Here is a 112260-nt window from a genome sequence, read left to right as displayed (position 1 = left end):
GTCGGCGCCGTAGTGGACCAGCCAGACCGACAGGCCCGTCTCAAGGCCCTCCGGCCCGAGGCGGAAGCGGAATGTCCAGCTCCGGCGCTCCCCGGCCGGCACCCCCTCGGTCAGGCACGACGGCCACTCCGGCTGTACGCGGGCCGGCTCGCACCGGTCCCAGTCGCCGCCGTCGGGCGTGCCGAAGGCCTCCAGGTGCCGGAAGGCGACGCGGTCCGCGTCGAGGGACCCCCGGTTGGTCACGGTCACCGTCAGCGTGCCCTGGAACCGGCCGTGCCCGTCCGCCGGTCCGAGGACGAAGGGCCCGGCGGAGATCGAAAGGTCGGTGAGGCGGGAGTCCCGGCCGAAGGTGGTCGGGCCGCCGGTCTGCGCGAACCGTTCGCCGTTCCAGCCGTACGTCCGCCACTGCTGGCGCGCCCAGTACGCCGGAACACTGCAACAGGGCTGGATGTCGGCGACCTGGACGCGGACCTTCCCGTCGGCCACGGCGACGGCGCGGACGTCCTCGAAGCCGCCGTCGCCCCCCTCGTGCGTCCGGGCCACCCGCCCCAGCGTGACGATCCGCCCGGCGGCGTCCCGGTCGAAGGCGACCACCTGCTCCGCCGACGCCTCGCCGATGCGGCAGCCGAGCAGGGCCAGCGTCTCGATGGCGCCGTCCGCGTCGACGTCGCCGTGCGTGACGCTGATCAGGTACGGCCGGTCCACCTCCGGCGTGGTGGCCGGCAGCAGGGCGACCCGCGTGGTGTCGGCGCAGTTGCGGCCGGCCCACGCCGGCAGGTCGGGTCGGGCGGCGCGCAGCTGCCGCTCGGTGATCCGGCCGTCCGGCGCGGCCGGTGACGACGGCGCCGACGACGGCGACCGCGACGCGTCGGGTGACGGTCGGGGCGACGGGGACCAGGTCGCCTCGGCCGTCGGCGTCGCCGCCGGCGGTGCCGGCGGCGGGGCGTCCCGCAGCGCCGCGACGGCGGCGATCGGGGCCACCACCAGCGCGACGGTGACCGCCCCGGTCGCGACGGCGGCGTGGCGGCGACGCCGCAGCGTGCGCCGGGCCGCGTCCGGGCCCGGACCGTCGATCCGGTCCGTCAGGTCTCCGCGGTACGCGGCGAAGCGCGCCCGCAGCGGGTCCTGCTCAGGCATGACCGACTCCCTCCGGGTTCTCGTCGAGCAGGGTGGCCAGGACGGCGCGGCCCCGGTGCAGCCACGACTTGACCGTTCCCTCGGCCACCCCCTCCTGGACGGCGATCTGGGCGACGGACATGTCGGCGAGGTAGTGCAGGACCACCGCCCGCCGGTGCTTCTCGGGCAGCGCCGCGAGCGCCCTGTCGATGGCCACCCGGTCCGGCGTCGGGCCCGGCACCTGCGTCTCCACCCGCCGCTGCCGCAGCAGGTGGCCGCGGGCGGTACGCAGCCGACGCCACCGGCTGCGGGCGAGGTTCCAGGCCACCCGCCGGATCCAGGCCACCGGGTCGTCGTAGCGGGCCAGCCGGTCCCACCGGGCGAGCGCCCGGCAGAACGCCTCCTGCGCCAGGTCCTGGGCCTGGGCCAGGTCTCCGGTGTACGCGCAGAGCTGCGCGGTCACGCTGCGGAAGTGCGCGTGGTAGAAGTCGTCGAAGGTGATCGTCGCCGCGCCCTCGCCGGCCCGCGTGTCGACCGTCGGAGGTGGTTCGTTGGCGCGGGCCCCCATCGTCACAGTCACTGTCCCTCCCCGTTCGGGCCGCCGTCGTGTCTGGCGGCGGTAACACTCCACCGGGCAGCGGCCGGTTGCGGCCGGCGCGGTCGTGGATCCGACGGCGGAAGCGGCCACCGACGGGTCGACCGGCGCCGCCGTGGGCTGTGGTTGACTTGTGGCGGTGCTCGGGAAGGAGGCGGTCGTGCAGGTGCCGGGAGTGCTCGGTGAGCCGATCCGGTTCGTGCTGAACTGGGGCCGCCGCTACTCGCTCTGGGTCTTCAACTTCGGCCTGGCCTGCTGCGCGATCGAGTTCATCGCCACCAGCATGGGCCGGCACGACTTCATGCGGCTGGGCGTGATCCCGTTCGCGCACGGGCCCCGGCAGGCCGACCTGATGGTGGTCTCCGGGACGGTCACCGACAAGATGGCCCCCGCGATCAAGCGGCTCTACGACCAGATGCCCGAGCCGAAGTACGTCATCTCCTTCGGCGCGTGCTCCAACTGCGGCGGCCCCTACTGGGATTCGTACTCGGTGACCAAGGGCGTCGACCAGCTCATCCCGGTCGACGTCTACGTGCCCGGCTGCCCGCCCCGGCCCGAGGCGCTGCTGCACGGCATCCTGCGCCTCCAGGAGAAGATCGCCGCCGAGCAGTCCGGGATCGGCGGCGTGCCCCGGCCGGACGCGCTCGCCCCGCCGGTCGACGCCCCGCCGGCCGACGCCGGCTCGACCGGCGTGCTCCCGCGCTCGGCGGAGTCGCTGACCGCCCCGCCGGTCCGCCCGCCCACACCCTGAGCCGTACCGGCCGGTCGGACGAGAACCCCGGTTGGCCGGCGGGGGCTAGCCTGCGCACCATGAACCACTCCGCCGACCAGCGTTCCGCCCACATCGCCGACGTGCTCACCGAGGAGTTCGGCGCGTCGATGGCTCTCGACCCGGCCGCCTTCCGCCGCAAGTTCCGCAAGATGGCCGCGTCGCCGTTCGCCTTCTACCGGGGCAGCGCCTCGCTCTTCTACGCCGACCAGGTCGGCGACTTCGCCGACGACCGGTTCCTCGACGACCGGACCAGCCGGGTGTGGATCCACGGCGACCTGCACGCGGAGAACTTCGGCACGTACATGAACGCGTCCGGGCAGCTCGTGTTCAACGTCAACGACTTCGACGAGGCGTACGTGGGGCCGTTCAGCTGGGACCTGAAGCGGCTGGCGGCCAGCGTGGCGCTGATCGGCTACGCCAAGGCGCTCTCCGACCGGGCGATCAGCGACCTGGTCACCGGCTTCGCGCGGTCGTACCTGACCGAGCTGCGCGCCATCGCCGAGGGGGGCGACGACGCGATCGGCTCGATCACCCTGGACAACGCTGACGGGGTGCTCCGCCGGGTGCTCCAGCAGGCGCGGCTCAACACCCGGGTCGACCTGCTCGCCACGCAGACCACCATCGACAACTACGAACGCCGGTTCTCGCTGGGTGACGGCGTCTTCGAGATCGACGCCGAGACCCGGGAGCGGGTCTGCGCCGCGTTCGAGGACTACCTCGGCACGCTGCCCGCCTCCTCCGCCCAGCTCCGTCCCGTGGCCACCCAGATCAAGGACGTGGTGCTGCGCAAGGGCGTGGGCATCGGCTCGGCCGGGCTGCCGTCGTACAACCTGCTGCTGGAGGGGCACACCCAGGCGCTGGAGAACGACGTCGTCATCTACATGAAGCAGGCCCAGGTGCCGGCGGTGGCCCGGCACATCGCCGACGAGGCGGTCGCGGGCTACTTCCAGCACCAGGGGCACCGCACCGCCGAGTCGCAGCGGGCACTCCAGGCGCACGCCGACCCGTGGCTGGGCTTCACCGAGCTGGACGGGGCCGGGCAGCTCGTCGCCGAGGTCTCCCCGTACGCGGCCGACCTCGACTGGGCGGACGTGAACGAGCCGGAGGAGCTGGCCGGCGTGCTGACCGACCTGGGCCGGGCGGTCGCCCGGATGCACTCGGTGGCCGACGACGAGTCCAGCCACGACCTGGTCGACTACTCCACGGAGGAGGCGATCGTGGCGGCGGTGGACGCCGACGAGGCGGGCTTCGTGACGCACCTGGTCGACTTCGCCCACGCGTACGGCGTCCGCGCCCGGCAGGACCACCAGCTCTTCGTCGACCTGTTCCGCAACGGCCGGCTGCCCGGCCTCTGAGCGGAGTCAGGAGTCGAACTCCAGCACCACCTTGATGTCGTCCGGCTCGGAGGTGTACGCCCCGGCGTACGCCTCCACCGGGACCCGGCGGGTGATCAGCGAGTCGAGCCACGACCGGTCGGCGCGGGCCAGCGCCGCGGCGGCGAGGTCCCAGTGCCGGCGGTTGGCGTTCACCGAGCCGAACACCACGTTGTTCTCCAGCACGAGCGCCCGGTTGAGCGCCCCGGCGTCGAGGTCGATGGTCCGCCCGCCGCTGGAGACGCCGGTCAGGCAGACGATGCCGGTCGGCGCGGCCTTGTACATCACGTCGAGGACGACGACAGGCGCCCCGGTGCACTCCAGCACCACGTCCGGCTCGAAGTCCAGCTCGCTGACGGGCACGGTGTGGTAGGTCGCCCCGAGCGCCCGTACCAGATCCGGCTTCGGCCCGGTGGTGTTGCGGTCCAGCACGTGCACGGCGAGCCCGCGCTGCGTGGCCAGCAGCGCGGCCAGCAGGCCGATCGGCCCCGCCCCGGTGACCAGTACGGTCTGCGGCTGCCACTCGGCGCGGGCGCCGATGCGCTCGATGTGCTCCCACGCCTTCGCCACCACGCTGGTCGGCTCCAGCAGCATGCCGACCGGGGCGAGGGCCCGGTCCAGTCCCACGGCGAACCGGGGTTGCAGCCGCCAGCGGTCCCGGGCGAAGCCGGGCAGGGCCTTGATGCCGTGCTCGGTGAACCGACCGTTGCGGCACATGTCCCACTCGCCGACCGCGCAGTTCGGGCAGGGCACCGGGTCGGGGTGCCGCACGACGCCCGCCACCAGGTCGCCGGGTTGCAGCGTGCCCGACGGGTCCTCCAGCACCCGGCCCAGCGACTCGTGCCCCAGCACCAGCCGGTCCGCGCCGGGCGGCGCCTCGCCGTAGTCGCCGGCGATGATCTCGTGATCGGTGCCGCAGATCCCCACCGCCAGTGCCTCGACCAGGATCGCGCCCTCCTCGGGCGGCGGCTCCGGATGATCGTCGATCAGCCGCAGCGAGTCGGCGACACCCGGGTTGACAGTCACAGCGCGCACGCCCCCATCCTTCCCCGCCCCCGGTCTCCCCCGCCGCCAAAGCCCGACATCCACCCCGCACCTCCACACCCACACCCACACCCGCACCCACACCCGCACTCCGCGTCCGCACCCCGCGCCCGCACCCCGCGTCCGCTCGATCATGCAGTTGTGGTGGGGGACGAAGGTCGCTTTCCATGCTGAACCGGGCACCACAACTGCATGATCGTCCCGGTGGAGGGGCGGGGGAAGGGTGGGGGAGGGGTGGGGGATCGGGGGCGGGGTGGGCGCGGGGCGTGGGGCGTTCGGTTGGGTGGGGGGTGCGGGGGAGGACCTAGGATCAGCGGTATGACTCCGGAAGAGGTCGGCCAGCGGATGGTGGCGCTGCTCGCGCCCGCCGAGGTGACCCCGTCGGTCTCCGGCGGCCAGGCGCACGCCCGCGCCACCGTCGACGTACCGCCGGCGAACTGGCCGGACGCGCTCCGCGCGGCCCGCGACGACGCCGAGCTGGCCTGCGACTACTTCGACTGGCTCTCCGCCGTCGACGAACTCGCCGGTGGCTTCGACGTGGTGGCGCACCTCTGGTCCACCACCCGCCGGCACGGCATCCTGCTGCGGACCCGGGTGCCCCGGGACGCCTCGGCGGTCGCCTCGGTCGTCGACGTCTACCCGGGCGCCGCATGGCACGAGCGGGAGACCCACGAGATGTTCGGCATCGACTTTCCCGGCCACGCCGGGCTGGCGCCGCTGCTGCTGCCGCCCGAGTTCGAGGGGCATCCGCTGCGCAAGGAGTTCGTGCTCGCTTCCCGGGTGGCGAAGCCCTGGCCAGGCGCGAAGGAGCCGGGCGAGTCCGAGGCCGGCGGCGGGCGCCGCCCGATCCGCCCGCCGGGCGTACCCGCGCCTGGGGAGTGGGGGACGACGCCGACACCTGCCGGCGCGGGCGGGGTCGGCGAAGGGCCGCGCGGCGGCACCCCGGCCCGCCCGGCCCGGGAGCGGCCCGCCCGACCGGCCCCGGGGGCCCGTCCACCCCGTACCGCCCGGCCCGCCGCCACCGCCGACGGCCCGGCACCTGCCGACGGCCCGGCACCTGCCGACCAGGCGGTCACCCGTCCCGCCGGCCCGGTGGCCGACGCCGGCCCGCCGCCTGCCGCACCTGCCGACGGCCCGCCGCCCGCCGACCCGGCGGTCACCCGTCCCGCCGGCCCGGCACCCGACGCCGGCCCGGCGCCCGCCGCCACCGCCGACGGTCCGGCGCCCGCCGACGGTCCGGCGCCCGCCGACGGTCCGGCGCCCGCCGACGGTCCGGCGCCCGCCGACGGTCCGGCGCCCGCCGACGGCCCGGCGCCCGCCGACGGCCCGGCGCCCGCCGACGGCCCGGCGCCCGCCGACGGCCCGGCGCCCGCCGACGGCCCGGCGCCCGCCGACGGCCCGGCGCCCGCCGACGGCCCGGCGCCCGCCGACGGCCCGGCGCCCGCCGACGGCCCGGCGCCCGCCGGCCCGGCGGTCAGCCGTCCCGTCGACCCGGCGGGTGACGCCGGTCCGCCGCCCGGCGGGCCCGGTCGGACCGCCCGCCCCGGCCCGGCGACGGACCGGCCCGCGCCCGAGGGCCCGGCAGCGTCGGAGCGTTCCGGCGACGACGAAGGTACGCCCTGATGCCACTGTGGTTGGAGCTGGTCATCCGGGTGGGGGGCGTGCTCGTCGCCTTCCTCACCCTGCCGCTGCTGGTCGGGCAGGCCGAGCACAAGGTGATGGCGCACATGCAGGGCCGGCTCGGTCCGATGTACGCGGGCGGCTTCCACGGCTGGGCCCAGCTGGTCGCCGATGGCGTGAAGTTCGTGCAGAAGGAGGACGTCACGCCCCGGGAGGCGGACCGGGCGGTCTTCCGGCTCGCCCCGGCGGTCGCCCTGGTGCCCTACCTGCTGGTCCTGCTGGTGATCCCGCTGGGCCCGGACGACCTGGTCGGGCAGCCGCTGGACATCGGCCTGTTCTTCGTGCTGGCCGTGGTGGGCGTGGGCGTCGTGGCGGTGCTGATGTCGGCGTGGGCGTCGGCCAACAAGTACAGCCTCCTCGGCGGCCTGCGCGGCGCGGCCCAGCTGCTCGGCTACGAGCTGCCGCTGGTGCTGGCCGCCGCGTCGGTGGCGATGGCGGCCGGGACGCTCAGCCTCTCCGGCATCGTCGAGGCGTGGCAGCCGTGGTGGCTGCTCTGGCAGGCCCCCGCCATGGTCGTCTTCTTCCTCGCCGGGCTCGCCGAGATCCGCCGCCCGCCGTTCGACATGCCGGTCGCCGACTCCGAGCTGGTCTTCGGCTACATGACGGAGTACACGGGCCTGCGGTTCGCGTTCTTCCTGCTCGCCGAGTACGTCGGGATCGTGGTGATCGCCGCGCTCACCACCGTGCTCTTCCTCGGGGGCTGGCAGGGCCCGTTCGCCGACGCGCAGCTCGGCTGGCTGTGGACCCTGCTGAAGGTCTTCGCCGTCTCGTTCCTGATCATCTGGCTACGGGTGTCCTACCCCCGACTGCGCGAGGACCAGCTCCAGCGCCTCTGCTGGCTCGTCCTGGTCCCCGTCTCCCTGGGCCAACTGGTCCTCACCGCCGCCGTCCGCGTCGCGCTGTAGCCGGCCCAGCACACCCCGGATGCGGGGCGCGCCGTCAGCGCAGCGGGGTGTGGGCGGGGTCGACGCGCTCGGCGGGCGGGGGCGGCGGGGGCGGGGTGCCGTCGCCGAAGGGGCGGCCGCCGAGGGCCTCGCGGCCGTGCGGGGTCAGCCAGTTCGCCAGGTCGGGACCGAGCGGCACCACACCGGTCGGGTTGATGTCACGGTGCACCTCGTAGTAGTGCCGCTTGATGTGGTCGAAGTCGACCGTGTCGCCGAAGCCCGGCGTCTGGAACAGGTCCCGGGCGTACGCCCACAGCACCGGCATCTCGGTCAGCTTGCTCCGGTTGCACTTGAAGTGCCCGTGGTAGACCGGGTCGAAGCGGACCAGCGTGGTGAACAGCCGCACGTCCGCCTCGGTGATGGTGTCCCCGACAAGGTAGCGCTGCCCGGCCAGCCGCTCGCCCAGCCAGTCCAGCCGGTCGAACAGCCGGTGGTACGCCTTCTCGTACGCCGCCTGGTCGCCGGCGAAGCCGCACCGGTAGACGCCGTTGTTGACGTCCCGGAAGAGCAGCGTGCTCACCTCGTCGATCTCGTCGCGCAGCCGCTCCGGGTAGAGGTCGGGCGCCCCCTCGCGGTGGTACGCCGTCCACTCGGTGGACAGGTCGAGGCTCATCGGCCCGAAGTCGTTGGTGACCACCTGCCCGGTGGGCACGTCCACGATCGCCGGCACGGTGATGCCCCGCTCGTAGCCGGGGAACCGGGCGAAGTACGCCTCGGCCAGCCGCTCGATGCCGAGCACCGGGTCGCGCCCGCCCGGGTCGAGGTCGAACGTCCAGCTCCGCTTGTCGTGGGTCGGGCCGGCCACCGCCAGCGAGATCGCGTCCTCCAGCCCGAGCAGCCGCCGGACGATGATCAGCCGGTTCGCCCAGGGGCAGGCGCGGCTGACCGCCAGCCGGTACCGGCCGGGCTCCACGGGCCAGCCGTCGCGGGCGTCCGCGGTGATCCGGGTGGCGATGTAGCGCTGGTCCCGGGTGAACTCGCCGCCCGGCTCGACGTACCGGCCGCCGGTGCGCATCAGCACCTCGTCCGCGTTGGTCGCCGCGCCGCCCTCGGTCGTGCCGCCCATGTCCGCCCCCTCCGCCGTCGCCCGTCGCTCGTCCCATCATGGCGGCTGCGCCGTCCCCGGGCGCGCCGAGTGCCGACCTGGGCCGTCGCGCCGAACGCCGCCCACGGCGTCCCGAAGGGGGCGACGGCGGCGGGCAGGGCGGGCGGAGGCCTACGGTGCTGACCTGGGCCGGGGCGGTCGGCGGTTAGGCTGCCGCGGTGATCGATGTGGAGGTGGCGGCCCGACGCTTCATCGCCGACGTGTGGAACGGCGCGCGGGAGGAGTCGGCGTACGAACTGGTGTCGCCGGAGTGCCCCGGGCTCAGCGGCGAGGGGCCGGAGGCGACGCTGGCGTGGCACCGGGAGCGCCGCGCCGCCTTTCCCGACCTGCGCTACAAGCTCGTGGACGTGGTGGCCGCCGGGGACCGGGTGGCGGTGCACTGGCGGGCGGCGGGCACCCAGGCCGGCCCGTTCGGGCCGGTGCCGCCGACCGGGCAGGTGGTCAGCTACTCGGGGGCGAGCTTCCTGCGCTTCGACGATGCGGGCCGGATCGTCGACGTGTGGAGCTGCAACGAGCTGTTCCAGCTCCTCCAGCAGCTCGGCGTCGAGATGCTGCCGCCCGCGGCGGGTGGGATCAGCGGGCCCGGGGCGTGATCCTGGCGAGCGGGATGTCGATCTCCCACGGCTCCGGGACGAGGATGCCGTCGGTCATCCGGGCCTGTTCGACGTAGACGCGCTTCGCCGGGTCGAGCTTGTGGGCGTGCACCACGATCCCGGCCTCGGTCTCGATCCGCCAGAAGTAGGGGATGTCGGCCTCGGCGTAGAGCGCGGGCTTGAGCACCCGGTCGATGCTCCGCGACCCTTCGGAGACGATCTCGACCACCAGCATGACCTCGTGGGGCCGGTAGTACGAGGGGTTGCGCGAGGCCGCGTCCAGCTCGGTGACCAAGACGTCGGGGATGAAGGACCGGGTCCGGGAGAGCCGCACCTCGACGCCCTGCGTGACGTCGAGGTCGGGCGGGCAGGTCTCCTGAAGAGCCGCACCGAGCATCAGTGCGATCGACTGGTGGAGTCGCGTGGGGGAGGGCGACACGATGAGGTTTCCGTCCAGGAGTTCGTGGCGGCGGCCGTCGTCGGGCAGGCGGTCGAGGTCGTCGACCGTCCACCCGCCCGGCGGCGGAAGGTCGCCCTGCAGCGCGGCGGTCATGGCGAGCCCTTTCCGGTGCGTCGTTCTCCCCGCCCCACCGTACCGCCGGCAGACCTCGGGGGGTGGTCGCGCGCGCCGCGGCCACAGGGCAGGATGGTCGGCATGACCGACCGCAGCGAGCGCAGCGAGCCCGGCGGCACCGGCGGAGACCGTGGCCTGCCGGGCGCGGGCCTGGTGAAGGGGCTCGCGGTCACGTTGAAGACGATTACCCGCCGCTCGACCACCCAGCAGTACCCGGACGTCGCCCCCGAGCTGCCGCCCCGCTCGCGCGGGGTGATCGCGCTGCTGGAGGAGAACTGCACGGTCTGCATGCTGTGCGCCCGGGAGTGTCCGGACTGGTGCATCTACATCGACTCGCACAAGGAGGAGGTGGCGGTGCCCGGCGCCGCCCGCCCCCGCCAGCGCAACGTGCTCGACAAGTTCGACATCGACTTCTCGCTCTGCATGTACTGCGGCATCTGCGTGGAGGTCTGCCCCTTCGACGCGCTCTACTGGTCGCCGGAGTTCGAGTACTCCGAGTACGACATCAAGGACCTGCTGCACGACAAGGACCACCTCGGGCAGTGGATGGCCACGGTGCCACCGCCGCCCGCGCACGACCCCAACGGTGAGCCGGCGAAGGAGGAGACCGCCGCCGCGCGCAAGGCCGCGGTCCCGGCCGCGCCCGCCGCCCGTCCCGCCGCCCCGGCCGTACGCCCCGAGCCCGAGGCCGGCGCATGACCGGTGCGGACGTGCTGCTGCTCGCCCTCGGCGCGCTGGCGGTCGGTTCGGGGGTGCTGGTGGTGGCGACCCGGCACCTGGTGCGCGCCGGCCTCTACCTGGTGCTCTGCCTCGGCGCCCTGGCCGGGATGTACCTGGTGCTCACCGCCGAGCTGGTGGCCTGGGTGCAGGTGCTGATCTACGTCGGCGCGGTGGTGGTGCTGCTGCTCTTCGCGGTGATGCTCACCCGCGCCCCGATCGGCGCCTCCGACGACCTGGACCGGCCGGGCTGGGCGGCGGCGCTGATCGGTGGCGGCACGGGGCTCGGGCTGGCCGCCCTGCTGGTCGACGCGTACCGCTGGACGACCGTGGAGCTGCCCGACGCGGGCACCGCGGAACGCCTCGGCGACCAGATCTTCCGTAGCTGGGTGCTGCCCTTCGAGGTGCTCTCGGTGCTGCTGCTGTCCGCCCTTGTCGGCGCCATCGTGATCTCCCGCCCCGACATCGGCCGGCCGAGGGCCGGGGACTCACCCGCCGACCGGCCCGACGCGGGCAGGTCCCGCGCCGACCGGTCGGGCAGGGCCGTCGCAGGCGCGGAGCCGCACGACGACGGCGGGCGGTCGCGGTGAGACCCGTCATCCCGTACGTCACCGCCGCGCTGCTGTTCGGCCTCGGCGTCTACGGCGTACTGCGCCGGCGCAACGCGGTGCTGGTGCTGATGGCCGTCGAGCTGATGCTCAACGCGGTCAACCTGATCCTGGTCACCGCCGACACCACCGTGCGCGCCCAGCTGCCGCACGGCGGTCAGGTCTTCGCGCTCTTCGTGATCGTGCTGGCCGCCGCCGAGATCGGGGTGGGCCTGGCGATCGTGCTCCAGCTCTACCGGCTCCGGTCCACCGTCGCCGTCGACGAGGTGCCGCTGACCGAGCCCTCGCCCGCTGCGCCTCCGGCCGAGCCGGTCACGGTCGGTGCCACTGCCGGGGCCGACCCGGGCGCCACTGCCGGGGCCGACGCCCGGCCCGGGTCCGCCGACGGTCCGGAGGGGGAGCGGTGAGCACGACCACGTTGCTCGGTGTGCTGCTGCCGGCCGTACCGCTGGTCGCGGGTCTGCTCGGTCTGCTGCTGCCACCCGCGCCGCGCGACGCCGGGACCGACGGGGGCCGCGCCCGGCAGGCGGCGATCGCGCTCGGCGTGACCGGGGCGGCCGGTGCGCTGGCGCTCGCCGTGGCGCTGCTGGTCACCCTCGACCGGCCCGCCGAGGCGTCCACCACCTGGGTCGACCTCGGCGGGCTCACCGTGAGCCTCGGGGTGCGGCTGGACGGCGCCGCCGCGCTGGTCGCCGTCGCGGTGGCCGCGGTGGCGCTGGCCGTGCAGGTCTACTCGATCGGATACCTGCGGCGGGGCCCGCACGACGACGTCGACACCGACCACCGCTACCCGCCGTACGCGGCGCAGATCAGCCTCTTCACCGCCGCCATGCTGCTGGTGGTGGTCGCCGGTGACCTGATCCTGCTGCTGGTCGGCTGGGAGGTGATGGGCATCTGCTCCTACCTGCTCATCGCCCACGACCGCAGGCTGCCGGAGGCGCCGGCCGCCGCGACGAAGGCGTTCCTGGTGACCCGGGTCGGCGACGTCGGCTTCCTGCTCGGCATCGCGCTGCTCGGCGTCTCGGCCGGCAGCTTCCGGATCGCCGACGTGCTCGCCCACGACCACGCCACCGGCACGCTGACCGCCGCCTGCCTGCTGCTGCTCGCCGGGGTGGCCGGCAAGAGCGCCCAGTTCCCGCTGCACACCTGGCTGCCGGACGCGATGGCCGGCCCGACGCCGATCTCGGCGCTGATCCACGCCGCCACCATGGTCGCCGCCGGCGTGTACGCGGTGACCCGGCTCTACCCGCTGTTCGAGGCGGCGCCGGTCGCCCTGGCCGTGCTGGGCGTCATGGCCTCGGTAACCCTGCTGCTGGGCGCGTTCGCCGCCACCGCCCAGGACGATCTCAAGCGCGTGCTGGCCTGGTCGACGGTCTCGCAGATCGGCTACATGACGGGCGCGCTGGCGGTCGGCTCCACCCCGGCCGCCCTGTTCCACCTGCTCACCCACGCCGCGTTCAAGGCGCTGCTCTTCCTCGCGGCCGGTGCGGTGATCCACGCCGTCGGCACCACGCTGATGTCCCGCATGGGCGGGCTGCGCCGCACCATGCCGGTCACCTTCTGGTGCACGGTGATCGGGCTGGGGGCACTGGCCGGGGTGCCGCCGCTGTCGGGCTTCTGGAGCAAGGACGGCGTGCTCACCGTCGCCCAGGACGCCGCCCTGCACGGCACCGGTCCGGCCCCGGCCTGGGTCGGCTGGCTGGTCTGGCTGGCCGGGCTCCTCGGCGTCGCGGTCACCGCCTGGTACGCCACCCGCCTGCTGCTGCGCACCTTCTTCGGCGAGACGCGGATCCCGCTGGCGCACCCGCACGACCCGCCCGCCGTGATGCGCTGGCCGGTGCTGCTGCTCGCCGTGCCGGCCGCCCTGCTCGGCCTCGCCGGCTTCAACTGGGCCTTCGCCCGCCGGCTGCTGCTGACGCCGACCGTCAGCGCGCCGGCCGAGGAGCACCTGCTGATCCACGTCGGCCCGGAGTTGCTGCTGCCACTGGCGCTGCTGGTCGTCGGGGCGGGGCTGGCCTGGCTGCGCTGGCGGCGGGACCCGGCCGCCGACCCGGCGACCGGGCTGGGTCCGCTGCGGCCGGTCTTCGCTGCCGCGTTCCGGCTCGACGACGTCCAGCGCGCCCTTGTCGTACGCCCGGCGAAGGCGCTGGCCCGCGCCACGCGTACCGCCGACGAGGTGGTGGTGGACGGCGCGGTCGAGGGCAGCGGCCGGGCCGCGCTCGGCCTCGGCGGCGGCCTGGCGTCGCTGCACCGCGCGGCGCTGCCGCGCGCGGCGGCCGGCGTGCTCGCCGGGGCGCTGCTGATCGGCCTGGCGGCCGTCGTGATCGGAGTGGCCCCGTGAGCGCGAGGAGTGAGCCGGTCTTGCGAGCCCCGCAGTCGCGAACTGAGGTAACGCTGTGAGCGCGGGGGAGTTCCTGCTGGTGGCGGTGCTGGCGCTGCCGGCGCTCGGCGCGCTCGCGGTGGCGGCGACGCCCCGGGACCGGGCGGCCCGGACGGTCGGCACGGTCGTCGCCGCGCTGACCCTGGTGGCCGCCGCGCTGCTCTTCCTCGGCGACCGCGGCTGGACCAGCTACGCGGCCGACACCCCCGCCGTGCGCCCCTGGCACCGGCTCGACCTGCCCTGGGTGCCGGGCCTCGACCTGCGCTTCCACCTCGGCGTGGACGGCATCTCCTGGCCGCTGGTCGTGCTGACCGCCCTGCTCACCCTGCTCTGCTGCGGCTACACGGTGTGGAAGGTGCCCGACGGCGGCAGCGGGCGGGCGCTGGTGGCCCTGCTGCTGGCCGTCGAGGTCGGCATCCTCGGCACCTTCCTCGCCCTCGACCTTGTGCTCTTCTTCGTCTTCTTCGAGGTCGTCCTGCTCCCCATGTACGCGATCATCGCCGGCTGGGGCGGCGCGGACCGGCGGCGGGCGGCCCGCAAGTTCGCCCTCTACACGCTGCTGGGCTCGGTGCTGCTGCTGGTCGGCGTGTTCGTGGTGGTGGCCGCCGCCGGGACGGCCGACGTGGTCGCGCTCACCGGCGGCACGGGGCTGTCCCGGGGCACCCAGCTCGCCGCGTTCACGCTGCTCGCGCTGGCCTTCGCGGTGAAGAGCCCGCTCTGGCCGCTGCACTCCTGGCTGCCCGACGCGCACACCCAGGCGCCCACCGTCGGCAGCGTGGTGCTCGCCGGGGTGCTGCTCAAGATGGGCACGTACGGGCTGGTCCGGATCGCGGTCGGGGTGGCCCCCGAGGGTGCCCGCTGGGCCGCCCCGGTGCTCGGCGTGCTGGCGGTGGCGGCGATCCTCGTCGGGTCGCTGGTCTGCCTCGCGCAGCGCGAGCTGAAGCGGCTGATCGCGTACTCCAGCGTCGGGCACATGGGCTTCGTGCTGCTCGGGGTCGCCACGCTCACCGCCACCGGCATCCAGGCGGCCCTGATCGGCAACGTCGCGCACGGGGTGATCACCGGCCTGCTCTTCTTCCTCGCCGGGGCGGTCAAGGACCGTACGCACACCGGGTCGCTGGACGAGCTGTCCGGGCTGCGAGAGACCGCCCCCCGGCTCGCCGGGCTGCTCGGCTTCGCCGCCGTCGCCTCGCTCGGCCTGCCCGGGCTGGCCGGCTTCTGGGGCGAGGCGTTCGCCGTGGTCGCCGCCGTCGAGGTGGGTGGGGCGCTCTGGACCACCCTGGGCGTGCTGGCGGCGATCGGCGGGGCGCTCACCGCCGCGTACCTGCTGCGGCTGCTGCGGCGGGTGACGCACGGGCGGCCCAGCCCGGCGGTCGGGCGGCTGACCCCCGGCCTGGCCGGCGCGGAGCTGGTCGCGTGGGTGCCGCTGGTGCTGCTCGCCCTCGCGGTCGGCCTGGCCCCGACCCTGGTGCTCGGCGTCGCCGAGGCCCCCGTCGACGCCCTCGTGGAGGTGCTGCGGTGAGCGAGCGGATCATCGGCAGCGCGCAGCGGAGCGGAGTGCCGGCATGAGCGTGGTGCAGAGCGTCGACAACGTGGCGCTGCTTCCGGCGTACCTGGCCGCCGGCACGGCCGTGCTGGTGCTGCTCGCCGACCTGCTGGTGGCCCGCGCCCGGGTCACGCTGGCGACGGCCGCCGTCGGCGCCGCGGCCACGGCGCTCGGCGCGGCCCTGGTCGGCGCCGGGGACGAGCGCCGCACGTTCTGCGTGGGCCCCGACTGCTCGTACGTCTTCGGCGGCCGGGCCGCCCTGGTCGCCGTCGTCGTCGCCCTGCTCACCCTCGGTGTGCTCGCTTTGTCCGGGCCGCTGCTGCGGGCGGGGCAGTCGCCGGCGGGGGAGTACTGCTTCCTGCTCGCCTGCTCGATGACGGGCGGCGTGGTGCTCGGCGCGGCCGGCGACCTGATCACCCTGATCGTGGCGCTGGAGACGCTCACCCTCCCGCTCTACGTCCTCGTCGGGCTGCGCCGGGACAGTCTGGCCAGCGCCGAGGCGGCCGTCACCTTCTTCGTGGTCAGCGTGGTCGCCACCACACTGACGCTGCTCGGGGCGGCGCTGCTCTACGCGGCCACCGGCGGGCTGCACCTGGGCCGGATCGGCGCGATCCTCGCCGACCGCGCGGACCTGCTCGACCTGCCCCTGACCACCGCCGCCGTGGCGCTCGTGGTGCTGGGGCTGGCGTTCAAGGTGGCGGCGGTGCCGTTCCACGCCTGGGCGCCGGCCGCCTACGACGGCGCGCCGCTGCCGGTGGCGGCGTACCTGTCCACCGCCTCCAAGCTGGGCGGCGTGGTGGCCCTGCTCGCCGTGGTGCAGCACGCGCTGCCCGCCGACGTGACCGGCCCGGTGCTCGCCCTGCTCGCGGTGCTGACGATGACCGTCGGCAACCTGGTGGCGCTGCGTCAGCGGCGTACGGTCCGGCTGCTCGCCTGGTCCTCGGTCGCCCAGGCCGGCTACATCCTCGCCCCGCTCGGCGCGCTGGCGCTGGCCGCCGGGCGCACCGCCGACGCCCGCACCGCCGCGTACGCGGCCGCCGTGGCGTACGCCGTCTTCTTCGTGGTGCTGGAACTGGCGGCCTTCGCGGCCGTGGTGGCGTTGCGCCCGGCGGGCGCGGACGGCGGCACGGTCGACGACCTGCGCGGGGCGGCCCGGCGCCACCCGTGGCGGGCGGCGGCGCTCGGCCTGGCGCTGATCGGGCTCGCCGGCCTGCCGCCGGGCCTGGCCGGCCTCTTCGCGAAGGTGACAGTGGCCCGTTCGTTGCTGGACGGCGGCGCGGGCTGGCTGGCCGTGGTGGTGGCCGTGAACGCGGTGATCGGCCTGGCCTACTACCTGCGTCTCACCGCCGCCCTGTGGGCCGCGCCGGCCGAGGGTCCGGCCGTCCCGGTGGGTGCCGCCGGCGGCGTCCCGGCCGTCGCCCACGTGGCCCCCGTGCGGGCCCGGACGGTCGGCGTGGTGCTGGCCGTGGCGACGGCGGCGGCGCTGGTGCTCGGCTTCGCCCCGCAGTTCGTGCTCGACGTCGCCGCCCGCTGACGCGGCGGTTCGCGTCGGACGGTCTTCCCGTCTTCGGGGGCTTCAGTCCCGACGGGCACTTCGGACATCCCAGGCAACTCACAGCCATGAGACGGATGGTTGACGGGTACCGGGTTGTTGGACCGGTCAGCGGATCCCGAGCGATCCGTGCTGCACCGAAGGAGTGATCGTGCACCACAACCGTCTGAAGACCGCCGCGCTGCTCGGCCTGCTCACCTCGCTGATCCTGGCGGTGGGCTACTGGTTCGGCGGCAGTGGCGGCCTGGTCATCGCCGTCGTCGTGTCGCTGGTCATGAACGGCGTCACCTACTTCTACTCCGACAAGCTCGCGCTGCGCTCGATGCGGGCGCAACCGGTCAGCGAGGCACAGTTCCCCGAGCTGTACCGGATGGTCCGCGAACTGGCCACCGAGGCCGGGCAGCCGATGCCGCGTCTCTACGTGAGCCCGACGTCGCAGCCCAACGCGTTCGCCACCGGGCGGAACCCGCAGCACGCGGCCGTCTGCGTGACGCAGGGGATCACCGAGATCCTCGACTACCGGGAGCTGCGGGGGGTGATCGGGCACGAGCTGTCGCACGTCTACAACCGGGACATCCTCATCTCCAGCGTGGCGGCCGGCCTGGCCGGCATCATCACCATGCTGGCGAACATCGCCTGGTTCATCCCGCTGGGCGGGGGCGACGACGAGGACTCCCCGAACCCGGCCGTGCTGCTGCTCACCATCATCCTGGGGCCGATCGCGGCCACCGTCATCCAGCTGGCGATCAGCCGCAGCCGGGAGTTCCAGGCGGACGCCTCCGGAGCCACGCTCACGAAGGACCCGCTGGCCCTGGCCAGCGCCCTGCGGAAGATCCACATGGGTGCCCAGCGTCGGCCGCTGCCGGCCCAGGGGCAGCTCACCAGCACCGCCCACCTGATGATCGCCAACCCGTTCAAGGGCGGCGGCGTCGCGGCGCTCTTCTCCACCCACCCGAAGATGGAGGAGCGGGTCGCCCGGCTGGAGCGGATGGCCGCGAACAGCGGCCCCGTGCAGTTCCAGCGCTGAGGCGCTGATCACCTTTCCGCCCGTGTCCGGTCCGCCGGACACGGGCGGACCTGCGTGTGAGCGCGTTAACCGTTTCTTCCACCCGCCGCCCGGCGTTAGGGTCGAAAGGTTCCCCGCTCGTTACATCCCCTGGAGGTCGACCGTGGCCGCACTGCGCCAGTACCTGGGCGTCTGGCGGATCCCCGGAGCGCCGATGCTGCTGCTCACCGGCATCGTCGGCAGGCTCGGGATCGGCATGACGCCGCTGGCGCTGCTGCTGGTCGTCGAGCAGGTCACCGGCCGCTACTCGCTGGCGGCCGTCGCCGGGGGCATCTACGCCCTCTCCGGCGCCGCGCTCAGCCCCGTGGCCGGCCGGATCGCCGACCGGATCGGCCCCACCCCGGTGCTCGTCGGCACCGCGATCGCCCACCCGTTCGCCCTGCTCGGCCTGCTCTGGTCCGCCCGCTCCGACGCCGGCAGCCTAGCGCTGGTCTTCGTGGCCTCCGGGGTCGCTGGCGCCACCTACCCGCCACTGACCGCCGCGATCCGGGGTGCCTGGAACGACCTCACCTCGCCGTCGTCCGGCCGGTGGCACCTGCGCAACACGGCCCTCGCCGCCGAGACCACGCTCTTCGAGATCGTCTTCGTGCTCGGTCCGCTGCTGGTCGCCGGCTTCATCCTGTTCGCCGACGCCGGGGCGGCCCTGGTCGGCTCGGCCGTGGTGACCCTGGTCGGCACCCTCGCGGTGGCCCTCGGCCGGGTCATGCGCGGCTGGCAGCCGCACCCGCGCGAGCACCAGACCAGAGGGCTCGGCCCGCTGCGCGTGCACGGCTTCCCGGCACTGCTGCTCTGCGTCGCCAGCCTGGGCATCGCCTTCGGCGCGGCCGGCGTGACCGTGCCGGCGTTCGCCACCGCCTACACGTCCGACGACCCCGACAGCCTCGCCGGGGTGCTGCTGGCCGTCTGGGGCGTCGGCAGCGCCGTGGGCGGTTTCTGGTTCGGCGTCCGCAAGCCGGCCCGGAACATGACCCGGCAGTTCTCGCTGCTGCTCGGCGGCGTGGCCGCCAGCTTCGCCGTCTTCGCGGTGATGCCCACGCCGGTGGCGCTGGGCACCGCCCTGGTGATCGGGGGCGCCATGATCGCGCCCGCGCTCACCCTGGAGAACACCCTGGTCGGCCGGATCTCCCCGACCAGCATGCTGAACGAGGCGTACACCTGGGTGGTGACCATGTCGGTGGGGGCCAGCGCCGCCGGCGGCGCGGTGGCCGGCCTGATCGTCGACCACGCCGGCGGGGTGCCCTGGGCGTTCGTCTTCGCCGGGGCCGCGGTCGCCGTCGGGGCCGGGGTCGCGGCCCTGCCCGCCGGGCCCATCTCCCGCGCGGAGGCCACGGCGGTACGCACCGAAGAGCTGCTGCCGGCCTGACGCCCACGGGTTCTGAACCGGTCGGCCCCACCTCGGCAGGGCCGACCGGACAGTGTCAGCGGTAGTTGGTGAACTGGAGGGCGACGCCGAAGTCCTCGCCCTTGAGCAGTGCGATGACGGCCTGGAGGTCGTCCCTCTTCTTGCCGGTGACGCGGAGCTGGTCGCCCTGGATCTGGGCCTGGACGCCCTTCGGGCCCTCGTCGCGGATCTTCTTGCTGATCGCCTTGGCCTTGTCCGAGTCGATGCCCTGGATCACCTTGCAGTCGATCTTGAAGATCTTGCCGGACGAGCGCGGGTCACCGGCGTCCAGCGACTTCAGCGAGATGTTCCGCTTGATCACCTTCTCCTTGAAGACCTCCAGCGCCGCCCGCACCCGCTCCTCGGTCTCCGCCTGGAGGCTGATCGCCTCCTCGCCCGACCAGGAGATCTCGGCGCCGGTGCCCCGGAAGTCGAACCGCGTCGCGAGCTCCTTCTCCGCCTGACGGAGAGCGTTGTCGACCTCCTGACGGTCGACCTTGCTCACGATGTCGAACGACGGGTTCGCTGCCATGCTCATGCTCCTGCTGTCCGGCGGTCTGTGGTCCTTCGTCCCCCGCTGACCAGCGGTACGACCCCCTGACGGTACCCGGTTGCGCCGATGCCGGGGTGAGCCGCTATCCTTGCTTCCGCTGCCGCGTTACGACGCGGTGGGGTGCCTGGCGGGTTGCCCGAGCGGCCAATGGGAGCGGACTGTAAATCCGTCGCGAAAGCTACAGAGGTTCGAATCCTCTACCCGCCACCAGGAGCACCAACGGCCCCTGACCAGCAGAAATGCTGATCGGGGGCCGTTGTCGTTTGTCTGGCGGAGTCCGGCTGAGTCCAGCCGTTGACGACTGGTTGTGGGCAGATGGTGGGCAGGTCGATCTTGCCGCTGAGAGCCCTTCTGAGGCTGTGCCTCTGGGTGTGGGCGGGGCTTGTCGGGCTGGTGCGGTCCGTGGGCTTGGGGGCCGGCTGAGGGCTTCGCGCTGGGGCGTAGTCGGCCGCGGGAGGTGGGCCGGGGGCAAGCCAGTCCCGGGGTTGGACTGGCGCGGCAGCCGGAAGCCCCGACCCTCGACCAGGTCGATCCGTTCGGCTTCCGTACCGCCTGGCCGTGGTCGTGCCATTTTTGGGGGCGGCGGTCCGGCGGCAGTCGGTGGCTCTCCGCCCCGGCGCCGGAGGCGGCCGGGGCAGCTTGCCGCCGGCCGGCTCACCGTCCCGCGCCGCGCGGAGCGCGGCGCCTTGATCCAGAACAGAAGAAATCGGCAACATCTTCACCTCTGCACCTGTCCCTCTGTCCTGGTCACGAGAGCTTGACGCACCGCAAACCAAAAGGGGAAGTCTGTGGAGAATCTGGCAGGGGAAATTCTTGATGAAGATCTCTACTCCTAGACCCTGCGTCCCTTCCGGTTGACTCGTGTCGCCAATCTGACAGATCGACGAATCAGAGCGCTACGGAACTTCCGGACCGAGTGGTCTTCCTCTATAGACTGTCCTGCCACCGCCAGTCTGTTCAGGCATCCCGCCGACCCTTCGATGGAGAGTGAATGCCGTCATACAATCTCAATAGTTTGGGCTCGACAGAGTTTGAGCGCCTTGTTCAAGCGCTGCTTAAGAGCATCATCGGCCCAGGGACCACAACATTCGGTGCTGGTCGTGACGGCGGACGAGAGGCGACATTCACCGGCGAAGCGGCCTATCCGTCCGACGCCGAACGCTGGCAAGGTAGTTGGATCTTTCAGGCAAAGTTCCACGATGTCGATCTGATCGGAATTGACAAGGCTAGGGCTCAAGTCTTGGCTGATCTTGATGAAGAGCTGCATAAAATAACCGACAAGTACAGACATCGGTGCGACAACTATATTCTAGTAACGAATGTGCCTCTATCTGGCGTTTTCAAGCGTGGCACAATAGATCGGATCAATAACGAAATTGCCCCCAAGTATGCAAGCAAGATTAAAAACATTGCTGTCTGGGGTGCCGATGATGTGCAGCGTTATCTAGAGCAGTGCAAGGACGTACGTACGGCTTTCCTTCAGTTTATCGTCCCAGGAGACTTGATAGCTGAACTGATGGCTATGGGGCGAGCACGTACGACGGAGATCGGCCGTACCATCCGCTCTTACCTAAGTACGAGCTTCACCAGAGAGCAATACGCTCAACTCGACCAAGCAGGTGATGTGTCGGACGATCCTGTCCGGCTTCAGCAGGTCTTCTTCGATCTGGTCGCAGAAGCTGAGCATGGCTTCCGCCTCAGATCGAGCACCGTGCACCAGAAGCGGCGGCAGGCATTCGGTGCAGCTGGTAAAGACCATCACTTTTATGTGGTCCGGATGATGGTCTCCGATGCTGTGCAGCGGGTGGTTCTTGTCGGAGGGCCTGGGGAAGGAAAATCGACTCTCGGTCAATATCTTGCGCAGCTGCATCGGGCAACCATCCTTGGCAGGACAGGCGAAGTGGCGGTGGAGGAGGAATACGTCCCAACCCTGCCTAGACTCCCCTTCCGAGTAATCCTAAAGGATTACGGGCAGTGGTTAGCGGCCAGACGAGCGATCGACCCTGCTTCGGGAGCATTAGAAGACTACATCAGCGAGGTAATCGCGACCACGACTAGCCGCGAAATCACCCCATCTGATTTGCATACCGTACTCGCGGAGAACCCTTGCCTGCTGGTATTGGACGGACTCGATGAAGTAACTGACATCGTTCTCCGGCGTGTATTGATGGAGCGCATCACCGAGTTCACCGAACGCTGCACCCTTCTGGATGCAGACGTGCAGGTGCTGGCCACCACTCGGCCCACTGGTTATTCTGAGCAATTCGACCGGAGGGTCTACCCGCACTTGCGGCTCGTTAAGCTTCAGCCCCAACAAGTGCAGGAATATGTGAGCCGCTGGGTTGCTGCAAAGGAATTTGACCACTCGAAAGCCATGCGAATCGTCCAGACACTAGACGAGTGCCTCGCTGATCCGCAGGTTAGTCTCTTAACTACAACGCCACTTCAGGTAACAATCCTCGCGCTTATCATATCCTCTGGCGGTTCACCGCCCAGGCAGCGTGAAGCGTTGTTTGACGAATATCTAGAGGTCATTTACAAACGCGAGACGGCTAAAGGTCGTCAGATTATCCAGTCCGAAAAGCAGTTGCTCCTTGGGTTGCATAAATTTGTAGGCTATATCCTGCATGAGGATGCGACGGAAGCGCGTGCTATTGGCGCTGTTCTGCCGGCGGACGAGTACGAACAGGTCGTGAATGAGTATCTAAGTCATGATGACCCGTACTCTCCTCCCGAAGTCCGGGCTACCGAACTACGTGGGATAACTAAGGAGCCAGGCGAGCGCCTCGTGCTGCTTGTGGAGCCCTCCCTTGGTTACTTCGGCTTTGAGCTGCGATCCATCCAGGAATTCTTTGCAGCGGCGCACTTGGTGGACACAGCTCGTTCATCGACTCAGAGGAGCGAGCGCTTTGACGCCATTGCCCGGCTGACGCACTGGCGGAATGTGGCCCTGTTCTTCGCTGGTAGAATGGGAAGAAGCCATCCAGGCGAGATCTTTGACTTGGTTGACATTTGCCGCGAGATCGATAGAACTCATCCAGATTCGTTGCTTCGACGGGGTAGCGAACTTGCCTTGGAGCTAGCCGCTGATCGGGCCTTCGGGCCCAAGAGGCGTGCACAAAGGGCCCTGATCGAGCACGCTATTCTTCTCTTCGAAGCTGACCTGAGTGATGCCAGGGCGAATGCTGCTCTTGACATGTTAAAACGCCTGCCCCAGGAAGACGTCAGAGATCACGTCCGTCCGATTCTGGCGGAAAAGGCAACGACGCTAGATCCAGATCGTTTGGCGGGATACCTGACAGCTGCACAGGTTGTTGGATTTGATGATCTCTGCGTTTCGATGCTGAAAAGGATGGCGGAGCGCCCGTCGCAGTATGCGAACGTTATCGCTGCTGTGCTTTGGAGCGATCTGGAGTATCTGCCCGAGGAAATTTTTCTTCCCGACTTGCTTGAAAGAATACCCGTAGGCAGGGTGCGGGAAATAATTGCGGCTACTCCGGGTGAGATTGTCCGTACTGTTTTTCTGCAGCTCCTCGAAAAGGGCAATTACGCGCTACTGGCAGACCTGGCGCATGGCTTCATGGTCGATACGCGTAAGGCGACTACAGATCTCCCTTCCGCCGATCGACTGCAGCAACTGCTTGGTGATTGGTGGCATTCGGAAACCGCGATTGCTAGTGTATCTGCCTGCGAGGCGGTTTCTATTATCGAAGAAGCTGCTAGTAACGACCGACGCCGGGATGAGTCCCGCGAGTTGCCGGCTGTTCTGAAGCTCCTTCGTGACTACAAGCTACCCAAGGGTGTGCTCGACGGGCCGGAAGCGCATGCAATGCCTCATGGTTTCGGTAACGATCTTCTTGCACCGATCTGGACTCTGCACTTTTGGATCGGCAACCCGAGCCGAGAGTCGGTAGGACGTTTCGCCCGCTGGTTTGAGGATAATCACGGTAAGAGGCCTGTTCGTGAATTCCTTGCCTCGGTACGCCGTCCCCTCGTTAACCCGGCGCTGGATTTGGCAATTGCGATCTTAGGGCGCAAAGGAGAGGGCGACAGGATAGCGGCCTTAGTCAAGGTGCTTCCCTACAGCGGAGCGGTAGGGACAGCGAACTGGTTGACGCTGAGACTGGAGGTCTGGGATGAGCTTTCCGATGTAGTGAGACGCTTCGGTCGGCCAACAAAAGGCGAAACCAGAAGATCGGCCGAAGAGCTGGCGAGTAGGGTCCGCGAAGTCCTTGAGGGCCGCCTTCCTGTCGAGCTTGTTGGCCATGTTGGATTTCCTCGGGGGGTGCGTATACCTAGCGGGCTTTTCGGGCTGCAGCTGGTCGAGGATCTTCTAGATTCTCGGCTAGCTACCTTTCCCCGTTTGAATGCGGCTGAGTTTGCTTTCATTCGGAACCCTGAAATCGGTCCTGTGGTCACTTGCCGTTTGCTCGAAGTGCTCTTGGACCAAGAATTCGTCCAGATCGGAGACGCGTTCTTAACTGTCCTCGCCGCTAACCTCTCCCCAGCAGTGAGTTGCCCAGAGCCGCTGCTTAGGAAGGCATTGTCCTTGGTTGGTCTGGAACTAGAAAGTAGCTGGATCGACTGCACGCCGGAATTGCTGGCGGTGGCGACTCGCGCTGTACTGGACAGGCTTGCAAAATTGGCTACGGAGGAGGGAGATAAATTTGTCAGGAGAGGCGCACAGATTCTCCTAATGAGCTATGCGGCCTCGCTCGAAAGCTACGACAGAGCAAACGAACGCCTCCCGGTACCGAGGTTCGCTGGTTTTGCCCAACTGCACCGCGACATTCTAAGATCTGAAGAGCCGCACGCCTGCCAGTTGGGTTTCTGGATGTTTCAGTTTCGGCCGGCTCAAACACCTGCGGACTTCGACGCTATGCGATGCGGCATACTTGGTGCGCCTACGGCGGATCTGCAGGAGACATTGGGGGCGAATATTAAGCTGTCCCTGGAGGCTGGCGCTAGTGTTGATCGATGGATCGAGTTGCTGTCGGATTGCCTTAAGGTGGTTAACGATGAGCGGGCCGCTGTCGTTGGGCACAACCTTCGTTCGCTGATGTCTAATGCGAACCAGAGCCTTGGGCCGCTCGAAGTGGCGTTGGGATTGCCCTTGCAGGATTAGCGGAGCCGGTGGACGCGTACACGCGTGGTGGCTCCCGATGCCCTGCGGGTCTGTCGGCGATATCTGCAGACCCGCAGGGCAGGCCCGGTACCGCAACTGGGTCTGCCTATCGAAGCGGCTTGCCCTTCCCCGTGCAGGGGTTCCAATCAGGGATTGTTGGGGCAGTGAGTGGCAGGTTGTTTATGCAAGTTGACGGCGTATCCGGGTAGGATATTTGAGTCCGCCGCTGCTCTCGGCCTACATCTGGCTCTGCGGATAGTACACTCGGATTACTGCGGTCGCTTGGCCGTTTGAGTAGGCGACGCTTTCTTCTTCGATTAACGGGGCGCCCACCTCAATGGAGAGATGAGCTGCAAGGACTTGATCGGCGGAGACTTGGCGCCGTCGTGCTTTAGGTTCAGTACTGTGGGTTGACGCGCTCGTGGGGTAGTGAGGGGTGGCGTAGCTTCCGCGGCCGTGCTCGGTGGAGACCATGCCCATCCGGCGCAATATGGCGATGGCTTGGCGGATCGTACCGCGGCTTGCGCGGAATTCGACGGTGAGGGTGCTCTCGGCTGGCAGAAGGGCGCCTGGGGGAATCGCGCCACTCTCAATGCGACTCTTCAATCCGTCGCGAAAGCTTCAGAGGTTCGAATCCGCTACCCGCCAACCGGGAGTACGGACGGCCCCAGGGAACTTCGAAACGCACTCCGTGGCCGTTCTCGTTCAGACCGCCGGAGTCCAACCTGATCCGGCTCTCCATGGGAACGCCGGGAACGGGTGATCTTGGCAGAGCGCGGTGATCGACGGTCTCTTACCCGCAACCACTGGCCGATGCTGTTCGTAGGGTTACGCCCGCCAGAGAAATCGCGCCCACCCTCCGGATCGAGGGCGGGCGCGGGTTCGCGGCGGTCAGCAGCAGTTTCCCTGGGCTCCGGCAGTGGCCGCTTCCCTGTCGTTGGCGGGGGTGCAGCACGCGCTCTCGGTGACCTTGTCCAGTTGGTCGGAGTCGGCCTTGACGGTGTAGACCTCCCAGGGCTCGTTGCCGGGGCCGCGTACCCAGACCTTGTCCTGGAGGGCGTAGCAGCATTCGGTGCTGTTCTCCTCCAGGGTGATCAGGCCGGAGTCGGTGAGGCGCCTGGTGGCGGCGTCGACCTCGTCGGTGCTGAACACCTCGACGCCCAGGTGGTCCATCACGGTGGGCTGGTCGGCTTCGCCCTCCAGGAGCACGAGCTTCAGCGGCGGATTCTCGATGGCGAAGTTGGCGTAGCCGGGGCGACGTTTGGCCGGCTCGGTGTCGAACAGCTTCGAGTAGAAGGCGATGGAGCCTTCGAGGTCGGACACACGCAGGGCGAGCTGGACGCGGGACATGGTTCCCCTCCTGGCGGGTTCAGCGGATGTGGCTGGTGAGAGCGGTGGTGCGGGTGCGCTCGTAACGGGCGTCGGCGCGGCAGTCCGCGGTGCAGACCTGCCCGCACGGCTCGCAGAGCGTCACGTCGCGAACGTGGGTGTGGCGACGACGGGAGAACAGCTTGAGCATCACTTCGCCCTTGCCTAGATGTTTTTCGAAGCAGGGGCTACGTTGCACCCTGTTTCGAGGTCTGTCAACCTAGAGGCATGTCGAAACAAGCGCTGCCGGTGGTGGACCTTCAAGCCGTGGCCTGCTGCTCCCCGATCGCGGTCCGCCCGCTGGAGGCCGAGCAGGCGGCGGTGGTCGCGCCGATGTTCAAGGCGCTGGGCGACCCGATCCGGCTGCGGCTGATGTCGATGATCGCCTCCGTGCCGGAGATCTGCGTCTGCGACCTGACCCCGGCGTTCGACCTGTCCGGGCCGACCATCTCCCACCACCTCAAGGTGCTGCGCGAGGCCGGCCTGGTCGACTCCGACCGACGCGGCACCTGGGTGTGGTACCGGGCCCGCCCGGAAGCGTTTCGGCAGCTCGGCGCGCTGCTGGACCTCCCCGCCGGGTCCGCGCAGGCCACCGCGTGATCCGCACCCTGGCCCGCCGGGCGTCGGCTGAGTTCACGGGTACGGCCCTGCTGGTCGCCGCCGTCGTCGGCTCCGGGATCGCCGCCTCCCGGCTCTCTCCCGACGACGTCGGGCTCCAACTCCTGGAGAACGCGATCGCCACCGCCCTGGCCCTGGGCGCGCTGATCCTCATGTTCGGGCCGGTGTCCGGGGCGCACTTCAACCCGGTCGTCTCCGCCGTCGACTGGTGGCTCGGTCGCCGCGCCGGCACCGGCCTGACGGCCCGGGACCTCGCCGCCTACGCCGCCGCCCAGACCGGCGGAGCCATCACCGGGGCGGTGCTGGCCGGCCTGATGTTCGACCTGCCGGCCGTGGCCTGGTCGCGCACCGAGCGGACCGGCGGAAACCTGTGGCTGGCCGAGGTGGTCGCCACCGCGGGTCTCATCGTCCTGGTCTTCGCCCTCGCCCACACCGGCCGTACCTCCGCCGCCCCCGCCGCCGTGGGCGCCTACATCGGCGCGGCCTACTGGTTCACCTCGTCGACCTCGTTCGCCAACCCCGCTGTCACCATCGGTCGCGCGTTCACCGACACCTTCGCCGGCATCGCCCCGGCGTCGGTGCCCGGCTTCGTCGCCGCCCAACTCGTCGGCGGCCTGGTCGCCGTCGCCGCCCTCGCCGCCTGGTATCCCCACGCCGCAGACTCCGCCGACGCCGTCGTCGTGCCGCACCTCGCCCGGGAGAACCGATGACCGCCCCCGCCCCCGGCATCGCCCTCGCCGCCATGGGCGACCAGCACGCCGACGCCGTGCTGGACATCTACCGGCTCGGCATCGCCACCGGCAACGCCACCTTCGAGACCGAGCCGCCCACCTGGGAGCAGTTCACCGCCAGCCGGCTGCCCGGCCACCGCTGGGTGGCCATCGACGCCACCGGCCGGGTCCTCGGCTGGATCGCCTGCTCCGCCGTCTCCGACCGGTGCGTCTACGCCGGGGTCGTCGAGCACTCCGTCTACGTCCACCCCGACGCCCGCGGCCAGGGAGTCGGCCGCCTCCTGCTCGAAGCCCTGATCGCCTCCACCGAGCAGGCCGGCATCTGGACCATCCAATCCGGCGTCTTTCCGGAGAACAGCGCCAGCCTCGCCCTGCACACCGCCTGCGGCTTCCGCACCGTCGGCACCCGCGAACGCGTCGGCCGCCACCACGGCGCCTGGCGCGACGTCACCCTCATCGAGCGCCGCAGCCCGATCGTCACCTGACAGGAAGAACATCACCGATGAGCGACAAGCCCAGCGTCCTGTTCGTCTGCGTCCACAACGCCGGCCGCTCCCAGATGGCCGCCGGCTGGTTGCGCCACCTTGCCGGAGACACCATCGAGGTCCGCTCCGCCGGCAGCGCACCCGCCGACCAGATCAACCCCATCGCCGTCGACGCCATGCGGGAGGTCGGCATCGACATCGTCGACCAGACCCCGGCCCAGCTGACCTGGGACACGGCCGAAGCCAGCGACGTCATCGTCACCATGGGCTGCGGCGACGCCTGCCCCGTCTTCCCCGGCAAGCGCTACGAGGACTGGAAGCTCAGCGACCCCGCCGGCCAACCCCTCGACATCGTCCGCCAGGTCCGCGACGACATCAGGACCCGGGTTGCCCAGCTGCTGGTCAGCATCGCGCAACGCGGCTAGCACCCCGCTCGCTGCCTTCCCACCTGCTTCCTGCCGCCATCCCGATGCTCCTACCCGGGTCCGTGCCGAAGCTTTGTCGGTCTGTCGTCTCAGCCCTGGCGCGCTGGCGCAGAACGAGTATGGTGGTCGATGTCCGGCCGGGCCTCCTCCCGGGCAGGAGGTCACCCGCGGTGAAGGTGGGTACGCTCGGACTCCCGGACCTTCCCCAATTGCGCGGAAGGTCGCAATCCGCAATGTGCGAAGTGCACGGTGCCCGCTCAGCCCCGTGATCAGGGCTCGGTCGGGGCGGCCCGGTGGCCGAACGGCGGAACGTCCTCGACGCTCGGTCCGGCGGTACGCGCACCGCTTTTCTGGGTACCTGCCTTGTGGCACGATCGTGGAACCTCCACCATCCCCGTGACACTTCCTGACAGGAGCAAACATGTCTGGTCGAAGGCTGGGCCGGCTGCTTGGCTCGCTTTTCGTACTCGCAGCCCTCGCGAGCGTCGTCTCGGTCGGTGACGCCTGGGGTCCCGCAGATGCCCAGCTCGGCGACATCATCTGGAACATGCCCGCACCTCGCTGAGCAACCACCGCTCGATGACGTGAGACCGGCGGGCCGGTAAGGGGGCACGGGATGGCGGGTCGTGGCCCCACCGGCCCCCGCTCGACTGAGTATGCGTGGCTGATCACCGGGCCGTTGGCCCTGATCGCCATCGTCTGCACGACGGCGGTCAGCCTCGTCGCGCCGCAGCCGTTCGGCGGGTGGTCGCTGGCGCTGCCACTCCTCGTGGCCATGGTGGCCGCCGGGCTCCCGGTGCTGAACTTCACCGTCCGGCGGCAGTCCCTCGGCGTGACCCTGACCGAGATCCCGCTGGTCCTCGCGTTCTTCCTCGTCGAACCGCTGACGGTCGTCGTGATCTACACGGTCGCGTCGGCGGCGACCCACCTGCGGCACCGGTTCGGCGCGACGAAGTTCTGGTTCAACGTGGGCCGGGCGGCCGCGGGTTCGTCGCTGGCCGTCCTCGTGCTCGAGGCGATGCCGCCCGTCGAGGGCGTCGGCCCGGCCACCTGGCTCAAACTGTCCCTCGCGGCCAGCATGGTCAACCTGTTGAGCCTCGCCTCGGTCGCCGGCGTGCACACGCTGTTGCAGGGCTGGCAGGCCGGCCGGGGCGCGCTCCGGCAGTCGCCGCCCGCGCTCCTGGCCGCGATGATCAACATCGCCAGCGGCATGATCGTCCTCATCCTCATCGCGGCCACCTGGTGGTCGCTGCTGCTGCTCGGGGCCCTGCTCGTCGCGCTGGCGCTCGTCTACCGGGCGTACGCGCAGTTCTTCCGGCAGCACCGCACCCTCACCGACATGTACGAGCTGAGCCGCGCGGTCAGCGAGAGCGGTGAGTACGGCACGCTGCCCGACGCCCTCCTGGGCCGCGTACGGGCGCTCATGCAGGCGGAGTACGCGACGCTCTGGCTGCCCGCCCAGGGCCGGCATCCCGAGGTGCTGCTGACCGCCCGCAACGACGCCCCCGGTCTGCTCGACTTCGCCAAGACCCCGGCCGCCCTGCGGGAACGGGCCCGCGACGAGGGCCGCACCGTGGCCGTCGGTCGAGGACTGACGACCGACGGCGACCTGCGCGCCCCCCTCTCGACACACCGGGTCAAGGACGTGATCGTCCTTCCACTGCGGTCCGGCCAGGCGGTCATCGGGACGCTGGAGGTGGCCAACCGGCTGGGGGACAGCAACTACTTCGTCCGCACCGACGTGCCGCTCTTCGAGACGGTGGCGGCGCACGCGGCGGTGGCGTTGGAGAATTCGCGGCTGGTCGACCGGCTCCGGCACGACGCCAGCCACGACACGCTGACCAGGCTGCCGAACCGGCGACGGATCACGGGCGCGCTGGAGGAGGCCGTCAAGATCCGGGCGCCCGGCGAGGTGGTGGCCCTGCTGCTGTTCGACGTCGACCGGCTGCGCCAGGTCAACGAGTCGCTCGGGCACGCCGCCGGTGACAAGGTCCTGGTGGAGGTCGCCAACCGGCTGCGCTCCTGCGTACCCTCGTCGGCCCTGGTCGGGCGGGCCGGCGGGGACGAGTTCCTGGTGACGCTGCGCCTGGAGAGCGCCGAGGCGGCGATGGAGCTGGCCGCGCAGCTGCGCGAGCAGATCCGCGACGAGATGGTCTTCGACGCGCTCACCCTCGACGTGGACACGGCGGTCGGTGTCGCCGTGTACCCCGACCACGGCAGCGACGCCGTCTCCCTGCTGCAACGGGTGGATCTGGCGGCGACGGCGGCCAAGTCCGTGCCGGGCAGCGTGCAGCTGTTCAGTCCGACGCTGGAGTCGCGGTCGCTGCGGCGGCTCGGCCTCGCCGGCGACCTGCGGCGCGCGCTGGACGCCGACGAACTGGAGGTCTACTTCCAGCCCAAGGTGACGCTGCGCGACCGCCGGCTGGTCGGCGTGGAGTGCCTGGCCCGCTGGGAGCACCCGGCGCACGGCACGGTCGCCCCGGAGGACTTCGTCGCGGTGGCCGAGCACACCGGCCAGCTCGGCCGGTTCACCGAGTTCGTGCTCCGCGAGGGGCTGCGGCGCAGCCGGGACTGGACGCATGCCGGCCAGCCGCTCGCCGTCGCGGTCAACCTCTCCGCGCGTACGCTCACCGACCAGCACTTCCCGGCCCGCGTCAAGGAGCTGCTCGACGAGTACGGCGTGCCGCCGCAGCTGCTCACGCTGGAGATCAAGGAGGCCGGGGTGCTGGACGGCACCGACCGGCCCATCCCGACCCTGCGGCGACTGCGGGACCTCGGCGTACGGCTGTCGGTGGACGACTTCGGCACCGGCGACTCGTCCCTGGCCCACCTGCGCCGCCTGCCGGTGCACGAGGTGAAGGTCGACCGCTCCTTCGTGCAGGGCATGGCGACGGACCCGGGCGACCTGGCCATCGTCAACGCGGTGGTCACGCTCTCCCAGCAGTTCGGCCTGGCCGTGGTCGCCGAGGGCGTGGAGAGCGAGCTGACCCTGGAGCTGCTCCAGGACATCGGCTGCGAGATCGGCCAGGGCTTCCTGTTCAGCCGCCCGTTGCCGTACGAGCGGCTGGAGGCCTGGTTCGGCGCCCAGGTGGACCCGGAGACGATCTCCCCGGGGGAGCTTCCCCGGCTGCGTGCCGTGCCCTGAACTGCGGAGACGCCCCGGTAGGGGATCCGATTTCTTCTCCGCCGCACGGCCGTGTAATGTATCCCCTGCGCGTCACCCCCCGGGGAGATCGCGCAGGCCCCCTTAGCTCAGTCGGCAGAGCGTCTCCATGGTAAGGAGAAGGTCTACGGTTCGATTCCGTAAGGGGGCTCAGAGGGTCCGGCTGGACCCGCCACGGCGGTGTAGCTCAGATGGTAGAGCAAGCGGCTCATAATCGCTGTGTCGCCGGTTCAAGTCCGGCCACCGCTACTCTCGTCCACCGGGCCAGCTCCCGGCGGTCGGTGGGATGGGCGCCACTGGCGCCCACTTTGCATGTCCGCGCCGTCAGCGCGTAGGCTGATGCGCCGTAGTTGTTACCCGTAGCGAGGAAGGCACTCCGCCGTGGCGAAGGCGACCGATGTCCGGCCGAAGATCACTTTGGCGTGTGTGGAGTGCAAGGAGCGCAACTACATCACGCGCAAGAACCGTCGTAACGACCCCGACCGCATCGAGCTGAAGAAGTTCTGCCCGCGGGACGGCAAGCACACGGTCCACCGCGAGACCCGCTGACCCACGGCCGGCACCGCCGGCCCGGTCCTCAGGCACTTCCCCGATCGCCGGTCCGTAGGGACGGCGCGGCTCCGGCCGCCGCCGACCGTACGGATCGGCGATCGGCGTTTGCGTGTAGGTTCGCGGCATGTCCCTGGACCCGTCCTTCGTCGGCCGGACGTATCCGCCGACCGCCCCCTACCAGGTGGGCCGAGAAAAGATCCGCGAGTTCGCCACGGCGATCGGCGCCGCCGATCCGGCCCACCACGACCCGGAGGCCGCCCGCGCGCTCGGCCACCCGGACGTGGTCGCCCCGCCGACCTTCCCCATCGTGCTCACGATGGCGGCCAACCAGCAGATCATCGACGACCCGGCCCTCGGCGTCGACTACAGCCGCGTCGTCCACGGCGACCAGCGCTTCGCCTACACCCGGCCGGTGGTGGCGGGGGACGAGCTGGTCTGCGTCAGCGTCATCGACGACGTCAGCAGCCGTGGCGGGCACGGCTTCCTGACCACCCGCACCGAGGTCGCCACCCCGGCCGGTGAGCCGGTCGTGACCGTCTGGTCGAAGCTCGTCGTACGCGGGGAGGGCTGAGATGGAGCTGCCAGCCAGGACGTTCCGGGTGACGCGCGCGGACCTGGTCCGCTACGCCGGCGCCTCGGGGGACTTCAACCCGATCCACTGGAACGACCGGACCGCCACGAAGGTGGGTCTGCCCGGCGTGATCGCCCACGGCATGTTCACCATGGCGCTGGTCGGCCGCGCGGTGGCGGAGTGGGCCGGGGCACCCGACGCGATCGTCGACTACAACGTCCGCTTCACCCGGCCGGTTGTCGTCCCGGACGACGACGAGGGCACCGAGATCGAGGTCACGGCCGTGGTCCGGGAGGTCACCGAGGACGGCCTGACCAGGCTCGACGTGACCGCCGTCTGCCGGGGGGAGAAGGTGCTCTCGCAGGCTCGCGCGACCGTCCGGACGGCCCGCTGACCAGGCTTCCGACGCGCGAGGGGCAGACCGGTTGGGAAAGTGGTGCCGCTACCCGTACACTGGTCCGCCGTGGGGCAAGTAACCCCTGCACGGTCGTGCATGACCGGGCGGGGTGAGCATTGCCGCACAGGGGTGTAGCTCAATTGGCAGAGCAGCGGTCTCCAAAACCGCAGGCTGCAGGTTCAAGTCCTGTCACCCCTGCGCCTCAGGCCTGACCGTTCCCGTGGGTCGCGCCGCCGTACGGCGGCGTCCGGCCCGTGGTGGTGGCATCGGCAGGGTGGCCCCGAGGCATTCGGGCCCTCCCGGCTGATCCGCCGGCCGCGGCCCGTCGCGGGACGGTTGGTCCGGCCGGCGTGACCAAGCGCCGCGCACGCCCGACAGCGTGCGACCCGACATCCCGCGACGGAGGGCGAAGTGGCCGACAAGAAGCGGCGCGGCGAGGACGCCGGCGACGACCGTCTGCACGACGAGGTCGTCGACGACGTGGCCGACGACGACGCCACCGACGCCGAGGAACCGGTATCCCGGGGCGGCACCGCGACGCGCTCGCGGGCGAAGGCGGATTCGGCGGACAGCAAGCCGAAGACCAAGGCGGAAACCGACCGGGTCGGTCTGTTCGGCCGCATCGCCCGATTCATCCGCGAGGTCGTGGCGGAACTGCGTAAGGTCATCTGGCCGACCCGCAAGGAGCTGCTGACCTACACGGCTGTGGTGGTCGCCTTCGTCGCGGTGATGCTGACGATCGTGGCCGGCCTTGACTTCGCCTTCGCGAAGGGCGTGCTGTGGGTCTTCGGCAACCCCAGCTGACCGGCCGACTGAGCCGATAGTGACGGAAGTGAGCGAGCGTGCCTGAGTACGACGAGACCGCCGAGACCACGGACGAGCAGTCCACGGTGGCGACGGCGGCTGGTGACGAGTCGGTCGAGGCCGCCAGCGAGCCGGAGTTCCCCACCACCGAGCCCGCGCCGGACGAGGACTACGACCCGGTCGCCGAGCTGCGGCAGAAGCTGCGCTACGCGCCGGGCGACTGGTACGTGGTGCACTCGTACGCCGGCTACGAGAACAAGGTCAAGACCAACCTCGAGACCCGGATCACGAGCCTCGACATGGAGGACTACATCTACCAGGTCGAGGTGCCGACCCGGGAAGAGGTGGAGGTCAAGAACGGGAAGCGGTCGCAGATCCAGGCCAAGGTCTTCCCGGGCTACATCCTGGTCCGGATGGAGCTGACCGCCGAGTCCTACTCCTGCGTGCGCAACACGCCGGGTGTCACCGGCTTCGTGGGCGCGACGGACCGGGCCGACCGCCCGGCCCCGCTCTCCCTCGACGAGGTGCTGAAGTGGCTGGCGCCGGCCGTCGAGACCGAGCAGAAGAAGGCCAAGCCCGAGATCAAGGTCCTCGACTTCGAGGTCGGCGACTCGGTCACCGTCACCGACGGCGCCTTCGCCTCGCTGCCGGCGACGATCAGCGAGATCAACGCCGACCAGCAGAAGCTCAAGGTGCTGGTGTCGATCTTCGGTCGCGAGACGCCGGTGGAGCTGAACTTCAACCAGGTCGCCAAGATCTGACGTCGGGAGCGCCGGCGGTGGGCAGCGGCCCGCCGCCGGCGTACCTGTTCCGCCCGACCTCGGCGCAGGCGGCGGCGGGACGCTGCGCTACTCTAGAACGTCGCCGCTGTCGCATCGCGCTGACCGTGCGCGTCTACGGCCGGCACCTTTCCCAGTTCCAAGCCCCAGGAAGAGACATGCCTCCGAAGAAGAAGCTCGTCAAGACTTTCACGCTTCAGCTGAAGGCGGGCCAGGCCACGCCGGCGCCGCCGGTCGGCCCCGCGCTCGGCCAGCACGGCGTGAACATCATGGAGTTCTGCAAGTCCTACAACGCGCAGACCGAGTCCCAGCGGGGCGACATCGTCCCCGCCGAGATCAGCGTCTACGAGGACCGCAGCTTCACCTTCGTCCTGAAGACCCCGCCCGCCGCCCGGCTGCTGCTCAAGGCCGCCGGGGTGGAGAAGGGCTCGGGCGTCCCGCAGAAGGACAAGGTCGGCTCGGTGTCGCAGGCCCAGGTGCGTGAGATCGCCGAGAAGAAGATGGTCGACCTCAACGCCAACGACGTCGACCAGGCTGCGAAGATCATCGCCGGCACCGCCCGGTCGATGGGCATCGTCGTCAACGACTGACCTCGGTCACCGCCAGATCCAGTTCGTGGGAGGGCGCGCGGGAAGTCGCGGCCCGCCATAGACCACAGGAGTACGTAGAAAATGCAGCGCAGCAAGAGCTACCGCAAGGCCGCCGAGGTCATCGACCGGTCGAAGCTCTACACCCCCGCCGAGGCCGTGAAGCTGGCCAAGGACACCACCTCCGCCAAGTTCGACGCCACGGTCGAGGTCGCCATGCGCCTCGGCGTCGACCCCCGCAAGGCGGACCAGATGGTCCGTGGCGTGGTCAACCTGCCGCACGGCACCGGTAAGACCGCCCGCGTGATCGTCTTCGCCGCCGGTGCGAAGGCCGAGGAGGCCGTCGCCGCCGGTGCGGACGAGGTGGGCACCGACGAGCTGGTCGCCCGGATCCAGGGCGGTTGGCTCGACTTCGACGCGGCGATCGCCACGCCGGACCAGATGGCCAAGATCGGCCGGATCGCGCGGATCCTGGGCCCGCGCGGTCTCATGCCGAACCCGAAGACCGGCACCGTGACCATGGACGTCACCAAGGCCGTCTCGGACATCAAGGGCGGTAAGATCACCTTCCGGGTGGACAAGCACTCCAACCTCCACCTGATCATCGGCAAGGCCTCGTTCTCCGAGACCCAGCTGATCGACAACTACGCGGCGGTCCTCGACGAGGTCCTGCGGGCCAAGCCGTCCGCCGCGAAGGGCAAGTACCTCAAGAAGGTCACCCTCACCACCACCATGGGCCCGGGTGTCCCGGTCGACCCCAACGTGGTGAAGAACCTGCAGGAGGCTCCGGCCGAGGCCTGAGCACCCGTACCCGTGACGGGGCGTCGCCACATCGTGGCGGCGCCCCGTTCCGTGTCGGCTGTGGCATGCTCGGCCGGTGCGCCTGGAGAACGTCTGGCTGCGCTACCGGCGGCGGGGCCCGTGGGTGCTGCGGGAAGCCGCGGTGCGGATCGGCCCCGGTGAGGTCGTGGTCGTCCTCGGCCGCAACGGCGTGGGCAAGTCGACCCTGCTCCAGGTGGCGGCCGGGGTGCTGCGGCCGAGCCGGGGGCGGGTCACCGGTCGACCCCGGCACGTCGGGTGGGTCCCGGAGCGCTTCCCGGCCGACCAGCCCTTCACCGTCGAGCGCTACCTGACCGCCATGGGACGTGTCGCCGGCCTCGATCCGGCGGCCGCCGGCCACGCGGTCGACCACTGGACCTCCCGGCTGGGCCTCTCCGGGTTCCGCCGGGTCCGCCTGCCGGAGCTGTCCAAGGGCACCGCCCAGAAGGTCGGCCTGGCCCAGGCGATGCTGCGTCCGCCCGGCCTGCTGGTGCTCGACGAGCCGTGGGAGGGCCTCGACGCCGCGACCCGGGACCTCGTGCCCGAGGTGATCGACGAGGTGGCGGCGGCGGGCGGTTCGGTGCTGGTCAGCGACCACCGGGGCGAGATCGCCCGGCTGCCGGGCGCCCGCCGGTGGACGGTGGCGGACGGCACGGTCACCGAGGCCGCCCCGTCGGCGGAGGCGGCGCTGGCGGTGGTCGAGGTCGCGGTCCCGGCGGCGCGGGTCGACGGCACCGTCGCCCGGCTGCGCGCCGAGGGGCACCGGATCCTCCGCGTACGCCGGCCCGCCGGACCCGGCGTGGTCGCCCCGGACGACTCCGAGCGCCCGCCGACGGGGGCCGTGGACCCCGGCGCGCCGCCCGCCGCGCGGGCGCCAGAGGCCACGGGCGGGACCACCGGGGGACCGCGGTGACCGCGCTGCTCCGGCTGCGGCTGGCGGGCTTCCTGCGTACGGGACGGGCGCTGGCCCCCCTGCTGGCCGGCCTGGTGGCTCTCGGCGTCCTCTACGGCGGCGGCCGGGCGCAGCCGGGGGAGGCGTACGGCGTCTCGGCGGTGGTGCTCTTCCCGGTGCTCGCCTGGCAGACCAAGGTGCTGCTGGACGTCGAGCCGGACGTGCAGCGCCGGCTGGCGCAGGCGCTCGTCGGGGTGCGCCGGGAGCGACTGGCCGGGCTGCTGGCGGCCGGCGTGGCCGGGCTCGGCACGGTGGCCGTCGCGCTGGTCTTCCCGTGGCTGGTGGGCGGGGTCGCCGGTCCGGTGGGGCCGGGCGACCGGTCGGTGCCGGTGGGGATCGCCGTCGGGCTGTGGGCCCACCTGCTGGCCGTACCCGCGGCGGTGGCGCTCGGGGCGCTGGCCAGCCGCGCCTGCACGGGTAGCGCCGGCTACGGCGTCGCGGTGCTCGCGCTCGGCGGGGTCGGCACGGTCGTTCTCGGCCTGAGCGGCTCGGTGGCGCCGTGGCTGGCGCCGCCGGTGATGGCCACCGCGCGGGCCGCCGCCGACGGCCTGGCCGCGTCCACGGTGGGCCTGCTCACCGCCTGGGCCGCGGCCTGGAGCGCGGCGGCCGCGGCGGCGTACCTGTGGCGGCGGCGCCACCGACCCTGACCGTCGGCCCCTCGGGGTGCGGGGGAGTGACCCGGCCCACCGGGGGGCGATTTGGTGGTCGCGGGGCTCCTCGCGTAACCTAGGCCGCGAAGTTCCACCCAGAGACCGCTGGTCACCGTGCCCCGGCACGGTCGAAGGTCCCGCGACTACGGGCGACCCGCGCAGGGCGGTAAGCGAAAATCGGTGCTGAGCATGGTCCGCCGACCGTGTCCGTGTGCCGGCCCTCGCCCCGTGCGCCCTGCGCCGGGGCCTTTCTCGTTGTCGTGGCACCTGCGCCCCCGTCGAAAGCTCCGGCCGACGACGGTGACCGGCCTCGAGTAACGAGAGAGGAGGGACATGGCGGACAAGCCGATCCGGGCCGACAAGGCCACGGCCGTCGCTGAGCTGACCGAGAGCTTCCGCAACGCGGGTGCCACGGTGCTGACCGAGTACCGCGGTCTGACGGTTTCCCAGCTCACCCAGCTGCGGCGCTCGCTCGGCAAGGAGACCAGCTACACCGTTGCGAAGAACACGCTCGCGAAGCGTGCCGCGACCGACGCTGGTATCTCCGGCCTCGACGAGATGTTCACCGGTCCTACCGCGCTGACTTTCGTTTCGGGCGACGTCGTCGAGGCGGCGAAGGGGCTTCGCGACTTCGCGAAGGCCAACCCGAAGCTCGTCATCAAGGGCGGTGTCTTCGAGGGCAAGGCCATTACCGCGGCCGAGGTCACGAAGCTCGCCGACCTGGAGTCCCGTGAGGTGCTGCTGGCCAAGCTGGCCGGCGCGATGAAGGGCAACCTGAGCAAGGCCGCGGCCCTGTTCCAGGCCCCGCTGTCGAAGACCGCCCGTCTGGCGGCCGCCCTGCAGGACAAGCGCGAGAAGGAGGGCGCCGAGGCGGCCTGAGGCCCCGCGGCGCACCCAGTTCTTACCTAACAGATTCAGGAAAGGACGCCAGACATGGCGAAGCTCAGCACCGACGAGCTGCTCGACGCGTTCAAGGAGATGACGCTGATCGAGCTCTCCGAGTTCGTGAAGCAGTTCGAGGAGACCTTCGAGGTCACCGCGGCCGCTCCGGTCGCCGTCGCCGGCCCGGCCGGCCCGGCCGCCGCCGCTCCGGTCGAGGAGGAGAAGGACGAGTTCGACGTCATCCTCGAGGCTGACGGCGGCAAGAAGATCCAGGTCATCAAGGTCGTGCGCGAGCTGACCGGCCTGGGCCTCAAGGAGGCCAAGGACCTGGTCGAGGCCGCTCCGAAGGCCGTCCTGGAGAAGGCCAACAAGGAGACCGCCGAGAAGGCGAAGACCAAGCTCGAGGGCGAGGGCGCCAAGGTCACCCTCAAGTGACCTGACGTACCACCAGGCGCGTGTCCGGCTCCGTGAGCCGGGGCACACCGCGTCACGGCGGGCGGTGATCCGACACTGGATCGCCGCCCGCCTTCGTGGTGGATCCGGGCGACAGGGGCGGTGAGCAGGGCGTCGACGCGTCGCGACGGTCGGCGACCGGGGCCCGGGGGTAGCCCGTCGGTGGGAAAGAAGCGGCGACCCGGATGCCGGGCCTTGACGCGGCCCCGGGCTGACAGGCACGCTGACACAGCAAGACCTTCCGCGCTTGCAACGGCCACCACTTGGGTAATGGCAGCGGCGACACCATCGGCTGCGGCACCCGAGCGGCCCGGCAGGAACGTCGCGTTCCGAGCGGCCCGGTTAGACCCCGGTTCAGGGGTCCCGAGGCACGTTCCGCGACGACCTGCGGGTTGGGCTGGACAGCGGTTAGCCTCTCGGCTACACTGCTAGTTTGCGCTGCCTTCCGACTTGACCCCTGCTCGGAAATGTCCGTTTACGGATATTTCTGGTGGGGTCATTGGAGTGCACGCGTACCAGCCGTTCTGCAGCACCGGTCCTCGGAAGGACGCATCTTGGCAGCTTCCCGCCCTGCGAAGACCAGTCGTACGTCGAGCGCATTCGCTCCCCGCCGAGTTTCATTCGGCAGGATCACCGAACACCTCGAGGTCCCCAACCTCCTCGCCATCCAGAACGAGTCCTTCGACTGGCTCGTCGGCAACGAGGCTTGGCAGGGCCGGTCGGCGGACGACCCGCACGCACGCTCGGGTCTCGCGGAGATCCTCGACGAGATCAGTCCCATTGAGGACTTCTCCGGCACCATGTCGCTCTCCTTCTCGGCTCCGCGCTTCGACGAGGTCAAGGCCTCGATCGAGGAGTGCAAGGAGAAGGACCTGACCTACTGCGCCCCGCTCTTCGTGACCGCGGAGTTCACCAACAACACCACCGGCGAGATCAAGAGCCAGACGGTGTTCATGGGTGACTTCCCGATGATGACGCCGAAGGGCACCTTCATCATCAACGGCACCGAGCGCGTCGTGGTCAGCCAGCTCGTCCGGTCCCCGGGCGTCTACTTCGACAAGCAGCCGGACAAGACCTCCGACCGCGACCTCACCAGCGTCAAGGTCATTCCCAGCCGGGGCGCCTGGCTGGAGTTCGACATCGACAAGCGCGACACGGTCGGTGTTCGCATCGACCGCAAGCGCCGGCAGGCCGTCACCGTCCTGCTCAAGGCCGTCGGTTGGTCGGCCGAGCGCATCCGCGAGCGGTTCGGCTGGTCCGAGCTGATGATGACCACGCTCGAGAAGGACCACATCGCCGGCGCGGACGAGGCGTTGCTCGACATCTACCGGAAGCTCCGCCCTGGCGAGCCGCCGACCCGCGAGAACGCCCAGACCCTGCTCGACAACCTCTTCTTCAACCCGAAGCGGTACGACGTCGCCAAGGTCGGTCGTTACAAGTTCAACAAGAAGCTCGAGCTGGAGGTGCCGATCACGACCGGCACCCTGACCGAGGACGACATCGTCGCCACCGTGGAGTACCTCTGCCGGCTGCACGCCGGTGAGGACGGCTACGAGGCCGACGACATCGACCACTTCGGCAACCGGCGCCTGCGTACCGTGGGTGAGCTGATCCAGAACCAGGTCCGGGTCGGTCTGTCCCGGATGGAGCGCGTCGTCCGCGAGCGGATGACCACCCAGGACGTCGAGGCGATCACGCCGCAGACCCTGATCAACATCCGTCCCGTGGTGGCGGCGATCAAGGAGTTCTTCGGCACGTCGCAGCTGTCCCAGTTCATGGACCAGACCAACCCGCTGGCGGGCCTGACCCACCGGCGCCGGCTGAGCGCGCTCGGCCCGGGTGGCCTGTCCCGGGAGCGGGCCGGCTTCGAGGTCCGCGACGTGCACCCGTCCCACTACGGCCGGATGTGCCCGATCGAGACGCCGGAAGGCCCGAACATCGGCCTGATCGGCGCGCTGTCCACCTTCGCCCGGGTCAACCCGTTCGGCTTCATCGAGACGCCGTACCGGAAGGTCGTCGACGGTCGGGTCACCGACCAGATCGACTACCTGACCGCGGACGAGGAGGACCGGTTCGTCAAGGCGCAGGCCAACGCGCCGCTGAAGGCCGACGGCACGTTCGCCGAGGACCGGGTCCTGTGCCGCCGTAAGGGCGGCGAGACCGAGGACGTGGTGCCGAGCGCCGTCGACTACATGGACGTGTCGCCGCGGCAGATGACCTCGGTCGCCACCGCGATGATCCCGTTCCTCGAGCACGACGACGCCAACCGGGCGCTGATGGGCGCGAACATGCAGCGCCAGGCGGTGCCGCTGGTCAAGGCCGAGTCCCCGCTCGTCGGCACCGGCATGGAATACCGTGCCGCGGTCGACGCCGGTGACGTGGTCGTCGCCGAGGTCGGCGGCGTCATCGAGGACCTCTGCGCCGACTACATCACCATCCACCAGGACGACGGCCACCGCCGCACGTACCTGCTGCACAAGTTCCGCCGCTCCAACGCCGGCTCCTGCGTCAACCAGAAGCCGGTCGTCTTCGAGGGCGACCGCGTCGAGGCCGGCCAGGTCATCGCCGACGGTCCGTGCACCGACGAGGGCGAGATGGCGCTCGGGCGCAACCTGCTCGTGGCGTTCATGTGCTGGGAGGGCCACAACTACGAGGACGCGATCATCCTGTCGCAGCGCCTCGTGCAGCAGGACGTGCTCACCTCGATCCACATCGAGGAGCACGAGGTCGACGCCCGGGACACCAAGCTGGGCCCGGAGGAGATCACCCGCGACATCCCGAACGTCAGCGAGGAGATGCTCGCCGACCTCGACGAGCGCGGCATCATCCGGATCGGCGCCGAGGTCGTCCCCGGCGACATCCTGGTCGGCAAGGTCACGCCCAAGGGCGAGACCGAGCTGACCCCGGAGGAGCGGCTGCTCCGCGCGATCTTCGGTGAGAAGGCGCGCGAGGTCCGTGACACCTCGCTGAAGGTGCCGCACGGCGAGACCGGCACGGTCATCGGCGTGCGTACCTTCTCCCGCGAGGACGGCGACGAGCTGCCGCCGGGCGTCAACGAGCTGGTCCGGGTCTACGTCGCCCAGAAGCGGAAGATCCAGGACGGCGACAAGCTCGCCGGCCGGCACGGCAACAAGGGCGTCATCTCCAAGATCCTGCCGATCGAGGACATGCCGTTCCTGGAGGACGGCACGCCCGTCGACATCGTGCTCAACCCGCTGGGTGTGCCGTCCCGGATGAACATCGGCCAGGTGCTGGAGACGCACCTCGGCTGGGTGGCGAAGACGGGGTGGAGCGTCGACGGCGACGACGCCGAGTGGAAGCGCCAGCTGCGCTCCATCGAGGCGCACGAGTCGGAGCCGGACACCAACGTGGCCACGCCGGTCTTCGACGGCGCCCGCGAGGAGGAGATCTCCGGCCTGCTGGCGTCGACCCTGCCCAACCGGGACGGCAAGCAGCTGATCGGTTCCACCGGCAAGGCGCAGCTGTTCGACGGCCGCTCCGGCGAGCCGCTGCCGGACCCGATCGCGGTCGGCTACATCTACATCCTGAAGCTCAACCACCTGGTCGACGACAAGATCCACGCCCGGTCGACCGGTCCGTACTCGATGATCACGCAGCAGCCGCTGGGTGGTAAGGCGCAGTTCGGTGGCCAGCGCTTCGGCGAGATGGAGTGCTGGGCGATGCAGGCGTACGGCGCCGCGTACGCCCTGCAGGAGCTGTTGACGATCAAGTCCGACGACGTCCTCGGCCGGGTCAAGGTCTACGAGGCCATCGTCAAGGGCGAGAACATCCCGGAGCCGGGCATCCCGGAGTCGTTCAAGGTGCTGCTCAAGGAGCTGCAGTCGCTGTGCCTCAACGTCGAGGTGCTGTCCAGCGACGGCGTGGCCCTGGAGATGCGCGAGACCGACGACGAGGTGTTCCGCGCCGCGGAGGAGCTGGGCATCGACCTGTCCCGGCGCGAGCCGAGCTCGGTCGAAGAGGTCTGAGGTGAGCGGTCGGGGGCCGGCTCGCCGGCTCCCGACCCCACCCACTAGCTAGCAGTACAGACGACGACATAGGGGACATAGTGCTCGACGTCAACTTCTTCGACGAGCTGCGCATCGGCCTCGCCACCGCCGACGACATCCGTCAGTGGTCGCACGGTGAGGTCAAGAAGCCTGAGACGATCAACTACCGCACCCTGAAGCCGGAAAAGGACGGGCTCTTCTGCGAGAAGATCTTCGGTCCGCAGCGGGACTGGGAGTGCTACTGCGGTAAGTACAAGCGGGTCCGGTTCAAGGGCATCATCTGCGAGCGCTGCGGCGTCGAGGTGACCCGGTCGAAGGTCCGCCGCGAGCGGATGGGGCACATCGAGCTCGCCGCGCCGGTGACCCACATCTGGTACTTCAAGGGCGTGCCGAGCCGGCTGGGCTACCTGCTGGACCTCGCCCCCAAGGACCTCGAAAAGATCATCTACTTCGCCTCGTACGTCGTGACGAGCGTGGACGCCGAGTCGCGTCACCGTGACCTCTCGACGATCGAGAACGAGATCCTGGCCGAGAAGCGGCAGGCCGAGAACAGCCGCGACTCGGAGATCGAGAAGCGGGCCACCAAGCTCGAGGCCGACCTGGCCGAGCTGGAGGCCGAGGGTGCCAAGGCGGACGTCCGGCGCAAGGTCAAGGAGGGCGGAGAGCGCGAGATGCGCCAGATCCGCGACCGGGCCCAGCGCGAGATCGACCGCCTGGACGAGGTGCTGGACACCTTCCGCAAGCTGGAGCCGAAGCAGCTCGTCACCGACGAACTGCTCTACCGCGAGCTGCGGGACCGGTTCGGCGAGTACTTCACCGGCGGTATGGGCGCCGAGGCCATCAAGGCGCTGGTCCAGAACATGGACCTCGACGCCGAGGCCGAGAACCTGCGCGAGACCATCCGCTCCGGCAAGGGGCAGCGGAAGATCCGGGCGCTCAAGCGGCTCAAGGTCGTCGCGGCGTTCCTGAACACCCGCAACTCGCCGCTCGGCATGGTGCTCGACTGCGTGCCGGTCATCCCGCCGGACCTGCGCCCGATGGTGCAGCTCGACGGTGGCCGCTTCGCGACCTCCGACCTGAACGACCTGTACCGCCGCGTGATCAACCGGAACAACCGCCTCAAGCGGCTGATCGACCTCGGCGCGCCCGAGATCATCGTCAACAACGAGAAGCGGATGCTCCAGGAGGCCGTCGACGCGCTGTTCGACAACGGCCGCCGCGGCCGGCCGGTCACCGGGCCGGGCAACCGCCCGCTGAAGTCGCTCTCCGACATGCTCAAGGGCAAGCAGGGCCGGTTCCGGCAGAACCTGCTGGGCAAGCGCGTCGACTACTCCGGCCGTTCGGTCATCGTCGTCGGCCCGAAGCTGAAGCTGCACCAGTGCGGCCTGCCCAAGCAGATGGCGCTGGAGCTGTTCAAGCCGTTCGTGATGAAGCGGCTGGTCGACCTCAACCACGCGCAGAACATCAAGTCCGCCAAGCGGATGGTCGAGCGGCAGCGCCCGGTCGTGTGGGACGTGCTCGAAGAGGTCATCGGCGAGCACCCGGTCCTGCTGAACCGGGCGCCGACCCTGCACCGCCTGGGCATCCAGGCCTTCGAGCCGCAGCTCGTCGAGGGCAAGGCCATCCAGATCCACCCGCTGGTCTGCACCGCGTTCAACGCCGACTTCGACGGTGACCAGATGGCGGTGCACGTGCCGCTGTCCGCCGAGGCCCAGGCCGAGGCGCGGATCCTGATGCTGTCGTCGAACAACATCCTCAAGCCGGCCGACGGCAAGCCCGTCACCATGCCCACCCAGGACATGGTCATCGGCCTCTACCACCTCACCCACCTCACGGCGGGCGAGAAGGGCGAGGGCCGGGCGTTCAGCTCGGACGCCGAGGCCCGGATGGCGTACGACAACGGCGAGCTGCACCTGCAGGCCCCGGTGAAGATCCGCCTGCGTGGCGTGATCGGGGTCGACAACGGCGCCGGCGCCGAGGCGTGGACCGCCCCGGAGGGCTGGGTCGAGGGCGAGCCGCTGACCGTGGAGACGACCCTCGGTCGGGTGCTGTTCAACGAGACGCTGCCGCAGGGCTACCGCTTCGTGAACTACGAGATCCGCAAGGGTCAGCTCTCCGCGATCGTCAACGACCTCGCCGAGCGCTTCCCCAAGGTGGCGCTGGCCGCCACCCTGGACGGGCTCAAGGAGGCCGGCTTCCACTGGGCCACCTGGTCCGGCGTGACGATCGGCATGGAGGACGTCATCGCCCCGCCGCGCAAGCGGGAGATCCTGGAGCGGTACGAGAAGGAAGCCGACCAGATCGACAAGCAGTACCAGCGCGGTCTGATGACCCCGGAGGAGCGTCGCGGCGAGCTCATCCAGATCTGGACCAAGGCGACCAACGAGGTCGCCAAGGAGATGGACACCGCCCTGCCGCAGGAGAACCCGCTGTGGAAGATGATCAACTCGGGCGCCCGCGGTAACCTCCTCCAGCTCCGGCAGATCGCGGCGATCCGTGGTCTGGTGGCCAACCCGAAGGGCGAGATCATCCCGCGGCCGATCAAGGCCAGCTACCGGGAGGGTCTGTCCGTGCTGGAGTACTTCATCTCCACGCACGGTGCCCGTAAGGGTCTCGCGGACACCGCCCTGCGTACCGCCGACTCGGGTTACCTGACCCGTCGTCTGGTGGACGTCTCGCAGGACGTCATCATCCGCGAGGAGGACTGCGGCACCGACCGCGCCATCCCGATGCAGATCGGCGAGCGGATCGACGGCAAGCTGGTCGTGCACGAGCACGCCGAGACCAGCGTGCACGCCCGGACGCTGGCCGACGACATCAAGGGGCCGGACGGCGTCGTCGTCGCCGAGCGGGGTCAGGACATCAACTCGATCCTGGTCGACAAGATCGTCGCCGCCGGGACCGAGACGGTCCGGGTGCGCAGCGTGCTCACCTGCGAGTCGAAGCTGGGCGTCTGCGGTGCGTGCTACGGCCGCTCGCTGCCGACCGGCAAGACCGTGGACGTCGGCGAGGCGGTCGGCATCATCGCCGCCCAGTCGATCGGTGAGCCGGGTACGCAGCTGACGATGCGTACCTTCCACACCGGTGGCGTCGCGGGTGAGGACATCACCCAGGGTCTGCCCCGTGTCCAGGAGATCTTCGAGGCCCGGGTCCCGAAGGGCAAGGCGCCCATCGCCGACACCCCGGGTCGGATCCGGATCGAGGACGGCGAGCGCTCGCGGAAGATCATCGTGGTGCCGGACGACGGCAGTGACGAGATCGTCTACGACAAGATCTCCAAGCGGGTCCGGCTGCGGACCCACGACGGCGGTCACGTCGCGGTCGGCGAGAAGCTGACCGAGGGCACCATCGACCCGCACGAGCTTCTGCGGATCATGGGTCCGCGGGCGGTCCAGGTCCACCTGACCAGTGAGGTCCAGGAGGTCTACCGCTCGCAGGGTGTGCTCATCCACGACAAGCACATCGAGATCATCATCCGCCAGATGCTCAAGCGGGTGACGGTCATCGACTCCGGCTCGACCGAGTTCCTGCCGGGCGTGCTGGTCGACCGGGCGCTGTTCGAGTCGGAGAACCGCCGACTCGTCTCCGAGGGCGGCGAGCCCGCCGCCGGCCGTCCGGTGCTGATGGGTATCACCAAGGCCTCGCTGGCCACCGACTCCTGGCTCTCGGCGGCCTCCTTCCAGGAGACCACCCGGGTGCTGACCGACGCGGCGATCAACTCGCGCAGCGACTCGCTCGTCGGCCTCAAGGAGAACGTGATCATCGGTAAGCTCATCCCGGCCGGTACGGGCATCAGCAAGTACCGCAACGTCCGGGTCGAGCCGACCGAGGAGGCGAAGGCCAAGGTCTACTCGATGACCGGCTACCCGGAGACCGACTACGGCTTCGGGCCGGCCAGCGGCCAGGCGGTTCCGCTGGACGACTTCGACTTCGGGTCGTACCGCTAGGCAGCACGATCGACGAGGCCCCCGGCACGCGCCGGGGGCCTCGTCGCGTCCCGGGGTCGGGGTGGCCCGTGCGGGCGCCGCGGCGGAGCGGACCGGGGCATGATGGGGGCATGACGACCGCACCCGGGCAGGCGCCCGTCGCCCAGCCGGGGCTGCCCCGCCATCCGCTCGACCCGGACCCGGCCCGGGCCACCAAGGCGCGGGCGGTCTTCGCACTCGGCCTGATCGGCGCGCTGACCGGCCTGTTCATCGGCGGCGTGGTGCCGGCCACGGTGGCGCTCCAGCTCGCCCGCCAGGCACGCCGGGAGGCATACGCCTCGGGGGGTTTCCTGACCGGCTCCGCCTGGCTGCGGCGGGGGGAGCGGCTGGCCTGGACGGGCCTGGTGCTCGTCGCCGTCAGCGTGGTGGCCGCGGTGGTGCTCGGGGTGGTCCGGCTCGCCGACACGCCCTACGGGCAGGACTTCGCACCGAACATGGACTGACCGACCGCCCGAGGGGAACGGGTCTCGCGCCGGGCGCGGGCCGTCGGGCCGGCGGCGGTAGCCTGGCCCGGTGTCCGTCGCGCGGCGGTGGACGCCGAGACGTCGACAGGAGGACCCGTGACGGAACCGGCGCGCTACCCGGGCGGCGATCCCGTGGCGCACCCCGCCGCGAATCCCGACGCCCCGCCCGGCGGGACGCAGTGGGCGCGGCCCGACGCGGGCACGCCGTCCGTCGGGTCGGGGTACCCGCCGCCGGCGTCGCCCTTGAACGCCCCGTCCGGGGCAGGGGTCCCGGGCCCGCCGCCGGCGTCGCCCTGGGGCGCCCCGCCCGGGGCGGGGGTTCCGGGCCCGTCGTCGGCGTCCCCGTGGGGCACCTCGCCCGCGGCAGCGGGCCCGCCGCCGGCGCCGGGCTGGGGTCCGGGCCCGGTCGCTCCGCCCCCGCCGCCGCGCGAGGCCGCCCGGCCGCCGAAGCGGGTCGACCCGGTCGCGGGCACGTCCTTCGGCGTGGTGCACCTCGACGTGCCGCCGGTCACCTCCGGTCTGGCCGTGGGTTCGCTGGTGGCCGGGATCGTCTCGACGCTTGTCGCGCTGCTCGTGGTCTGTGTCGGCGCGGTCGGCGGCGTGGGTGGCGCCTGGGCGTCCGGCGCCTTCACGGTGCTGGGCGTCCTGGCCGGCGCGGGCGCCGTCGTGGCCGGCCTGCTGGGGATACGGCAGATCCGGCGCCCGGCCGCCCCGCCGGCGGTCCGGTTCACCGGGCGGGGCCTGGCGGTGGCCGGCGTCAGCTGTGGCGGGGCGGGACTGCTGTTCAGCCTGCTCGGCCTGGGGCTGGCGTTGCTGCTGACGCTCGGGTGACGCCCGCGCCCGTCCGTGGGGCCTGACGGCGGCCGTGACGGGGTCGACGGGCCGGTCCACGGGGAAGCCGGTACACTTGGGTCCGTAGGTGCCCACCACGGGCGGGTAGGCGCAACGGGTTCGATCGGCAGGCGGTGGACGCTCCGCAGGCCGCTCCGTTTTGACCTGTGCGGTTGTGGTAGGTACTCTTTCCCCTTGTGCCCGGGCAAGCCCGGGCAACTCGTGCGTGCGCTGGATCCGGTGAGCCGGAGATCGCGTGGGAGCACGACGAAGCCAAAGATCCGGCGCGCGGCCCGCCGTGCGCCGGTGCAACACCCCGTCGACAACGCGCGAGCGTCGGCGCCGGGGCCGTGAGCTGGGCGACACGCCCGACCGCGGGTGCCGGGACCACCGCGAGGTGGCCCTGGTCGGAATGTAGGAGAGTCGACCATCTGGTCGACTACGGCAGACGGTGCGGCCGCCACCAGGCGGTCGAAGGGAGCGGAGAAACCCGGTGCCCACGATCCAGCAGCTGGTCCGAAAGGGCCGCCAGGCTAAGACGAGTAAGACCAAGACCCCGGCGCTGAAGGGTTCCCCTCAGCGGCGCGGCGTGTGCACCCGCGTGTACACCACCACCCCGAAGAAGCCGAACTCGGCGCTGCGCAAGGTCGCTCGTGTCAAGCTCAGCAGCCAGATCGAGGTGACCGCCTACATCCCGGGCGTCGGCCACAACCTGCAGGAGCACTCGATCGTGCTCGTCCGCGGCGGCCGGGTGAAGGACCTCCCCGGTGTGCGTTACAAGATCGTCCGCGGCTCGCTGGACACCCAGGGTGTCCGCAACCGCAAGCAGGCGCGCAGCCGCTACGGCGCGAAGAAGGAGAAGAGCTGACATGCCGCGTAAGGGACCCGCTCCGCGGAAGCCGCTGGTCGCTGACCCGGTGTACAACTCGCCGCTGGTCACCCAGTTGGTGAACAAGATCCTCCTGCGCGGTAAGCGTCAGCTCGCCGAGCGCATCGTCTACGCCGCCCTCGAGGGCTGCCGTGAGAAGTCCGGCACCGACCCGGTCGTCACCCTCAAGCGGGCGATGGACAACGTCAAGCCGACCCTCGAGGTGCGTAGCCGCCGCGTCGGTGGCGCCACCTACCAGGTCCCGGTCGAGGTCCGTCCCGCCCGGGCGACCACCCTGGGCCTGCGCTGGCTGGTCACCTACTCCCGCGCCCGTCGCGAGAAGACCATGATCGAGCGGCTGATGAACGAGCTGCTGGACGCGAGCAACGGCCTCGGTGCCGCCGTCAAGCGGCGCGAGGACACGCACAAGATGGCCGAGTCCAACAAGGCCTTCGCGCACTACCGCTGGTAACACCCTGGTTCCGGCGCCCCCACGGGCGCCGGAACCGCCACCAGTTGTGTCGAGACGACGATAAGTAGGGATTGAAGTGGCCGCCGCAGACGCGCTCGCCAACGTACGCAACATCGGCATCATGGCCCACATCGATGCCGGTAAGACCACCACCACCGAGCGGATCCTGTTCTACACCGGCATCACGTACAAGATCGGTGAGGTCCACGAGGGCGGTGCCGTCATGGACTGGATGGAGCAGGAGCAGGAGCGTGGTATCACCATCACCTCCGCTGCTACCAAGTGTGAGTGGAAGGGCCACACGATCCAGATCATCGACACGCCCGGCCACGTCGACTTCACGGTCGAGGTCGAGCGTTCGCTGCGGGTGCTGGACGGCGCGGTCGCGGTCTACGACGGTGTCGCCGGCGTGGAGCCGCAGACGGAGAACGTCTGGCGGCAGGCGGACAAGTACAACGTCCCCCGGATGTGCTTCGTCAACAAGCTCGACCGGACCGGTGCCGACTTCTTCCGCTGCGTGCAGATGATGATCGACCGGCTCAACGCCACCCCGCTGGTCCTCCAGATCCCGATCGGCGCCGAGTCCGACTTCATCGGCGTGGTCGACCTGGTCGAGATGCGGGCCCTCACCTGGCGCGGCGAGACGCAGAAGGGTGAGGACTACGCGATCGAGGAGATCCCGGCCGACCTCGCCGACTCCGCCGCGGAGTGGCGCGAGAAGCTGATGGAGACCCTGGCCGACGTCGACGACGCGGTGATGGAGAAGTACCTGGAGGGCGAGGAGATCTCCGTCGAGGAGATCAAGGACGCCATCCGTCGGGCCACCATCGCCGGCAAGGCCAACCCGGTCCTCACCGGCACCGCCTTCAAGAACAAGGGCATCCAGCCGATGCTGGACGCGGTCATCGCGTACCTGCCGTCGCCGCTGGACATCCCGGCGATCGAGGGTACGGCCACCGACGGCGAGACCCCGCTGCAGCGCAAGCCGTCGAAGTCGGAGCCCTTCTCGGGCCTCGCCTTCAAGATCCAGACGGACAAGCACCTCGGCAAGCTCACCTACGTGCGGATCTACTCCGGCACGCTCGAGTCCGGCTCCCAGGTGGTCAACTCCACCAAGGACCGCAAGGAGCGGATCGGCAAGATCTACCAGATGCACGCCAACAAGCGGGAAGAGCGCAGCTCGGCCCAGGCTGGCGACATCATCGCGGTGCAGGGTCTCAAGCAGACCACCACCGGTGACACCCTGTGCGACCCGGCGAACCCGGTCATCCTGGAGTCGATGACCTTCCCGGAGCCGGTCATCGAGGTCGCCATCGAGCCGAAGACCAAGGCCGACCAGGAGAAGCTCAGCACCGCCATCCAGCGGCTGGCCGAGGAGGACCCGACCTTCCGCGTCAAGCTGGACGACCAGACCGGTCAGACGGTCATCTCCGGCATGGGCGAGCTGCACCTGGACATCCTGGTCGACCGGATGCGCCGCGAGTTCAACGTCGAGGCCAACATCGGTAAGCCGCAGGTGGCGTACCGCGAGACCATCCGCCGCAAGGTGGACAAGGTCGAGTACACCCACAAGAAGCAGACCGGTGGTTCCGGCCAGTACGCCCGGGTGATCATCAGCCTGGAGCCGCTGCCGCTCGGCAACGACGCCCCGACCTACGAGTTCGCCAACGCCGTCACCGGTGGCCGCATCCCCCGGGAGTTCATCCCGTCGGTGGACGCGGGCGCGCAGGACGCGATGCAGTACGGCATCCTCGCCGGCTTCCCGCTGGTGGGTGTCAAGCTCACCCTGCTGGACGGCCAGTACCACGAGGTCGACTCGTCGGAAATGGCATTCAAGATCGCCGGCTCGATGGTGATGAAGGAGGCGGCCCGCAAGGCCGACCCCGCGCTCCTCGAGCCGATGATGGCCGTTGAGGTCACCACTCCTGAGGAGAACATGGGTGACGTCATCGGCGACCTCAACTCCCGCCGCGGCATCATCCAGGCGATGGAGGAGCGCAGCGGCGCCCGCGTCGTCAAGGCTCTGGTGCCGTTGTCGGAGATGTTCGGCTACGTCGGCGACCTGCGGTCGAAGACCCAGGGCCGGGCTAGCTACAGCATGCAGTTCGACTCCTACGCCGAGGTTCCGTCCTCGGTCGCGAAGGAGATCATCGCCAAGGCGACGGGTGAGTGACCCTCACCTGACGTGATCGATGATCCGAGGCGGTCGCGGGAGGGTGCTCCCGCCCGCGACCACCTCGGTCGGAACGCGTGAGACCGGGCCTGTAGGCTTCATCGCCGCAGAACCCACCAAAGCTCTCCGGCCGTCAGGCCGGAAAGGCTGTCGACAGAGTCCTAAGCGCCGACCGGCGCGCCGGGCGTACGAACCAAGAAGTCCACAGGAGGACCCAGTGGCGAAGGCGAAGTTCGAGCGGACTAAGCCGCACGTCAACATCGGCACCATTGGTCACATCGACCACGGTAAGACGACGCTGACGGCGGCCATCACCAAGGTCCTGCACGACCAGTACCCGGACCTGAACCCGTACACGCCGTTCGACGAGATCGACAAGGCGCCGGAGGAGAAGGCCCGCGGCATCACGATCTCCATCGCGCACGTCGAGTACCAGACCGAGGCGCGGCACTACGCGCACGTCGACTGCCCCGGTCACGCCGACTACATCAAGAACATGATCACCGGTGCCGCCCAGATGGACGGCGCGATCCTGGTGGTCGCGGCGACCGACGGCCCGATGCCGCAGACCCGCGAGCACGTGCTGCTGGCCCGCCAGGTCGGCGTGCCGTACATCGTCGTGGCGCTCAACAAGAGCGACATGGTCGACGACGAGGAGCTCCTGGAGCTCGTCGAGCTCGAGGTCCGTGAGCTGCTGTCGAACCAGGAGTACCCGGGCGACGACCTGCCGGTCGTGCGGGTCTCGGCGCTGAAGGCCCTCGAGGGTGACCCCGAGTGGACCGGCAAGCTGCTGGACCTGATGACCGCGGTCGACACCGCGATCCCGCAGCCGGAGCGCGAGACCGAGAAGCCGTTCCTCATGCCCATCGAGGACGTCTTCACGATCACCGGTCGTGGCACGGTCGTCACCGGCCGCGCCGAGCGTGGCGTGCTCAAGCCGAACGAGGAGGTGGAGATCGTCGGCATCCGCGAGAAGTCGATGAAGACCACCTGCACCGGCATCGAGATGTTCCGCAAGCTGCTCGACGAGGCCCGCGCGGGCGAGAACGTCGGTCTGCTGCTGCGTGGCATCAAGCGCGAGGACGTCGAGCGCGGCATGGTCGTCATCAAGCCGGGCACCACGACCCCGCACACGGAGTTCGAGGCGACGGTCTACATCCTCTCCAAGGAGGAGGGTGGCCGCCACACCCCGTTCTTCCAGAACTACCGTCCGCAGTTCTACTTCCGGACCACGGACGTCACCGGTGTCGTCACCCTCCCCGAGGGCACCGAGATGGTCATGCCGGGTGACAACACCACCATGACGGTGAAGCTGATCCAGCCCATCGCCATGGAGGAGAACCTCAAGTTCGCGATCCGCGAGGGTGGCCGCACCGTCGGCGCCGGGTTCGTCACCAAGATCATCAAGTGAGCTAGGTAACCCCGATTAGACCCGCCGCCGGTCGTGCGGCATACTAGTCAGGTTGCGTAACGACAGTTCGCTGCCTGTGTTCGGCTTTCGCTGAACCTCCGGGTGGCAGAGCAGTCGAGCGTAGGGTGGTTGGCGGCCCGTCCGCCAACCACCCTCGCACGGCGTTCAGGTCGCGGTAGTGCGATCGACGCCTTGACCCACCGCGCGGTCAGAGTCGCTCCGGAGTCCCGGGGCGGAGCCTGGCCCGAGGGCGCGACACGCCCGACCGCGGGGGTCGGCGAAGTGGGCCTGTGCCAGCCGGTACAGGCGCCCGCAACACAGCGGCATCGAGAGAAGGAACAGAAGCCACCATGGCGGGACAGAAGATCCGCATCCGGCTCAAGGCCTATGACCACGAGGTCGTCGACTCCTCGGCTCGGAAGATCGTCGAGACGGTGACGCGTACCGGGGCGCAGGTCGCGGGCCCGGTGCCGCTGCCCACGGAGATCAACCGTTTCTGCGTTATCCGCTCGCCGCACAAGTACAAGGACTCGCGCGAGCACTTCGAGATGCGCACGCACAAGCGGCTGATCGACATCATCGACCCGACCCCGAAGACGGTCGACTCGCTCATGCGCCTCGACCTGCCGGCTGGCGTCGACATCGAGATCAAGCTGTAGGGACCGGACAAATGGACAGGCAAGTCAAGGGGATCCTGGGCGCCAAGCTCGGCATGACCCAGGTCTGGGACAACAACCGTGTTGTCCCGGTGACCGTGGTCGAGGCCGGCCCGTGCGTCATCAGCCAGGTTCGTAGCGCCGAGAAGGACGGTTACTCCGCGGTCCAGCTCGCGTACGGCACGATCGACCCGCGCAAGGTCAAGAAGCCGATCAGCGGGCACTACGCGAAGGCCGACGTCGCGCCGCGCCGCCACATCGTCGAGCTGCGCACCGCCGACGCCGCCGACTACTCGCTCGGCCAGGAGATCACGGTCGAGGAGTTCCCGGCCGGCGTCTCCATCGACGTGACCGGCAAGACCAAGGGCAAGGGCTACGCCGGCCCGATGAAGCGGCACGGCTTCCACGGTCTGCGCGCCAGCCACGGTGTCGAGCGCAAGCACCGCTCGCCCGGCTCCATCGGCGCCTGCGCCACCCCGGGTCGTGTCTTCAAGGGCACCCGGATGGCCGGCCGCATGGGTGGCGTGCGCTACACCGTGCAGAACCTGACCGTCCAGGCGGTCGACACCGAGAACAACCTCCTGCTCGTCCGTGGCGCCATTCCCGGCCCCAAGGGCGCGCTGGTCCTGGTCCGTACCGCGGCCAAGACCAAGGCGAAGAAGGGCGGTGCGGCCAAGTGACCACCGTTGACGTCCTCACCGTCGAAGGCTCCAAGAGCGGCTCCGTCGAGCTGCCCGCCGACATCTTCGACGTCCAGGCCAACGTCGCGCTGATGCACCAGGTCGTGGTGGCCCAGCTCGCGGCGGCCCGGCAGGGCACGCACAAGGTCAAGACCCGCGGCGAGGTCGCCGGCGGCGGCAAGAAGCCGTACAAGCAGAAGGGCACCGGTCGCGCCCGGCAGGGCTCGATCCGCGCGCCGCAGTTCGCCGGCGGTGGCGTCGTGCACGGCCCCGTGCCGCGCGACTACAGCCAGCGGACCCCGAAGAAGATGAAGGCCGCCGCCCTGCGTGGCGCCCTCTCCGACCGGGCCCGCGCCGGGCAGGTGCACGTCGTCGAGGCGTTCGTCTCGGGCGAGAAGCCGTCGACCAAGGCCGCCCTGGCCACGCTGGCGAAGCTGACCGAGGCCCGTCGGGTCCTGGTCGTGCTGAGCAGCACCGACGAGCTGAACTGGGTGTCGCTGCGCAACGAGCCGCGGGTGCACCTGATCGAGGCTGGCCAGCTCAACACGTACGACGTGCTGGTGGCCGACGACGTGGTCTTCACCAAGGACGCCCTGGACGAGTTCCTGGGTGTTCCCGCCGAGACCACCGAGGAGGGTGGCAAGTGAGCACGATCGCCGACCCGCGCGACATCATCGTGGCGCCGGTCGTCTCGGAGAAGAGCTACAGCGAGCTGAACCGCAACTGGTACACCTTCCTGGTGCACCCGGACGCGAACAAGACCGAGATCAAGATCGCGATCCAGCAGATCTTCGACGTCCGCGTCCTGACGGTCAACACGCTCAACCGCCAGGGCAAGCGCAAGCGGACCAAGACCGGTTTCGGGCAGCGTAAGGCCACCAAGCGGGCGATCGTGAAGCTGGCTGACGGTGACCGTATCGAGGCCTTCGGCGGCCCGGTCAGCTGAGGGGTGTAGACAATGGCTATCCGTAAGTACAAGCCGACGACGCCGGGCCGGCGTGGCTCCAGCGTCGCCGACTTCGCTGAGATCACCCGGTCGACGCCCGAGAAGTCGCTGCTGGCTCCGCTGCCGAAGAAGGGCGGGCGTAACGCCCACGGCCGGATCACCGCGCGGCACCACGGTGGCGGTCACAAGCGCCAGTACCGTCTGATCGACTTCAAGCGGGTCGACAAGGACGGCGTGCCGGCGAAGGTCGCCCACATCGAGTACGACCCGAACCGCACCGCGCGCATCGCGCTGCTGCACTACGCCGACGGCGAGAAGCGCTACATCCTCGCGCCGAAGGACCTGAAGCAGGGCGACCGCATCGAGTCGGGTCCGGGCGCCGACATCAAGCCGGGCAACAACCTGCCGCTGCGCAACATCCCGGTCGGTACCACGATCCACAACGTGGAGCTGCGTCCCGGCGGCGGCGCCAAGCTGGCCCGCTCGGCCGGCGTCGGCATCCAGCTGCTCGGCCGTGAGGGTGTGTACGCGACCCTGCGCATGCCGTCCGGCGAGATCCGGCGGGTCGACGTCCGCTGCCGCGCCAGCATCGGTGAGATCGGCAACGCCGACCAGTCGAACATCAACTGGGGCAAGGCCGGCCGCATGCGGTGGAAGGGCAAGCGCCCGACCGTCCGTGGTGTCGCCATGAACCCGGTCGACCACCCGCACGGTGGTGGTGAGGGTAAGACCTCCGGTGGTCGCCACCCGGTCAACCCGCAGGGTAAGCCCGAGGGCCGCACCCGTCGTAAGGGCCAGCCGAGTGACCGGCTGATCGTCCGCCGCCGCTACGCCACGCGTAAGCGCGGCTGAGGGAGATAAGACATGCCTCGCAGCCTGAAGAAGGGCCCGTTCATCGACGACCACCTGCTCAAGAAGGTGGAGACGCAGAACGACAAGGGCTCGAAGAACGTCATCAAGACCTGGTCGCGGCGCTCGACGATCATCCCCGAGATGCTGGGCCACACGATCGCCGTGCACGACGGACGCAAGCACGTCCCGGTGTTCGTGACTGAGGCGATGGTCGGGCACAAGCTCGGCGAGTTCGCGCTGACCCGCACGTTCAAGGGTCACGAGAAGGACGACCGGAAGAGCCGTCGGCGCTGACGCCGCGGGCATACGGATAGAGGAACAAGGGGTTACAGCGATGCCAGGAAAGGGCGACGCTCCGGTGCTTCCGGGCGCGCGGGCGGTTGCGCGGCACGTGCGCATCTCGCCGATGAAGGCGCGCCGGGTGGTCAACCTCGTCCGCGGCCTGCCCGCGAAGGAGGCGCTCACGGTGCTGCAGTTCGCGCCGCAGGCTGCGAGCGAGCAGGTGTACAAGGTGCTCGCGAGCGCGATCGCCAACGCGGAGAACAACGAGCGGCTGGACCCCGACGCGCTGCTCGTCAGCGAGGCGTTCGTGGACGAGGGCCCGACCATGAAGCGGTTCCAGCCGCGGGCGCAGGGCCGGGCGTACCGGATCCGCAAGCGCACCTGCCACATCACCGTCGCGGTGGAGGCGGTGGCGCCGGCCGCGCCGAAGAAGGCGGCCGCGAAGAAGGCGGCCCCCGCGAAGCAGGCGGAGCCGGCCGAGACGCAGAGCAAGACGGAGGGCGCCGAGTAATGGGTCAGAAGGTTCACCCGCACGGGTTCCGGCTCGGCATCTCGACCGACTGGAAGTCCCGCTGGTTCGCGGACAAGCTCTACAAGGACTACATCGGCGAGGACGTCAAGATCCGCCGCATGATGTCCAAGGGCCTCGAGCGCGCCGGCATCTCCAAGGTCGACATCGAGCGCACCCGGGACCGGGTCCGCGTCGACATCCACACCGCCCGGCCGGGCATCGTCATCGGCCGTAAGGGTGCGGAGGCCGACCGGATCCGCGGCGAGCTCGAGAAGCTGACCGGCAAGCAGGTCCAGCTGAACATCATCGAGGTGAAGAACCCCGAGTCGGACGCGCAGCTCGTCGCACAGGGTGTGGCCGAGCAGCTCTCCAGCCGGGTCAGCTTCCGTCGGGCGATGCGCAAGGCCATGCAGTCCGCGATGAAGAACCCGGTCTGCAAGGGCATCCGGGTCCAGGTCTCGGGCCGTCTCGGCGGCGCCGAGATGAGCCGGACCGAGTTCTACCGCGAGGGCCGGGTTCCGCTGCACACGCTGCGGGCCAACATCGAGTACGGCTTCTTCGAGGCCCGTACGAGCTTCGGCCGGATCGGCGTGAAGGTCTGGATCTACAAGGGCGACGCGGTGCCGGGTCGGGAGACTCCGGCCGAGGCGCCGTCGCGTCCGCGCCGTGACCGTGGCGACCGCCCCGAGCGGCCGCGCCGTGGCCGGTCCGGCTCGTCCGGCACGACCGCCGGCGGTACCGAGGCCGGCCGGGCCGCCGCCGCGACGACCATCGCGCAGCAGGCCGAGACGCCGAGTGGGGACGCGGTGGATCCCGCCGCCGTCGCCGCCGCGGCAGAAACGCAGCAGGAGGGCTGACAGATGCTGATGCCGCGCAAGCCCCCGAAGGGCTTCCGCAAGCCGCACCACCCGGACCGCAGTGGCGCGTCCAAGGGTGGTAACCGGGTGGTGTTCGGCGAGTTCGGGATCCAGGCTCTCGAGCCGGCGTACGTGACGAACCGCCAGATCGAGTCGGCGCGTATCGCGATGACCCGCCACATCAAGCGTGGTGGCAAGGTCTGGATCACGATCTTCCCGGACCAGGCTCTCACCAAGAAGCCGGCCGAGACCCGGATGGGTTCCGGTAAGGGCTCGCCCGAGTGGTGGGTCGCCAACGTCAAGCCGGGGCGGGTTCTCTTCGAGATGTCCTTCCCCAACGAGCAGATCGCGCGAGAGGCGATGCGTCGCGCGATCCACAAGCTCCCGATGAAGTGCCGCATTGTTACGCGCGAAGTGGGTGAATCCTGATGGCAGCGGGCGTTAAGGCCTCCGAGCTGCGTGAGCTCTCCGAGGAGGAGCTGGTCACGAAGCTGCGCGAGGCCAAGGCGGAGCTGTTCAACCTCCGCGTGCAGGCCGCGACCGGCCAGCTGGACAACAACCGGCGGTTGCAGGTCATCCGTCGGGAGATCGCCCGGATCTACACGATCATGCGTGAGCGCGAGCTGGGTCTCTCGGCCGCGCCGACTGAGGTGACTGCATCATGAGCGAGAACACCACCGCCGCCGCGCGGGCCCGCCGCAAGGTGCGTGAGGGCCTCGTGGTCAGCGACAAGATGGAAAAGACCGTCGTCGTCGAGGTCGAGGACAGGGTCAAGCACGCGCTGTACGGCAAGATCATGCGCCGTACCAGCAAGTTGAAGGTGCACGACGAGCAGAACACCGCCGGCATCGGCGACCGGGTCCTGATCATGGAGACCCGGCCGCTGTCCGCCACGAAGCGGTGGCGGCTCGTGGAGATCCTGGAAAAGGCCAAGTAGCGAAGGCTCGAGCTCGCCCGGCGTCAGCCGGGCGCGGGTTCCGCCAGGCTCCGGCCGCCGTGCGCGGCCGGAGAACCGGCAGACATAGGAGATAGACGTGATTCAGCAGGAGTCGCGACTGCGCGTCGCCGACAACACGGGTGCCCGGGAGATCCTGTGCATCCGGGTTCTCGGTGGCTCCGGTCGGCGCTACGCGAGCATCGGCGACGTCATCGTGGCCACCGTCAAGGACGCGATCCCAGGTGCCGGTGTGAAGAAGGGCGACGTCGTCAAGGCCGTCGTCGTTCGCACCGCCAAGGAGAGGCGGCGGCCGGACGGTTCGTACATCCGCTTCGACGAGAACGCCGCCGTCATCATCAAGGACGGCGGGGACCCGCGCGGTACCCGTATCTTCGGCCCGGTGGGCCGGGAGCTGCGGGACAAGCGGTTCATGAAGATCATCTCTCTCGCGCCGGAGGTGTTGTGACCGTGAAGGTCAAGAAGGGCGACACGGTCGTCGTCATCGCCGGCAAGGACAAGGGTGCCAAGGGCAAGGTCATCGCGGCCTACCCGCGGCAGGACAAGGTCCTGGTCGAGGGCGTGAACCGGGTCAAGAAGCACACCCGCATCAGCACCACCCAGCGTGGCGCCAAGACCGGTGGCATCGTCACCCAGGAGGCCCCGATCCACGTCTCGAACGTGCAGGTCCTGGACTCCGACGGCAAGCCGACCCGCGTCGGTTACCGGATCGACGAAAACGGCCAGAAGGTCCGCATCGCGCGTAGCACCGGTAAGGACCTGTGATGACCACGGCTACCGAAACCAAGACCACGCCGCGCCTCAAGGAGCGGTACCGCAACGAGATCGTGGCCCAGCTGCAGGAGCAGCACCAGTACGGCAACCCCATGCAGGTGCCGCGGCTGGTCAAGATCGTCGTCAACATGGGTGTCGGCGAGGCCGCCCGGGACGCCAAGCTGATCGACGGCGCCGTCCGGGACCTGGCCACCATCACCGGCCAGAAGCCGCAGGTGCGGCGGGCGACCAAGTCCATCGCGCAGTTCAAGCTCCGCGAGGGCATGCCGATCGGCGCGAAGGTCACCCTCCGCGGCGACCGGATGTGGGAGTTCCTGGACCGGCTGCTGTCGATCGCCCTGCCGCGTATCCGCGACTTCCGCGGCCTGGACGGGCGCAAGCTCGACGGGCACGGCAACTACACGTTCGGTCTGACCGAGCAGTCGGTGTTCCACGAGATCGACCAGGACAAGATCGATCGGCAGCGGGGCATGGACATCACGGTGGTCACGACCGCCACGACCGACGACGAGGGCCGGGCGCTGCTCAAGCTCCTGGGCTTCCCGTTCAAGGAGAACTGAGATGGCCAAGAAGGCGCTGATCCACAAGGCGGCCGCGAAGCCGAAGTTCTCGGTTCGCGCGTACACCCGCTGCCAGCGGTGCGGGCGTCCCAAGGCGGTCTACCGCAAGTTCGGTCTCTGCCGGGTCTGCATCCGGGAGATGGCCCACCGCGGTGAGCTGCCGGGCGTTTCCAAGGCTTCCTGGTAAGGGCGACCGCGTCCCGGCCGCCAGGCCGGGGCCCCTTGCACCGATCACGTATTGCTCTTCGCCGTAGGCCCGGGGCGGAAGGCCCCGGGAACCCCGGCGAGAAAGGCTGACGAAATCCATGACGATGACCGACCCGATCGCAGACATGCTCACGCGTCTGCGTAACGCCAACCAGGCGTACCACGACCGGGTGACGATGCCCTACTCGAAGATCAAGGCGAACATCGCCGAGGTCCTCAAGGCCGAGGGCTACATCGCCACCTGGTCGGTCGAGGAGCCCGAGGAGGGCGCCGTCGGCAAGCGACTGGTCGTCGAGCTGAAGTACGGCCAGAACCGGGAGCGGAGCCTGGCCGGCATCAAGCGAGTGTCCAAGCCCGGTCTGCGGGTTTACGCCAAGTCGGACGGGCTCCCGCGGGTGCTCGGCGGGCTGGGCGTGGCGATCATTTCGACGTCCCAGGGGCTGCTCACCGACCGGCAGGCCCGCAAGCGGAGCGTTGGCGGGGAAGTCCTCGCCTTCGTCTGGTAACGGGAGACAGGTAGAAATGTCGCGTATTGGACGTAAGTCGATCCCGGTGCCAGCCGGCGTCGACATCACGATCGACGGGCAGACCGTCAAGGTCAAGGGCCCGAAGGGCGAGCTCTCGCACACCCTGGCCGAGCCGATCACGATCGACCGGGCCGAGGACGGGCAGCTGAACGTCAACCGCCCGAACGACGAGCGCAAGGCCAAGGAACTGCACGGCCTCAGCCGTACCCTGGTCGCCAACATGATCGTCGGCGTCACCGAGGGCTACCGCAAGAGCCTGGAGATCGCCGGCACCGGTTACCGCGTGACCGCCAAGGGCAAGGACCTGGAGTTCGCGCTCGGGTTCTCGCACCCGGTGCACGTGCCGGCGCCGGACGGCATCACCTTCACGGTGGAGAGGCCGACGCTGTTCCACGTGGCCGGCATCGACAAGCAGCTCGTCGGTGAGGTTGCCGCCAACATCCGGAAGATCCGCCCGCCGGAGCCCTACAAGGGCAAGGGCGTGAAGTACCAGGGCGAGGTCATCCGCCGCAAGGCTGGAAAGGCAGGTAAGAAGTGAGCGCCACGCTGCTCAAGCGCCGCCGCGGCGTCGCCGCCAAGCGTGCCGTCGGGCGTGCGCGCCGGCACTTCCGGGTCCGCAAGAACGTCAGCGGCACCGCCGAGCGTCCCCGCCTCGTGGTCACCCGTTCCCTGCGGCACATCGTCGCCCAGATCGTGGACGACACCAAGGGTCACACCCTGGCGTCGGCCTCGACCCTGGACGCCTCGCTGCGCGGCACGGAGGGCGACAAGAGCGCCCTGGCCGGCAAGGTCGGCGCCCTGCTCGCCGAGCGCGCGAAGGCGGCCGGCGTCTCCAAGGTCGTCTTCGACCGCGGTGGCAACCGGTACGCGGGGCGGGTCGCCGCGCTTGCCGACGCCGCCCGCGAAGCCGGGCTCGAGTTCTAGAAACCCCGTCACGAGAGAGAAGGAAGGCTGCTGATGCCAGGTCAACAGCGCCGTGGCGGCGGGTCCGGTGGCAACGAGGGTGGTCGCCGCGACAACCGCCGTGAGGGCGGCCGCGGAAACGCGCCCGTCGAGAAGACCCCGCACCTCGAGCGGGTCGTCGCGATCAACCGCGTCGCCAAGGTCGTGAAGGGCGGTCGTCGCTTCAGCTTCACCGCCCTGGTGATCGTGGGCGACGGCGACGGCACCGTCGGTGTGGGCTACGGAAAGGCCAAGGAGGTGCCCGCGGCGATCGCCAAGGGCGTCGAGGAGGCCAAGAAGCACTTCTTCAAGGTGCCGCGGATCGCCGCGTCGATCCCGCACCCGGTGACGGGTGAGGCCGCGGCCGGTGTGGTGCTACTCAAGCCGGCGTCCGCCGGTACGGGTGTCATCGCCGGTGGCCCGGTGCGTGCCGTGCTGGAGTGCGCGGGTATCCACGACGTGCTCTCCAAGAGCCTCGGTTCGTCGAACCCGATCAACATCGTGCACGCCACCGTGGCGGCGCTGAAGGGGCTCGAGTCCCCCGAGGCCGTCGCCGCCCGTCGTGGCCTGCCGGTCGAGGACGTCGCGCCGGCCGCCATGCTGGCGTCGCGGGCGGGGGTGGCTTCCTGATGGCTCGCCTGAAGGTCACCCAGGTCCGGTCCGGGATCGGGACCAAGCAGAACCAGCGTGACTCGCTGCGTTCGCTCGGTCTCAAGCGGATCAACGACGTGGTGGTCAAGGAGGACCGTCCGGAGATCCGCGGCATGATCTTCACGGTCAACCACCTCGTGAAGGTCGAGGAGGTCGAGTAATGACGATCAAGGTCCACCACCTGCGCCCGGCGCCCGGTGCCAAGACCGCGAAGACCCGCGTGGGTCGCGGTGAGGGCTCCAAGGGCAAGACCGCCGGTCGCGGTACCAAGGGTTCCAAGGCCCGCAAGAACATCTCGGCGGCGTTCGAGGGTGGGCAGATGCCCATCCACATGCGCCTGCCGAAGATGAAGGGCTTCAAGAACAAGTTCAAGGTGGTCTTCCAGGTGGTCAACCTGGACCGGCTCGCCGAGCTGTTCCCGAACGGCGGCCAGGTCGGCCCGCTCGAGCTGGTCGAGGCCGGCGCGGTCCGCAAGGGCCACCCGGTCAAGGTCCTCGGCACCGGGGACCTGGGCGGGGTCGCTCTCCAGGTGTCGGCGCACGCGTTCAGCGCGTCGGCCAAGGAGAAGATCACCGCCGCCGGTGGCTCCGTCACCGAGCTGTAAGGGCTGCACGATCCATGGCGCCCGCTCAGTTGTCGCAACTGGGCGGGCGTCATGGTCTGCCTGGCATGTGTGCGCCGGGTAACATCGGATTCGGTTTATGTAGCCGGGCAGATCTGCCCGGACGGGGATCGGACTGTTAGAGTCCCTTCCCAGCCATGGATATCGGGCACTCGCCCGGCACCCAACCCGCCCCGCCAGGGATCACCGGCGGCCCGCCTCGCGCAGGAGGAAGAAGTTGCTGTCCGCCTTTCTCAGTGCGTTCCGTACGCCTGACCTGCGCAAGAAGCTGCTGTTCACAGTAGGCATCATCGCGGTCTACCGGCTCGGGGCGACGCTGCCCAGCCCGGGTGTCTCGTACGGCAACGTCCAGAAGTGCATCGACGCCATGGAGAACGGCTCCACGGGCGTGATGAACCTGCTCAACCTCTTCTCCGGCGGCGCGCTGCTGCAGCTCTCGGTCTTCGCGCTGGGCATCATGCCCTACATCACAGCGTCGATCATCCTGCAGCTGCTGACGGTGGTGATCCCCCGGCTGGAGCAGCTCCGCAAGGAGGGCCAGTCCGGCCAGGCGAAGATCACCCAGTACACCCGCTACCTGACGCTGGGCCTGGGTGTCCTCCAGGCGTCGGCGTTCGTGGCGCTGGCCCGCTCCGGGCAGCTCTTCAACAACCAGTGCGACCAGTTCCCGATCATCCCCGAGGGGACCGGGATCCCGGACTGGCTGACCCTCAGCCTCCTGGTCATGACGATGACCGCCGGCACCGGCGTGGTGATGTGGCTCGGTGAGCTGATCACCGACCGGGGCGTCGGCAACGGCATGTCCGTCCTGATCTTCACCTCGATCGCCGCCCGGCTCCCCAGCGAGGGCTGGCAGATCAAGCAGACCGGTGGCTGGGGCAAGTTCCTCCTCGTCATCGCGCTGGTCCTGGTGGTCATCACCGCGGTCACCTTCATCGAGCAGGCGCAGCGCCGGATCCCGGTGCAGTACGCCAAGCGCATGATCGGCCGGCGGATGTACGGCGGCACCTCGACCTACATCCCGCTGAAGGTCAACCAGGCGGGTGTCATCCCGGTCATCTTCGGCTCCTCGCTGCTCTACCTGCCCCAGTTGGCGCTGCAGTTCTTCGACCAGAACAACCCGGGCAAGACGCAGGCGTGGATCCAGAACAACCTGGTGGACCCGACCAGCCCGATCTACATCGCGGTCTACTTCCTGCTGATCATCTTCTTCACGTACTTCTACGTCTCGATCACGTTCAACCCGACCGAGGTCGCGGACAACATGAAGAAGTACGGCGGCTTCGTGCCGGGCATCCGCCCCGGCAAGCCGACCGCCGACTACCTCGACTTCATCCTCAGTCGGATCACGCTGCCGGGCGCCCTCTACCTGGGCATCATCTCGATCCTGCCGAACTTCTTCTTCATCTGGCTGGACAAGCAGCAGTACCTGAACTTCCCGTTCGGCGGCACCGCTGTGCTGATCATGGTCGGCGTCGGTCTGGAGACCACGAAGCAGATCGAGAGCCAACTCATGCAGCGGAACTACGAAGGGTTCCTGCGGTAGATGAGACTCGTTCTGGTTGGCCCGCCGGGTGCGGGCAAGGGCACGCAGGCCGAGTTCATCGCCGCGCACCTCTCGGTCCCGAAGATCTCGACCGGCGACATCTTCCGGTCGAACGTCTCGCAGGGCACCCCGCTCGGCGTCGAGGCGAAGCGCTACATGGACGCTGGCGAGCTGGTGCCCGACGAGGTCACCATCAACATGGTGCGGGACCGGCTCGCCGAGCCGGACGCCTCGGAGGGCTTCCTGCTCGACGGCTTCCCGCGCACGACGCCGCAGGCCGCCGCGCTGGACAAGCTCCTCGCCGACCTGGGCACCGCGCTGGATCTGGTGCTGGAGCTGGTCGTCGACGACGACGAGGTGATCCGGCGGCTCTCCGGTCGGCGTACCTGCCGGGGCTGCGGCAAGATCTGGCACGTCGAGTTCGACGCCACCTCGCGTGACGGCATCTGCGACCGGTGCGGCGCCGAGCTGTTCCAGCGCGACGACGACAAGCCGGAGACCATCGCCACCCGCCTGCGCGAGTACGCGGACAAGACCGCGCCGCTCGTCGACTACTACGGCGCCCAGGGCAAGCTGGTGGGCATCGACGCCACCGGTCCGGTGGAGGACGTCACCGTCCGCGCCATCGACGCCCTGCGCTCGTACGGCGGCTGACGTCCCGCCGGGCTGCGGCGGATAGAGTGCGAAGAGCGGGGTACGCCTGACGTGCCCCGCTCTTCGGCATCTGCAACGAAAGGTAACGGCTCCATGCGTCGTCCCCAGCTGGACATCCAGCTGAAGACCCCTGACCAGATCGAGAAGATGCGGGCCGCCGGGCTGGTGGTCGCCGAGGCACTGCGTCGGATGCGGGAGGCGGTCGCCCCCGGGGTCAGCACCGCCGACCTGGACGCCATCGCCGAGTCGACCATCCGCGAGGCCGGTGCCGTCCCCTCGTTCAAGGGCTACCACGGCTTTCCCGCGTCGATCTGCTCGTCCGTCAACGAGCAGGTCGTGCACGCCATCCCGTCGGCGAAGCAGGTGCTCCGCGACGGCGACCTGATCTCGATCGACTGCGGCGCGGTGCTCGACGGCTGGCACGGCGACGCCGCGATCACCGTCGCGGTGGGCGAGGTCGACCCGGCGCTGCTGAAGATGGCCGCTGTCGCCGAGGACGCCATGTGGGCGGGCATCGCCGCAGCCGCGCGCGGCGCGGCCAGCGGCAAGGGTCGGCTCACCGACATCTCGCACGCCGTTGAGGACGCGGTCCGCAAGGGCGGGCGGTACGGCATCGTCGACGGCTACGGCGGGCACGGCATCGGCACCGAGATGCACCAGGACCCGCACGTGCTCAACCACGGACGGCCGGGCAAGGGTCCGCGCCTGGTGCCGGGCATGGCGCTGGCCATCGAGCCGATGATCACGATGGGCTCGCCCCGGACGGTCGAACTTTCCGACGGCTGGACCGTGATCACCCGGGACCGGTCGATGGCGGTGCACGTCGAACACACGATGGCGCTGCTCCCGGACGGCGTCTGGGTGCTGACCGCGCCGGACGGCGGGCGCGCCCGCCTGGGCGAGCTGGTCACCTCCCGGCAGCCCGCGGACTCGCCGGCCCGCTGAGCCCCAGCAGCGCTCCGCCGGCGCCGCGTCCCGTCCTCCCGTCCCCTAGGCGCGCACCAGCCGCCCCGACCGCCGGCCGGGGCTCCCTCCCGCGCCTCAGGCTCGGAGCGGCGGGAGGGGCAGCGGCTGGTGGAGCGGTGGCATGCTTGCGGGCATGGAGGGACGCGACGGGATGCGGGCCGCCGACGCCGACCGCCAGGCGGTGGCGGAGCGGCTGCGGGTGGCCGTCGACGAGGGCCGGCTGGACCTGCACGAGTACGACGAGCGGTTGCAGCGGGCGTACGCCGCCCGCACGTACGGCGAGCTGGACGCGCTGATGGTGGACCTGCCGGGGCCGGCGGCCCCGGCGGCGTCGAAGCTCGCCACGCGGCCGGAGACCGTTCCGTCGCCGGCGGAGGGTGTCCGGTCGTCGGCGACCTCGTCCGTGACGGCCCGGTGGCTGGCCGAGGTGTGGCTGCCGTACCTGCGGGTGGTCGCGATCACGGTGACCGTCTGGGCGGTGACGTCCGCGCTCTCCACGGATCTGCTCTACTTCTGGCCCGTCTGGGTGGCCGGGCCGTGGGGAGCGGTGCTCGTGGTGCGCACGGTCGCCGGCCTCGTCGGCGGGGAGCCGCGGCGGCAGGCTGAGCAGCGGGAGCGACGGCGCGAGCGCCGCCGGGCGAAGCGGGCACGCAAGCGCGAGCTGGCTGCCGCCGAGGAGGGGAGCCGGAGCCCGGTGCGGGAGCTGCCGCCGGCCCAGCGGGAAGGCCGGCCCGGCGAGGCCGACGCCGAGGTGTGAATCGCCCGTTCCGTCCGGTTCGACGCACCGATTCCCGGCCGGTTTGGCGACGGCCCGCAGGCGGGCGTACACTTTCTGATCGGCGCACAGCGTCCACTCCGGCATGCCCACCCTGCGCTTCGGTGGGAGCCGGAGCCGCGGCTGGCGCGGGCAATCTGATCTTGATCGGTGGCCCGTGTAAGACGTTGTGGGCCGTCCGGAGTAACCGACGTCAGGACAGCGGAGGACATGCCGAAAAAAGACGGAGCCATCGAGATCGAGGGTCGGGTCATCGAGCCCCTGCCGAACGCCATGTTCCGGGTGGAGCTCGCGAACGGCCACAAGGTGCTGGCTCACATCAGCGGCAAGATGCGGCAGCACTACATCCGCATCCTGCCGGAGGACCGGGTCGTCGTCGAACTCTCGCCGTACGACCTGACCCGCGGGCGCATCGTCTACCGCTACAAGTAAGCCTGACGGCGGCCGGGACGTCCCCGTGTCCGTCTTCGACGTCCGGTGTCGCGCCTCGGCGCGTCGTCGGGCCAGATGGGAAGTAAGGCAACCGTGAAGGTCAAGCCGAGCGTCAAGAGGATCTGCAACAAGTGCCGGGTCATTCGCCGGCACGGCCGGGTCATGGTCATCTGCACCGACCCGCGCCACAAGCAGCGCCAGGGCTGAACCAGTTCCGGCCGACCGTGTGACAACGGTCGGTCGAAATCGGTCCGGGCCGCAGATCCAGACACCGAATCACATGCTCGTCCCAGCCGCGGGCGGTGCGCATCGCGTACCTCATCGTGGTTGACCCCCGGTCGGAGGCCGGGGCCCGCTCGGGCAGCGACCGACCTGGTCGCCGGCGCACGACGCCGGTGGCGGAACGGTCGGTAGCGGGGTGGGACGGGTCCACACCTCCGCCAGAACATCACGAGGAGTACGCCCGCACATGGCACGTCTAGTCGGCGTCGACCTCCCCCGCGAGAAGCGGATGGAGATCGCGCTCACCTACATCTTCGGCGTGGGTCGCACCCGGGCCCTGGAGACGCTCTCTGCCACCGGCATCTCGCCGGACAAGCGCGTCCGGGACCTCACGGACGAGGAGCTGGTCCAGCTCCGTAACCACATCGAGGGCAACTACAAGGTTGAAGGCGACCTGCGCCGCGAGGTCGCCGCTGACATCCGCCGCAAGGTCGAGATCGGCTGCTACGCGGGTATCCGGCACCGCCGGGGCCTGCCCGTGCGTGGCCAGCGGACCAAGACCAACGCGCGGACCCGCAAGGGCCCGAAGCGGACCGTGGCCGGCAAGAAGAAGCCCGGCAAGAAGTAGTTCTTAACCGGATGACGGGTCGGCCGCCGCCGAGGTAGGCGAGGCCGCAACCTGATCCGGAAAGTCAACTAGGAGCGCACAGACTTATGCCACCGAAGGCTCGTGCCGGAGCCGCCGTCAAGAAGGTCCGGCGCAAGGAACGCAAGAACGTCGCCCACGGGCAGGCGCACATCAAGAGCACCTTCAACAACACCATCGTGTCGATCACCGACCCGACTGGTGCGGTCATCTCCTGGGCCTCCTCGGGCCAGGTGGGCTTCAAGGGCTCCCGCAAGTCGACCCCGTTCGCCGCGCAGCTGGCCGCCGAGGCCGCCGCGCGTCGGGCGATGGAGCACGGCATGCGCAAGGTCGACGTGTTCGTCAAGGGACCCGGCTCCGGCCGGGAGACCGCCATCCGTTCGCTGCAGGCAGCCGGGCTCGAGGTCGGGCAGATCTCCGACGTCACGCCGCAGCCGCACAACGGGTGCCGTCCGCCGAAGCGTCGCCGGGTCTGAGAGGTTAGAGAGAGATGGCTCGTTACACCGGTGCTGACTGCCGCCGTTGCCGGCGGGAGAAGATGAAGCTGTTCCTCAAGGGCAGCAAGTGCGATGGCCCGAAGTGCCCGTTCGAGTCCCGGCCGTTCCCGCCCGGGCAGCACGGCCGCGGCCGCACGAAGGAGACGGAGTACCTGCTCCAGCTCCGTGAGAAGCAGAAGGCCCGCCGCGTGTACGGCGTGCTGGAGAAGCAGTTCCGCGGCTACTACGAAGAGGCCGTGGGCAAGAAGGCCAAGACCGGTGAGGTTCTCCTGCAGATCCTCGAGTCGCGGCTGGACAACGTGGTCTACCGGGCCGGCTACGCCAAGTCCCGGGACATGGCCCGCCAGCTCGTCAAGCACGGTCACTTCACCGTGAACGGCAAGAAGGTCGACATCCCGTCGTTCCGCGTCAAGGAGCACGACATCATCGAGGTCCGGGGCAAGAGCAAGGAGCTCACCCCGTTCATCGTGGCGCAGGCCGAGGCCGGCTCGAAGTCGGTTCCGGCGTGGCTGGAGGCTATCCCCAGCCAGATGAAGGTGCTCGTGCACTCGCTCCCGGCCCGCCAGGTCATCGACACGCAGGTCCAGGAGCAGCTGATCGTCGAGCTCTACTCCAAGTAGTCGGAGCTCGTTGCGGTGGCCCGCCCTTCCGGGGCGGGCCACCGGAACAGTTTGTCGTGGGCGTCATATGGCGGGCGCCCCGGAAGAGAAGAGAAGACATGCTCATCAGCCAGCGACCGACTCTCTCCGAGGAGTCGATCAACGAGACCCGGTCCCGGTTCACCATCGAGCCACTGGAGCCGGGCTTCGGGTACACCCTGGGCAACTCGCTGCGGCGCACGCTGCTGTCGTCGATCCCGGGTGCGGCGGTCACCTCGATCAAGATCGACGGCGTGCTGCACGAGTTCACCACGATCCCCGGTGTCAAGGAGGACGTGGTCGAGCTCGTCATGAACATCAAGGAGCTCTGCGTCAGCTCCGAGCACGACGAGCCGGTCAGCATGTACCTGCGCAAGCAGGGCCCGGGCGACGTGACGGCGGGCGACATCCAGCCGCCGGCCGGCGTCTCGGTGCACAACCCGGACCTGAAGCTCGCCACCCTCAACGGCAAGGGCCGGCTCGACATGGAGCTGACCGTCGAGCGGGGTCGCGGCTACGTCACGGCGGCGCAGAACAAGCAGGCCGGCGCCGAGATCGGCCGGATCCCGGTCGACTCGATCTACTCGCCGGTGCTGAAGGTGACGTACCGCGTCGAGGCGACCCGTGTCGAGCAGCGGACCGACTTCGACCGGCTGATCATCGACGTCGAGACCAAGCCGTCGATGGGCCCGCGTACCGCGCTGGCCTCCGCCGGCTCGACGCTGGTGGAGCTGTTCGGTCTGGCCCGGGAGCTGGACGAGACCGCCGAGGGCATCGACATCGGGCCGTCCCCGCAGGACGCCCAGCTCGCGGCCGACCTGGCGCTGCCGATCGAGGAGCTGGACCTGACCGTCCGCTCCTACAACTGCCTCAAGCGCGAGGGCATCAACTCCGTTGGTGAGCTCATCGGGCGTACCGAGGCCGACCTCCTCGACATCCGCAACTTCGGTCAGAAGTCGATCGACGAGGTCAAGATGAAGCTCGCCGGGATGGGTCTGGGGCTGAAGGACTCGGCCCCGAACTTCGACCCGGCGCACGTCGTGGACGCCTTCGGCGAGGCCGACTACGACACCGACGACTATCGCGAGACCGAGCAGCTCTAGTCCGCGCTGCCGCCACACCTGAGGAGCACCAAGCATGCCCACGCCCACCAAGGGCCCCCGCCTCGGCGGCAGCCCCGCGCACGAGCGGCTGATGCTGGCCAACCTGGCCACTGCGCTGTTCCAGCACGGCAAGATCCAGACCACCGAGACGAAGGCCCGGCGGCTGCGTCCGCTGGCCGAGCAGCTCATCACCAAGGCCAAGCGCGGCGACCTGGCGTCCCGCCGGCGGGTGCTGGGCGTCGTCAAGGACAAGGACGTGGTCTACGCCCTGTTCGACCAGATCGCGCCCCGGTTCGCCAACCGCAACGGTGGCTACACCCGGATCGTGAAGACCGGTCCGCGCAAGGGTGACGCCGCCCCGATGGCGATCATCGAGCTGGTCGAGGAGCTTCAGGTCGCCGAGCCGAAGGCGAACAAGAAGACCGCCGCCCGCAAGGCCGCGCAGCAGGACAAGGTCGAGGCGCTCGCCCCGGCCGAGGAGGCCCCGAAGTCGAACTCGGGCGACCAGGACGCCGAGGCGCCCGTGTCGGCGTCCGGCGACACCGCCGCCGCCCGCGAGGACAGCGACGAGGCCGGCGAGAACGACAAGGCCTGATCCAGGCCACCGTCGGGCCCGGCACCCCTCGTGGGGTGCCGGGCCCGACCCCGTGAGGCGGAGGTACGAGTGGACGAGCGCACCCGGCTGCGGCTGGACGTCGCGTACGACGGGTCGGGCTTCTCCGGCTGGGCCGCCCAGCCCACCCGGCGCACGGTCGCCGGGGTGCTCGTGGAGACCCTCGACCTGGTCCTCGGCGCGGGTACGGCGACCGGCCTGACCGTGGCGGGTCGCACCGACGCCGGGGTGCACGCCACCGGGCAGGTCTGCCACCTCGACCTGCCGGCCGGCGTGTGGCGGGAGCACGACGGACGGCTGCTGCGCCGACTGGCCCGGCTGCTCCCCACCGACGTCCGGGTGCGCGCGATGGCCGAGGTGCCCGCCGACTTCGACGCCCGGTTCTCGGCCACCTTCCGCCGCTACGAGTACCGGGTCACCGACGCCACCTGGGGCGCCGAGCCGCTGCGCCGGCACGAGATCCTGGCCTGGCCGAAGCCACTGGACCTGGCCGCGCTGAACGCCGCCGCCGCCGGGCTGGTGGGGGAGCACGACTTCGCCGCCTACTGCCGGCGCAAGGAGAACGCCACCACGCTGCGCGAGGTGACCCGGCTGGACTGGCGGCGGGACCCGGACGGGATCCTCGTGGCCACCGTGCAGGCCGACGCGTTCTGCCAGGCGATGGTGCGCAGCCTCGTCGGCGCCATGCTGGTCGCCGGCGACGGGCGCCGGCCGGCCGGGTGGCCGGGCAGCCTGCTGGCCCGCCGGGAACGCTCCAGCGAGGTGACCGTGGCGCCGGCGCACGGGCTGACCCTGGTCGCCGTCGGCTACCCCGATGACCCGGCCGAGTACGCCCGCCGCGCCGAGGCGACCCGGCAGCTGCGCGTACCCGTGGAGGGCTGACCGCCCGGGGCCGGCCTCCCGGCACCCGGCAGAGCACCGTCGAGCGTCAAGGAGTGGAAGCCGTGCAGGAACCTCGCCGTGGACGGGACCTCGGCATCGTCGTCGGGACGCTGCCGACGGGACCGCTGAACGCCGTCACCGACGTGCCCGGCGTGCGGGTGGGCCACACCACGCTGGTCGAGGGGGACAGCATCCGCAGCGGGGTGACGGCGATCGTCCCGGACCAGCTGACCGACCGCCGGTCGCTGCCGGCGGGGCTGTTCGTGGGCAACGGGCACGGCAAGATGGTCGGCTCGACCCAGGTGGCCGAGCTGGGCGAGATCGAGACGCCGGTGGTGCTGACCGCGACGCTGTCGACGTTCCGGGCTGCGGACGCGCTGGTCACGTACATGCTCGGGCAGCCGGGCCGGGAGACGGTCGAGTCGCTGAACCCGGTGGTGGCGGAGACCAACGACGGGTTCCTGTCCGACATCCGGGCGCGGCCGGTGCGGGAGCAGCACGTCCTCGCGGCGCTGGCGGAGGCCCGCGGCGGACTGCCCGCGGAGGGTGCCGTCGGCGCCGGTACGGGCACGGCCGCCCTCGGCTTCAAGGCCGGCATCGGCACGTCCTCGCGGCTCGCCACGACCTCCCGGGGCAGAGTCACCGTCGGTGTGCTGGTGCAGTCCAACTTCTCCGGCCTGCTACAGGTGTGCGGGGTGCCGGTCCGGCCCGAGCAGGTGGGGGTGCCGAGCCTGTCGCTGCCGGGCCGGCCGGAGCAACCGGGGAACTCCTGCGTCATCGTGGTCGCCACGGACGGCCGCCTCGACGCGCGGCAGCTGGGTCGGGTGGCCCGCCGGGCCATCTTCGCCATGGCGCGGGTCGGTTCGGACTTCGCCGGCGGCAGCGGCGACTACGCCCTGGCGTTCTCCACCGCCGACACGCAGGCACCGACGGCGCCGGAGTCCGACCTGGAGCCGGTCTTCGCGGCGGTGCTGGAGGCCGTGGAGGAGGCACTGCTGAACTCGATGTTCATGGCGCGCACCACCGTCGGAGTCAAGGGGCGGGTCAAGTACGCGGTTCCGCACGACCGGATGCTCGAACTGTTGCGGGCGCACGGGGTCGAGCTCCGGACGTAGGCGGCCGGGGGCGGAACGGGTACGCGGCCGTGGCCCACGTACCCGTTGCGCGCGTTCGCCGTCGCGGCCCGGTCAGTCGTCCCCGTCCTGCCTGCCGGTGTTGCTCGCGCCCTCGTCGGTCGGCTGGCCGGCCGTGCCGCCGTCCGCCCGGCGCTCCAGTACACCCCGGTTGAGGTGCAGCTCGATCATGTCGAAGAGGATCTCCCGGGCCTTCGTGTCGCCGGACCCGATCGTCTCGCCGTCGCTGCGGGTGACCACCGCGTACGCGAGGTAGTGGCCGCGCACCTGCCAGCCGACACGGGCCGGCGCGGTGGCGATCGCCGCGCTCTCGTCGTCGGCCGCCATGCCCCGGAACCGGCCCTCCCGCTCGTCGAGCAGCAGCCGGATCCGGTCCCGGGCGCGTTCGGCGTTGGCCCGGTCGGTCAGGTTGAACAGGCCGGTGGTGACGAGGTGGCCGCCGTCGGGCGTCCGCAGCGTGGCCCGGACCACCTGGGTGCAGCCGAGGCGGACCAGCAGGTCGGCGACCTCCCCGGTGGCCGCCACCGCGCAGGCGGCGCTGGACTGGCTCTTCAACACCTTGTAGGCGGGCTCCCCGTCCGCGACGACGAGCTGCTTGCCGGGGAAGAGCTCCTTGGCGGTCAGCGGCGCCTGGTCGGTGTCCCGCGAGTCGAGCGGCTGCGCCCCGACGTCGGCGGACTCGGCCGCCTCCGGTTGGGACGTGGGCGCGTTCTGCGGCGTCCCGTTGCGCTCGGCCAGCAGGGCGGCGGCACCGAGGCCGCAGAGCGCCAGCAGCGCGAGGACGGCCGCGCCGCCGACCACGACCTGCCACCACCTGCCGCCGCCACCCCGCTGCGACCGCCCGGCTGACGGCGGCGGCTCGACCGGCGCGGCCGACTCGACCGGCGGAGAGGGCTCGACCGGCGCGGGCGGCCGGGCCGGCGCCTGCCCATCGGCGGGCGCCCGCACGGGGGCGGACGGCGGCGGCGACACCTGCGCCGCGGCCCGGACCGGCTCCGGCGTGGCGGCGGGCGGCGACGCCTGCGCCGCGGCCCGGACCGGCTCCGGCGCGGCGGAGGGCAGCACGACCCGGTTGGCGCGGGGCAGCGACGGCGTCGGGAAGCGGGACGGGGAGGGGCCGGCGGGGGGAGGCGGACCAGCACCGAGCACCGGCCCGTCGGACCCGGGCTCCGGGTACTCCATGAATGCGTCCTCATCGGACTCGTACCGATACACCATGCCGCCCAGAGTAGGAGGCATTGTCCCTTTAGGTGCTAATAATAGGAAATTGTGGGCGGAGTCGTTTCGGCTCGTGCTGGGCACCGGCGCCGGGCCGTGCCGGCGTGCCGGACCCGCCAGGTCCCGCGCCGGCGTGGCACGCCTGGGCCGTGCCGGGCCTGCGCCGGGCCCGCGCCGACGTGGCGAGCCTGTGCCGGGTCGGGTCGGGCCCGCGACGGCGTGGGCGGCGGCGGTGCGAGAATTGCCGGCGTGACCGGCGAACACTACTTCACCGCTGAACCCACGGCCGCCGCCAACCCGCGCGAGGTCGAGTTCTCCGTCGCCGGCCGCGACTACACCCTGGCCTCCTCCGCCGGGGTCTTCTCCGCCGCCCGCCTCGACCCCGGCACGGCGGTGCTGCTGCGCAAGGCCGACCTGCCGGCCACCGACACCACCGGCGCCCTGCTCGACCTCGGCTGCGGCTTCGGCCCGATCACCTGCGTACTCGCGGATTCCGCCCCCACGGCGACCGTGTGGGCCGTCGACGTCAACGAACGGGCCCGGGAGCTCACCGCGGCCAACGCCGCGCGGGTCGGCGCGGCCGACCGGGTACGCGTCGCCGCGCCGGACGACGTACCCGCCGAGCTGACCTTCGCGGAGATCTGGTCCAACCCCCCGATCCACGTCGGCAAGGACGAGCTGCACGCGATCCTGCTGCGCTGGCTGCCGCGGCTCGCCCCGGACGGCGTCGCCTGGCTGGTGGTGGCCCGCTATCTCGGCGGGGACTCGTTGCAGCGCTGGCTGGTCGAGCAGGGCTGGCAGGTGGGGCGCCACGCCAGCCAGAAGGGCTACCGGGTGCTGCGGGTCACCCGGTAATTGATTGGGCCGCCCGGCCCGTGCTCGGGCAGGATGCCGGCGTGGGATACGTGGACGTGGCAGCGGTCGGGCACATCCTTCCCGACGGCCGGGAGCTCTTCTCCGACGTGTCGTTCCGGGTCGGGGAGGGCGCCAAGGTGGCCCTGGTCGGGCCGAACGGCGCGGGCAAGACGACGTTGCTGCGGATGGTCGCCGGCGACCTGCCGGTGAAGACCGGCGCGATCGCGCGCGCCGGCGGGCTGGGCGTGATGCGCCAGTTCATCGGGATGATCGGCGACGAGTCGACGCTGGCCGACCTGGCCCTGTCGCTGGCCCCGCCCGCGCTGCGCGACGCCGGCCGCCGGCTGGTCGAGACCGAGGGGGCCATGCGCGCCGCCGAGGTCCGCGGCAAGTACAGCACCGCCGCCGGCAAGGCCCAGCTGGCGTACGCGGACGCGCTCGCGGCCTGGGGCGAGGTCGGCGGGTACGACGCCGAGGTGCTCTTCGACACGGTCGCCACCATCGTGCTCGGCCTGCCATGGGAGAGCGCCCGGGAACGGCCCGTCCGGACCCTCTCCGGCGGTCAGCAGAAGCGCTTCGCCCTCGAACTGCTGCTGCGCGGCCCCGACGAGGTGCTGCTCCTCGACGAGCCGGACAACTTCCTCGACGTGCCCGGCAAACGGTGGCTGGAGGGGCGGCTGCGGGAGTCGACCAAGTCGGTGCTCTACGTCTCGCACGACCGGGAACTGCTCGCCCAGACCGCCGACCGGGTGGTCGCCGTGGAGGGCGGCAGCGCCTGGGTGCACCCGGGTGGCTTCGCGAGCTGGCACTCCGCCCGGCTGGCCCGCCACGCCCGTCTCGACGAGCTGCGCAGGCGGTGGGACGAGGAGCACCAGAAGCTGCGCGAGCTGATGCTGATGTACAAGCAGAAGGCCGCGTACAACGACGGGTTGGCGTCGCGCTACCAGGCCGCGCAGACCCGGCTGCGCAAGTTCGAGGAGGCCGGGCCGCCACCCGTACCGCCGAAGGACCAGGACATCCGGATGCAGCTCACCGGCGGGCGGACCGGCAAGCGCGCGGTGATCTGCGAGCAGCTGGAGCTCGACGGCCTGACCTTCCCGTTCGACCTGGAGATCTGGTACGGCGACCGGGTCGCGGTGCTCGGCGCCAACGGCACGGGCAAGTCGCACTTCCTGCGGTTGCTCGCCCGGGGCGGCACGGACCCCGACCCGGCCAACGGGCCGGTCGACGGCGCCGCCGCGCTCGCGCCGGTGGTGCACGACGGGGTGGCCCGGCTCGGCGCGCGGGTGCGTCCCGGGCACTTCTCGCAGACCCACGACCGGCCGGAACTGATGGCGAAGACCCTCGTCGAGATCCTCTGGCGGGGCGACGAGCACCGGACCGGCATGGACCGGCACGCCGCGATGGCGGCGCTGAGCCGGTACGAGCTGGCGGGGCAGGGCGACCAGCGCTTCGGCACGCTCTCCGGTGGTCAGCAGGCGCGCTTCCTGGTGCTGCTGCTGGAGCTGTCCGGCGCGACGCTGCTGCTGCTCGACGAGCCCACCGACAACCTCGACCTGGCCTCGGCGGAGGCGCTGGAGGCCGGGCTGGCCGCGTTCGAGGGGACCGTGGTGGCGGTGACCCACGACCGCTGGTTCACCCGCACCTTCGACCGGTTCGTGCTCTTCCGGGGCGACAACGAGGTGGTGGAGACACCGGAGCCGGTCTGGGACGTGGCGTGATCCCCGCCGTCCCGGGCGACCGCCTCCGCGCTGTCGGCGGCGTGGTCCGGGCGGCGGGCATAGGGTGGATCTCGTGACTGAGATGACCTACCGCCGGTTGGGTGACTCCGGGCTCGTGGTGTCCGTGGTCGGCGTCGGCTGCAACAACTTCGGCCGCAAGCTCGACCTCGACGGCACCCGGGCGGTGGTCGACGCCGCGCTCGACGCCGGGATCAACTTCTTCGACACCGCCGACATCTACGGAGAGCCGCAGGGCGGCTCCGAGGAACTGCTGGGCCAGGCGCTCAAGGGCCGGCGCGACGACGTGGTGGTGGCCACCAAGTTCGGCATGGACATGAACGGCATGAACGGCCCCGACTTCGGCGCCCGGGGCGCCCGCCGCTACATCGCCCGGGCGGTGGAGGCGTCGCTGCGTCGGCTCGGCACCGACCACATCGACCTGTACCAGATGCACGAGCCGGACCCGGGCACCCCGATCGACGAGACGCTCGCCGCGCTCGACGACCTCGTCCGCGCCGGCAAGGTCCGCTACCTGGGCAACTCCAACTTCGCCGGCTGGCAGATCGCCGACGCCGACTGGGTGGCCTCGTCGAACGGCCGGTCCCGGTTCATCAGCGCACAGAACCACTACAGCCTGCTGGAGCGCGGCGTCGAGGCCGAGGTGGTGCCGGCGTGCGAGCGCTTCGGCCTCGGGCTGCTGCCGTTCTTCCCGCTCGCCAACGGGCTGCTCACCGGCAAGTACAAGCGCAACGAGAACCCGCCGGCCGGCAGCCGCCTCGCCGGTGGCGGCCGGTACGCCGAGCGGCTCGCCGCCGCCGACTGGGACACCATCGAGGCGATCGAGGCGTACGCCGCCGAACGGGGGCTGTCGATGCTCCAGGTGGCGATCGGCGGACTGGCCGCCCAGCCGGCGGTGACCTCGGTGATCGCCGGCGCCACCACGCCCGAGCAGGTACGCGCCAACGCGGCGGCGGGCACCTGGCAGCCCACCGACGAGGACCTCGAAGCCCTGCGCGCAACCTTCTGAGCCCCACCCGCCCGGGCACCGCGGCACCGGGGCGGTGCGCCACTCGTCACCCGCCCCACCGTTGGCTGTGGGTTCTGTGGGTGGCTGAGTGGAACGTCACAGGTGTCACCTGGCCTCGGAGACACCCGTGACGTTCCACCGGTGCCCGGTGCCCGGTGCCGGTGCCGGTGCCCGGTGCCTGGTGGCGGTGCCCGGGGCGGGGGCAGACCTCTACCGCACCCGTCGGTGGAACGTCATGGGTGTCAAGGGGCGGTGAAGGCACCCATGGTGTTCCACCGGCCGGCCGCCGGGCCTCTCCACCACCGGGCCACCGCCGGCCACCGGCCACCGGCCACCGGCCACCGGCCACTTACCGGCTACCGGGCTGGCCTGTTACCGGGCGGCCGGTTGCCGGTGGCTTGGCGGTGGGGGGTCAGGCGGTGGGGTGGCGCTCGCGGAGGGCCTGGCTCACCAGGGCGGCGGTGCGGGTGGGGTGTCGGAGCACGTCGTCGGCGGTGAAACGGAGGACGATCCAGCCGGCCGCGCGCAGGGCGTTCAGCCGGGCGACGTCCTGGCGGAAGTGGGCGCGCTCGCGGTGGTGGTCGCCGTCGTACTCGACCGCGACGCGCAGGGTCGGCCACGCCAGGTCCACCCGGCCGACGAAGCGCCCGTCGGCGTCGCGCACGTCGTGCTGGGCGATCGCGGGCGGCAGTCCCGCGTCGAGTAGGAGCAGCCGTAGGCGGGTCTCCATGGGGGACTCGGCCAGCGGCTCCGCCAGCGCCAGGATCTCCCGCAGCAGGGGCAGGCCGGGCCAGCCTGGCCGCGCGTCGGCGTACGCGCGTAGTGCGGCAAGCTTCACCACCCGGCGGTGCAGCAGCGCATCGACGGCGACCAGGGCCTCGTCCCGGGGGGCCTGGCGGCCCAGGTCGAAGGCGGTGCGCAGGGGAGTGGTGACGGGCAGCCCGCCGAGGCGGGTGCGATCGGAACCCGGCACCACCGACCGGTGCACCCGAAGACGGGAGTGGGCGCGCATCCGCACGGCGCGTGGCAGCAGCACGGTGACGGGCGCATCCCGGCGCAGCAGGTCGACGCCCCACAGGTACGCGGCGCTGCGGCCGGCGATCGCCCCGCCGTACGGCAGCGACAGCGCGACCGCGTCGCACCACATCCGGTGGTCGTCGGCGCGGTAGCCGTCACGGTGCACGTGGACGTCGGGCAGGAGGCGCTGCCAGGACGGCCCGCGCAGCATCGTCCAGGTCAGGAGGCCGTCGGCGATGGCGGCGCTGGCCCGGAACGGCAGGAAGGCCAGGCGGGGTGGTACCCGGGCGGCGGAGGGCATCCGGACAGCATCGCGTGACGGGACGGTCACGCGCCGCCCCGTCCCTCGGCTTCGGGCGGTCGATGTGAAATCCGCGTCCCGACCTTGGCGGATCCGGCGATCCGTCGTACGGTGACACCCGCAAGTGACCCACGGGAGCCCGGTGGACCGGGCTGAGAGGGGGGCTGTCAGCCCCCGACCGTCGAACCTGATCCGGGTAATGCCGGCGCAGGGAGGAGTGTTGCCGTGCCGTCCCTCGGGCGACTGCATCTCATCACCGACACCCGACCCGGGCGGGAGCCGCTCACCGTGCTGCGGGCCGCCCTCGCGGTGGCCCGCGCGGAACTGGTCGTGCAGGTCCGCGTGGAGGACGACGCCACCGACCGGGAGGCGTACGACCTGACCCGCCGGGTGGTCGCGCTCTGCGCCCCGTACGACGTCACCTGCCTGGTGAACGACCGGCTGCACGTGGCGCTGGCGGTGGGCGCCGCCGGTGGGCACGTCGGCGCGGACGACCTGCCGGTCGGGGCGGCCCGCCGGGTGCTCGGCGCGACCGCCGTGCTCGGCGCCACCGCCCGCGAGCCGGGGACGGCCGCCGAGGCGGTCGCCGCCGGGGCCAGCTACCTGGGCGTGGGCCCCTGCCACGCCACCGGCACCAAGGCGGGGCTGCCGGCGCCGATCGGCCCGGCGGGGGTACGCGCCGTCGCCGACGCCGTGGACGTGCCCGTCGTCGCGATCGGCGGCGTGACCGCCGCGAAGGTGCCCGCGCTGCTGGCCGCCGGCGCGTACGGGGTGGCGGTGGTGGGGGCGCTCTCCGGGGCGGCGGATCCGGGTCGGGCGACGGCGGAGCTGCTGGGAGCGCTGGGGTGCTGAACCGACCGGACGTCGCCGTGGTGGGGGCGGGACCGGTCGGGCTGGCGATCGCCTGGCGCTGCGCGCAGCGCGGACTGCGGGTCGTCGTGCACGATCCCGCCCCGGGCTCCGGCGCGTCCCACGTCGCCGCCGGGATGCTCGCCCCGGTCGCGGAGGCGTACTTCGGCGAGCACGAGCTGACCGGGCTGCTGACCGCCTCCGCCGCCCGCTGGCCGGCCTTCGCCGCCGAGCTGACCGCCGCCACCAGCGTGGACGTCGGCTACCGGACCGAGGGCACCCTGATGGTCGGGCTGACCGCCGACGACCTGGCCGAGGCGCGCCGGCTGTGGGCGTACCAGCAGGGGATCGGACTGCCGGTGACGCCGCTGCGCCCCACAGCGCTGCGGGACCGCGAGCCGGCGCTGGCGCCCCGGGTGCGCGGCGGCGCGTTCGCCGCCACCGACCACCAGGTCGACCCGCGCCGGCTCGTGCCCGCGCTGCGCACGGCCGCCGAGCGGGCCGGCGCCACGCTGGTGCCCGCCGCCGTGCGCTCCCTGTCCGACGTGGACGCCGCGGTCACCGTGGTCGCGGCCGGCTGCGGCGCGGAGGCCCTGACGGGGCTGCCCGTGCGGCCGGTGAAGGGGCAGGTGGTCCGGCTCCGCGCGCCCGGCGGCGGCGCGCCGGGCTTCCGGCACGTCATCCGGGGGTACGCCGACGGCGAGCACGTCTACCTCGTGCCCCGCGCCGACGGGGAGGTGGTGGTGGGCGCGACCGTCGAGGAGCGCTCCGACACCGACGTGTCCGCCGGGGCGGTGCTGCGCCTGCTCCGCGCCGCCGTCGACCTGCTGCCCGAGCTGGCCGAGTACGACCTGGTGGAGACGCTCGCCGGCCTGCGCCCCGGCACCCCCGACAACGCCCCGATCCTCGGCCCGCTGCCCGGCCGGCCCGGCGTGCTCGCCGCCACCGGGCACCACCGGCACGGCATCGTGCTCACCCCGGTCACCGCCGACCTGATCGCCGAGCTGGTCGCCACGGGTGCGGCGAGCCCGCTGCTCGCCCCCTTCACCCCGGCCCGGTTCGGTCACGACTTGTCCGTATCCGAGGAGGAGCACACGTGGAACTGACGGTGAACGGGGCCGGGCGCAGCCTGCCCGGCGGCTCGACCGTGGCGGACCTGGTCCGCGCGGTCACCGATCAGCAGCGCGGCCTCGCCGTCGCGGTCAACGGGGAGGTGGTGCCGCGTACGGGCTGGCCGGTGACCGTGCTGCGCGACGGCGACCGCGTCGAGGTGCTCAGTGCCGCGCAGGGCGGGTGACGCGGTGAGCTTCGACCTGGGCGGCGTGAGCTTCACGTCCCGGCTGATCCTCGGCACCGGCGGCGCGGCCAACCTGCGCGTGCTGGAGGACGCCATCCGTGCCTCCGGCACCGAACTGGTCACCCTGGCCCTGCGCCGCGTCGACACCGCCCCCGGCACCGCCGGCGGGCTGCTGGATCTGCTGGACCGGTGCGGCGTACGGCTGCTGCCGAACACCGCCGGCTGCTACACGGCGGGCGAGGCGGTCAAGGTGGCGCACCTGGCCCGGGAGGCGTTCGGCACGGACTGGGTGAAGCTGGAGGTGATCGGCGACGAGCGCACGCTGCTGCCCGACGGGGTGGAGCTGCTGCGCGCCGCCGAGGAACTCGTCGACGACGGGTTCGTGGTGCTGCCGTACACGTCGGACGACCCGATCCTGGCCCGGCGGCTGGCCGACGTCGGCTGCGCGGCGGTGATGCCGGCGGGCGCCCCGATCGGCTCCGGCCTGGGCGTGTCGAACCCGCACCACATCCGGCTGATCAGGCAGGGCGTCGACGTGCCGGTGATCCTGGACGCCGGCATCGGCACCGCCTCGGACGCCGCGCTGGCCATGGAGCTGGGCTGCGACGCGGTGCTGCTCGCCAGCGCCGTCACCCGCGCCGCCGACCCCGTGGCGATGGCCACCGCGATGCGGTACGCGGTCGAGGCGGGGCGGCTCGCGTACGGGGCGGGCCGGATCGCCCGCCGCTTCCACGCGCTCGCCTCCACCCCGGACGAGGGACGGCCGGACCTGTGACCCGCCCCGCCCCCGGCCCCGGTTCCGCTTCGCCCCCGGCCGCCGCGCCGGCGCCGACTTTGGATCTTGGTGGGGAAGAGCCCCTGGAGGGGCCGTTTCCTACCAAGATCTCGGGCGGGCCGGCCGGCGTCCTGCTGCTGACCGACCGGCGGCAGGCTCGGCGGCCGTTGGCCGAGGTCGTTGCCGGTGCGGTGGCCGGGGGAGTGCGGTGGGTGGTGCTGCGGGAGAAGGACCTCCCGCGGGCCGAGCGCGTCGCCCTCGCCACCGAGCTGCGCGCGATCCTCGCCGAGGCGGGCGGCATCCTGATCGTCGCCGGTCCCGACCCGCTCGACGGCGACACGGTGCACCTGCCGTCGGCAGGGCCGTACCCACCGCCGCGCCTCGGCCTGGTGGGCCGCTCCTGCCACGACCTGGCGGAGCTGGCGCGACTGACCACCGAGGACTACGCGACCCTCTCGCCCGTCTACCCGACCAGCACCAAGCCCGGCTACGGCCCACCCCTGCGCCCGGACGGACTCAGCACGCTGATCGCGGCCAGCCCCGTGCCGGTCCTGGCGCTCGGCGGAGTGCAGAGCCCGGACCAGGTGGCCGCCTGCGTCGAGGCGGGAGCCGTCGGCGTGGCGGTGCTCGGCGCGATCATGCGAGCCGACGACCCCGAGACAGCAGCAGCCACCCTCACGGCAGCCGCCAACGCGGCGAGCCGGACCGGACATGGCAGCTCGGATTTTGGTGGGACGACGCGCAGCCGGCGGGACCGCACGGAGGTCTCCGGGACGGGGCTGCGGCCGACCGTGCCCACGGAGGGATCAAGCCTGACCGCCCGGAGTGGGCACGGTCGGCCGCAGCCCTCAACCGCGACCACCCCGCAGGCCCGGCGCGAGATCCCGTACGCCATCACGGAAGAGGAACGATGACCCCGACGACCGTGCTCACCATCGCCGGCTCCGACTCCGGCGGCGGTGCCGGCATCCAGGCCGACCTGAAGGTCTTCGCGGCCCTCGGCGCGTACGGCACCAGCGTGCTCACCGCGGTCACCGCGCAGAACACGAGGGGCGTCGACGCCGTGCTGCCGCTGCCGCCGCGCACCGTCACCGAGCAGCTGGACAGCGTGCTCGCCGACTTCACCGTCCGCGCCGTCAAGACGGGGGTGCTCGGCACCCCGGCGGTCGCCGACGCGGTGGCGGACGCCGCCAGACAGGGCCGGCTGCCGCACCTCGTCGTCGACCCGGTGCTCGTCGCCACCAGCGGGCACCGGCTGGGCGTGGTCGCCGCCGTGGAGCGGCTGTTGCCGTACGCGCGGGTGGCGACGCCGAACTGCGCGGAGGCCGCGGCCATCACCGGACGCCCGGTGACCACGGTCGAGGAGATGGTGGCCGCCGCCGAGGCGCTGGCGGCCGGCGGGCCGGCGCACGTGGTGGTGACCGGCGGCGACGTGGACGCCGACGGTGAGGCGGTCGACGTGCTGCACGGCGGCGGCGTCACCACCCTGCTGCGCGCGCCGCGGGTCGACACCCGGCACAACCACGGCACCGGGTGCTCGTTCTCGGCGGCGGTCGCGGTCCGGCTGGCGCGCGGCGACGAGGTGCCGACGGCGGTCGCCGCCGCCAAGGAGTACGTCCTCCGCGCGCTGACCGGCGCGCGGCACTGGGAGCTGGGCGCGGGACGCGGCCCGCTGGACCACTTCGGCTGGTCCGCTTGATCACCAGGGAGGCTGTCATGCAGGCACGTCGCAAGGTTTACGTGGAGGGGTCCCGGCCGGACGTGCGGGTGCCGTTCGCCGAGGTGGAACTGACCGGCGACAACCCGCCGCTGCGGCTCTACGACACCTCCGGCCCCGGCTCCGACCCGGAGGTCGGGCTGCCGCCGCTGCGTGCGGCATGGATCGCCGAGCGCGGCGACGTCGCACCGGTGCGGGGCGCGGGCACCCCGCTCGCCGGCGCGGACGGCCGCCGCCCCACCCAGCTCGCGTACGCCCGGGCGGGTGTGGTGACGCCGGAGATGGAGTTCGTGGCGGTGCGGGAGGGGATGGCGCCGGAGTTCGTCCGGGACGAGATCGCCGCCGGACGGGCCGTGCTGCCGCTCAACGTCAACCACCCCGAGTGCGAGCCGGCCATCATCGGCAAGGCGTTCCTGGTGAAGGTGAACGCCAACATCGGCACCTCGGCGGTCTCCTCCTCCGTCGCCGAGGAGGTGGAGAAGCTGACCTGGGCCACCCGGTGGGGCGCGGACACCGTGATGGACCTGTCGACGGGTAAGCGGATCCACGAGACCCGTGAGGCGATCGTGCGGAACTCGCCGGTGCCCATCGGGACCGTGCCGATCTACCAGGCGCTGGAGAAGGTCGGCGGCGACCCGGTCAGGCTGAGCTGGGAGGTGTTCCGGGAGACCGTGATCGAGCAGGCCGAGCAGGGCGTCGACTACATGACGGTGCACGCCGGGGTGCTGCTGCCGTACGTGCCGCTGGCGGTGGACCGGGTGACCGGGATCGTGTCGCGGGGCGGGTCGATCATGGCGGCCTGGTGCCTGGCGCACCACGAGGAGAACTTCCTCTACACGAACTTCGCCGAGCTGTGCGAGATCCTTGCCCGCTACGACGTGACGTTCTCGCTCGGCGACGGGCTGCGCCCCGGCTCGATCGCGGACGCCAACGACGAGGCGCAGTTCGCGGAGCTGCGCACCCTGGGCGAGCTGACGAAGGTCGCCTGGGAGCACGACGTGCAGGTGATGATCGAGGGCCCCGGTCACGTGCCGATGCACAAGATCAAGGAGAACGTGGATCTCCAGCAGGAGTGGTGCCACGAGGCGCCGTTCTACACCCTCGGCCCGCTGACCACCGACATCGCCCCCGCGTACGACCACATCACGTCGGCGATCGGCGCGGCGATGATCGGCATGTTCGGCACCGCGATGCTCTGCTACGTGACGCCGAAGGAGCACCTGGGGCTGCCGGACCGCGACGACGTGAAGGCCGGCGTGATCGCGTACAAGATCGCGGCGCACGCGGCCGACCTGGCCAAGGGGCACCCGGGCGCGCAGGCGTGGGACGACGCGCTCTCCATGGCGCGGTTCGAGTTCCGCTGGGAGGACCAGTTCAACCTGTCGCTGGACCCGGAGACCGCGCGCTCGTACCACGACGCGACCCTGCCGGCGGAGCCGGCGAAGACCGCCCACTTCTGCTCGATGTGCGGCCCGAAGTTCTGCTCCATGAAGATCACCCAGGAGCTCAAGGAGTACGCGGCGCGCGGCATGCAGGACAAGTCGGAGGAGTTCCTCTCCTCCGGCGGCCGGGTCTACCTGCCGCTCGCCTGAGCGGCGCGACCGGGCGTCCGACGACGACGCCCGTCCCCGCCGACGTTCGAGAGAAGAGGGCGGGCGTCGCCCCGGCTCCGGTCACCCCGGGCGGGGCGGGCGTCGCCCGGTCGGTCAGTCACGGTGATGGCGACCGGTGGAGCGCAACGACCGCCGGCCGCTCTCCTGCTCGGGTTCGTTGTCCGGGACCGGCTTGCTGAGGCCGGTGACCCAGTCCACGTACTCCTCGTCCTGCGCCGCCAGCGGCTCGGGCCCCCGGTCGGCCGGGGCGTCCTCGGCCCGGGGCCGGTTGCGGCGGAACAGGCCCAGCCGGCCCCGGCCCCGCCCGGTGGGCTGCTCGGCCTCGGCGGGCGACGCGGAGCCGGGCGTCGGCGCCTCCGCCCGGGCGGTGGGGATGCCGTTCTCCGGCGCGGCGTCGACGGGCGCCGGGACGGGACCTCCCCGGCGTGCGGTGGCGAGCGCCTCCCAGTTCGCGGCCCGGGCCAGGTCGGGCATCGGGGCCCGGTGGCGGGGCCGGGGCGTCGGGTCGGGGGCAGGTTCTGTGGCCGGCTGTGCCGCCTCGGCGGTGCCGTCGGCCTGGGGCCGGGGCGAGACGGGCCAGGCCGGGGCGGGCGGGGGCGCGGTGCCGGCGTCCGGCTCGACGGCCCGGCCGGGAGCCGCCTCGCCGTCCGCCGCGAAGAGCGGCACCGCGCGAGGGCCGCTGTCGTGCGGCACCGGTACGCCGGAACCCGTGGCGGCAGTGCTGCCGGCCGCGGCGTCGGCCGCGGCACCGAATTCGGGACCAGTCGTGCTGCCGGACTCGGACCCGGTCGTGGTGCCGGGTGCGGTCGTGCTGGGCGTGGTGTCGGCCGTGGCGGAGGGGTCCAGGGATGGCGACGACATCGCCGCGCCGGGCGCGGTGGCCCCGGTCTCGGGGGCGCCCGTGGCGACGGGTGCCGGGCCCGCACCCTCCGGCGCCACCGGGGCGGCGGGCTGCCGCGTCGAGCGGGGCTTACGGGTGCGGCGGGGCTTGGGCGCGTTCGGGACGACCCGCTGGTCGGCGACCGCCTCTGCCGGCTGCCCTGCGGGTGTGGGTCCCTCGGCCGGCTGTGTTGATCCCTCGGCCGACTGTCCTGCGGGCGTCGCTGCTCCGGCCGACTGTCCTGCGGGCGTCGCTGCTCCGGCCGGCTGTCCTGCGGGCGTCGCTGCCCCGACCGGCTGTCCTGCGGGCGCCGCCGCCCCGACCGGCTGTGCCGCAGTCGTCGCTCCTCCGGTCGACCGCTCGGCGGGCGTCACCTCCCCTTCGGGCTGCGCGTCGGGCGTCGTCTTCCCGGCCGGCGGCGCCTCGTCGGCGACCGGTGCGGCCGGGACGGTCGGGGTCGCTGGGACGGTCGATGCCAGCGGCGCGACCGGTGCGACGTGGGTGCCCGGGGCGCGCTCGTCGGCGCTGTCCTGGGTGCGGGTGGGCTCCGGTTCGCGCGGTCGGTCGACTGTGGGTACGTTGCCGGGAGCCGAGGCCGGCGGCTCGGCCGTCCACGCGGGAACCGCGCCCGCCCGGACGTCGGCGGCGGGAGCCGGGACAGTCCCTCCGTCGGCGGGCCAGTCCCAGTGCGGGGGCACGGCCCGGGGCGCCGCGCCGTCGCCGGTGGCGGCGGTGACCGTGCCGGAGCCCGTACCGCCGCCGGCCCGGTCGGCGACGACCAGGGTGGCGCCGGCCAGGTCGACCGTCTCCGGCTCGTCGGTGTTGGTGGGCGCCGGGGTGTGCGGCAGGGCCGGACCGGTGGGCAGCGGCCGGAGGATGTCGGTCGGCTCGATGGCCCCGGTGGGGGCGGTGCGCGTGACGAGCGGCCAGCGCAGCAGCGCGGCTGCGGCCGACCCGAGCGCGCCGACGGCCACCGCGAGCAGCGCCGCGTAGTACGGCGTGAGTTGGTAGCGGTCGGCGGTGTCGCCCGGACCGGCGGTCAGGTAGGCGAACGCGACCAGCGCCGGTCCCGCCACTCCCGTCGCGCCGCTGACCAGCGGCGGGTGGCCCCGCCACCGGGCCAGCCCGCCGGTCGCCGCGCCGGCCAGCAGCGCCACCAGCGGCAGGACCACCAGGGCCAGCCCCTGCACCGCGCCGGCGTCGAGGGACGCCGGCTCCAGCACCCCCAGTCGTACGGTGTCCAGCGGACCGGTCGAGACCAGCGACGGCGCCACCGAGACCACGGCCAGCAGCCAGAGCGCGCCCGCGATCGCCGCCACGTTCCATCCCACCGGCGGCTGGAGCAGGACGGCGACGGCGGCGCCCGCGCCCACCAGCGCACCGAGGACCGCGCAGATGCCGACGGCCCAGACCGGGTCCATCGAGACGAGTTCGGCCGTCCGGGCCGGCTGCATGCAGAGCGGCGCGACGACGGTGGCGCCCAGCGCGGCGGCGCCGGCGACGGCGAGCAGGCGCCCGGTGCCGGCCATCCCGCCGTCCCGGCGGGCCAGGCGCTCGGTGAGCACCGCGCCCACCACGGCGGCGTTCGCCGCGAACCAGCCCGCCCAGACGAGCTGGGCCGGCCACTGGTCGACGGTGGCGCCGGTGAAGGTGCCGGAGAGCCGGACGATGCCGAAGCCGAAGGCGATGCCGAGCTGCCCGGCCCCGGCCAGCAGGCTCACCCCGAGCGCGGTGAGCAGCAGTCTGCCCCAGGTCCGAAAGGCCATGTCCGGCACGTTACGCACCTGTTGACCAGGCCGCCACCGGCGCGCCGCGAGCGGGACGCGACCCGCCGGCCGGCGGTTACTTCAGTTCGACAAGCCGGGCCAGGTACGTCGTGTCGCCCACGTTGGTCAGCATGTGCACGGCGCCCGGGTCCCGGTAGACCACCCCGCCGGTCGGCTCGTCGGCGTCGATGAGGGTGCCGTCGATCGTCTGTACGACGTTCTTCGCGCCCTGGATCGCCACCACGAGGTACGGGTGGTCGTGCCGGTGCAGCGGCTGCCGTTCGCCCGGCTCCAGCCGGATGTGCCAGACGCGGACGCGGTCGTTCTCGTACACGATCTCCTGGCCCACCGGGCCGAGTTCGAGGTGTGCGTCGGTCATCGGGTTCCGTCCAGTCGGGGGAGCACCTCGGCGGCGATGAGCTCCAGGTGGTCGAGGTCGGCGAAGTCGATCAGGCGCAGGTGCACCCGGGTGGCGCCGACGGCGGCGAACTCGCCGATCCGGTCGACGAGCTGCGCGGGCGAGCCGACCACCGCGTCCTCCGGCGGCAGCGCGCTCGTGACGTGCAGCGGGGCGGCGCGGCGCTGCGCCTCGGCGTCGGAGCGGCCGATCGCCACCACGATGCCGGCGGAGAGGGTGAGCGGGGCGCGTCCCGACTCGGCCCGGCCGGCCCGGTCGCAGGCCTCCCGCACCCGCTCGTACGCGGCGGCCGTCTCCGCGACCGTCTTGAACGGCATGTTGAACTCGTCGGCGTACCGGGCGGCGAGGTCGGGGGTGCGCTTCGGGCCGCGTCCGCCCACGATGACCGGTGGGCCGGGCACCTGCACGGGCTTCGGCAGGGCGGGCGCGTCCACCAGCCGGTAGTGGTCGCCGGTGAAGCTGTACGTCTCGCCCGGCGGCGTCCGCCACAACCCGGTGACGATCTCCAACTGCTCGGTCAGCCGGTCGAAGCGCTCGCCGACGCCGGGGAACGGGATGCCGTAGGAGGTGTGCTCGCGTTCGTACCAGCCGGCGCCGATGCCGAGGTCGACCCGGCCGCCGCTCATCTGGTCCACCTGGGCCACCATCACGGCCAGCGGGCCGGGCAGCCGGAAGGTGGCGGAGGTGACCAGGGTGCCGAGCCGGATCCGGCTGGTCTCACGGGCCAGCGCGGCCAGCGTCAGCCAGGCGTCGGTCGGGCCGGGGGGCGCGGGCTCGTCACCCATCGCCTGGTAGTGGTCGGCGCGGAGGAAGCCCTCGAAGCCGCCGTCCTCGGCCAGCCGGGCGAAGCGGAGCTGGTCGTCGTAGCTGGCGCCCCGGTGCGGCTCGGTGAAGACGGTGACCCGCATGCTCATCGTGTTTCCGCGCCCGCTGTCACCGGCAGATCCCGCTCCATGAGGAGTTCGTGCAGGTCGGCGCTGACCCGGGCGACGTCCGCCAGGTGCGCGTTGCGGCCGAGGGTGCGCGGTCGCGGGATGTTCACGTCGACCACCTTGCGGATCCGGCCGGGGCGGGGGCTGAGTACGACCACCCGGTCGGCCAGCAGTACCGCCTCGTCGATCGAGTGGGTGACGAAGACGACGGTGGCCCCGGACGTCATGTGTACGCGCTGCAACTCGCCGGAGAGCTCCTCGCGGGTGAGCGCGTCGAGCGCGGAGAACGGCTCGTCCATCAGCATCACCCGAGGCTCGCCGATCAGCGACCGGCACAGCGAGACGCGCTGCTGCATGCCGCCGGAGAGTTCGTGCGGCAGCCGCTTCTCGAAGCCGCCCAGCCCGGCGAGTTCCAGCAGTTGCCGGGCCCGGTCGCGGTGCTTGGCGCGCTTCCAGCCGAACATCTCGACCGGGAGCAGGACGTTGTCCAGGACGGTGCGCCAGGGGAGCAGGGCCGGCCGCTGGAAGAGCATCGCGATGTCCGGGCGGGGCTTGGTGATCGGCGTACCGGCCACGGTGATGCTGCCCTCGCTGACCGGGAGCAGGCCGGCGATCAGACGCAGCATCGTGGACTTGCCGCAACCGGAGCGGCCGAGGACGGCGACGAACTCGCCCGCCGCCACGTCGAGGTCGATGCCGCGCAGCGCCTCGACCCGGCCGCTGCGGCCGTCGAAGGTGCGGGACACTCCGGAAAGCTTGATCATCTCCGGCGACCTCCTGAGTGGGCGATCAGCGATCGCGGCCCAGGGTAACCGCCTGGTGTGGACGACACGACGTCCGGGGTGGAAGCGAGGATTTTTCCGTAACGAAACCCATACGCCGGGCATTGTCGGGGCCGGTTTCTCGTACGCTGTGCCAGCTAAGAGTCCCCTCACGACGGTTGGTGCCGGCCCAACCCCTCGGCCGGCCCGCCAGACAACCCCCTCCGGCGGCGGCGTGCCGCTCCGGTCGGAAAGGACATGGTGCACTGATGAGAAGGCTGACCCGTACGGTCGCTGCCGCTGCGCTGGCCACCGCCCTCGCCCTGGTCTCCGGGTGCAGCGGCGACTCGGACTCCGGCGCCGACGCCAAGGGCGGCAACGGCGCGGCGTTGGAGAAGGTGACCTACCTCACCTCGTTCGGCAACTTCGGCCGTGACTCCTACGCCTGGGTCGCTAAGGAGAAGGGCTTCTTCAAGGAGGCCGGGTTCGACGTCGACATCAAGCCCGGTCAGGGCACAGGTGCCGTGATCCAGCAGGTCGTCGGCGGCCAGGCCCAGTTCGGCCCGATCGACCTCACCGGCGGTCTGCTCCAGCTCGGTAGCGGCCAGGCCAAGGACTTCGTCGCGGTGGCCGCGATCCAGCAGCGCACCATGGCCGCCATCGCCACGGTCGAGGGCAAGGGCATCGCGTCGCCGAAGGACCTGGAGGGCAAGAAGCTCGCCGACACCGAGGGCTCCGTCGTCCGCAACCTCTTCCCGACGTACGCCCGGATGGCCGGCGTGGACGCGAGCAAGGTGCAGTGGGTCAACGGTCAGGCGCAGGCCCTGATGGGCATGCTCGGCTCCGGCACGGTGGACGGCATCGGCCAGTTCGTCGTCGGCCAGCCGACCATCGAGACGGTGACCAAGCAGAAGGCCGTCATGCTGCCCTACAGCAACGTGATGCAGGACCTCTACGGCAACGTGCTGATCACCTCCTCCAAGATCGCCAAGGAGAAGCCGGAGATGGTCAAGCGGTTCACCGGGGCCCTGATGAAGGGCCTGGAGTACGCGCTGACCAACCCGCAGGAGGCGGGTGAGCTGCTGAAGAAGAACGTCGACGCCGCCAACCCGGCCGCGGCCGCCGCCGAGCTCCAGCTCATGGCCGGCTACGTGCGCTCCAGCAACTCCGGCACCCAGCTCGGCACCCTGGACAGCGGCCGGGTCGCCAAGAGCATCGCGATCCTGCAGGGCGCCGGCGCGCTCAAGCAGAACATCACCCCCGACCAGATCATCGACTTCAGCCTCGCGCCGAAGGCCTGACAGCCGCCCACCGTGGCACGGGGGTGCGGTCGGCCGGGGCGACCCGGTGGACCGCACCCCCCCGTCGCGTGCCGGCCCGGCCGGCAGGAGAGGAGAATCCGTGACGGAGACGACCGGTACCCGGTCCGTCCGCACCGGGACGGAGCCCGCGCCCCGGCCCGCGGCCCCGCGCCGCTCCGGCGTACGCCCGGCGGCCGTCGGGCTGCCGCTGCTCGGCGCGGTGATCACGCTGGCCGCCTGGTGGCTGGTCACGTCGGGCCTGCAACTGGTGCACCCGGTGTCGCTGCCCCCGCCGCAGGCGGTGTGGCAGGCGCTGGTCGCGGGCGCCGACGTGCTGATGCCGGCGCTGGGCGTCACCACCACGATGACGGTGGTCGGCTTCCTGCTGTCGGCGGTGGCCGGGGTGCTGATCGGGATGGCCCTGGCCGGATCCCGCCGCGTCGAGCGGATGTTCGCGCCGCTGCTGGTGGCGGTCAACGCGGTGCCGAAGATCGCCCTCGGGCCGCTGCTGGTGGTCTCGGTCGGCTGGGGTGCGAAGCCGATCCTGACCATGGTGTTCCTGCTCTGCTTCTTCCCGGTCGTGCTCTCCACGGCGACCGGTCTCACCACCACCCCCAACGACCTGGCCGAGCTGGCCCGGTCGCTGAACGCCTCGTGGTGGCAGGCGTTCCGCAAGGTGCGCTTCCCCGCCGCGCTGCCGCAGATCTTCGTCGGGCTCAAGGTGGCGATGCCGCTGGCCGCGATCGGCGCGGTGATCGGCGAGTTCTACTCCGACAAGCCGGGGCTGGGCTACCAGATCCTGCAGTACAACGGCGTGGGGGACACCGCGACCGCCTGGGCGGCGATCGTGCTGATCGCGCTGATGAGCATCCTGCTCTACAGCGCACTGTCCCTGGTCGAGCGGCTCGCCCTGCCGTGGGTCCGCGCCACCACGTCGGCCCGCTGACCCGTCGGAAATGTCGATGGTGTGGCCCGCCGAGGTACGGCGGGCCACACCGACGCGCTGGTCCGACGCGGTCCCGTGCGCCGGATCCCGTCCACCACCGACCGGACGGTCAGCCCGCGAGGCGCCAGCGTCCGTTGCGCGCGACCAGGGTGGTGAGGGCCTGCGGCATCAGGCCGGAGTGGTTGTCCGGGGTCATCCGGATCGGCCCGGAGAGACCGTCCAGCTGGGTCGTCTCCAGCACGTTCCGGATGCCGTCGCGGTCGACCTCGCCGGGCTCGCGGCCCGAGCGGAGTTCGGCGTCGGCGATGAGCTGCACGGCGTCGGCGGCGAACGACGAGGATCCGTTGTAGCCGCCGAAGCGGGCGGTGTAGTCCTGGAACCACTGGCGGCGGGCCGCCTTGGCCGGGGTGGTGGCGATGACGTCGTCGATCACCATGGTCTGGGTGAAGACCAGCGTGGTGCGTTCGGTCGCCGCGGAGGCGGCACCGAGGAAGAGGTCGCCGGCCGCCGACGCGTCGAAGAAGAGCTCGCCCTCGAACTTGGCCTTCTGGGCCGCGGTGGCGGCCAGCGTCGCCTGTTCCGCCGGGGTCCAGACGACAAGCGCGTCCGGCTTCTTGCCGATCAGGCCCTCGACCGGCTTGGTGACGTCGGTGTCGGTGGTGCGCACGGCCTCCTCGCGCAGCAGCTTGACGCCGGCCTTCGCGAACTCGGCGCGCAGCGCGGTCAGCCCCTCGCGGCCGTAGGCGTCGTCGCTGTGCAGCACGCCCGCCTTGCGGACGCCCTTGCGGCGCATCTCGCCGGCGAGGGCGGCGGCGCTGTCGGCCGCGTTCGGGGAGAGCTTGAACACGTACCGCCGTTCGGCGACCGGGGTGGACACGGCGCTGGAGGCGGCGAGCGCAATGGTGGGAATTCGCTTCTCGTTGATGGTGCGGACGGCGCCGACGGCGCATTCGTTGCAGCCGCCCATGATGATGGCGCTGACTTGGGAATCAGCGCTGAAGTCACCGATGTTGCGCAGCGACTCGCTCGCGTCCGACCGGTTGTCCTTCACCCGCAGCTCGACCTTCCGGCCGTTGAGCGCGCCGGAGGAGTTCAGCTGCTCGACCTTCAGTTCCAGCGCCCGCTGGTACGCCTTGCCGACGGGCGCGGCAGCGCCGGAGAGCTCGAGGTCCGCGGCGATGACGATGGGACTCGTGTCCTGCTCGTCCGCCCCGAACTGGCAGCCGGTGAGCGTGGTGGCCAGCACGGCCGATGCGAGCGCCGCGGCGGTCGCGGAGCGGATGGGGCTCAACTCAGTCCTCCAGATGCGGCCCGGGCGGTACCCGGTCACCGCCGGGTTGTCCGTCCTCAGTAGAGGAACGGGATCGGTCTGCCGTACGGTGTGCGCGAAGCCTGCAAAACCTTGCCAACGCCGGGCCCCGCGGTCAAGCGGAGCCTCGGATGCGTTTCGGGACACGTATCCCACATGGTGGGGCAACGGGAAGTTTGCAAGCGCTTACTAATACGACACGGATGACCACTCTGGAGTTACATGCCCTGTTCACGGGCATGGAGAATTGAAGGTATTAGTTGACCGGATCACGGGATGCGAGCCCTCAGACCGTTTCCTACCCCACCGCGACTTCCCAAACAGGATCAGTTCTGATGAAATCGCGGCCGTGCCGCGTGTGGCGCAGTCCGCTGCACCGGGCGCGAGTCGGCGGGGCAGGCGTGGAAGAAACGACGGAGGCGATGTCGTGAGCACCGGACCGACGACCCTGCCCGCGAGTGGCGACACCGAACAGCCCAAGCGGCGTCGGCTGCCCCGGCTCCGCGATGTGCGGATCCGCTCCAAGCTCGCCCTGATCCTGGTCGTGCCGGTCGCCGCGGTGCTCGCGTTGGCCACGGTCCGACTCGTCACCATCGGTGAGAACACCTTCGACGCCAACCAGGCCCGGGCGCTGACGGCGCTCTCCATCGACGTCTCCGCGCTGACGCAGGACCTGCACGCCGAGCGGATGGCCGCCGCCGCCTTCCTGTCGACGCCGCAGCAGAAGGCCGACGCCTACAACCTGCGGGTGCGCAGCACCGACGAGCGGGTCGAGGCGTACCGGGCGGAGCGCGGACGGGTCGGCCAGGTGCCGGCCGCCGTACGGGAGCGGCTGGCGACCATCGACGAGCACCTGGAGACGCTCGCCAGCACCCGGCAGGAGGTGCTGGACCGCCAGCAGATGGCGGTCGCCGAGGCGGCGCTGCGCTACGGGATCATCATCACGGACCTGGTCGCGTACGGCGACGGGCTGGCCCAGTTGCCCGGTGACGAGCGGCTCGCGGACGCCCGGCGCGCGGTCGCCGCGTTCGCCCGCGCCAAGGCGGCCGTCGCCGAGGAACAGTCGGTCGTCTACACCGCTCTTCTCTCCCGCCAGCTCGACGAGGAGCAGTTCTCCTCCTTCGTGGCCACGCTGACCAGCCAGCAGGAGGCGCTGGTCGCCTTCTCCCTGGCCGCCGACCCGACCCAGCGCGCCCTCGTCGACAGCACGGTCTCCGGCGACGCGGTGACCCTCGCCGACCGGGTGGCCGCCGACCTCACCCGCTCGGTCGGGCAGACCTCGCCGGTGACCGCCCAGGACGCCACCGCCGCCATCGGCGCGGTCAACGACCTCATGCGGTGGGCCGAGATCCGGCTCCAGGAGCGCCTGCTCAGCCAGGCCGACCAGGCCCGGTCGGACGTCATCCGGCAGGCCTTCATCGAGACGGGGCTGGTGCTGCTGACCCTCATCGTCGCGGTGACCCTCGCCGTGGTGCTGGCCCGCTCGCTCAACCACTCGCTGCGCCGGCTGCGGGAGGGCGCCCTCTCGGTGGCGAACCACGACCTGCCGGACGCGGTCAAGCGGCTGCAGAACGTCGGCAACGTCGGCGACGGCGGCGTCGAGGAGATCGTCCGGCAGGTACGCGACCCGATCAAGCTCAACAACCGCGACGAGGTGGGCCAGGTCGCGCTCGCCTTCAACGTCGTACACCGCGAGGCGGTCCGGGTGGCGGCCGAGCAGGCCGCGCTGCGTACCAGCGTCTCGGCGATGTTCCTCAACCTGGCCCGCCGCAGTCAGACCCTGGTCGACCGCATGATCGGCGAGCTGGACGCGATCGAGCGCGGCGAGGAGGACCCGAAGCGGCTCGCGCAGCTCTTCGAGCTGGACCACCTCGCCACCCGGATGCGCCGCAACGACGAGAACCTGCTCGTCCTGGCCGGCGCCGACTCGGCCGTGCCGCGCCGCGACGACGCCCTGCTGGTGGACGTGCTGCGGGCCGCGCAGTCCGAGGTGGAGCTCTACAACCGGATCGAGTTCGGCACCGTCGACACCGACATCTCGGTGGCGGCGCACGCGGTCAACGACGTGGTGCGGCTCGTCGCCGAACTGCTCGACAACGCCACCCGCTTCTCGCCGCCGACCACCACCGTGGTCGCCGACGCCCGACGGATCCGGGACTACGTCCTGATCCAGGTCGAGGACCGGGGCCTCGGCCTGACCGACGACCAGCTCGACTCGCTCAACCGGCGACTGGCCGCCCCACCGAGCGTCGACGTCGCGGCGTTCCGGCTGATGGGACTGGCCGTGGTCAGCCGGCTGGCCTCCCGCTACAGCATCCGCGTGGAGCTGCGCCGCAACGTGGAGGGCGGCACCGTCGCCCAGGTGACGCTCCCCGCCGCGACGGTGGTGCTGCCGCCCGTGCACAGCCGGGACCAGCAGATCACCCGCCCCCGGCAGCCGCTCGCGGTCGAGCAGAACCCGCTCACCCCGGCCGGCCTCGGCGAGCCGGCCGGCGCGGGACGTACCGCCTCGGCCACCCTCACCGACCAGTGGCGGTCCGCCGCCCCGACGCCGTGGCAGGCCCCGGAGCAGGCGCGGGACACCGCGGCCCCCGTGCAGGCCGGCGGCCTGACGTCGCCGCCCCCGGCGGCACCCCCGGCCCGGCCGGCCTTCGCCAGCGGAGTCCCCTCGGTCGGTACGCCGACCGTCGCGTACCCCACGGTCGACGCGCTGCCCAAGCGCGTCCCCGGCGGGGACGCGCAAGCGCCGGGCGCGCCGGCGCTGCCGGTCGGCCCGATCGCCGGCGCGCCGGCCACCGGGCTGTCGGCGGGGTTCGCCGGCTCCGCCCGGGAGACCGGCTTCGGCACCGACCCGGGCGCCGGCCGCGGCCTCGGGGCCGGCCTGGCCGCCACGGCCCCGCCCGCCCCCGCCGCGCCGATCACCCCGCGCGCCGAACTGCCGGCCGAGGCGCCGATCTTCCGGGAGATGGAGGCGGTGTGGTTCCGGTCGCACGGTAACGACGCCACGGCCATCTTCACCCGCCCCGACTTCAGCCAGTCGGCCGCGGCCCAGCAGGCCGCCGGGGCGCCGAGCGCCGCAGCACCCGCCGCCGGGACGCCGGCCGCCGCCCAGCCGGCACCGGCGCAGCCCCGCGCGCCCCGACTGCCCACGCGTACGCCGGGCAGCACCGACACCGCTCCGCTGCCCGTGCAGCCGGCACCGCCGGCGTACACCCCGCCGGCCGCGGCGCGACCCGCCACGCCGGACACACCCCCCGCCGCGCCTCCCGCGGCGCCCCCCGCCGCTCCGGTCGCGGAGCCGCCCCCGGCGGCGCCCGCGTCCGACACGGACGCCTGGCGCACGGCGGCGGACGAGGGCTGGTCCCGGGCCAGCCGGGCGGCGGCCCCCGCCACCGCCGGCACCACCCGCTCGGGGCTGCCCAAGCGGCAGCCGCAGGCACAACTCGTGCCCGGCGGGATCGAGCCCCGGAGCGGCCGCGACCGCAGCCGGCGTACCCCGGACGAAGTTCGGGGCCTGTTGTCGGCCTACCACCGCGGCGTGCAGCGCGGCCGGGCGGCCGGCACGGACCAGGACAGCACCTCGACCAAGGAGACGAGTCGATGAACAGGCCAGCGGCCATGCAGGACATGAGTTGGTTGCTCACCAACTTCGCCGACAGCGTGGCGGGGATCGCCCACGTGGTGGCGGTGTCCGCCGACGGGCTGCTGCTCGCCTCCTCGCGGGACCTGCCCGCGGACCGGGCGGACCAGCTCGCGGCGATCACCTCGGGCGTGGTCAGCCTGACCGAGGGCGCCGCCCGGATGTTCAGCGCCGGCGGTGTGCTCCAGACGGTCATCGAGATGGACAGCGGCTACCTGTTCCTGATGTCGATCAGCGACGGCTCGTCGATGGCCGTGCTGGCGGCCCGCAGCTGCGACGTCGGTCAGGTGGGTTACGAGATGGCGCTGCTGGTCGAGCGCGTGGGTGCGGCGCTGGTGCCGCTGCCCCGGGACGCGGTGCGGTCCTAGCGGGCGCGACGCGCGGACCGTGCGTCGCAGGAACGAGAGGATCCGGTGCCCGACCAGGGGCCCGGCCGGGAGAGGAGGTGATCGTCGATGGACCAACGGCGCGTGGACCCACGTGGTGCGCTGGTACGGCCGTACGCGGTCACTCGCGGCCGGACCGAGGCCCGAATGGACATCGCCCTGGAGGCGGTCCTGACGGCCAGCGCGACCCAGGCTGCGGAGGCCCGCTTCGCGGGGCACGACAAGCACCGCATCGCCACCGTTTGTGAGGGCCGGGCGCAGTCGCTGGCCGAGATCTCCGCGTACACCCGGATGCCGCTGGGCGTCACCCGGGTGCTGGTCGCCGACATGGTGGCCGAGAGCCTGCTGACGCTACACACTGCCGCTCCCGCCGAGGGGTTCGAGGAGCGGATGGAAATCCTTGGAAGGGTGCTAAGTGGACTTCGCAGGCTATGACCCCGCCGGGGCCCGCCGAAACCGGGGAATCATCTCCGCGAAGATCGTGGTCGCGGGTGGCTTCGGCGTGGGCAAGACGACCCTGGTCGGCGCGATCTCGGAGATCACCCCGCTGAGAACCGAGGCGGTGATGACCGCGGCCGGTGTCGGCATCGACGACCCGTCCAAGGTGCCGGGGAAGCAGACCACCACGGTCGCCATGGACTTCGGCCGGATCACCATGGCCGAGGACCTGATCCTGTACCTCTTCGGCACGCCCGGCCAGACCCGGTTCTGGTTCATGTGGGACGAGATCATCAAGGGCGCCGTGGGGGCGGCCGTGCTGGTGGACACCCGCCGGATCACCGACGCCTTCGCGCCGCTGGACTACTTCGAGAACCGTCGGCTGCCGTACGTCGTGGCGTTGAACCGCTTCGACGGCGCGCCGCAGTACGAGCTGGAGGAGGTCCGCGAGGCGCTGGCCATCTCGCCGGACGTGCCGCTGGTGCTGACCGACGCCCGGCACCGGGACGCGGTCAAGCAGGTGCTGGTGACCGTCGTGGAGCACGCCATGCTCCGCCTCGAGGCCGAGCACGGCCGGGGCTACCCGGCGCCGGTCGGCTGATCGGGACGGCTCCCGCCTCCGGGTCGCGTCAGTCGACCCGGAGGCGGTAGCCGCGCTTGACGACCGTCTGCACCACCCGGGGCGCGCGCAACCCGGCACGTAGCCGGGCCACCGCCATCTCCACGGCGTGCTCGTCGGCGCCGCGCGGCAGCGTACGCAGCAGGGCGGTCCGGGACAGCACCCGACCCGGCGAGCCGCACAGCGCCCGCAGCACCGCCATCGGCGCCGGCGCGAGCGGACGCAGTTCGCCGTCGACCACGGCGGCGTGCCCGCGCAGCGTGAGCAGGTGACCGGCCACCTTCAGGGTGACCGTCCGGCGTGGCAGTTCGTCGACGATGGTCCGCACGAGGGCGCCCAGCCGGGCCCGTGCCGGTGCGCTCACCGGCACCCCGCGCCGCAGCAGCGGCTCCGCGGTGACCGCGCCCACGCAAGTGGCGAGCACGTCGCCCCGGAACGCGTCCAGCACCGCCTCGGAGCGGTCCCCGGCGGCGCGCAGCAACGCCTCGGCCGCCGGGGCGGAGGTGAAGGTGACCGCGTCGACCAGCCGGCCGGCGACCAGGTCGATCAGCCGGTGCAGCGGGGCCGGGTCGGTCGGCGGCGCCCAGCGGTAGACGGGAACCTCGATCACGGTGGCCCCGGCCGCCTCCAGCGCCAGCGTGCACTCGGGCTGCCGCTCGCCGTGCAGTTGCATGGCGACGACCTGCCCGGCCACGCCGCGCCGGCACAGGTGCTCGATCACCTCGTCGCAGCTCTCCGAGTCGGGCGACCACTGGTCGTGCAGGCCGGCGGCCCGGATGGCCCCGCGCGCCTTGGGACCCCGGGCCACCACGTACGCGTCGGCCAGCACGGCGCGCAGCGGCTCGGCCAGCCCCCAGCCCTCGGCCGCCTCCAACCAGCCGCGCATGCCGATGCCGGTGTTGGCCATCAGGACGTCCGGCGGCCGGTCCAGGCAGGCCCGGGTGGCCTCCCGCAGGTCGGTGTCGTCGGCCAGCGGCACGATCCGCAGGGCCGGGGCGATCACCACCCGGGCACCGCGCCGCTGGAGCAGCGCGGCGAGTTCGTCCCGCCGGCGGTCGGCGGTCACCCCGATGGTGAAGCCCGCCAGTTCGTCGCGCATTCACTCCTCCTGTCGCAGCCGCACCTCGACCAGGCCGTCCCGGCAGCGCACGTCGTGCCGGGGCACGGCGACGCCGGGCAGGTCCAGGCAGACCCCGGTGCGCAGGTCGTACACCTGCTTGTGCAGGGGCGAGGCGACCGTCGGCACCCCGCCCCGGCTGCCGACGATCCCCCGCGACAGCACGTACGCCCCGGCGACCGGGTCGAGGTTGTCGAGGGCGAACAGCCCGTCGGCGGTGCGGAAGAGGGCCACCTGCACGCCGTCGACGAGCGCGGCCACGCCCCGGTCGGAGTCCAGCCGGTCGAGCGGGCAGACGGGCGTCCAGGTACGCGTCGGGTTGGGCATCGTGACGGTCATGGCCGTACCTCCGGCAGTCGGGGCGTCGTGGTGGTCATCGCCGCACCTCCGGCATGCCCAGCGTGACCGGCTGCCGGCCCTCGCCGGCCGGTGCCCGGCCCACCGGGACCGGCTGGCCCCGTTCGCGCGCGAACGTGATGGACGGGTCGGGCACCCCGGGGGCGTTGACGAACGAGTCGAACCGGCGCAGCCGGACCGGGTCCTCCAGCACGTCGCGCCACTCGTCGGAGTAGGAGTCGACGTGCCGGGCCATCGCGGCGTCGAGTTCGGCGCACAGTCCGAGCGAGTCGTCCACGATCACCGCGCGGAGGTGGTCCAGCCCGCCCTCCATCGCCTCGATCCAGGCGGCGGTGCGTTGCAGCCGGTCGGCGGTGCGGATGTAGTACATCAGGAACCTGTCGATGAGTTGGACCAGCGCCTCCGTCGACAGGTCGGTGGCGAAGAGGTCGGCGTGCCGGGGCCGGAAGCCGCCGTTGCCGCCGACGTAGAGGTTCCAGCCGGTCTCGGTGGCGATGATGCCGAAGTCCTTGCTGCGTGCCTCGGCGCACTCGCGGGCGCAGCCCGACACCGCCGACTTGATCTTGTGTGGGCCGCGCAGTCCCCGGTAGCGCAGCTCCAGGGCGATCGCCAGCCCGACCGAGTCCTGCACCCCGTACCGGCACCACGTCTCGCCGACGCAGGACTTCACCGTGCGCAGCGCCTTGCCGTACGCGTGGCCCGACTCGAAGCCGGCGTCGACAAGCCGGCGCCAGATCTGCGGCAGCTGGTCGACCCGGGCGCCGAACAGGTCGATCCGCTGCCCACCGGTGATCTTCGTGTAGAGCTGGAAGTCCCGGGCCACCTCGCCGATCACGATGAGCTTCTCCGGGGTGATCTCGCCGCCGGGGATCCGGGGCACCACCGAGTAGCTGCCGTCGCGTTGCAGGTTGGCGAGGAAGTGGTCGTTGGTGTCCTGCAACGACGCCTGCTCCCCGTCCAGCACGTGGCCGGTGCCGAGGGAGGCGAGGATCGAGGCGACCACCGGCTTGCAGATGTCGCAGCCGCGACCCCGGCCGTGCTCGGCGACGAGCTGCGAGAAGGTGCGGATCCCGCGGACGCGCACGATGTCGAAGAGTTCCTGCCGGCTGGCGTCGAAGTGCTCGCAGAGCGCCGTGGACTGCCGCACGCCGGCCGCGTCGAGGAGCTGCTTGAGCATCGGCACGCAGGAGCCGCAGCTCGTACCCGCCCGGGTGCACGCCTTCAGCGCCGGCACGTCCGCGCAGCCGCCGGCGATCGCCGCGTCGATGTCGGCGCGGGTCACCGCGTTGCAGGAGCAGACCTGCGCGGCGGCGGGCAGCGCGCCGGCGCCCGCGCCCGCCGCGCCCTCGGGGGCGAGCAGCGCCAGCGGCGGCCCGGGCAGCGGACCGCCGACGCTGGCCCGCAGCGTCGGGTACGCGCTCGCGTCGCCGACCAGCACCCCGCCGAGGAGGGTCTGCGCGTCGTCGGAGAGGACCAGCTTGGCGTAGACCCGGGTGGCCGGGTCGGTGAACGTCACGTCGAGGCAGCCGGGCGTGGTGCCGTGCGCGTCGCCGAACGAGGCCACGTCCACGCCGAGCAGCTTCAGCTTGGTGGCGGTGTCCGCGCCGGGGAAGGTGGCCGCCCCGCCGACTAGCCGGTCGGCGACGACCTCGGCCATCGCGTACCCGGGGGCGACCAGGCCGTGGCAGACGCCGTCGACCGCCGCGCACTCGCCGACCGCCCAGATCCGCTCGTCGGCGGTACGACAGGCGCCGTCCACCAGCACGCCGCCGCGCGGGCCCAGGGCGAGCCCGGCCGCCCGGGCCAACTCGTCGCGGGGCCGGATGCCCGCCGCGACCACCACCAGGTCGGCGTCGAGCACGGTCCCGTCCGCCAGTTCCAGCCCGGCGACCGTGCCGTCCGGGCCGGACCGGATCGCGGTGGTGGCCACGCCCAGGTGGGTGGTCACGCCCAGCTCGTCGACGTACCGCCGGAGCATCGCGCCACCGGCCGTGTCCACCTGCACCGGCATCAGCCGCGGCGCGAACTCCACCACGCTGGTGTCCAGCCCGAGCAGCCGCAGCGCGTTCGCCGCCTCCAGCCCGAGCAGCCCGCCGCCGATCACCGCCCCGGTCCGCCGGCCCGCCGCGTGCTCCCGGATCGCCTCCAGGTCGTCAAGCGTCCGGTAGACGAACACCCCGGGCAGGGACGCGCCGGCCACCGGCGGCACGAACGCGGACGAGCCGGTGGCCAGCACCAGCGCGTCGTACGGGTGCTCGCCGGTCGCGGTACGCACCAGCCGCCGCTCCCGGTCGATCGCCGTGGCCGGCTCGCCGAGGCGCAGCTCCACCCCGTCGTCGGGGGTGTGCAGGTTCAGCTCCTCGGCGCCCACGCCGTCGAAGAACGCCGAGAGCCGCACCCGGTCGTACGCCGGGCGGCTCTCCTCGGCGAGCACGGTGACCCGCCACCGCCCCTCGGGGTCACGGGCGCGCAGCGCGTCGACGAAGCGCTGCCCCACCATGCCGTTGCCGACGACCACCAGCCTGCTGTTTTGCTCGCTCATGACGGCCCTCCGCTCCGCTGCGTGCCGTCATGAGGCTTCACCGCACTGAGCCTGATGATTCGCTCGCTTTGCTCGCTCATCGCGCCACCTCCGCCGAATCCACCTCGGACAACCAGCCGACGATGCCGGCGACCGCGTCCCGGCAGCCGCCGCACCCCGTGCCGGCCCGGGTCGCGTCGACCACGGCGTCGACGGTCCGGGCCCCGGCACGCCAGCAGCCCACCAGCGCTCCCTTGCTGACGTCGTTGCACTGGCAGACGGTCGCCGCGTCCGGCATCAGCGCCGGGGTCGCGGCCGGTGCCGCTGCCGCCGCGCCGAACGCCCGGCCGAGCAGCAGGGAGCGCCGGTCGGCCGGCACCGGCTGGCCCCGGTCGAAGAGCTGGATGACCGTGCCGACCGCCGGGTTGTCACCGAGCAGGATCGCGGCGGTCAGCCGCTCGTCGTGGATGCGCAGCCGGGCGTACGTGCCCCGGGACGGGTCGGCGAAGGTCAGCTCCTCGCCGGTCCCGCCGTCACCCGGGTCGCCCATGGCGGCGAGGTCGATGCCGGCCGCCTTGAGCCGGGTCACCGCCGGCCGGGGCCGGTAGCGGGCCTGCGGTTCCTCCCCGGTGAGCACCTGCGCCACCACCCGGGCCTGCGCCCAGGCGGGGGCGACCAGCCCGGTGAGGTTGCCGTCGTGCTGGGCGCAGTCGCCGATCGCCGAGATCCGTGGGTCGCTGGTGCGCAGCCGGTCGTCGACCACCACGCCCCGCTCCACGGCCAGCCCGGCCGCGCGGGCGAGGGCGGTGTCGGGGCGTACCCCACAGGAGAGGACCAGCAGGTCGGCGGTGAGTGACCGGCCGTCGGCCAGGTCGAGGCGTACCCCGTCGTCGTCCGCGACCACCCCGGTGGCCGACACGGCCAGGTGGGTGGTGACCCCGAGGCCGGCGAGGGTGCCGGCCAGGACGGCCGCGCCGGCCGGGTCGAGCTGCCGCTCCATCAGGTACGGCACCGGGTGCACCACCCCGACGTCGAGGCCCCGGGCGGCGAGCCCGCGGGCCGCCTCCAGCCCGAGCAGCCCGCCGCCGAGCACCAGGGCGCTGCGCGCGCCGCCGGCCACGGCGAGGATCCGGCGGCAGTCGTCAAGCGTGCGGAACGGCACCACCCGCGCCGGCAGCCCGGGCCCGTCCAGCCCGGGCAGCGGCGGCACCACGGCCCGGCTGCCGGTGGCGAGCACCAGATGGTCGTACGCGATGCGGTCGCCGTCGTCGGTGTGGACCGTGCCGGCGGCGCGGTCGACGGCGGTGACCGTCACCCCGGTACGCAGGTCGACGCCCTGCCCGGCGGCCTCGGCCAGCTCCACGTCCGGCTCGCCGACCTTGCCCGCCAGCAGGGTGGAGAGCATGATCCGGTTGTACGCCCGGTGCGGCTCCGCACCGAGCACGGTGACCTTCCGGTCCCCGCCCCGGGCGTGCAGCTCGCCGGCCAGCCGCGAACCGGCCATCCCGTTCCCGACGATCACGACGTTTTCGCTCACGGTTCGCCCACCCTCTCCAGTCGGACGGCGCAGATCTTGAACTCCGGCATCCCGGAGACCGGGTCGACGGCGTCGTTGGTGACCGAGTTGGCCCGCGCGGCGCCGCCCCAGTGGAACGGCGCGAAGACGGTGTCCGGCCGGATCGCGGTGCTGAACCGGGCGGGCGCGCAGAACTCGCCCCGACGGGAGACCACCCGCACCGGCTCGCCGTCGCCGACGCCCAGCCGCGCGCCGAGGTCGGGGTGCAGCTCGACGAACGCGTCCGGGGCTGCCCGGCGCAGCGCGGCGACCCGGCGGGTCTGGGTGCCGGACTGGTACTGCGCGAGGACCCGGCCGGTGGTGAAGTGCAGCGGGTACTCGGCGCACACCTCCTCGGCCGCCGGCCGGTGCTCCACGGCGTGGAACCGGGCCCGCCCGTCGGGGGTGGGGAAGCGGTCGGCGAAGAGCCGGGGGGTGTCCGGGCCGTCCTCGGCCGGGCAGGGCCAGAACACCCCGTCGCGTTCGTCGATCCGCTCCCAGCTCACCCCGGCGTAGTCGGCGATCCCGCCGGCCGAGGCCCGGCGCAGCTCCGCGAACACGACCCGCGGATCGGTGGCGTCCCCTCCACCGGCACGACCCCGGAGGCGGGCGGTGAGGTCGGCGAGGATCTCCAGGTCGGTACGGACGCCGGGCGGCGGCGGGCGCAGTGCGCGGCGGCGCAGCACCCGGCCCTCCAGGTTGGTCATCGTGCCGTCCTCCTCGGCCCACTGGGCGGTGGGCAGCACCACGTCGGCGAGCGCGGCGGTCTCGGAGAGCAGGAAGTCGGCGACCACGAGCAGGTCGAGGTCGCGGAGCCGGCCCTCGATCCGGGCGGCCCGGGGCGCGGAGACCACCGGGTTGGAGCCGAAGACCAGCAGCGCCTTCGGCCCGGCGGGCGTGCCCAGCGAGTCCAGCAGCTCGTACGCCGGCACGCCCGGCCCGGGCAGCTCCTCGGCCGGCACCCCCCAGACCCCGGCGACGTGCTCCCGGGCGACCGGATCGTCGATCCTGCGGTAGCCAGGGAGCTGGTCGGCCTTCTGCCCGTGCTCGCGTCCGCCCTGCCCGTTGCCCTGCCCGGTCAGGCAGCCGTAGCCGGAGCCGGGGCGGCCGGGCAGCCCGAGGGCGAGCGCCAGGTTGACGAAGGCGGTGACGGTATCGACGCCCTTGGCGTGCTGCTCGGCGCCGCGCGCGGTCAGGATGATCACGCGTTCGGCGGTGCCGAGGGCCCGGGCGGTCGCCTCCAGGTCGGCCACCGGCACCCCGGAGAGCGCCTCGGCGCGCGCCGGCCACCAGCCGGCCACGCCGCGGCGGACCGCCTCGAAGCCGGTGGTACGGGCGGCCACGTAGTCGCGGTCGACCCAGCCCTCGGTGAGCGCGATGTGCAGCAGCGCGTTCGCCACCGCCAGGTCGGTGCCGGGCAGGGGTTGCAGGTGCAGGTCGGCCTGCCGGGCGGTGGCGGTGACCCGGGGGTCGACCACGATCAGCCGGCCGCCGCGCTCGCGCTGCGCGGTCAGCCAACGCACCAGCGGGGGCATGGTCTCCGCCGGGTTCGCGCCGACCAGCAGCAGCGTGTCGGCCCGGCCCAGGTCGGCCAGCGGGAACGGCAGGCCCCGGTCGATGCCGAAGGCGCGCATCCCGGCCGCCGCCGCCGAGGACATGCAGAACCGTCCGTTGTAGTCGATGTGCCTCGTCCGCAGCGCCACCCGGGCGAACTTCCCCAGCGCGTACGCCTTCTCGTTGGTGAGTCCGCCGCCGCCGAAGACGGCGACCGCGTCGCGGCCGTGTCCCTGCTGGACGGCGCGCAGGCCGGTGACGATCCGGTCGAGGGCGGCGGCCCAGCTCGCCGGGCGCAGCTCGCCGGCCGGGTCCCGCAGCAGCGGGGTGGTCAGCCGCTCGGGGTGGTCGAGCAGCTCGGCGGCGGTCCAGCCCTTCTGGCAGAGGCCGCCCCGGTTGGTGGGGAACTGCCGGGGGAGCACCGTCGCCCGGCCGGCCTCCTCGCGCAGCGTCATCCCGCACTGGAGGGCGCAGTACGGGCAGTGCGTCGCCACCTCCCGGGGCGTCCGCCCCGGTCCGGTCGCCGCGTGTGCACCGTCTGTCATGTCGGCAAAGCGTGCCGGGGGGCGATTTCCGGTCCGGGTCCCGTCTGTTTCGGTCCTGTCAAGAGCCGCTCACACCGCACGCGGGCACCGGGCCGGCTGACGTTTACAATATGAGACAACAATCCTGTTATTTGGGAGGCGCGATGAACGTGGCCGAGGCCTTCGACGCGGTGGCGGGCAGCTACGACGAGGCCCGACGGCGCCTGGTGCCCTGCTTCGACGCCTTCTACGGCACCGCCGTCGAGGTGGCCGCCCCGCCGCTGCGGGCCGCGCTCGCCTCGGGGCGTACCCCGGAGGTGCTGGACCTGGGCGCGGGCACCGGGCTGCTGTCGCTGCTGCTCGCGGCGGCGGTGCCGGGCGTCCGGCTGACCCTGGTCGACGCCGCGCCGGCCATGCTCGCCGTCGCCGCCGAGCACCTGGGGTCCCGCGGCCTCGCGCACCGGACGGTCCGGGCCGACCTGGCGGGGGAGTTGCCCGCCGGCCGCTACGACGCCGTGGTCAGCGCGCTGGCCATCCACCACCTCGACGACGCGGGCAAGCGCGAGCTCTACCGGCGGCTGCCGGCGGCGTTGGCCCCCGGCGGCGTCTTCGTCAACGCCGAGCAGGTCGCCGGCCCCACCCCCGCGCTGGACCGGCGGTACCACGAGGTGTGGCTGGGGCAGGTCGCCGCGCTGGGCTCCGACGCCGACGAGATCGCCGCCGCCGAGGGCCGGATGGCGTACGACCGGCCGGCGCCGGTCGCCGCGCAGTGCCGCTGGCTGGCCGAGGCCGGCCTGGTCGACGTCGACTGCTTCTTCAAGCAGTGGCGGTTCGCCGTGTTCGGCGGCCGTCGGGCACCCGACGCCGAGCCGGCTGGCTGACCGGGTGGCCGCGGGGGCGGGGGTGTGGAGGTGCGTGACTGTCGAGCTGCCCCTACGGACGGGGCAGTGACCCGCCGCAGGCGGTGGCCGCGCTTGACGACCGTCTGCACCACCCGTGGCGCGCCTTGTGACCGGGCGGCTCCTGCCGCCTCGGCCGGCGACATCTCCGGCACCCGCCCGGCCTCTCATCCACCTTGCGCTTGCTGCATCGAGACAAGCTCCCTTCCGCCCGTGTGGAGGGGCCGAAACCGCAAGCTCGACGGCGTGGACGACGGTGCGGTCGAACTGTCCCCGCCGATGGAGCGGTGACCGGCTCCGCTGGTCGCACGGATGGGGCAGCTCGACAGCGCCCACTCACCCACTCACCCGCAGGGGGCCGGGCGCGCGCAGGGTGGTGCTGTCGACCGGGCGCCGTGACGGGCTGGCGCGACGGGTGGGCTGGGGGCTTTGTCGGGTTGGGCGGTCGGCGGTGAGCGGGATGACTGCCGGTCATACCGCTGGGTAGTCTCCACGGCATGACTGCCAAGGTGACCCTGTCGTTCTCGGACGAGACGATCGAGGAGGCCCGGCGGTTCGCGAAGCGCGAGGGGCTCTCCCTGTCGGCGTGGATGGACCAGGCGGCCCGGGAGAAGGCGCTGCGCGAGGTCTTCACCGCGCACGCCGCCGCCGTCGGCCGGGCCGGGCTCGACCTCGAAGCCGCCGCCCTCGCCGACGCCCGCGAGGTGGGCATGGTCGACGACGCGCTCTTCGGCGGGCGCCCGCGTGCTGCGTAGGGGCGAGGTCTGGCGCATCGACGGCGCCCGGGAACGGCTCGGACTGGTGATCAGCTCCGACGTCTACAACTCCACCGACGTGCCGATCGTGATCGTCGTCGAGGTGGTCGAGGAGGCGCTGCTGCGCGACTCGCCCCTGGCGGTGCCGATGGGCGCGTACGTGGTGATGCCCGACCGGATCTCCTCGCCGATGAAGAAGTGGTTCACCGAGTGCGTGGACGTCGCCGACACCGGGACCATGCTCAGGGTCGGCCGGGCGCTGCGCATCCTCCAGGAACTCTGACATCTCACCGGCGGCATCCGCCCCCGGTGCAATCTCCGTTTCCTGCCCGACCCGCGACGGGCACCCCGGGGTAATCCCGGATTCCTAGCGTTCCTCCAGGTCGCACCCGACGAGGAGGAGTCGCCGTGAGCACACTGGCCCCCACCACACCCCCGGCCGAGGCCGTTCCGCCGGCCGTCGGCCGCCGGCACCGCATCGACGACTGGCGGCCCGAGGACCCCGAGTTCTGGCGTACGACCGGGGCGCCGGTCGCCCGCCGCAACCTCTGGGTCTCGATCTTCGCCGAGCACGTGGGCTTCTCGGTGTGGAGCCTCTGGTCGGTGACGGTGCTCTTCCTCGGCCCCGAGTACGGCATCGACCCGGCGGGGAAGTTCCTGCTCACCGCCGTGCCGGCTGCGCTGGGGGCGGCGCTGCGGCTGCCCTACACGCTGGCCGTGGCGCGCTTCGGCGGGCGGACCTGGACGATCGTCAGCGCGCTGCTGCTGCTCGTCCCGGCCGTGCCGATGACGGTGCTGCTGGAGCCCGGCGTCTCCTACTCCACCCTGATGGTGCTGGCCTGCCTGACCGGCGTGGGCGGGGGCAACTTCGCCTCCTCGATGGCGAACATCAACCTGTTCTTCCCGCAGCGGCTCAAGGGCCGGGCGCTCGGGCTCAATGCCGGCGGCGGCAACCTCGGCGTCCCTGCGGTGCAGCTGGTCGGGCTGGCGGTGCTGGCGACGGCGGGGGCCGCGTACCCCCGGCTGGTGCCGGCGGTCTACCTGCCGCTGATCGTGCTGGCCGCGCTCGCCGCGGCGCGCGGGTTGGACGACATCTCCGGGGCGCGCAACGAGCCCGGCGCGCTGCGCGAGGCGGCCCGCGACCCGCACACCTGGATCATGTCGCTGCTCTACGTCGGCACCTTCGGCTCGTTCATCGGCTTCTGCTTCGCCTTCGGCCAGGTGCTCCAGCTCCAGTTCGCCGAGCGCTTCCCGACCCCGGTCGACGCCGCCTGGCTGACCTTCCTCGGCCCGCTGGTCGGCTCGCTGATCCGGCCGGTCGGCGGGCACCTCGCCGACCGCCTCGGCGGGGCCCGGGTGACCTTCTGGAACTTCGTCGCGATGGCGGCCGGCGCCTCGTTGGTGCTGTACGCCGCCCGGGAGCGGTCGTTCGGGCTCTACCTGCTCGGCTTCCTGTCGCTCTTCGTCTTCTCGGGCATCGGCAACGGCTCGACCTACAAGATGATCCCGGCGATCTTCCGGGCCCGGGCGACGGCGGAGGTGGCCGCCGGTCGGCGGGAGGCGGTCGCGGCGCAGCGCCGGGCCGGGCGGATGACCGGCTCGGTGATCGGCATCGCCGGGGCGGTCGGGGCCTCCGGCGGGGTGCTGGTGAACATCGCCTTCCGGCAGTCGTTCCTGACCGGGGGCAGCGCGGACGCGGCGTACGTCGCCTTCATCGTCGCGTACGCGCTCTGTTTCGGGGTGACCTGGCTGGTGTACCTGCGGCCGGGCCCGCGCCGGCTGGCCGGCGTGTGACCGCCGCCATGTATCCTCGGGGGGCCAGGCGGGGGCGTACCCCGTTTTGACCTGCCGACGGGGCGGCGGGTATCGTTGCCTGCTGTTGTACGACATCCAGAGGCGTGCCGCCTGAGGTACGCTTGGTCGTTCGTGCGCGCCCGGTAACCTCGGCGCGCGACCCCAGACCGACGACGAGACAAGGTATACCTGTGCGTACGTACAGCCCGAAGCCGGGTGAGATCGAGCGTCAGTGGCACGTCATCGACGCCTCTGATGTCGTGCTGGGCCGCCTGGCCACCCACGCCGCCACGCTGCTGCGCGGCAAGCACAAGCCGACTTTCGCGCCGCACGTCGACACGGGCGACTTCGTCGTCATCGTGAACGCGGGCAAGGTCGCGCTGACCGGCAACAAGCGTCACACCAAGGTCGCCTACCGCCACTCCGGCTACCCGGGTGGTCTGAAGCAGGTCGGCTACGACGAGCTGCTGACCAAGCGTCCCGAGCGGGCCATCGAGCTGGCCGTCAAGGGCATGCTCCCGCACAACAAGCTCGGCCGTCAGCTCATCAAGAAGCTGAAGGTCTACGCCGGTGCCGAGCACCCGCACGGCGCGCAGCAGCCGGTGCCGTTCGAGATCAAGCAGATCGCGCAGTGAGCGCGGGCGAAGGAAACAGCATGACCGACATCACCGAGACCGAGGTTGCCCCCGAGGAGGCCACCGAGGCGCCGGCGCCCGTCGCCCGCGCGCCGCGTGGTGACCGCCCGATCCAGACCGTGGGTCGGCGCAAGGAGGCCATCGTCCGGGTGCGCATCGTCCCCGGCAGCGGCAAGATCACGTGCAACGGCCGTGACCTTGAGGCCTACTTCCCGAGCAAGGTGCACCAGCAGCTGATCAAGGACCCGCTGGTCACCGCCGAGAAGCCGGAGGCCTTCGACGTCATCGCCAACCTGCGTGGCGGCGGCACCACCGGTCAGGCCGGCGCGCTGCGCCTGGCCATCGCCCGGGCCCTGATCGTCAGCGAGCCGGACGACCGTCCGGCGCTGAAGAAGGCCGGCTTCCTCACCCGGGACGCCCGGGTCAAGGAAAGCAAGAAGTACGGCCTCAAGAAGGCCCGTAAGGCTCCCCAGTACTCGAAGCGCTGATCATCAGCGGCGCGTTGTACTTCTGACGGACGGCCGGGTTCACCTCCCCTCGACGGGAGGTGGCCCGGCCGTTCGCCTTTCCTGGACCGTTTCATCGGAGGTTGGCGGGTATGGGCCGGTTGTTCGGCACGGACGGCGTACGCGGGCGGGCGAACGCGGATCTCACGCCTGAGTTGGCGCTGGCGGTGGCGGTCGCCGCCGCCCACACGCTCGCCGAGTCGGACCGGAGCCATCCCCCGCTGGCCGTGGTCGGGCGGGACACCCGGGCCAGCGGCGAGATGCTGGAGGCCGCCGTGGTCGCCGGGCTCACCAGCGCCGGTGCCAACGTGGTCCGGGTGGGCGTGCTGCCCACCCCGGCCGTGGCGTTCCTCACCGCCGAGGCCAAGGCCGACCTCGGCGTGATGCTCTCCGCCTCGCACAACCCGATGCCCGACAACGGGATCAAGCTCTTCGCCGCCGGCGGGCACAAGCTGCCGGACGAGATCGAGATGCGGATCGAGGCGGCCGTCGAGGCGAACGCCACCACCGCCTGGGAGCGGCCGGTCGGTGCCGGCGTCGGCCGGGTGCACGACCTGCTCGACGGCGCGGACCACTACGTGCAGCACCTGATCGGCACCCTGCCGCACCGCCTCGACGGCCTCAAGGTCGTGGTCGACTGCGCCAACGGCGCGGCGGCCGAGGTGGCGCCGGTGGTGTACCGGGAGGCCGGGGCCGAGGTCGTCGCCATCTACGCGGAGCCGGACGGCCTCAACATCAACGACGAGTGCGGCTCCAACCACCTCGACGCCCTGCGGGCCGCGGTGGTCGAGCACGGCGCGCACCTCGGCATCGCGCACGACGGCGACGCCGACCGCTGCGTCGCGGTGTCCGCCGACGGCGACGAGGTCGACGGCGACCAGGTGATGGCGATCCTCGCGCTCGCGATGCGGGAGGCCGGCACGCTCACCGACGACACCCTGGTCGCCACGGTGATG

At 71.6% G+C, this 112260-nt stretch carries 113 protein-coding genes, 4 tRNA genes, 3 pseudogenes and 1 riboswitch (2 of these 121 only partly in view); of the genes and pseudogenes, 99 read left to right on the top strand and 21 right to left on the bottom strand.

Features of this window, described 5'->3' with window-relative positions:
* Both ACN27A_RS18150 and ACN27A_RS18145 read right to left on the bottom strand, forming a co-directional pair.
* On the bottom strand, positions 1-1137 hold the 5' portion of the coding sequence (locus ACN27A_RS18150; protein WP_421454926.1) for a hypothetical protein. Its footprint begins 63 nt before the window's first position; only the first 1137 of its 1200 coding nucleotides appear in the window; the start codon lies at positions 1135-1137; the stop codon falls past the left edge of the window.
* The gene (locus tag ACN27A_RS18145) at positions 1130-1684 is read right to left on the bottom strand and encodes a SigE family RNA polymerase sigma factor (protein ID WP_421458514.1); all 555 of its coding nucleotides are present in this window, start codon (positions 1682-1684) and stop codon (positions 1130-1132) included. The genes ACN27A_RS18150 and ACN27A_RS18145 overlap by 8 nt, the downstream gene beginning before the upstream one ends.
* A gap of 187 nt (positions 1685-1871) precedes the next feature.
* Between ACN27A_RS18145 and ACN27A_RS18140 the strand changes: the two genes are divergently transcribed.
* Together ACN27A_RS18140 and ACN27A_RS18135 are read left to right on the top strand one after the other, a co-directional pair.
* On the top strand, positions 1872-2462 hold the full coding sequence (locus tag ACN27A_RS18140) for an NADH-quinone oxidoreductase subunit B (protein ID WP_132231313.1): 591 nt from the start codon (positions 1872-1874) through the stop codon (positions 2460-2462).
* A gap of 59 nt (positions 2463-2521) precedes the next feature.
* On the top strand, positions 2522-3838 hold the full coding sequence (locus tag ACN27A_RS18135) for a DUF2252 domain-containing protein (protein WP_132230867.1): 1317 nt from the start codon (positions 2522-2524) through the stop codon (positions 3836-3838).
* A 6-nt stretch (positions 3839-3844) separates the two neighbouring features.
* Here the strand turns inward: ACN27A_RS18135 and ACN27A_RS18130 are convergent, their stop codons facing one another.
* Entirely contained in the window at positions 3845-4891 is a 1047-nt protein-coding gene (locus tag ACN27A_RS18130) for a glucose 1-dehydrogenase (RefSeq protein ID WP_421454923.1), read from the bottom strand.
* A gap of 327 nt (positions 4892-5218) precedes the next feature.
* Here ACN27A_RS18130 and ACN27A_RS18125 point away from each other — a divergent pair.
* Positions 5219-5815 (top strand): annotated as a pseudogene (locus ACN27A_RS18125) (NADH-quinone oxidoreductase subunit C); the annotation flags it as partial.
* Between the two features lie 707 nt (positions 5816-6522).
* Complete coding sequence (locus tag ACN27A_RS18120) at positions 6523-7485, top strand: complex I subunit 1/NuoH family protein (RefSeq protein WP_357883232.1); 963 nt, start codon at positions 6523-6525, stop codon at positions 7483-7485.
* Positions 7486-7519: 34 nt separating this feature from the next.
* Here the strand turns inward: ACN27A_RS18120 and ACN27A_RS18115 are convergent, their stop codons facing one another.
* A complete protein-coding gene (locus ACN27A_RS18115) occupies positions 7520-8590 on the bottom strand; it encodes a glutathione S-transferase family protein (protein ID WP_421454919.1) in 1071 nt (356 codons plus the stop codon).
* A gap of 197 nt (positions 8591-8787) precedes the next feature.
* Here ACN27A_RS18115 and ACN27A_RS18110 point away from each other — a divergent pair, with 197 nt between their 5' ends.
* On the top strand, positions 8788-9222 hold the full coding sequence (locus ACN27A_RS18110) for an ester cyclase (RefSeq protein ID WP_421454916.1): 435 nt from the start codon (positions 8788-8790) through the stop codon (positions 9220-9222).
* Here the strand turns inward: ACN27A_RS18110 and ACN27A_RS18105 are convergent.
* Entirely contained in the window at positions 9203-9775 is a 573-nt protein-coding gene (locus ACN27A_RS18105; protein ID WP_421454913.1) for a Uma2 family endonuclease, read from the bottom strand. The two genes, ACN27A_RS18110 and ACN27A_RS18105, sit on opposite strands and share 20 nt — an antisense overlap.
* A 93-nt stretch (positions 9776-9868) precedes the next feature.
* On the opposite strand from ACN27A_RS18105, the gene ACN27A_RS18100 reads away from it, so the two are divergent.
* From ACN27A_RS18100 to ACN27A_RS18065, 8 genes are all read left to right on the top strand, one after another.
* Positions 9869-10495: a NuoI/complex I 23 kDa subunit family protein gene (locus ACN27A_RS18100; protein WP_421454910.1), complete on the top strand. Its 627-nt coding sequence runs from the start codon at positions 9869-9871 to the stop codon at positions 10493-10495.
* A complete protein-coding gene (locus tag ACN27A_RS18095) occupies positions 10492-11103 on the top strand; it encodes an NADH-quinone oxidoreductase subunit J (protein WP_421454908.1) in 612 nt (203 codons plus the stop codon). Before ACN27A_RS18100 ends, ACN27A_RS18095 begins: the two co-directional genes overlap by 4 nt.
* Positions 11100-11528 carry an NADH-quinone oxidoreductase subunit NuoK gene (nuoK, locus tag ACN27A_RS18090; RefSeq protein WP_421454906.1) on the top strand — a complete coding sequence of 143 codons (429 nt, stop codon included), beginning with the start codon at positions 11100-11102 and terminating at the stop codon, positions 11526-11528. Before ACN27A_RS18095 ends, nuoK begins: the two co-directional genes overlap by 4 nt.
* Positions 11525-13462 carry an NADH-quinone oxidoreductase subunit L gene (locus ACN27A_RS18085; protein ID WP_421454903.1) on the top strand — a complete coding sequence of 646 codons (1938 nt, stop codon included), beginning with the start codon at positions 11525-11527 and terminating at the stop codon, positions 13460-13462. The genes nuoK and ACN27A_RS18085 overlap by 4 nt, the downstream gene beginning before the upstream one ends.
* Before the next feature lie 55 nt (positions 13463-13517).
* Positions 13518-15023: a complex I subunit 4 family protein gene (locus ACN27A_RS18080; RefSeq protein ID WP_421454900.1), complete on the top strand. Its 1506-nt coding sequence runs from the start codon at positions 13518-13520 to the stop codon at positions 15021-15023.
* 43 nt (positions 15024-15066) lie between these two features.
* Positions 15067-16581, top strand: coding sequence for an NADH-quinone oxidoreductase subunit N (locus ACN27A_RS18075; protein WP_421454897.1), 1515 nt, complete (start codon positions 15067-15069; stop codon positions 16579-16581).
* A 169-nt stretch (positions 16582-16750) separates the two neighbouring features.
* Positions 16751-17626, top strand: a complete 876-nt coding sequence (htpX, locus tag ACN27A_RS18070) for a zinc metalloprotease HtpX (protein ID WP_421454894.1) — start codon at positions 16751-16753, stop codon at positions 17624-17626.
* A gap of 142 nt (positions 17627-17768) precedes the next feature.
* Positions 17769-19028, top strand: coding sequence for an MFS transporter (locus ACN27A_RS18065; protein ID WP_421454891.1), 1260 nt, complete (start codon positions 17769-17771; stop codon positions 19026-19028).
* Between the two features lie 55 nt (positions 19029-19083).
* On the opposite strand, the gene ACN27A_RS18060 is transcribed toward ACN27A_RS18065, so the two are convergent.
* Positions 19084-19578, bottom strand: a complete 495-nt coding sequence (locus ACN27A_RS18060) for a YajQ family cyclic di-GMP-binding protein (RefSeq protein ID WP_089003198.1) — start codon at positions 19576-19578, stop codon at positions 19084-19086.
* Between the two features lie 147 nt (positions 19579-19725).
* On the opposite strand from ACN27A_RS18060, the gene ACN27A_RS18055 reads away from it, so the two are divergent.
* A tRNA-Tyr gene (locus ACN27A_RS18055) sits at positions 19726-19809 on the top strand.
* 781 nt (positions 19810-20590) lie between these two features.
* Complete coding sequence (locus ACN27A_RS18050) at positions 20591-24724, top strand: NACHT domain-containing protein (RefSeq protein ID WP_421454888.1); 4134 nt, start codon at positions 20591-20593, stop codon at positions 24722-24724.
* 237 nt (positions 24725-24961) lie between these two features.
* Here the strand turns inward: ACN27A_RS18050 and ACN27A_RS18045 are convergent, their stop codons facing one another.
* The 3 genes from ACN27A_RS18045 to ACN27A_RS18035 form a co-directional block, all read right to left on the bottom strand.
* Positions 24962-25330 carry a GntR family transcriptional regulator gene (locus ACN27A_RS18045; RefSeq protein WP_421454885.1) on the bottom strand — a complete coding sequence of 123 codons (369 nt, stop codon included), beginning with the start codon at positions 25328-25330 and terminating at the stop codon, positions 24962-24964.
* 285 nt (positions 25331-25615) lie between these two features.
* The gene (locus tag ACN27A_RS18040; RefSeq protein WP_421454882.1) at positions 25616-26074 is read right to left on the bottom strand and encodes an ArsI/CadI family heavy metal resistance metalloenzyme; all 459 of its coding nucleotides are present in this window, start codon (positions 26072-26074) and stop codon (positions 25616-25618) included.
* Positions 26075-26093: 19 nt separating this feature from the next.
* Complete coding sequence (locus tag ACN27A_RS18035; protein WP_421454880.1) at positions 26094-26243, bottom strand: hypothetical protein; 150 nt, start codon at positions 26241-26243, stop codon at positions 26094-26096.
* Between the two features lie 77 nt (positions 26244-26320).
* On the opposite strand from ACN27A_RS18035, the gene ACN27A_RS18030 reads away from it, so the two are divergent.
* From ACN27A_RS18030 to ACN27A_RS17730, 61 genes and pseudogenes are all read left to right on the top strand, one after another.
* Positions 26321-26692 carry an ArsR/SmtB family transcription factor gene (locus ACN27A_RS18030; RefSeq protein WP_421454877.1) on the top strand — a complete coding sequence of 124 codons (372 nt, stop codon included), beginning with the start codon at positions 26321-26323 and terminating at the stop codon, positions 26690-26692.
* Positions 26689-27502 (top strand): annotated as a pseudogene (locus ACN27A_RS18025) (aquaporin); the annotation flags it as partial. The gene ACN27A_RS18030 and the pseudogene ACN27A_RS18025, both read left to right, overlap by 4 nt.
* The gene (locus ACN27A_RS18020; protein WP_421454874.1) at positions 27417-27926 is read left to right on the top strand and encodes a GNAT family N-acetyltransferase; all 510 of its coding nucleotides are present in this window, start codon (positions 27417-27419) and stop codon (positions 27924-27926) included. The pseudogene ACN27A_RS18025 and the gene ACN27A_RS18020, both read left to right, overlap by 86 nt.
* A 17-nt stretch (positions 27927-27943) precedes the next feature.
* The gene (locus ACN27A_RS18015; RefSeq protein WP_421458513.1) at positions 27944-28351 is read left to right on the top strand and encodes an arsenate reductase ArsC; all 408 of its coding nucleotides are present in this window, start codon (positions 27944-27946) and stop codon (positions 28349-28351) included.
* Positions 28352-28967: 616 nt separating this feature from the next.
* Complete coding sequence (locus tag ACN27A_RS18010; RefSeq protein WP_421454871.1) at positions 28968-31496, top strand: putative bifunctional diguanylate cyclase/phosphodiesterase; 2529 nt, start codon at positions 28968-28970, stop codon at positions 31494-31496.
* A 96-nt stretch (positions 31497-31592) separates the two neighbouring features.
* Positions 31593-31665, top strand: a tRNA-Thr gene (locus tag ACN27A_RS18005).
* Between the two features lie 25 nt (positions 31666-31690).
* Positions 31691-31763, top strand: a tRNA-Met gene (locus tag ACN27A_RS18000).
* 132 nt (positions 31764-31895) lie between these two features.
* Positions 31896-32063: a 50S ribosomal protein L33 gene (gene rpmG / locus ACN27A_RS17995; protein WP_013288652.1), complete on the top strand. Its 168-nt coding sequence runs from the start codon at positions 31896-31898 to the stop codon at positions 32061-32063.
* Between the two features lie 127 nt (positions 32064-32190).
* On the top strand, positions 32191-32637 hold the full coding sequence (locus ACN27A_RS17990) for a MaoC family dehydratase N-terminal domain-containing protein (RefSeq protein WP_121399901.1): 447 nt from the start codon (positions 32191-32193) through the stop codon (positions 32635-32637).
* Position 32638: 1 nt separating this feature from the next.
* On the top strand, positions 32639-33031 hold the full coding sequence (locus tag ACN27A_RS17985) for a MaoC family dehydratase (protein WP_132230891.1): 393 nt from the start codon (positions 32639-32641) through the stop codon (positions 33029-33031).
* Positions 33032-33159: 128 nt separating this feature from the next.
* Positions 33160-33232: transfer RNA gene (locus ACN27A_RS17980), tRNA-Trp, on the top strand.
* Positions 33233-33445: 213 nt separating this feature from the next.
* The gene (secE, locus tag ACN27A_RS17975; protein WP_088998337.1) at positions 33446-33838 is read left to right on the top strand and encodes a preprotein translocase subunit SecE; all 393 of its coding nucleotides are present in this window, start codon (positions 33446-33448) and stop codon (positions 33836-33838) included.
* Between the two features lie 38 nt (positions 33839-33876).
* Positions 33877-34599 carry a transcription termination/antitermination protein NusG gene (gene nusG, locus ACN27A_RS17970; protein WP_088998338.1) on the top strand — a complete coding sequence of 241 codons (723 nt, stop codon included), beginning with the start codon at positions 33877-33879 and terminating at the stop codon, positions 34597-34599.
* A 176-nt stretch (positions 34600-34775) separates the two neighbouring features.
* On the top strand, positions 34776-35207 hold the full coding sequence (gene rplK, locus ACN27A_RS17965; RefSeq protein ID WP_357089690.1) for a 50S ribosomal protein L11: 432 nt from the start codon (positions 34776-34778) through the stop codon (positions 35205-35207).
* An 81-nt stretch (positions 35208-35288) separates the two neighbouring features.
* Positions 35289-36005 (top strand): 50S ribosomal protein L1, encoded by a 717-nt coding sequence (gene rplA / locus ACN27A_RS17960; RefSeq protein WP_132230893.1) that lies wholly within the window; start codon positions 35289-35291, stop codon positions 36003-36005.
* 76 nt (positions 36006-36081) lie between these two features.
* Positions 36082-36936, top strand: a complete 855-nt coding sequence (locus ACN27A_RS17955; RefSeq protein WP_421454865.1) for an ATP-binding cassette domain-containing protein — start codon at positions 36082-36084, stop codon at positions 36934-36936.
* The gene (locus ACN27A_RS17950) at positions 36933-37622 is read left to right on the top strand and encodes a hypothetical protein (protein ID WP_421454863.1); all 690 of its coding nucleotides are present in this window, start codon (positions 36933-36935) and stop codon (positions 37620-37622) included. Before ACN27A_RS17955 ends, ACN27A_RS17950 begins: the two co-directional genes overlap by 4 nt.
* A gap of 336 nt (positions 37623-37958) precedes the next feature.
* Positions 37959-38504: a 50S ribosomal protein L10 gene (gene rplJ, locus ACN27A_RS17945; protein WP_421454861.1), complete on the top strand. Its 546-nt coding sequence runs from the start codon at positions 37959-37961 to the stop codon at positions 38502-38504.
* Positions 38505-38558: 54 nt separating this feature from the next.
* On the top strand, positions 38559-38942 hold the full coding sequence (gene rplL, locus ACN27A_RS17940) for a 50S ribosomal protein L7/L12 (protein WP_132230897.1): 384 nt from the start codon (positions 38559-38561) through the stop codon (positions 38940-38942).
* A 572-nt stretch (positions 38943-39514) separates the two neighbouring features.
* Positions 39515-42946: a DNA-directed RNA polymerase subunit beta gene (locus tag ACN27A_RS17935; protein WP_132230898.1), complete on the top strand. Its 3432-nt coding sequence runs from the start codon at positions 39515-39517 to the stop codon at positions 42944-42946.
* An 80-nt stretch (positions 42947-43026) separates the two neighbouring features.
* Positions 43027-46914: a DNA-directed RNA polymerase subunit beta' gene (locus tag ACN27A_RS17930; protein WP_357579609.1), complete on the top strand. Its 3888-nt coding sequence runs from the start codon at positions 43027-43029 to the stop codon at positions 46912-46914.
* 110 nt (positions 46915-47024) lie between these two features.
* Positions 47025-47396: a hypothetical protein gene (locus ACN27A_RS17925; protein WP_132230900.1), complete on the top strand. Its 372-nt coding sequence runs from the start codon at positions 47025-47027 to the stop codon at positions 47394-47396.
* A gap of 504 nt (positions 47397-47900) precedes the next feature.
* Entirely contained in the window at positions 47901-48248 is a 348-nt protein-coding gene (locus tag ACN27A_RS17920; RefSeq protein ID WP_421458512.1) for a hypothetical protein, read from the top strand.
* Positions 48249-48741: 493 nt separating this feature from the next.
* Complete coding sequence (gene rpsL, locus ACN27A_RS17915) at positions 48742-49116, top strand: 30S ribosomal protein S12 (RefSeq protein WP_014440718.1); 375 nt, start codon at positions 48742-48744, stop codon at positions 49114-49116.
* Between the two features lies 1 nt (position 49117).
* On the top strand, positions 49118-49588 hold the full coding sequence (gene rpsG / locus ACN27A_RS17910; RefSeq protein WP_077938296.1) for a 30S ribosomal protein S7: 471 nt from the start codon (positions 49118-49120) through the stop codon (positions 49586-49588).
* A 76-nt stretch (positions 49589-49664) separates the two neighbouring features.
* Positions 49665-51761: an elongation factor G gene (gene fusA, locus ACN27A_RS17905; RefSeq protein ID WP_311410827.1), complete on the top strand. Its 2097-nt coding sequence runs from the start codon at positions 49665-49667 to the stop codon at positions 51759-51761.
* A 217-nt stretch (positions 51762-51978) separates the two neighbouring features.
* Positions 51979-53172, top strand: coding sequence for an elongation factor Tu (gene tuf, locus ACN27A_RS17900; protein ID WP_151453326.1), 1194 nt, complete (start codon positions 51979-51981; stop codon positions 53170-53172).
* Positions 53173-53522: 350 nt separating this feature from the next.
* A complete protein-coding gene (gene rpsJ, locus ACN27A_RS17895; protein WP_007073037.1) occupies positions 53523-53831 on the top strand; it encodes a 30S ribosomal protein S10 in 309 nt (102 codons plus the stop codon).
* An 11-nt stretch (positions 53832-53842) separates the two neighbouring features.
* Positions 53843-54508 carry a 50S ribosomal protein L3 gene (rplC, locus tag ACN27A_RS17890; RefSeq protein WP_121399890.1) on the top strand — a complete coding sequence of 222 codons (666 nt, stop codon included), beginning with the start codon at positions 53843-53845 and terminating at the stop codon, positions 54506-54508.
* Positions 54505-55155: a 50S ribosomal protein L4 gene (rplD, locus tag ACN27A_RS17885; RefSeq protein ID WP_101412800.1), complete on the top strand. Its 651-nt coding sequence runs from the start codon at positions 54505-54507 to the stop codon at positions 55153-55155. The genes rplC and rplD overlap by 4 nt, the downstream gene beginning before the upstream one ends.
* Positions 55152-55454, top strand: coding sequence for a 50S ribosomal protein L23 (rplW, locus tag ACN27A_RS17880; protein WP_088998352.1), 303 nt, complete (start codon positions 55152-55154; stop codon positions 55452-55454). The genes rplD and rplW overlap by 4 nt, the downstream gene beginning before the upstream one ends.
* Before the next feature lie 12 nt (positions 55455-55466).
* Positions 55467-56306, top strand: a complete 840-nt coding sequence (gene rplB, locus ACN27A_RS17875) for a 50S ribosomal protein L2 (protein ID WP_421454853.1) — start codon at positions 55467-55469, stop codon at positions 56304-56306.
* A 12-nt stretch (positions 56307-56318) separates the two neighbouring features.
* The gene (gene rpsS / locus ACN27A_RS17870) at positions 56319-56600 is read left to right on the top strand and encodes a 30S ribosomal protein S19 (protein ID WP_088647003.1); all 282 of its coding nucleotides are present in this window, start codon (positions 56319-56321) and stop codon (positions 56598-56600) included.
* 40 nt (positions 56601-56640) lie between these two features.
* Complete coding sequence (gene rplV, locus ACN27A_RS17865; protein WP_132230903.1) at positions 56641-57099, top strand: 50S ribosomal protein L22; 459 nt, start codon at positions 56641-56643, stop codon at positions 57097-57099.
* On the top strand, positions 57099-57956 hold the full coding sequence (rpsC, locus tag ACN27A_RS17860) for a 30S ribosomal protein S3 (RefSeq protein ID WP_088998355.1): 858 nt from the start codon (positions 57099-57101) through the stop codon (positions 57954-57956). The genes rplV and rpsC overlap by 1 nt, the downstream gene beginning before the upstream one ends.
* A gap of 3 nt (positions 57957-57959) precedes the next feature.
* Positions 57960-58385: a 50S ribosomal protein L16 gene (gene rplP, locus ACN27A_RS17855; protein WP_007465292.1), complete on the top strand. Its 426-nt coding sequence runs from the start codon at positions 57960-57962 to the stop codon at positions 58383-58385.
* The gene (gene rpmC / locus ACN27A_RS17850; RefSeq protein WP_007073028.1) at positions 58385-58621 is read left to right on the top strand and encodes a 50S ribosomal protein L29; all 237 of its coding nucleotides are present in this window, start codon (positions 58385-58387) and stop codon (positions 58619-58621) included. The genes rplP and rpmC overlap by 1 nt, the downstream gene beginning before the upstream one ends.
* A complete protein-coding gene (rpsQ, locus tag ACN27A_RS17845) occupies positions 58618-58893 on the top strand; it encodes a 30S ribosomal protein S17 (protein ID WP_088998356.1) in 276 nt (91 codons plus the stop codon). Before rpmC ends, rpsQ begins: the two co-directional genes overlap by 4 nt.
* Before the next feature lie 97 nt (positions 58894-58990).
* Complete coding sequence (gene rplN / locus ACN27A_RS17840) at positions 58991-59359, top strand: 50S ribosomal protein L14 (RefSeq protein WP_007465279.1); 369 nt, start codon at positions 58991-58993, stop codon at positions 59357-59359.
* Positions 59356-59676, top strand: a complete 321-nt coding sequence (gene rplX / locus ACN27A_RS17835; RefSeq protein WP_172896341.1) for a 50S ribosomal protein L24 — start codon at positions 59356-59358, stop codon at positions 59674-59676. Before rplN ends, rplX begins: the two co-directional genes overlap by 4 nt.
* Positions 59676-60245: a 50S ribosomal protein L5 gene (rplE, locus tag ACN27A_RS17830; protein WP_421454847.1), complete on the top strand. Its 570-nt coding sequence runs from the start codon at positions 59676-59678 to the stop codon at positions 60243-60245. Before rplX ends, rplE begins: the two co-directional genes overlap by 1 nt.
* A gap of 1 nt (position 60246) precedes the next feature.
* Positions 60247-60432: a type Z 30S ribosomal protein S14 gene (locus ACN27A_RS17825; RefSeq protein ID WP_088998358.1), complete on the top strand. Its 186-nt coding sequence runs from the start codon at positions 60247-60249 to the stop codon at positions 60430-60432.
* A gap of 118 nt (positions 60433-60550) precedes the next feature.
* Complete coding sequence (gene rpsH / locus ACN27A_RS17820) at positions 60551-60958, top strand: 30S ribosomal protein S8 (protein WP_013288624.1); 408 nt, start codon at positions 60551-60553, stop codon at positions 60956-60958.
* A gap of 16 nt (positions 60959-60974) precedes the next feature.
* Positions 60975-61517, top strand: a complete 543-nt coding sequence (rplF, locus tag ACN27A_RS17815; protein ID WP_421454842.1) for a 50S ribosomal protein L6 — start codon at positions 60975-60977, stop codon at positions 61515-61517.
* A gap of 8 nt (positions 61518-61525) precedes the next feature.
* Complete coding sequence (gene rplR, locus ACN27A_RS17810) at positions 61526-61903, top strand: 50S ribosomal protein L18 (protein WP_172896629.1); 378 nt, start codon at positions 61526-61528, stop codon at positions 61901-61903.
* Positions 61904-61936: 33 nt separating this feature from the next.
* Positions 61937-62551, top strand: a complete 615-nt coding sequence (rpsE, locus tag ACN27A_RS17805) for a 30S ribosomal protein S5 (protein WP_132230907.1) — start codon at positions 61937-61939, stop codon at positions 62549-62551.
* Positions 62551-62733 carry a 50S ribosomal protein L30 gene (rpmD, locus tag ACN27A_RS17800; RefSeq protein WP_074314584.1) on the top strand — a complete coding sequence of 61 codons (183 nt, stop codon included), beginning with the start codon at positions 62551-62553 and terminating at the stop codon, positions 62731-62733. The genes rpsE and rpmD overlap by 1 nt, the downstream gene beginning before the upstream one ends.
* Entirely contained in the window at positions 62733-63176 is a 444-nt protein-coding gene (rplO, locus tag ACN27A_RS17795; RefSeq protein WP_121399885.1) for a 50S ribosomal protein L15, read from the top strand. Before rpmD ends, rplO begins: the two co-directional genes overlap by 1 nt.
* 235 nt (positions 63177-63411) lie before the next feature.
* Positions 63412-64740, top strand: a complete 1329-nt coding sequence (secY, locus tag ACN27A_RS17790) for a preprotein translocase subunit SecY (protein WP_132230908.1) — start codon at positions 63412-63414, stop codon at positions 64738-64740.
* Positions 64741-65394: an adenylate kinase gene (locus tag ACN27A_RS17785; RefSeq protein WP_151453332.1), complete on the top strand. Its 654-nt coding sequence runs from the start codon at positions 64741-64743 to the stop codon at positions 65392-65394. It abuts the gene before it with no gap.
* Between the two features lie 93 nt (positions 65395-65487).
* Complete coding sequence (gene map / locus ACN27A_RS17780; RefSeq protein ID WP_421454837.1) at positions 65488-66339, top strand: type I methionyl aminopeptidase; 852 nt, start codon at positions 65488-65490, stop codon at positions 66337-66339.
* A 154-nt stretch (positions 66340-66493) separates the two neighbouring features.
* Positions 66494-67117, top strand: a complete 624-nt coding sequence (locus ACN27A_RS17775; RefSeq protein WP_421454835.1) for a DUF1707 SHOCT-like domain-containing protein — start codon at positions 66494-66496, stop codon at positions 67115-67117.
* A gap of 228 nt (positions 67118-67345) precedes the next feature.
* Positions 67346-67567, top strand: coding sequence for a translation initiation factor IF-1 (gene infA, locus ACN27A_RS17770; protein WP_007073013.1), 222 nt, complete (start codon positions 67346-67348; stop codon positions 67565-67567).
* A 93-nt stretch (positions 67568-67660) separates the two neighbouring features.
* Positions 67661-67774 (top strand): 50S ribosomal protein L36, encoded by a 114-nt coding sequence (gene rpmJ / locus ACN27A_RS17765; protein WP_012184307.1) that lies wholly within the window; start codon positions 67661-67663, stop codon positions 67772-67774.
* A gap of 262 nt (positions 67775-68036) precedes the next feature.
* Positions 68037-68417, top strand: a complete 381-nt coding sequence (gene rpsM, locus ACN27A_RS17760; RefSeq protein ID WP_088998365.1) for a 30S ribosomal protein S13 — start codon at positions 68037-68039, stop codon at positions 68415-68417.
* An 86-nt stretch (positions 68418-68503) separates the two neighbouring features.
* Positions 68504-68911: a 30S ribosomal protein S11 gene (gene rpsK, locus ACN27A_RS17755; protein ID WP_014440747.1), complete on the top strand. Its 408-nt coding sequence runs from the start codon at positions 68504-68506 to the stop codon at positions 68909-68911.
* Between the two features lie 14 nt (positions 68912-68925).
* A complete protein-coding gene (rpsD, locus tag ACN27A_RS17750; RefSeq protein ID WP_132230910.1) occupies positions 68926-69552 on the top strand; it encodes a 30S ribosomal protein S4 in 627 nt (208 codons plus the stop codon).
* A 98-nt stretch (positions 69553-69650) separates the two neighbouring features.
* Entirely contained in the window at positions 69651-70673 is a 1023-nt protein-coding gene (locus ACN27A_RS17745; RefSeq protein ID WP_013735931.1) for a DNA-directed RNA polymerase subunit alpha, read from the top strand.
* A gap of 34 nt (positions 70674-70707) precedes the next feature.
* Positions 70708-71268, top strand: a complete 561-nt coding sequence (gene rplQ, locus ACN27A_RS17740) for a 50S ribosomal protein L17 (protein ID WP_421454830.1) — start codon at positions 70708-70710, stop codon at positions 71266-71268.
* A gap of 69 nt (positions 71269-71337) precedes the next feature.
* On the top strand, positions 71338-72168 hold the full coding sequence (truA, locus tag ACN27A_RS17735; protein WP_421454827.1) for a tRNA pseudouridine(38-40) synthase TruA: 831 nt from the start codon (positions 71338-71340) through the stop codon (positions 72166-72168).
* Between the two features lie 62 nt (positions 72169-72230).
* The gene (locus tag ACN27A_RS17730) at positions 72231-73283 is read left to right on the top strand and encodes a P1 family peptidase (protein ID WP_421454826.1); all 1053 of its coding nucleotides are present in this window, start codon (positions 72231-72233) and stop codon (positions 73281-73283) included.
* Between the two features lie 72 nt (positions 73284-73355).
* Here the strand turns inward: ACN27A_RS17730 and ACN27A_RS17725 are convergent, their stop codons facing one another.
* A complete protein-coding gene (locus ACN27A_RS17725) occupies positions 73356-74519 on the bottom strand; it encodes a hypothetical protein (protein ID WP_421454823.1) in 1164 nt (387 codons plus the stop codon).
* 249 nt (positions 74520-74768) lie between these two features.
* Here ACN27A_RS17725 and ACN27A_RS17720 point away from each other — a divergent pair, with 249 nt between their 5' ends.
* The 3 genes from ACN27A_RS17720 to ACN27A_RS17710 all read left to right on the top strand — a co-directional run bounded on the left by ACN27A_RS17720 (position 74769) and on the right by ACN27A_RS17710 (position 78122).
* Entirely contained in the window at positions 74769-75374 is a 606-nt protein-coding gene (locus ACN27A_RS17720) for a class I SAM-dependent methyltransferase (RefSeq protein WP_421454820.1), read from the top strand.
* Between the two features lie 41 nt (positions 75375-75415).
* Entirely contained in the window at positions 75416-77095 is a 1680-nt protein-coding gene (locus ACN27A_RS17715; protein WP_421454817.1) for an ABC-F family ATP-binding cassette domain-containing protein, read from the top strand.
* A gap of 64 nt (positions 77096-77159) precedes the next feature.
* A complete protein-coding gene (locus tag ACN27A_RS17710; RefSeq protein WP_421454813.1) occupies positions 77160-78122 on the top strand; it encodes an aldo/keto reductase in 963 nt (320 codons plus the stop codon).
* A 412-nt stretch (positions 78123-78534) separates the two neighbouring features.
* Here ACN27A_RS17710 and ACN27A_RS17705 read toward each other — a convergent pair whose 3' ends face one another.
* Positions 78535-79440: an endonuclease domain-containing protein gene (locus tag ACN27A_RS17705; protein ID WP_421454810.1), complete on the bottom strand. Its 906-nt coding sequence runs from the start codon at positions 79438-79440 to the stop codon at positions 78535-78537.
* A gap of 122 nt (positions 79441-79562) precedes the next feature.
* Positions 79563-79671, top strand: a riboswitch (TPP riboswitch).
* Between ACN27A_RS17705 and thiE the strand changes: the two genes are divergently transcribed.
* From thiE to thiC, 7 genes and pseudogenes are all read left to right on the top strand, one after another.
* The gene (gene thiE, locus ACN27A_RS17700; RefSeq protein WP_421454808.1) at positions 79666-80292 is read left to right on the top strand and encodes a thiamine phosphate synthase; all 627 of its coding nucleotides are present in this window, start codon (positions 79666-79668) and stop codon (positions 80290-80292) included. Its footprint overlaps the riboswitch before it by 6 nt.
* The gene (gene thiO / locus ACN27A_RS17695; protein ID WP_421454805.1) at positions 80286-81395 is read left to right on the top strand and encodes a glycine oxidase ThiO; all 1110 of its coding nucleotides are present in this window, start codon (positions 80286-80288) and stop codon (positions 81393-81395) included. The genes thiE and thiO overlap by 7 nt, the downstream gene beginning before the upstream one ends.
* Positions 81386-81586, top strand: a complete 201-nt coding sequence (gene thiS / locus ACN27A_RS17690) for a sulfur carrier protein ThiS (RefSeq protein WP_421454802.1) — start codon at positions 81386-81388, stop codon at positions 81584-81586. The genes thiO and thiS overlap by 10 nt, the downstream gene beginning before the upstream one ends.
* Positions 81587-81590: 4 nt before the next feature.
* Positions 81591-82361 (top strand): thiazole synthase, encoded by a 771-nt coding sequence (locus ACN27A_RS17685; protein ID WP_088998377.1) that lies wholly within the window; start codon positions 81591-81593, stop codon positions 82359-82361.
* A gap of 107 nt (positions 82362-82468) precedes the next feature.
* Positions 82469-83134 (top strand): annotated as a pseudogene (locus ACN27A_RS17680) (thiamine phosphate synthase); the annotation flags it as partial.
* 137 nt (positions 83135-83271) lie between these two features.
* On the top strand, positions 83272-84060 hold the full coding sequence (gene thiD / locus ACN27A_RS17675) for a bifunctional hydroxymethylpyrimidine kinase/phosphomethylpyrimidine kinase (protein ID WP_421454799.1): 789 nt from the start codon (positions 83272-83274) through the stop codon (positions 84058-84060).
* Positions 84061-84077: 17 nt separating this feature from the next.
* A complete protein-coding gene (gene thiC, locus ACN27A_RS17670; protein WP_421454796.1) occupies positions 84078-85670 on the top strand; it encodes a phosphomethylpyrimidine synthase ThiC in 1593 nt (530 codons plus the stop codon).
* A gap of 114 nt (positions 85671-85784) precedes the next feature.
* On the opposite strand, the gene ACN27A_RS17665 is transcribed toward thiC, so the two are convergent.
* The 4 genes from ACN27A_RS17665 to ACN27A_RS17650 all read right to left on the bottom strand — a co-directional run bounded on the left by ACN27A_RS17665 (position 85785) and on the right by ACN27A_RS17650 (position 90451).
* Positions 85785-88337 carry a hypothetical protein gene (locus tag ACN27A_RS17665; protein ID WP_421454793.1) on the bottom strand — a complete coding sequence of 851 codons (2553 nt, stop codon included), beginning with the start codon at positions 88335-88337 and terminating at the stop codon, positions 85785-85787.
* A gap of 76 nt (positions 88338-88413) precedes the next feature.
* Positions 88414-88716, bottom strand: coding sequence for a cupin (locus tag ACN27A_RS17660; protein WP_088998381.1), 303 nt, complete (start codon positions 88714-88716; stop codon positions 88414-88416).
* Positions 88713-89663, bottom strand: coding sequence for an LLM class F420-dependent oxidoreductase (locus ACN27A_RS17655; RefSeq protein WP_421458511.1), 951 nt, complete (start codon positions 89661-89663; stop codon positions 88713-88715). Before ACN27A_RS17655 ends, ACN27A_RS17660 begins: the two co-directional genes overlap by 4 nt.
* Before the next feature lie 2 nt (positions 89664-89665).
* A complete protein-coding gene (locus ACN27A_RS17650) occupies positions 89666-90451 on the bottom strand; it encodes an ABC transporter ATP-binding protein (protein ID WP_421454790.1) in 786 nt (261 codons plus the stop codon).
* A 266-nt stretch (positions 90452-90717) separates the two neighbouring features.
* On the opposite strand from ACN27A_RS17650, the gene ACN27A_RS17645 reads away from it, so the two are divergent.
* Positions 90718-91749: an ABC transporter substrate-binding protein gene (locus tag ACN27A_RS17645; RefSeq protein WP_421454787.1), complete on the top strand. Its 1032-nt coding sequence runs from the start codon at positions 90718-90720 to the stop codon at positions 91747-91749.
* Between the two features lie 100 nt (positions 91750-91849).
* Positions 91850-92695 carry an ABC transporter permease gene (locus tag ACN27A_RS17640; RefSeq protein ID WP_421454785.1) on the top strand — a complete coding sequence of 282 codons (846 nt, stop codon included), beginning with the start codon at positions 91850-91852 and terminating at the stop codon, positions 92693-92695.
* Between the two features lie 109 nt (positions 92696-92804).
* Here the strand turns inward: ACN27A_RS17640 and ACN27A_RS17635 are convergent, their stop codons facing one another.
* A complete protein-coding gene (locus ACN27A_RS17635) occupies positions 92805-93986 on the bottom strand; it encodes an ABC transporter substrate-binding protein (protein WP_421454783.1) in 1182 nt (393 codons plus the stop codon).
* Between the two features lie 445 nt (positions 93987-94431).
* Here ACN27A_RS17635 and ACN27A_RS17630 point away from each other — a divergent pair, with 445 nt between their 5' ends.
* From ACN27A_RS17630 to ACN27A_RS17615, 4 genes are all read left to right on the top strand, one after another.
* Positions 94432-97608, top strand: coding sequence for a nitrate- and nitrite sensing domain-containing protein (locus ACN27A_RS17630; protein ID WP_421454781.1), 3177 nt, complete (start codon positions 94432-94434; stop codon positions 97606-97608).
* Positions 97605-98012, top strand: a complete 408-nt coding sequence (locus tag ACN27A_RS17625) for a roadblock/LC7 domain-containing protein (RefSeq protein ID WP_067359650.1) — start codon at positions 97605-97607, stop codon at positions 98010-98012. Before ACN27A_RS17630 ends, ACN27A_RS17625 begins: the two co-directional genes overlap by 4 nt.
* Positions 98013-98099: 87 nt before the next feature.
* The gene (locus ACN27A_RS17620) at positions 98100-98465 is read left to right on the top strand and encodes a DUF742 domain-containing protein (protein WP_088998388.1); all 366 of its coding nucleotides are present in this window, start codon (positions 98100-98102) and stop codon (positions 98463-98465) included.
* On the top strand, positions 98446-99069 hold the full coding sequence (locus ACN27A_RS17615) for a GTP-binding protein (RefSeq protein WP_088998389.1): 624 nt from the start codon (positions 98446-98448) through the stop codon (positions 99067-99069). The genes ACN27A_RS17620 and ACN27A_RS17615 overlap by 20 nt, the downstream gene beginning before the upstream one ends.
* Positions 99070-99097: 28 nt before the next feature.
* Here the strand turns inward: ACN27A_RS17615 and ACN27A_RS17610 are convergent, their stop codons facing one another.
* From ACN27A_RS17610 to ACN27A_RS17590, 5 genes are all read right to left on the bottom strand, one after another.
* Positions 99098-100186 (bottom strand): uroporphyrinogen-III synthase, encoded by a 1089-nt coding sequence (locus ACN27A_RS17610; RefSeq protein WP_421454778.1) that lies wholly within the window; start codon positions 100184-100186, stop codon positions 99098-99100.
* On the bottom strand, positions 100187-100531 hold the full coding sequence (gene nirD, locus ACN27A_RS17605) for a nitrite reductase small subunit NirD (protein ID WP_421458510.1): 345 nt from the start codon (positions 100529-100531) through the stop codon (positions 100187-100189). It abuts the gene before it with no gap.
* 46 nt (positions 100532-100577) lie between these two features.
* Positions 100578-103103, bottom strand: coding sequence for a nitrite reductase large subunit NirB (nirB, locus tag ACN27A_RS17600; RefSeq protein ID WP_421454776.1), 2526 nt, complete (start codon positions 103101-103103; stop codon positions 100578-100580).
* 76 nt (positions 103104-103179) lie between these two features.
* Positions 103180-104619 (bottom strand): FAD-dependent oxidoreductase, encoded by a 1440-nt coding sequence (locus ACN27A_RS17595; RefSeq protein WP_421454774.1) that lies wholly within the window; start codon positions 104617-104619, stop codon positions 103180-103182.
* Complete coding sequence (locus ACN27A_RS17590; protein ID WP_421458509.1) at positions 104616-106646, bottom strand: molybdopterin oxidoreductase family protein; 2031 nt, start codon at positions 106644-106646, stop codon at positions 104616-104618. The genes ACN27A_RS17595 and ACN27A_RS17590 overlap by 4 nt, the downstream gene beginning before the upstream one ends.
* Before the next feature lie 233 nt (positions 106647-106879).
* Here ACN27A_RS17590 and ACN27A_RS17585 point away from each other — a divergent pair, with 233 nt between their 5' ends.
* The 7 genes from ACN27A_RS17585 to glmM form a co-directional block, all read left to right on the top strand.
* Positions 106880-107596 carry a class I SAM-dependent methyltransferase gene (locus ACN27A_RS17585; protein WP_421454771.1) on the top strand — a complete coding sequence of 239 codons (717 nt, stop codon included), beginning with the start codon at positions 106880-106882 and terminating at the stop codon, positions 107594-107596.
* 515 nt (positions 107597-108111) lie between these two features.
* Positions 108112-108369 carry a DUF6364 family protein gene (locus tag ACN27A_RS17580; RefSeq protein ID WP_132230932.1) on the top strand — a complete coding sequence of 86 codons (258 nt, stop codon included), beginning with the start codon at positions 108112-108114 and terminating at the stop codon, positions 108367-108369.
* Positions 108359-108652: a hypothetical protein gene (locus ACN27A_RS17575; RefSeq protein ID WP_151454581.1), complete on the top strand. Its 294-nt coding sequence runs from the start codon at positions 108359-108361 to the stop codon at positions 108650-108652. Before ACN27A_RS17580 ends, ACN27A_RS17575 begins: the two co-directional genes overlap by 11 nt.
* A 125-nt stretch (positions 108653-108777) precedes the next feature.
* The gene (locus ACN27A_RS17570) at positions 108778-110163 is read left to right on the top strand and encodes an MFS transporter (RefSeq protein WP_421454768.1); all 1386 of its coding nucleotides are present in this window, start codon (positions 108778-108780) and stop codon (positions 110161-110163) included.
* A gap of 191 nt (positions 110164-110354) precedes the next feature.
* Positions 110355-110798 carry a 50S ribosomal protein L13 gene (gene rplM, locus ACN27A_RS17565; protein WP_088998398.1) on the top strand — a complete coding sequence of 148 codons (444 nt, stop codon included), beginning with the start codon at positions 110355-110357 and terminating at the stop codon, positions 110796-110798.
* A gap of 20 nt (positions 110799-110818) precedes the next feature.
* Positions 110819-111286: a 30S ribosomal protein S9 gene (gene rpsI / locus ACN27A_RS17560; RefSeq protein WP_121399850.1), complete on the top strand. Its 468-nt coding sequence runs from the start codon at positions 110819-110821 to the stop codon at positions 111284-111286.
* Positions 111287-111396: 110 nt separating this feature from the next.
* Positions 111397-112260, top strand: the 5' portion of a protein-coding gene (gene glmM / locus ACN27A_RS17555; RefSeq protein WP_421454765.1) for a phosphoglucosamine mutase. 492 nt of this gene lie beyond the right edge of the window; only the first 864 of its 1356 coding nucleotides appear in the window; its start codon is at positions 111397-111399; its stop codon lies off the right edge, out of view.

The organism is Micromonospora sp. WMMD737, from assembly GCF_049179055.1.
GTDB lineage: Bacteria > Actinomycetota > Actinomycetes > Mycobacteriales > Micromonosporaceae > Micromonospora > Micromonospora reichwaldensis.
The sequence above is the reverse complement of the archived record's forward strand: the minus strand, read 5'-3'. Positions and strand labels throughout refer to the sequence as shown.

What these genes read in the sequence shown, in the direction of transcription:
- rpmD (WP_074314584.1), top strand. Translation starts at nt 62,551, where the DNA reads ATGGCTCGCCTGAAGGTCACCCAGGTCCGGTCCGGGATCGGGACCAAG.
- rplB (WP_421454853.1), top strand. Translation starts at nt 55,467, where the DNA reads ATGGCTATCCGTAAGTACAAGCCGACGACGCCGGGCCGGCGTGGCTCC.
- ACN27A_RS18105 (WP_421454913.1), bottom strand. Translation starts at nt 9,775, where the DNA reads ATGACCGCCGCGCTGCAGGGCGACCTTCCGCCGCCGGGCGGGTGGACG.
- thiD (WP_421454799.1), top strand. Translation starts at nt 83,272, where the DNA reads ATGACCCCGACGACCGTGCTCACCATCGCCGGCTCCGACTCCGGCGGC.
- rpsI (WP_121399850.1), top strand. Translation starts at nt 110,819, where the DNA reads ATGACCGACATCACCGAGACCGAGGTTGCCCCCGAGGAGGCCACCGAG.
- ACN27A_RS18010 (WP_421454871.1), top strand. Translation starts at nt 28,968, where the DNA reads ATGGCGGGTCGTGGCCCCACCGGCCCCCGCTCGACTGAGTATGCGTGG.
- ACN27A_RS17655 (WP_421458511.1), bottom strand. Translation starts at nt 89,663, where the DNA reads ATGCGGGTCACCGTCTTCACCGAGCCGCACCGGGGCGCCAGCTACGAC.
- rplV (WP_132230903.1), top strand. Translation starts at nt 56,641, where the DNA reads ATGCCAGGAAAGGGCGACGCTCCGGTGCTTCCGGGCGCGCGGGCGGTT.
- ACN27A_RS17665 (WP_421454793.1), bottom strand. Translation starts at nt 88,337, where the DNA reads ATGGCCTTTCGGACCTGGGGCAGACTGCTGCTCACCGCGCTCGGGGTG.
- ACN27A_RS17580 (WP_132230932.1), top strand. Translation starts at nt 108,112, where the DNA reads ATGACTGCCAAGGTGACCCTGTCGTTCTCGGACGAGACGATCGAGGAG.
- rpmC (WP_007073028.1), top strand. Translation starts at nt 58,385, where the DNA reads ATGGCAGCGGGCGTTAAGGCCTCCGAGCTGCGTGAGCTCTCCGAGGAG.
- map (WP_421454837.1), top strand. Translation starts at nt 65,488, where the DNA reads ATGCGTCGTCCCCAGCTGGACATCCAGCTGAAGACCCCTGACCAGATC.
- ACN27A_RS18040 (WP_421454882.1), bottom strand. Translation starts at nt 26,074, where the DNA reads ATGTCCCGCGTCCAGCTCGCCCTGCGTGTGTCCGACCTCGAAGGCTCC.
- rpsH (WP_013288624.1), top strand. Translation starts at nt 60,551, where the DNA reads ATGACGATGACCGACCCGATCGCAGACATGCTCACGCGTCTGCGTAAC.
- ACN27A_RS18015 (WP_421458513.1), top strand. Translation starts at nt 27,944, where the DNA reads ATGAGCGACAAGCCCAGCGTCCTGTTCGTCTGCGTCCACAACGCCGGC.
- ACN27A_RS17705 (WP_421454810.1), bottom strand. Translation starts at nt 79,440, where the DNA reads ATGCCCTCCGCCGCCCGGGTACCACCCCGCCTGGCCTTCCTGCCGTTC.
- rplJ (WP_421454861.1), top strand. Translation starts at nt 37,959, where the DNA reads ATGGCGGACAAGCCGATCCGGGCCGACAAGGCCACGGCCGTCGCTGAG.
- ACN27A_RS17925 (WP_132230900.1), top strand. Translation starts at nt 47,025, where the DNA reads ATGACGACCGCACCCGGGCAGGCGCCCGTCGCCCAGCCGGGGCTGCCC.
- infA (WP_007073013.1), top strand. Translation starts at nt 67,346, where the DNA reads ATGCCGAAAAAAGACGGAGCCATCGAGATCGAGGGTCGGGTCATCGAG.
- ACN27A_RS17725 (WP_421454823.1), bottom strand. Translation starts at nt 74,519, where the DNA reads ATGGTGTATCGGTACGAGTCCGATGAGGACGCATTCATGGAGTACCCG.
- ACN27A_RS18120 (WP_357883232.1), top strand. Translation starts at nt 6,523, where the DNA reads ATGCCACTGTGGTTGGAGCTGGTCATCCGGGTGGGGGGCGTGCTCGTC.
- nirD (WP_421458510.1), bottom strand. Translation starts at nt 100,531, where the DNA reads ATGCCCAACCCGACGCGTACCTGGACGCCCGTCTGCCCGCTCGACCGG.
- ACN27A_RS17785 (WP_151453332.1), top strand. Translation starts at nt 64,741, where the DNA reads ATGAGACTCGTTCTGGTTGGCCCGCCGGGTGCGGGCAAGGGCACGCAG.
- ACN27A_RS18020 (WP_421454874.1), top strand. Translation starts at nt 27,417, where the DNA reads ATGACCGCCCCCGCCCCCGGCATCGCCCTCGCCGCCATGGGCGACCAG.
- ACN27A_RS18095 (WP_421454908.1), top strand. Translation starts at nt 10,492, where the DNA reads ATGACCGGTGCGGACGTGCTGCTGCTCGCCCTCGGCGCGCTGGCGGTC.
- ACN27A_RS17990 (WP_121399901.1), top strand. Translation starts at nt 32,191, where the DNA reads ATGTCCCTGGACCCGTCCTTCGTCGGCCGGACGTATCCGCCGACCGCC.
- thiC (WP_421454796.1), top strand. Translation starts at nt 84,078, where the DNA reads ATGCAGGCACGTCGCAAGGTTTACGTGGAGGGGTCCCGGCCGGACGTG.
- rpsQ (WP_088998356.1), top strand. Translation starts at nt 58,618, where the DNA reads ATGAGCGAGAACACCACCGCCGCCGCGCGGGCCCGCCGCAAGGTGCGT.
- rplO (WP_121399885.1), top strand. Translation starts at nt 62,733, where the DNA reads ATGACGATCAAGGTCCACCACCTGCGCCCGGCGCCCGGTGCCAAGACC.
- rpsC (WP_088998355.1), top strand. Translation starts at nt 57,099, where the DNA reads ATGGGTCAGAAGGTTCACCCGCACGGGTTCCGGCTCGGCATCTCGACC.
- ACN27A_RS17620 (WP_088998388.1), top strand. Translation starts at nt 98,100, where the DNA reads ATGGACCAACGGCGCGTGGACCCACGTGGTGCGCTGGTACGGCCGTAC.
- ACN27A_RS17610 (WP_421454778.1), bottom strand. Translation starts at nt 100,186, where the DNA reads ATGCGCGACGAACTGGCGGGCTTCACCATCGGGGTGACCGCCGACCGC.
- rpsE (WP_132230907.1), top strand. Translation starts at nt 61,937, where the DNA reads ATGCCAGGTCAACAGCGCCGTGGCGGCGGGTCCGGTGGCAACGAGGGT.
- ACN27A_RS17590 (WP_421458509.1), bottom strand. Translation starts at nt 106,646, where the DNA reads ATGACGCTGCGCGAGGAGGCCGGCCGGGCGACGGTGCTCCCCCGGCAG.
- rpsJ (WP_007073037.1), top strand. Translation starts at nt 53,523, where the DNA reads ATGGCGGGACAGAAGATCCGCATCCGGCTCAAGGCCTATGACCACGAG.
- ACN27A_RS17775 (WP_421454835.1), top strand. Translation starts at nt 66,494, where the DNA reads ATGGAGGGACGCGACGGGATGCGGGCCGCCGACGCCGACCGCCAGGCG.
- ACN27A_RS17660 (WP_088998381.1), bottom strand. Translation starts at nt 88,716, where the DNA reads ATGACCGACGCACACCTCGAACTCGGCCCGGTGGGCCAGGAGATCGTG.
- ACN27A_RS17650 (WP_421454790.1), bottom strand. Translation starts at nt 90,451, where the DNA reads ATGATCAAGCTTTCCGGAGTGTCCCGCACCTTCGACGGCCGCAGCGGC.
- ACN27A_RS18060 (WP_089003198.1), bottom strand. Translation starts at nt 19,578, where the DNA reads ATGGCAGCGAACCCGTCGTTCGACATCGTGAGCAAGGTCGACCGTCAG.
- rplE (WP_421454847.1), top strand. Translation starts at nt 59,676, where the DNA reads ATGACCACGGCTACCGAAACCAAGACCACGCCGCGCCTCAAGGAGCGG.
- rplK (WP_357089690.1), top strand. Translation starts at nt 34,776, where the DNA reads ATGCCTCCGAAGAAGAAGCTCGTCAAGACTTTCACGCTTCAGCTGAAG.
- rplA (WP_132230893.1), top strand. Translation starts at nt 35,289, where the DNA reads ATGCAGCGCAGCAAGAGCTACCGCAAGGCCGCCGAGGTCATCGACCGG.
- rpsG (WP_077938296.1), top strand. Translation starts at nt 49,118, where the DNA reads ATGCCGCGTAAGGGACCCGCTCCGCGGAAGCCGCTGGTCGCTGACCCG.
- rplF (WP_421454842.1), top strand. Translation starts at nt 60,975, where the DNA reads ATGTCGCGTATTGGACGTAAGTCGATCCCGGTGCCAGCCGGCGTCGAC.
- rplP (WP_007465292.1), top strand. Translation starts at nt 57,960, where the DNA reads ATGCTGATGCCGCGCAAGCCCCCGAAGGGCTTCCGCAAGCCGCACCAC.
- ACN27A_RS18035 (WP_421454880.1), bottom strand. Translation starts at nt 26,243, where the DNA reads ATGCTCAAGCTGTTCTCCCGTCGTCGCCACACCCACGTTCGCGACGTG.
- ACN27A_RS18145 (WP_421458514.1), bottom strand. Translation starts at nt 1,684, where the DNA reads ATGGGGGCCCGCGCCAACGAACCACCTCCGACGGTCGACACGCGGGCC.
- ACN27A_RS17585 (WP_421454771.1), top strand. Translation starts at nt 106,880, where the DNA reads ATGAACGTGGCCGAGGCCTTCGACGCGGTGGCGGGCAGCTACGACGAG.
- rpsD (WP_132230910.1), top strand. Translation starts at nt 68,926, where the DNA reads ATGGCTCGTTACACCGGTGCTGACTGCCGCCGTTGCCGGCGGGAGAAG.
- ACN27A_RS18050 (WP_421454888.1), top strand. Translation starts at nt 20,591, where the DNA reads ATGCCGTCATACAATCTCAATAGTTTGGGCTCGACAGAGTTTGAGCGC.
- ACN27A_RS17985 (WP_132230891.1), top strand. Translation starts at nt 32,639, where the DNA reads ATGGAGCTGCCAGCCAGGACGTTCCGGGTGACGCGCGCGGACCTGGTC.
- ACN27A_RS18115 (WP_421454919.1), bottom strand. Translation starts at nt 8,590, where the DNA reads ATGGGCGGCACGACCGAGGGCGGCGCGGCGACCAACGCGGACGAGGTG.
- ACN27A_RS18100 (WP_421454910.1), top strand. Translation starts at nt 9,869, where the DNA reads ATGGTCGGCATGACCGACCGCAGCGAGCGCAGCGAGCCCGGCGGCACC.
- rpsK (WP_014440747.1), top strand. Translation starts at nt 68,504, where the DNA reads ATGCCACCGAAGGCTCGTGCCGGAGCCGCCGTCAAGAAGGTCCGGCGC.
- ACN27A_RS17645 (WP_421454787.1), top strand. Translation starts at nt 90,718, where the DNA reads ATGAGAAGGCTGACCCGTACGGTCGCTGCCGCTGCGCTGGCCACCGCC.
- rpsM (WP_088998365.1), top strand. Translation starts at nt 68,037, where the DNA reads ATGGCACGTCTAGTCGGCGTCGACCTCCCCCGCGAGAAGCGGATGGAG.
- rpsS (WP_088647003.1), top strand. Translation starts at nt 56,319, where the DNA reads ATGCCTCGCAGCCTGAAGAAGGGCCCGTTCATCGACGACCACCTGCTC.
- rplC (WP_121399890.1), top strand. Translation starts at nt 53,843, where the DNA reads ATGGACAGGCAAGTCAAGGGGATCCTGGGCGCCAAGCTCGGCATGACC.
- nirB (WP_421454776.1), bottom strand. Translation starts at nt 103,103, where the DNA reads ATGAGCGAGCAAAACAGCAGGCTGGTGGTCGTCGGCAACGGCATGGTG.
- ACN27A_RS17825 (WP_088998358.1), top strand. Translation starts at nt 60,247, where the DNA reads ATGGCCAAGAAGGCGCTGATCCACAAGGCGGCCGCGAAGCCGAAGTTC.
- rplQ (WP_421454830.1), top strand. Translation starts at nt 70,708, where the DNA reads ATGCCCACGCCCACCAAGGGCCCCCGCCTCGGCGGCAGCCCCGCGCAC.
- ACN27A_RS17745 (WP_013735931.1), top strand. Translation starts at nt 69,651, where the DNA reads ATGCTCATCAGCCAGCGACCGACTCTCTCCGAGGAGTCGATCAACGAG.
- ACN27A_RS18135 (WP_132230867.1), top strand. Translation starts at nt 2,522, where the DNA reads ATGAACCACTCCGCCGACCAGCGTTCCGCCCACATCGCCGACGTGCTC.
- ACN27A_RS18075 (WP_421454897.1), top strand. Translation starts at nt 15,067, where the DNA reads ATGAGCGTGGTGCAGAGCGTCGACAACGTGGCGCTGCTTCCGGCGTAC.
- rplL (WP_132230897.1), top strand. Translation starts at nt 38,559, where the DNA reads ATGGCGAAGCTCAGCACCGACGAGCTGCTCGACGCGTTCAAGGAGATG.
- ACN27A_RS17625 (WP_067359650.1), top strand. Translation starts at nt 97,605, where the DNA reads ATGAACAGGCCAGCGGCCATGCAGGACATGAGTTGGTTGCTCACCAAC.
- ACN27A_RS18030 (WP_421454877.1), top strand. Translation starts at nt 26,321, where the DNA reads ATGTCGAAACAAGCGCTGCCGGTGGTGGACCTTCAAGCCGTGGCCTGC.